97 protein-coding genes, 2 tRNA genes and 1 pseudogene are annotated in these 106,592 nt (G+C 65.9%); 50 read left to right on the forward strand and 50 right to left on the reverse strand.

Translation table 11 applies throughout. The features are described 5' to 3' along the window. From YWC_RS0118950 to YWC_RS0118980, 7 genes are all read right to left on the reverse strand, one after another. The coding region (locus tag YWC_RS0118950; protein ID WP_027866798.1) for an electron transfer flavoprotein subunit alpha/FixB family protein at nt 1-914 on the reverse strand (914 nt) is incomplete at its 3' end. A gap of 19 nt (nt 915-933) precedes the next feature. Further along, a complete protein-coding gene (locus tag YWC_RS0118955; RefSeq protein WP_027866799.1) occupies nt 934-1,683 on the reverse strand; it encodes an electron transfer flavoprotein subunit beta/FixA family protein in 750 nt (249 codons plus the stop codon). Nucleotides 1,684-1,887: 204 nt separating this feature from the next. Next, nucleotides 1,888-2,145 (reverse strand): sulfurtransferase TusA family protein, encoded by a 258-nt coding sequence (locus tag YWC_RS0118960; RefSeq protein WP_027866800.1) that lies wholly within the window; start codon nt 2,143-2,145, stop codon nt 1,888-1,890. 290 nt (nt 2,146-2,435) lie between these two features. Next, nucleotides 2,436-5,045 carry an alanine--tRNA ligase gene (alaS, locus tag YWC_RS0118965; RefSeq protein WP_027866801.1) on the reverse strand — a complete coding sequence of 870 codons (2,610 nt, stop codon included), beginning with the start codon at nt 5,043-5,045 and terminating at the stop codon, nt 2,436-2,438. Nucleotides 5,046-5,232: 187 nt separating this feature from the next. After that, a complete protein-coding gene (locus tag YWC_RS0118970; protein ID WP_027866802.1) occupies nt 5,233-6,903 on the reverse strand; it encodes a flagellinolysin in 1,671 nt (556 codons plus the stop codon). A gap of 97 nt (nt 6,904-7,000) precedes the next feature. Beyond that, nucleotides 7,001-7,753: a glycerophosphodiester phosphodiesterase gene (gene ugpQ, locus YWC_RS0118975; protein ID WP_027866803.1), complete on the reverse strand. Its 753-nt coding sequence runs from the start codon at nt 7,751-7,753 to the stop codon at nt 7,001-7,003. A 21-nt stretch (nt 7,754-7,774) separates the two neighbouring features. Further along, the gene (locus tag YWC_RS0118980; protein ID WP_027866804.1) at nt 7,775-8,125 is read right to left on the reverse strand and encodes a DUF1294 domain-containing protein; all 351 of its coding nucleotides are present in this window, start codon (nt 8,123-8,125) and stop codon (nt 7,775-7,777) included. Nucleotides 8,126-8,272: 147 nt separating this feature from the next. Here YWC_RS0118980 and YWC_RS0118985 point away from each other — a divergent pair, with 147 nt between their 5' ends. Then, nucleotides 8,273-8,821 (forward strand): hypothetical protein, encoded by a 549-nt coding sequence (locus YWC_RS0118985; protein ID WP_051306572.1) that lies wholly within the window; start codon nt 8,273-8,275, stop codon nt 8,819-8,821. Between the two features lie 615 nt (nt 8,822-9,436). Further along, a complete protein-coding gene (locus YWC_RS0118995) occupies nt 9,437-9,865 on the forward strand; it encodes a DUF3597 domain-containing protein (RefSeq protein WP_027866887.1) in 429 nt (142 codons plus the stop codon). Between the two features lie 148 nt (nt 9,866-10,013). On the opposite strand, the gene YWC_RS0119000 is transcribed toward YWC_RS0118995, so the two are convergent. Next, entirely contained in the window at nt 10,014-11,063 is a 1,050-nt protein-coding gene (locus YWC_RS0119000) for a zinc ribbon domain-containing protein (protein ID WP_027866806.1), read from the reverse strand. 123 nt (nt 11,064-11,186) lie between these two features. After that, a complete protein-coding gene (trpS, locus tag YWC_RS0119005; protein WP_027866807.1) occupies nt 11,187-12,215 on the reverse strand; it encodes a tryptophan--tRNA ligase in 1,029 nt (342 codons plus the stop codon). Between the two features lie 305 nt (nt 12,216-12,520). Between trpS and YWC_RS0119010 the strand changes: the two genes are divergently transcribed. Further along, nucleotides 12,521-14,839, forward strand: a complete 2,319-nt coding sequence (locus YWC_RS0119010) for a family 1 glycosylhydrolase (protein ID WP_027866808.1) — start codon at nt 12,521-12,523, stop codon at nt 14,837-14,839. Between the two features lie 208 nt (nt 14,840-15,047). Then, nucleotides 15,048-16,820: a cation:proton antiporter domain-containing protein gene (locus tag YWC_RS0119015; RefSeq protein ID WP_027866809.1), complete on the forward strand. Its 1,773-nt coding sequence runs from the start codon at nt 15,048-15,050 to the stop codon at nt 16,818-16,820. A gap of 14 nt (nt 16,821-16,834) precedes the next feature. On the opposite strand, the gene YWC_RS30030 is transcribed toward YWC_RS0119015, so the two are convergent. After that, nucleotides 16,835-17,428: a hypothetical protein gene (locus YWC_RS30030; RefSeq protein WP_027866810.1), complete on the reverse strand. Its 594-nt coding sequence runs from the start codon at nt 17,426-17,428 to the stop codon at nt 16,835-16,837. Nucleotides 17,429-17,610: 182 nt separating this feature from the next. Between YWC_RS30030 and YWC_RS0119025 the strand changes: the two genes are divergently transcribed. Next, a complete protein-coding gene (locus tag YWC_RS0119025; protein ID WP_027866811.1) occupies nt 17,611-18,261 on the forward strand; it encodes a hypothetical protein in 651 nt (216 codons plus the stop codon). On the opposite strand, the gene YWC_RS0119030 is transcribed toward YWC_RS0119025, so the two are convergent. Together YWC_RS0119030 and YWC_RS0119035 are read right to left on the reverse strand one after the other, a co-directional pair. Next, nucleotides 18,258-19,868: an NAD(P)-binding protein gene (locus YWC_RS0119030; protein ID WP_027866812.1), complete on the reverse strand. Its 1,611-nt coding sequence runs from the start codon at nt 19,866-19,868 to the stop codon at nt 18,258-18,260. The genes YWC_RS0119025 and YWC_RS0119030 overlap by 4 nt on opposite strands. Next, nucleotides 19,868-21,379: a polyamine aminopropyltransferase gene (locus YWC_RS0119035; protein WP_027866813.1), complete on the reverse strand. Its 1,512-nt coding sequence runs from the start codon at nt 21,377-21,379 to the stop codon at nt 19,868-19,870. The genes YWC_RS0119030 and YWC_RS0119035 overlap by 1 nt, the downstream gene beginning before the upstream one ends. A gap of 59 nt (nt 21,380-21,438) precedes the next feature. Between YWC_RS0119035 and YWC_RS0119040 the strand changes: the two genes are divergently transcribed. From YWC_RS0119040 to YWC_RS0119065, 6 genes are read left to right on the forward strand one after another with little or no spacing between them, the layout of a single operon-like run. Beyond that, nucleotides 21,439-21,825: a DUF350 domain-containing protein gene (locus YWC_RS0119040; RefSeq protein WP_051306574.1), complete on the forward strand. Its 387-nt coding sequence runs from the start codon at nt 21,439-21,441 to the stop codon at nt 21,823-21,825. A 41-nt stretch (nt 21,826-21,866) separates the two neighbouring features. Then, complete coding sequence (locus tag YWC_RS0119045; RefSeq protein ID WP_027866815.1) at nt 21,867-22,892, forward strand: SPFH domain-containing protein; 1,026 nt, start codon at nt 21,867-21,869, stop codon at nt 22,890-22,892. Further along, complete coding sequence (locus YWC_RS0119050) at nt 22,892-24,346, forward strand: DUF4178 domain-containing protein (RefSeq protein ID WP_027866816.1); 1,455 nt, start codon at nt 22,892-22,894, stop codon at nt 24,344-24,346. The genes YWC_RS0119045 and YWC_RS0119050 overlap by 1 nt, the downstream gene beginning before the upstream one ends. A 10-nt stretch (nt 24,347-24,356) precedes the next feature. Then, complete coding sequence (locus YWC_RS32935) at nt 24,357-24,521, forward strand: hypothetical protein (RefSeq protein WP_156923803.1); 165 nt, start codon at nt 24,357-24,359, stop codon at nt 24,519-24,521. Then, nucleotides 24,518-24,877 carry an adenosylmethionine decarboxylase gene (gene speD / locus YWC_RS0119060; RefSeq protein ID WP_027866817.1) on the forward strand — a complete coding sequence of 120 codons (360 nt, stop codon included), beginning with the start codon at nt 24,518-24,520 and terminating at the stop codon, nt 24,875-24,877. The genes YWC_RS32935 and speD overlap by 4 nt, the downstream gene beginning before the upstream one ends. A gap of 35 nt (nt 24,878-24,912) precedes the next feature. Beyond that, nucleotides 24,913-26,166, forward strand: a complete 1,254-nt coding sequence (locus YWC_RS0119065; RefSeq protein WP_051306575.1) for a CaiB/BaiF CoA transferase family protein — start codon at nt 24,913-24,915, stop codon at nt 26,164-26,166. Here the strand turns inward: YWC_RS0119065 and YWC_RS0119070 are convergent, their stop codons facing one another. Beyond that, entirely contained in the window at nt 26,167-26,490 is a 324-nt protein-coding gene (locus tag YWC_RS0119070) for a hypothetical protein (RefSeq protein WP_027866819.1), read from the reverse strand. A gap of 167 nt (nt 26,491-26,657) precedes the next feature. Here YWC_RS0119070 and YWC_RS0119075 point away from each other — a divergent pair, with 167 nt between their 5' ends. Beyond that, nucleotides 26,658-27,149: a hypothetical protein gene (locus tag YWC_RS0119075; RefSeq protein ID WP_027866820.1), complete on the forward strand. Its 492-nt coding sequence runs from the start codon at nt 26,658-26,660 to the stop codon at nt 27,147-27,149. 12 nt (nt 27,150-27,161) lie between these two features. On the opposite strand, the gene YWC_RS0119080 is transcribed toward YWC_RS0119075, so the two are convergent. The 6 genes from YWC_RS0119080 to YWC_RS32940 form a co-directional block, all read right to left on the reverse strand. Then, nucleotides 27,162-28,376: an MFS transporter gene (locus YWC_RS0119080; RefSeq protein WP_027866821.1), complete on the reverse strand. Its 1,215-nt coding sequence runs from the start codon at nt 28,374-28,376 to the stop codon at nt 27,162-27,164. A 10-nt stretch (nt 28,377-28,386) separates the two neighbouring features. Then, nucleotides 28,387-29,259 (reverse strand): hypothetical protein, encoded by an 873-nt coding sequence (locus YWC_RS0119085; protein WP_027866822.1) that lies wholly within the window; start codon nt 29,257-29,259, stop codon nt 28,387-28,389. Nucleotides 29,260-29,276: 17 nt separating this feature from the next. After that, nucleotides 29,277-30,059 carry a hypothetical protein gene (locus YWC_RS0119090; RefSeq protein ID WP_027866823.1) on the reverse strand — a complete coding sequence of 261 codons (783 nt, stop codon included), beginning with the start codon at nt 30,057-30,059 and terminating at the stop codon, nt 29,277-29,279. Next, a complete protein-coding gene (locus YWC_RS0119095; RefSeq protein ID WP_027866824.1) occupies nt 30,056-30,565 on the reverse strand; it encodes a hypothetical protein in 510 nt (169 codons plus the stop codon). Before YWC_RS0119095 ends, YWC_RS0119090 begins: the two co-directional genes overlap by 4 nt. A gap of 16 nt (nt 30,566-30,581) precedes the next feature. Then, nucleotides 30,582-30,872 carry a DnaJ domain-containing protein gene (locus YWC_RS0119100; RefSeq protein ID WP_027866825.1) on the reverse strand — a complete coding sequence of 97 codons (291 nt, stop codon included), beginning with the start codon at nt 30,870-30,872 and terminating at the stop codon, nt 30,582-30,584. A gap of 108 nt (nt 30,873-30,980) precedes the next feature. Continuing rightward, complete coding sequence (locus tag YWC_RS32940; RefSeq protein WP_156923805.1) at nt 30,981-31,127, reverse strand: hypothetical protein; 147 nt, start codon at nt 31,125-31,127, stop codon at nt 30,981-30,983. 141 nt (nt 31,128-31,268) lie between these two features. Between YWC_RS32940 and YWC_RS0119110 the strand changes: the two genes are divergently transcribed. The 3 genes from YWC_RS0119110 (at nt 31,269) to YWC_RS30035 (ending at nt 36,163) form a co-directional block, all read left to right on the forward strand. Continuing rightward, entirely contained in the window at nt 31,269-33,026 is a 1,758-nt protein-coding gene (locus tag YWC_RS0119110) for a glutamine--tRNA ligase/YqeY domain fusion protein (protein ID WP_027866826.1), read from the forward strand. A 287-nt stretch (nt 33,027-33,313) separates the two neighbouring features. Continuing rightward, nucleotides 33,314-35,137 (forward strand): sensor histidine kinase, encoded by a 1,824-nt coding sequence (locus YWC_RS0119115; protein WP_027866827.1) that lies wholly within the window; start codon nt 33,314-33,316, stop codon nt 35,135-35,137. A gap of 246 nt (nt 35,138-35,383) precedes the next feature. Further along, on the forward strand, nt 35,384-36,163 hold the full coding sequence (locus YWC_RS30035) for a glycine-rich domain-containing protein (protein WP_084416491.1): 780 nt from the start codon (nt 35,384-35,386) through the stop codon (nt 36,161-36,163). Between the two features lie 59 nt (nt 36,164-36,222). On the opposite strand, the gene YWC_RS30040 is transcribed toward YWC_RS30035, so the two are convergent. The 3 genes from YWC_RS30040 to YWC_RS30045 all read right to left on the reverse strand — a co-directional run bounded on the left by YWC_RS30040 (nt 36,223) and on the right by YWC_RS30045 (nt 37,901). Next, entirely contained in the window at nt 36,223-36,492 is a 270-nt protein-coding gene (locus YWC_RS30040) for a hypothetical protein (RefSeq protein WP_051306577.1), read from the reverse strand. Nucleotides 36,493-36,753: 261 nt separating this feature from the next. Next, a complete protein-coding gene (locus YWC_RS0119130) occupies nt 36,754-36,984 on the reverse strand; it encodes a hypothetical protein (protein WP_027866828.1) in 231 nt (76 codons plus the stop codon). Continuing rightward, the gene (locus YWC_RS30045) at nt 36,981-37,901 is read right to left on the reverse strand and encodes an SDR family oxidoreductase (protein WP_051306579.1); all 921 of its coding nucleotides are present in this window, start codon (nt 37,899-37,901) and stop codon (nt 36,981-36,983) included. The genes YWC_RS0119130 and YWC_RS30045 overlap by 4 nt, the downstream gene beginning before the upstream one ends. Nucleotides 37,902-38,018: 117 nt before the next feature. Here YWC_RS30045 and YWC_RS0119145 point away from each other — a divergent pair, with 117 nt between their 5' ends. The 6 genes from YWC_RS0119145 to YWC_RS0119170 all read left to right on the forward strand — a co-directional run bounded on the left by YWC_RS0119145 (nt 38,019) and on the right by YWC_RS0119170 (nt 43,739). Further along, nucleotides 38,019-39,047, forward strand: coding sequence for a CDP-6-deoxy-delta-3,4-glucoseen reductase (locus tag YWC_RS0119145; protein ID WP_027866829.1), 1,029 nt, complete (start codon nt 38,019-38,021; stop codon nt 39,045-39,047). A 70-nt stretch (nt 39,048-39,117) separates the two neighbouring features. After that, the gene (locus YWC_RS0119150; protein WP_027866830.1) at nt 39,118-40,377 is read left to right on the forward strand and encodes an MFS transporter; all 1,260 of its coding nucleotides are present in this window, start codon (nt 39,118-39,120) and stop codon (nt 40,375-40,377) included. Then, nucleotides 40,374-41,063, forward strand: a complete 690-nt coding sequence (locus tag YWC_RS0119155) for a response regulator transcription factor (RefSeq protein WP_027866831.1) — start codon at nt 40,374-40,376, stop codon at nt 41,061-41,063. The genes YWC_RS0119150 and YWC_RS0119155 overlap by 4 nt, the downstream gene beginning before the upstream one ends. Nucleotides 41,064-41,067: 4 nt before the next feature. Further along, nucleotides 41,068-42,294, forward strand: a complete 1,227-nt coding sequence (locus tag YWC_RS0119160; RefSeq protein ID WP_027866832.1) for a sensor histidine kinase — start codon at nt 41,068-41,070, stop codon at nt 42,292-42,294. Nucleotides 42,295-42,370: 76 nt separating this feature from the next. Beyond that, the gene (locus tag YWC_RS0119165; protein ID WP_036215038.1) at nt 42,371-43,249 is read left to right on the forward strand and encodes an extracellular catalytic domain type 1 short-chain-length polyhydroxyalkanoate depolymerase; all 879 of its coding nucleotides are present in this window, start codon (nt 42,371-42,373) and stop codon (nt 43,247-43,249) included. A gap of 67 nt (nt 43,250-43,316) precedes the next feature. Next, nucleotides 43,317-43,739 (forward strand): HPF/RaiA family ribosome-associated protein, encoded by a 423-nt coding sequence (locus YWC_RS0119170; RefSeq protein WP_307176671.1) that lies wholly within the window; start codon nt 43,317-43,319, stop codon nt 43,737-43,739. Nucleotides 43,740-43,781: 42 nt separating this feature from the next. On the opposite strand, the gene YWC_RS0119175 is transcribed toward YWC_RS0119170, so the two are convergent. Then, nucleotides 43,782-44,588 (reverse strand): helical backbone metal receptor, encoded by an 807-nt coding sequence (locus YWC_RS0119175; protein ID WP_036215072.1) that lies wholly within the window; start codon nt 44,586-44,588, stop codon nt 43,782-43,784. A gap of 123 nt (nt 44,589-44,711) precedes the next feature. Between YWC_RS0119175 and YWC_RS0119180 the strand changes: the two genes are divergently transcribed. Together YWC_RS0119180 and sbcB are read left to right on the forward strand one after the other, a co-directional pair. Continuing rightward, a complete protein-coding gene (locus tag YWC_RS0119180) occupies nt 44,712-45,677 on the forward strand; it encodes a GGDEF domain-containing protein (RefSeq protein WP_027866836.1) in 966 nt (321 codons plus the stop codon). A 99-nt stretch (nt 45,678-45,776) separates the two neighbouring features. Further along, nucleotides 45,777-47,225: an exodeoxyribonuclease I gene (sbcB, locus tag YWC_RS0119185; RefSeq protein WP_027866837.1), complete on the forward strand. Its 1,449-nt coding sequence runs from the start codon at nt 45,777-45,779 to the stop codon at nt 47,223-47,225. A gap of 15 nt (nt 47,226-47,240) precedes the next feature. On the opposite strand, the gene pyrF is transcribed toward sbcB, so the two are convergent. Continuing rightward, the gene (gene pyrF / locus YWC_RS0119190; protein WP_027866838.1) at nt 47,241-48,062 is read right to left on the reverse strand and encodes an orotidine-5'-phosphate decarboxylase; all 822 of its coding nucleotides are present in this window, start codon (nt 48,060-48,062) and stop codon (nt 47,241-47,243) included. A gap of 154 nt (nt 48,063-48,216) precedes the next feature. Here pyrF and YWC_RS0119195 point away from each other — a divergent pair, with 154 nt between their 5' ends. The 8 genes from YWC_RS0119195 to YWC_RS0119230 all read left to right on the forward strand — a co-directional run bounded on the left by YWC_RS0119195 (nt 48,217) and on the right by YWC_RS0119230 (nt 53,832). Then, a complete protein-coding gene (locus tag YWC_RS0119195; RefSeq protein WP_027866839.1) occupies nt 48,217-48,828 on the forward strand; it encodes a LemA family protein in 612 nt (203 codons plus the stop codon). 3 nt (nt 48,829-48,831) lie between these two features. Next, entirely contained in the window at nt 48,832-49,686 is an 855-nt protein-coding gene (locus YWC_RS0119200; RefSeq protein WP_036215041.1) for a TPM domain-containing protein, read from the forward strand. Continuing rightward, the gene (locus YWC_RS0119205; RefSeq protein WP_027866841.1) at nt 49,686-50,195 is read left to right on the forward strand and encodes a TPM domain-containing protein; all 510 of its coding nucleotides are present in this window, start codon (nt 49,686-49,688) and stop codon (nt 50,193-50,195) included. Before YWC_RS0119200 ends, YWC_RS0119205 begins: the two co-directional genes overlap by 1 nt. Before the next feature lie 78 nt (nt 50,196-50,273). Next, a complete protein-coding gene (locus tag YWC_RS32945) occupies nt 50,274-50,819 on the forward strand; it encodes a CPBP family glutamic-type intramembrane protease (RefSeq protein WP_169728136.1) in 546 nt (181 codons plus the stop codon). A 69-nt stretch (nt 50,820-50,888) separates the two neighbouring features. Then, nucleotides 50,889-51,653 (forward strand): SDR family NAD(P)-dependent oxidoreductase, encoded by a 765-nt coding sequence (locus YWC_RS0119215; RefSeq protein ID WP_027866843.1) that lies wholly within the window; start codon nt 50,889-50,891, stop codon nt 51,651-51,653. Between the two features lie 554 nt (nt 51,654-52,207). Continuing rightward, nucleotides 52,208-52,522 carry a hypothetical protein gene (locus YWC_RS0119220; RefSeq protein WP_027866844.1) on the forward strand — a complete coding sequence of 105 codons (315 nt, stop codon included), beginning with the start codon at nt 52,208-52,210 and terminating at the stop codon, nt 52,520-52,522. A 105-nt stretch (nt 52,523-52,627) separates the two neighbouring features. Beyond that, on the forward strand, nt 52,628-53,029 hold the full coding sequence (locus YWC_RS0119225) for a VanZ family protein (RefSeq protein WP_027866845.1): 402 nt from the start codon (nt 52,628-52,630) through the stop codon (nt 53,027-53,029). Nucleotides 53,030-53,190: 161 nt separating this feature from the next. Next, complete coding sequence (locus YWC_RS0119230; RefSeq protein WP_027866846.1) at nt 53,191-53,832, forward strand: hypothetical protein; 642 nt, start codon at nt 53,191-53,193, stop codon at nt 53,830-53,832. A gap of 115 nt (nt 53,833-53,947) precedes the next feature. On the opposite strand, the gene YWC_RS0119235 is transcribed toward YWC_RS0119230, so the two are convergent. The 5 genes from YWC_RS0119235 to YWC_RS0119255 all read right to left on the reverse strand — a co-directional run bounded on the left by YWC_RS0119235 (nt 53,948) and on the right by YWC_RS0119255 (nt 61,011). Continuing rightward, nucleotides 53,948-55,774, reverse strand: coding sequence for a glycoside hydrolase family 2 protein (locus YWC_RS0119235; RefSeq protein ID WP_027866847.1), 1,827 nt, complete (start codon nt 55,772-55,774; stop codon nt 53,948-53,950). Beyond that, nucleotides 55,771-56,859, reverse strand: coding sequence for a galactokinase (galK, locus tag YWC_RS0119240; RefSeq protein WP_027866848.1), 1,089 nt, complete (start codon nt 56,857-56,859; stop codon nt 55,771-55,773). The genes YWC_RS0119235 and galK overlap by 4 nt, the downstream gene beginning before the upstream one ends. Beyond that, nucleotides 56,856-57,968: a M24 family metallopeptidase gene (locus tag YWC_RS0119245; RefSeq protein WP_027866849.1), complete on the reverse strand. Its 1,113-nt coding sequence runs from the start codon at nt 57,966-57,968 to the stop codon at nt 56,856-56,858. Before YWC_RS0119245 ends, galK begins: the two co-directional genes overlap by 4 nt. Continuing rightward, a complete protein-coding gene (gene galT, locus YWC_RS0119250) occupies nt 57,965-59,080 on the reverse strand; it encodes a galactose-1-phosphate uridylyltransferase (RefSeq protein WP_027866850.1) in 1,116 nt (371 codons plus the stop codon). The genes YWC_RS0119245 and galT overlap by 4 nt, the downstream gene beginning before the upstream one ends. A 407-nt stretch (nt 59,081-59,487) precedes the next feature. Next, nucleotides 59,488-61,011 (reverse strand): dipeptidase, encoded by a 1,524-nt coding sequence (locus tag YWC_RS0119255; RefSeq protein WP_027866851.1) that lies wholly within the window; start codon nt 61,009-61,011, stop codon nt 59,488-59,490. Between the two features lie 123 nt (nt 61,012-61,134). Here YWC_RS0119255 and YWC_RS0119260 point away from each other — a divergent pair, with 123 nt between their 5' ends. Continuing rightward, nucleotides 61,135-62,001: a pirin family protein gene (locus YWC_RS0119260; protein ID WP_027866852.1), complete on the forward strand. Its 867-nt coding sequence runs from the start codon at nt 61,135-61,137 to the stop codon at nt 61,999-62,001. Here the strand turns inward: YWC_RS0119260 and YWC_RS0119265 are convergent. Next, the gene (locus YWC_RS0119265; protein ID WP_027866853.1) at nt 61,987-62,385 is read right to left on the reverse strand and encodes a hypothetical protein; all 399 of its coding nucleotides are present in this window, start codon (nt 62,383-62,385) and stop codon (nt 61,987-61,989) included. The two genes, YWC_RS0119260 and YWC_RS0119265, sit on opposite strands and share 15 nt — an antisense overlap. A 398-nt stretch (nt 62,386-62,783) precedes the next feature. On the opposite strand from YWC_RS0119265, the gene YWC_RS30050 reads away from it, so the two are divergent. Beyond that, nucleotides 62,784-63,950, forward strand: a complete 1,167-nt coding sequence (locus YWC_RS30050) for an asparaginase (RefSeq protein WP_229413142.1) — start codon at nt 62,784-62,786, stop codon at nt 63,948-63,950. Between the two features lie 880 nt (nt 63,951-64,830). After that, nucleotides 64,831-65,622, forward strand: coding sequence for a hypothetical protein (locus tag YWC_RS0119280; protein ID WP_027866855.1), 792 nt, complete (start codon nt 64,831-64,833; stop codon nt 65,620-65,622). 98 nt (nt 65,623-65,720) lie between these two features. Here YWC_RS0119280 and YWC_RS0119285 read toward each other — a convergent pair whose 3' ends face one another. From YWC_RS0119285 to YWC_RS0119295, 3 genes are all read right to left on the reverse strand, one after another. Then, the gene (locus tag YWC_RS0119285; protein ID WP_027866856.1) at nt 65,721-66,410 is read right to left on the reverse strand and encodes a fumarylacetoacetate hydrolase family protein; all 690 of its coding nucleotides are present in this window, start codon (nt 66,408-66,410) and stop codon (nt 65,721-65,723) included. 52 nt (nt 66,411-66,462) lie between these two features. Further along, nucleotides 66,463-69,210, reverse strand: coding sequence for a GAF domain-containing protein (locus tag YWC_RS0119290; protein WP_027866857.1), 2,748 nt, complete (start codon nt 69,208-69,210; stop codon nt 66,463-66,465). Nucleotides 69,211-69,355: 145 nt separating this feature from the next. Further along, nucleotides 69,356-70,363, reverse strand: coding sequence for a GlxA family transcriptional regulator (locus tag YWC_RS0119295; protein ID WP_027866858.1), 1,008 nt, complete (start codon nt 70,361-70,363; stop codon nt 69,356-69,358). A 90-nt stretch (nt 70,364-70,453) separates the two neighbouring features. Here YWC_RS0119295 and YWC_RS0119300 point away from each other — a divergent pair, with 90 nt between their 5' ends. Then, a complete protein-coding gene (locus YWC_RS0119300) occupies nt 70,454-71,827 on the forward strand; it encodes a serine hydrolase domain-containing protein (RefSeq protein WP_027866859.1) in 1,374 nt (457 codons plus the stop codon). Here YWC_RS0119300 and YWC_RS0119305 read toward each other — a convergent pair whose 3' ends face one another. Next, nucleotides 71,828-72,883: an aldose epimerase family protein gene (locus tag YWC_RS0119305; RefSeq protein WP_036215052.1), complete on the reverse strand. Its 1,056-nt coding sequence runs from the start codon at nt 72,881-72,883 to the stop codon at nt 71,828-71,830. Nucleotides 72,884-73,219: 336 nt separating this feature from the next. On the opposite strand from YWC_RS0119305, the gene YWC_RS0119310 reads away from it, so the two are divergent. Beyond that, a complete protein-coding gene (locus YWC_RS0119310; RefSeq protein ID WP_027866861.1) occupies nt 73,220-74,242 on the forward strand; it encodes a porin in 1,023 nt (340 codons plus the stop codon). Nucleotides 74,243-74,307: 65 nt separating this feature from the next. On the opposite strand, the gene YWC_RS30055 is transcribed toward YWC_RS0119310, so the two are convergent. Both YWC_RS30055 and YWC_RS0119320 read right to left on the reverse strand, forming a co-directional pair. Further along, nucleotides 74,308-75,918, reverse strand: coding sequence for a methyl-accepting chemotaxis protein (locus tag YWC_RS30055; protein WP_036215055.1), 1,611 nt, complete (start codon nt 75,916-75,918; stop codon nt 74,308-74,310). A gap of 48 nt (nt 75,919-75,966) precedes the next feature. Next, entirely contained in the window at nt 75,967-76,446 is a 480-nt protein-coding gene (locus tag YWC_RS0119320; protein WP_027866862.1) for a chemotaxis protein CheW, read from the reverse strand. Nucleotides 76,447-76,718: 272 nt separating this feature from the next. On the opposite strand from YWC_RS0119320, the gene YWC_RS0119325 reads away from it, so the two are divergent. The 3 genes from YWC_RS0119325 to YWC_RS0119335 all read left to right on the forward strand — a co-directional run bounded on the left by YWC_RS0119325 (nt 76,719) and on the right by YWC_RS0119335 (nt 80,410). Beyond that, on the forward strand, nt 76,719-77,252 hold the full coding sequence (locus tag YWC_RS0119325; RefSeq protein WP_027866863.1) for a GNAT family N-acetyltransferase: 534 nt from the start codon (nt 76,719-76,721) through the stop codon (nt 77,250-77,252). Continuing rightward, a complete protein-coding gene (locus tag YWC_RS0119330; RefSeq protein WP_027866864.1) occupies nt 77,246-77,743 on the forward strand; it encodes an urease accessory protein UreE in 498 nt (165 codons plus the stop codon). The genes YWC_RS0119325 and YWC_RS0119330 overlap by 7 nt, the downstream gene beginning before the upstream one ends. Nucleotides 77,744-77,824: 81 nt before the next feature. Beyond that, nucleotides 77,825-80,410, forward strand: coding sequence for a hybrid sensor histidine kinase/response regulator (locus tag YWC_RS0119335; RefSeq protein ID WP_229413143.1), 2,586 nt, complete (start codon nt 77,825-77,827; stop codon nt 80,408-80,410). Here YWC_RS0119335 and YWC_RS0119340 read toward each other — a convergent pair. Continuing rightward, nucleotides 80,400-82,028: a M28 family peptidase gene (locus YWC_RS0119340; protein WP_027866866.1), complete on the reverse strand. Its 1,629-nt coding sequence runs from the start codon at nt 82,026-82,028 to the stop codon at nt 80,400-80,402. The two genes, YWC_RS0119335 and YWC_RS0119340, sit on opposite strands and share 11 nt — an antisense overlap. 131 nt (nt 82,029-82,159) lie before the next feature. On the opposite strand from YWC_RS0119340, the gene YWC_RS0119345 reads away from it, so the two are divergent. Further along, the gene (locus tag YWC_RS0119345) at nt 82,160-82,573 is read left to right on the forward strand and encodes a putative quinol monooxygenase (RefSeq protein WP_084416493.1); all 414 of its coding nucleotides are present in this window, start codon (nt 82,160-82,162) and stop codon (nt 82,571-82,573) included. Between the two features lie 3 nt (nt 82,574-82,576). Here YWC_RS0119345 and YWC_RS0119350 read toward each other — a convergent pair whose 3' ends face one another. The 4 genes and pseudogenes from YWC_RS0119350 to YWC_RS30060 form a co-directional block, all read right to left on the reverse strand. Next, on the reverse strand, nt 82,577-83,734 hold the full coding sequence (locus YWC_RS0119350) for a sensor histidine kinase (protein ID WP_027866868.1): 1,158 nt from the start codon (nt 83,732-83,734) through the stop codon (nt 82,577-82,579). 143 nt (nt 83,735-83,877) lie between these two features. Further along, nucleotides 83,878-84,879: an ADP-glyceromanno-heptose 6-epimerase gene (gene rfaD / locus YWC_RS0119355; RefSeq protein WP_027866869.1), complete on the reverse strand. Its 1,002-nt coding sequence runs from the start codon at nt 84,877-84,879 to the stop codon at nt 83,878-83,880. 24 nt (nt 84,880-84,903) lie between these two features. Next, nucleotides 84,904-85,923: a lipopolysaccharide heptosyltransferase II gene (waaF, locus tag YWC_RS0119360; RefSeq protein WP_027866870.1), complete on the reverse strand. Its 1,020-nt coding sequence runs from the start codon at nt 85,921-85,923 to the stop codon at nt 84,904-84,906. 34 nt (nt 85,924-85,957) lie between these two features. Continuing rightward, nucleotides 85,958-87,569: pseudogene (locus YWC_RS30060) on the reverse strand (ABC-F family ATP-binding cassette domain-containing protein). Between the two features lie 181 nt (nt 87,570-87,750). Between YWC_RS30060 and YWC_RS0119375 the strand changes: the two are divergent. Continuing rightward, on the forward strand, nt 87,751-88,134 hold the full coding sequence (locus YWC_RS0119375) for a DUF2946 domain-containing protein (protein ID WP_027866873.1): 384 nt from the start codon (nt 87,751-87,753) through the stop codon (nt 88,132-88,134). 93 nt (nt 88,135-88,227) lie between these two features. Then, entirely contained in the window at nt 88,228-90,498 is a 2,271-nt protein-coding gene (locus YWC_RS0119380) for a TonB-dependent receptor (protein WP_027866874.1), read from the forward strand. A gap of 82 nt (nt 90,499-90,580) precedes the next feature. Here the strand turns inward: YWC_RS0119380 and YWC_RS32950 are convergent, their stop codons facing one another. From YWC_RS32950 to YWC_RS0119395, 3 genes are all read right to left on the reverse strand, one after another. After that, entirely contained in the window at nt 90,581-91,357 is a 777-nt protein-coding gene (locus YWC_RS32950) for a hypothetical protein (protein WP_156923808.1), read from the reverse strand. A gap of 400 nt (nt 91,358-91,757) precedes the next feature. Then, nucleotides 91,758-91,848: transfer RNA gene (locus tag YWC_RS0119390), tRNA-Ser, on the reverse strand. Between the two features lie 77 nt (nt 91,849-91,925). Further along, the gene (locus tag YWC_RS0119395) at nt 91,926-92,252 is read right to left on the reverse strand and encodes a helix-turn-helix domain-containing protein (RefSeq protein WP_027866875.1); all 327 of its coding nucleotides are present in this window, start codon (nt 92,250-92,252) and stop codon (nt 91,926-91,928) included. An 80-nt stretch (nt 92,253-92,332) separates the two neighbouring features. On the opposite strand from YWC_RS0119395, the gene YWC_RS0119400 reads away from it, so the two are divergent. Together YWC_RS0119400 and YWC_RS0119405 are read left to right on the forward strand one after the other, a co-directional pair. Continuing rightward, nucleotides 92,333-92,698, forward strand: a complete 366-nt coding sequence (locus tag YWC_RS0119400) for a VOC family protein (protein ID WP_027866876.1) — start codon at nt 92,333-92,335, stop codon at nt 92,696-92,698. 24 nt (nt 92,699-92,722) lie between these two features. Then, nucleotides 92,723-93,013 (forward strand): KTSC domain-containing protein, encoded by a 291-nt coding sequence (locus YWC_RS0119405; protein WP_027866877.1) that lies wholly within the window; start codon nt 92,723-92,725, stop codon nt 93,011-93,013. An 83-nt stretch (nt 93,014-93,096) separates the two neighbouring features. Here the strand turns inward: YWC_RS0119405 and acs are convergent, their stop codons facing one another. Then, complete coding sequence (gene acs / locus YWC_RS0119410; RefSeq protein WP_027866878.1) at nt 93,097-95,094, reverse strand: acetate--CoA ligase; 1,998 nt, start codon at nt 95,092-95,094, stop codon at nt 93,097-93,099. Between the two features lie 207 nt (nt 95,095-95,301). On the opposite strand from acs, the gene YWC_RS0119415 reads away from it, so the two are divergent. The 5 genes from YWC_RS0119415 (at nt 95,302) to YWC_RS30070 (ending at nt 100,285) form a co-directional block, all read left to right on the forward strand. Further along, a complete protein-coding gene (locus tag YWC_RS0119415; RefSeq protein ID WP_027866879.1) occupies nt 95,302-95,904 on the forward strand; it encodes a TIGR00645 family protein in 603 nt (200 codons plus the stop codon). A 21-nt stretch (nt 95,905-95,925) separates the two neighbouring features. Continuing rightward, entirely contained in the window at nt 95,926-97,461 is a 1,536-nt protein-coding gene (locus tag YWC_RS0119420) for a fumarate hydratase (protein WP_027866880.1), read from the forward strand. Nucleotides 97,462-97,506: 45 nt separating this feature from the next. Then, a complete protein-coding gene (gene murI, locus YWC_RS0119425) occupies nt 97,507-98,376 on the forward strand; it encodes a glutamate racemase (protein ID WP_027866881.1) in 870 nt (289 codons plus the stop codon). 74 nt (nt 98,377-98,450) lie between these two features. Beyond that, nucleotides 98,451-98,526, forward strand: a tRNA-His gene (locus YWC_RS0119430). A 166-nt stretch (nt 98,527-98,692) separates the two neighbouring features. Further along, complete coding sequence (locus YWC_RS30070; RefSeq protein ID WP_051306585.1) at nt 98,693-100,285, forward strand: sensor domain-containing diguanylate cyclase; 1,593 nt, start codon at nt 98,693-98,695, stop codon at nt 100,283-100,285. 48 nt (nt 100,286-100,333) lie between these two features. Here YWC_RS30070 and YWC_RS0119440 read toward each other — a convergent pair whose 3' ends face one another. The 4 genes from YWC_RS0119440 to dusA all read right to left on the reverse strand — a co-directional run bounded on the left by YWC_RS0119440 (nt 100,334) and on the right by dusA (nt 105,123). Then, nucleotides 100,334-100,735, reverse strand: a complete 402-nt coding sequence (locus tag YWC_RS0119440) for a YXWGXW repeat-containing protein (RefSeq protein ID WP_027866882.1) — start codon at nt 100,733-100,735, stop codon at nt 100,334-100,336. 834 nt (nt 100,736-101,569) lie between these two features. Further along, nucleotides 101,570-101,914 carry an energy transducer TonB gene (locus YWC_RS0119445; protein WP_027866883.1) on the reverse strand — a complete coding sequence of 115 codons (345 nt, stop codon included), beginning with the start codon at nt 101,912-101,914 and terminating at the stop codon, nt 101,570-101,572. Nucleotides 101,915-101,974: 60 nt separating this feature from the next. Next, nucleotides 101,975-103,747, reverse strand: coding sequence for a methyl-accepting chemotaxis protein (locus tag YWC_RS0119450; protein WP_027866884.1), 1,773 nt, complete (start codon nt 103,745-103,747; stop codon nt 101,975-101,977). Between the two features lie 365 nt (nt 103,748-104,112). After that, nucleotides 104,113-105,123: a tRNA dihydrouridine(20/20a) synthase DusA gene (gene dusA / locus YWC_RS0119455; protein WP_027866885.1), complete on the reverse strand. Its 1,011-nt coding sequence runs from the start codon at nt 105,121-105,123 to the stop codon at nt 104,113-104,115. A 189-nt stretch (nt 105,124-105,312) separates the two neighbouring features. Between dusA and YWC_RS0119460 the strand changes: the two genes are divergently transcribed. Beyond that, the gene (locus YWC_RS0119460) at nt 105,313-106,230 is read left to right on the forward strand and encodes a flagellin N-terminal helical domain-containing protein (RefSeq protein ID WP_027866886.1); all 918 of its coding nucleotides are present in this window, start codon (nt 105,313-105,315) and stop codon (nt 106,228-106,230) included. Between the two features lie 130 nt (nt 106,231-106,360). Here the strand turns inward: YWC_RS0119460 and YWC_RS33820 are convergent, their stop codons facing one another. After that, nucleotides 106,361-106,543, reverse strand: a complete 183-nt coding sequence (locus YWC_RS33820) for a hypothetical protein (protein ID WP_443093622.1) — start codon at nt 106,541-106,543, stop codon at nt 106,361-106,363. Between the last annotated feature and the right edge of the window lie 49 nt (nt 106,544-106,592).

Genomic DNA, 106,592 nt, shown 5'->3' on the forward strand with positions numbered 1-106,592 from the left:
ACCAGCTGCGGCACGACCTCGAACAGGTCGCCCACCAGGCCGTAGTCGGCCACCGAGAAGATCGGCGCTTCCGGATCCTTGTTGATGGCGACGATGGTCTTCGAGTCCTTCATGCCGGCCAGGTGCTGGATCGCGCCCGAGATGCCGACCGCGATGTACAGGGTCGGGGCGACGATCTTGCCGGTCTGGCCGACCTGCCAGTCGTTCGGCACGAAGCCGGCGTCGACCGCGGCGCGCGATGCGCCCATGGCGGCGCCCAGCTTGTCGGCCAGGGGTTCCAGCAGCTTGAAGTTCTCGGCCGAGCCGATGCCGCGGCCGCCCGACACGATGATCTTGGCGGCGGTCAGTTCCGGACGGTCCGACTTGGCCAGCTCACGGCCCACGAAGGCCGACTTGCCGAAGTCGCCGACGGCGGCGATCTGCTCGACGGCGGCCGAACCACCGGTAGCAGCCGAATCGAAGGCGGTGCCGCGCACGGTGATGACCTTCACGCTGTCGCCCGACTGGACGGTGGCGATGGCGTTACCGGCGTAGATCGGACGCTCGAAAGTGTCCGGGGACTCGACCTTGGTGATTTCCGAGATCTGGGCCACGTCCAGCCTGGCGGCCACGCGCGGCAGGATGTTCTTGCCGTAGGCGGTGGCCGGGGCCAGGATGTGCGAGTAGCCCACGGCGATCGCCAGGATCTGCTCGGCGACGTTCTCGGCCAGGCCGTCGGCGAAGTGCGGCGCGTCGGCGACCAGCACCTTCGAGACGCCCGCGATCTGCGCGGCGGCTTCGGCGGCGGCGCCGCAACCGGAGCCGGCGACCAGGATGTGGACCTCGCCGCCGCACTGGGCGGCCGCGGTCACGGTGTGGTGGGTAGCGCCCTTGAGGGAGCCGTTGTCGTGTTCTGCAATGACGAGTGCGACCATGTTCTTTTCCTAAGTATGTTTAGATAACCTTGGCTTCGGTGCGCAGCTTCTGCACCAGGGTCGCCACGTCCGGCACCTTGACGCCGGCCGAGCGCTTGGCCGGCTCGACCACTTTCAGGGTCTTCAGGCGCGGGCTCACGTCGACGCCCAGGTCTTCCGGCTTGACGGTTTCCAGCGGCTTCTTCTTGGCCTTCATGATGTTCGGCAGCGTCACGTAGCGCGGCTCGTTCAGGCGCAGGTCGGTGGTGACGATGGCCGGCAGGGTCAAGGCAACGGTTTCCAGGCCGCCGTCGACTTCGCGGGTCACGGTCACTTTACCGTCTTCCAGCACCACTTTCGAAGCGAAGGTGGCTTGCGGCCAGCCCAGCAGGGCTGCCAGCATCTGGCCGGTCTGGTTCGAATCGTCGTCGATCGCCTGCTTGCCCAGGATGATCAGCTGCGGCTGTTCCTTGTCGGCCAGCGCCTTCATGATCTTGGCCACGGCCAGCGGCTCGGTCTCGCCGCCGGTCTCGACCAGGATGCCGCGGTCGGCGCCGATCGCCATGCCGGTACGCAGGGTTTCCTGGCACTGGGCCACACCTACCGACACCGCCACCACTTCGGTGACCTTGCCGGCTTCCTTCAGGCGCGTGGCTTCTTCCAGCGCGATCTCGTCGAACGGGTTCATCGACATTTTGACGTTGGCGATATCCACGCCGCTGCCGTCGGATTTGACGCGGACCTTGACGTTGTAGTCGACCACGCGTTTGACGGGTACCAGGACTTTCATAGGGTGCCTTTAGAAAATGGAATGGGTGACAGACGAAAATGGCCTAGATTATAAGAGAAATTCGGCTTCAGGTCGAAATTAAAGCACGATCGTGCGATTTTTAGTTAGAGGATTTCGACTAAAGTACGATCTTACAGGTGTCGGGTATGGGAAATGCGGGGCTGGCGCAGGCCTGCCCCGTCATTGTAGCGCCGCCGGGAAGGATTACTTACGGCGCATCAGGAAGATGAATTCGCCGTTTTCGACGGTATGGGCCAGCAAGGCGTTGCCGGTCTGCTTGGCGAACGCCTGGAAGTCACGCACGGAACCGGTATCGGTTGCGACGATGCGCAGCACCTGGCCGCTTTCCATCTCGGCGAGTGCCTTCTTGGCTTTAAGGATCGGCAGCGGACAGTTCAGTCCGCGCGCATCCAGGTCTCTCTGGAATTCCATGGTATCAATGTCGATAGTAGTGTCGCTCATCGCATGCCTGCAAAGTAGATGGTGCTCGGAAGTCGAATACTACTCCCTTTTCGGCAGTATGACGCAGCGCACCAAAATAGTCACACATTGTTGCAGGACTGCAACCGATTGTGAAATTATCTATGCTTGCGCACCATGGCAAATCACGAATGAAACCAACCGGCACCGCCATGGTGCGACACATGGTAAATGCGGGCCTCCCGCCCCGATTGCAAGCGAGCAGGTGCGTGCCGCTGCGTAAACGCACACGCCGCCCGAAGGCGGCGTTTTTTTACCAGATGGTCAAACGCTTAGGCGCGCTCGCCCACCCAGCCGGCCACGCCGGCCAGCGCCTGCGGCAGGCCGGCCGGATCGGTGCCGCCGGCCTGTGCCATGTCCGGACGGCCGCCGCCCTTGCCGCCCACCTGCTGGGCGACGAAGTTCACCAGCTCGCCGGCCTTCACCTTGCCGGTGGCATCCTTGGTCACGCCCGCGATCAGGCTGACCTTGCCGTCCGCCACGCTGGCCAGCACGATGGCGGCGGTTTTCAGCTTGTCCTTCAGCTTGTCCATGGTCTCGCGCAGCGCGGTGACGTCGGCGCCTTCCATGGTCGCGGCCAGCACCTTGATGCCGTTCACGTCGATGGCCTTGGTCACCAGCTCGTCGCCCTGCCCCGCGGCCAGCTTCGACTTGAGCGCGGCGACTTCCTTCTCCAGCGACTTGACCTGGTCCTGCACCTGCGCGATACGGCTCGGCAGCTCGTCCGGGCTGGTCTTCAGGGCGCCGGCGGCTTCCTGCAGCTTGCGGTTGATCGACTGCACCAGCGCCAGCGCGCCCTCGCCGGTCACGGCCTCGACGCGGCGGATGCCGGCGGCCACGCCGCCCTCCGACACGATCTTGAACAGGCCGATGTCGCCGGTGCGGGTGACGTGCACGCCGCCGCACAGCTCTTTCGACGAGCCGATGTCCAGCACGCGCACGGTGTCGCCATACTTCTCGCCGAACAGCGCCATCGCGCCGTGCTTGACGGCGTCGTCGAAGGTCATGTGCTGGGCCTGGGTTGCGTGGTTCTCGAGGATTTCTTGGTTGACGATCATCTCGACCTTGGCGATTTCGTCCGCGGTCAGCGGTGCGCCGTGGCTGAAGTCGAAACGGGTCTTGTCCGGATCGACCAGCGAGCCTTTCTGCTGCACGTGGCTGCCCAGCACTTCGCGCAGGGCCTTGTGCATCAGGTGGGTCGCCGAGTGGTTGCGGATGGTGCGCGCGCGCTTGACGGTGTCGACCTGCGCGTCGACGGTGTCGCCCACCTTGAGCGAACCTTCGCGCAGCACGCCGTGGTGGCCGAAGACTTCGGCCTGGATCTTCAGGGTGTCCTCGACTTCGAACAGCTTGCCGTCCGAACGGATCACGCCCTGGTCGCCCACCTGGCCGCCCGACTCCGCGTAGAACGGGGTGGTGTCGAGCACCACGATGCCTTCCTGGCCGGCCTGCAGTTCCTCTACCTTCACGCCTTCGGCGTACAGGGCCAGCACATGGGTGTTGTGGGCCAGCGATTCGTAGCCGACGAACTTGGTCTTCTCGCCCGCATACTCGACCTTGGCGGCCATCTTGAACTTGCCGGCGGCGCGCGCGGTCTTCTTCTGCTGCTCCATGGCGGCGGCAAATCCTGCTTCGTCGAGCGTAACATTGCGCTCGCGGCAGATATCGGCGGTGAGGTCGAGCGGGAAGCCGTAGGTGTCGTACAGGGTGAAGGCGGTGGCGCCGTCCAAGTTCCTGGCATCCTTGGCAAGCTGGGCTTCCAGGATCTTCATGCCGTTTTCCAGGGTTTCGCCGAAACGCTCTTCCTCGGTCTTGAGCACCTGGGCAACACGCTCCTTGGCCTCGCGCAGTTCCGGATAGGCTTCGCCCATCTCGATGTCGAGGTCCGCGACCAGCTTGTGGAAGAAGGGTTTCGTCTGGCCCAGCTTGTGGCCGTGGCGCAGCGCGCGGCGGATGATGCGGCGCAGGACGTAGCCGTGGCCTTCGCTGCTCGGGATGATGCCGTCGACGATCAGGAAGGACGCGGCGCGGATGTGGTCGGCGATGACCTTGAGCGAATTGTTCTCCAGGTCGGTGGCGCGGGTTTCACGGGCAGCCGCCTTGATCAGCGCCTGGAACAGGTCGATCTCGTAGTTGCTGTGCACGTGCTGCAGCACGGCGGCCAGGCGCTCCATGCCCATGCCGGTGTCGATCGACGGCTTCGGCAGCGGGGTCAGGGTGCCCGATTCGTCGCGGTTGAACTGCATGAACACCAGGTTCCAGATCTCGATGAAGCGATCGCCGTCTTCTTCCGGCGAGCCCGGAGGACCGCCCCAGATGTCGGCGCCGTGGTCGTAGAACACCTCGGTGCACGGACCGCAGGGGCCGGTGTCGGCCATCTGCCAGAAGTTGTCGGATGCGTAGCGCGCGCCCTTGTTGTCGCCGATGCGGATGATGCGCTCTTTCGGCACGCCGATCTCGTTGGCCCAGATGTCGTAGGCCTCGTCGTCCTCGAAGTAGACGGTGACGGTCAGCTTCTCGGCCGGCAGCATGTAGACCTTGGTCAGCAGCTCCCAGCAGTAGTTGATCGCGTCGCGCTTGAAATAGTCGCCGAAGCTGAAGTTACCCAGCATTTCGAAGAAGGTGTGGTGGCGCGCGGTGTAGCCGACGTTTTCCAGGTCGTTGTGCTTGCCGCCGGCGCGCACGCAGCGCTGCACGGTGGTGGCGCGCGAGTACGGGCGCGTATCCAGGCCCAGGAACACATCCTTGAACTGCACCATTCCGCTGTTCGTCAGCAGCATGGTCGGGTCGTTGCCCGGCACCAGCGGGCTGGAACGGACGATGGTGTGGCCTTTGGACTCGAAGAACTTGAGGAACTTTTCGCGGATTTCGGAGGATTTCATGTCGTGAGGGCGGAATGAGGGAGCATGCGCTATAAAAAATCGATTATAGCGTAGCTGAGGGGCCGGATTATTAGTCCGGCTGATATTTACGGGGAAAGGTCGTGCTGCGAAGACGCGACGGAATTGGAGGGAATGATGCCACTGGCATTGTTCCGCCCAATTTGACGTTCGCAGCGTACCGAGAACGTCAGCGCAACAGCGAAAGAACCGCGCGCGGCTGGCTGTTCGCCTGCGCCAGCATCGCCGATGCCGCCTGCTGCAGGATCTGCGCGCGCGTCAGCCCCGCCGCCGCGCCGGCATAGTCGACGCCCGCGATGCGCTCCCTGGCGGCCGCCATGTTGGCGGAACCCGCCTGCAGCGCGCCGGCCGCCAGGTCGAGGCGGTTGCTGGAGGCGCCCGCCACCACGCGCTGCTGGTTCACATAGGCCAGCGCCTGGTCCACGTGCAGCAGGGCCACCGCGCCGCGCTGCATGTCCAGCTTGGCCAGCCCGAGCGCCGCCGCGTTGATGGCGCCGAACTGCAGCTCGATCAGGTCCCCCGCCTTGTCGCCGGCCTGCACCTGCACCCGGCGCACGCCGGTATGCCCGCCCAGTTCCGGGTACTCGACCACGAAGCCGCCCAGGCCATCGTCGGCATTGTTGTCGCCGGCGTCCGCGACCACGCTGCGCGCGTTGAATACGGGGCCGCCATCGGCATCGAGGCCGCCGATGGCGCCGGTGTCGGTGTTGGTCAGGTTCATCCTGTTCAAGAGGAATTCGTCGCCGTCGGCGCTGAACTCCGTCAGGAAGTCAGTCTCGTTCGCGATCCTCCCTCCCGTCACCGCGTCGAGCGCGGTACTCAGGGTCGCGCCCTGGTTCCTGCTCAGGTGTTGCATCAGCCCCTTCATCCCGCCTTCCACCCCCAGGTCCTTCAGGCGCTGGTGCAGGAAGCGGGCGGCGACGTAGGCGCTCTCGTATTCGTAGGTGCCGCCAGAGACGCCGATGCCGCCGACGATCGTCGCGGCGTCCGCGCCGGCGAGCGCGCCGCGCACGCGCTCGTCGGCGCCGTGGATCAGCTCTGCCGCGCCTTCCCTGAACCAGGATGGCAGGTTTGAGAAGTTCATCGTGCGCGCCATGATCGCATGCGCCATCTCGTGCGCGATGATGCGGTCGCTGTACATCGGCGCGCTGCCGCCGTCCGCGGTGGCGGCGCTGCCGAAGTCGGCCATGTCGATGTTCAGCGACAGCTCGTCGAGCTTGCCGGAACCACTGCCGCTCACCCAAGCCAGCACGCCGCTCGGCGTACCCGGGGAGACCAGGTTGACCTTGAGCTTGACGCCATCCGCCTCGAGCCCGAACAGGTCCTTGACCATCTTTTCGGAGGCGCTCAGCCAGCCCGTCTTGAGCCCGTCGAGCACCGCCCGCTTCTTCTCGTCCTCGCCGCCGATGCTGACCCGGTCCTGCGAGAACAGCGCCTCGCCGTTGAACTGGGTCTCGGCGCCGACCTGGTTGATGTGATTCAGGATTTCCATCGCCTCCTGCTGCAGCTTGGCGCGGTCGCCGCTGCCGTAACTGCCGTTGCCGGAGGCGACCGCCAGCTCGCGCAGGCGCTGCAGGCTGTCGGACACGTTCGCCAGGGCGCCGTCCGCCACCTGCAGCATCGAACCGCCATCGCTGATGGCGCGCATGGCCTGGCTGAGGCCGCGCATGCCGGAATCGATGCGCGCGGCGATGGCCTGGCCCGCCGGGTCGTCGGCCGCCTTGTTGATGCGCGTGCCCGCCGTGAGGCGCGTGAGCAGCGTCTCCTGCGCGGCGACGTGCAGGCGCAGGCTGCGCTGGGCATTCAGCGACAGGGAATTATTATTGATTGACAATGACATAAGCGTCATCCGTGATGGCAGTTGTCAGCCTTTATCGACAACTGGTCAATTTCCTGAAGGGTGTTCTTGAAATATTTATATGAATCCGGCTTGTAAGCTATGAAAGATTGGGGCCGATCAAATCGATGCGGTCGGTACAGAAGGCCTCGACGCCCCAGTCCAGCAGTTCGCGCGCCCGCGCCGGCTCGTTGACGGTGTAGCAGAACAGGCCGAAGCCGGCGTCGCGCACGGCCTTGGCCAGCGCCGGGCTCAGGTGCTTGTGGTTGGCGTGGATCGCGACCGCCTCGACCGAGCGCGCCAGCGGTTCCCAGCCGGGCGGCAGCTCGCTCATCAGGAAGGCGCGCGGCAGGTCCGGGGCGGCGTCGCGCGCGCTTTCCAGTGCCGCCAGGCTGAACGAGGACAGCAGCGGCACGCGCTCCAGCCTGCCTTCCGCGATCTCGTCCGCAAACATGGCGCGGGTGATGCGCGCCACGGTCTCGCCGGTTTCGCGGTCGAAGCCGCGCGCCGGCTTGACTTCGATGTTCATCCAGATGCCGTGCGCCTTGCAGTACTGCGCAAACTCGACGAACAGGGGTACCGGCTCGCCGCGGTAGTCGGCGCCGAACCAGTCGCCGGCGTCCATCCGGGCCAGCTCATGCGCATCGTAGTCGAACACGTGGCCGGCGCCGCTCACGGTGCGGCCGAGGTAGGGATCGTGCATCACCACCGGCACGCCGTCGCGCGCCAGCATCACGTCGAACTCGATGGCGCGGAAGCCGAAGTCGATGCCGCGCCGCAGGCCGGCAAAGGTATTTTCGGGCGCCAGGGTGCCGCCGCCGCGATGCGCCAGGATCCGGGGATATCGCCACATGCCCACCTCCCTTCGCAGGAATCAGGAAACTGCCGGTGTGCCGAGCTGCCGTGACAGGTACAGGAAGAGTACGAGGTTCAGCACGACGGTCAGGTAAAACTTCCACTGGAACGAGGTCTTCGACGTCTTGTGCCGCAGCCATTGCTGCGCCAATACGGCGCCCGGCCAGCCGCCGACCAGGCCGAGCAGCAGCAGGGTCGACTCCGGCGTGCGCCAGTTGCCCTTGCGTGCCGCCGACTTGTCGATCGCGTAGGCCACGAAACAGCTCAGGCTCATCGCCAGGTAGGCGGCGCCGACCTGCAGCGGCAGGTCCCACTTCCAGGTGGCAGCGGCGTACAGGACAGCAAACAGCAGGAGCGGCAGGTAGGGCATACGGTGAGCTTACCCCGGCGAATACGTTGGTGTCTACATGGAAACGAAATACTGCTTTTGGCCTATGACCGTTGGATAACGAACAGAGGGAGCGATGCCGGAACGCCTACCCTCGGCCTTCTACCGTGTCAATGCAAGGAGTACGAAATGGCTTTCGATCTTGGCAATCTTCTGAACCAGTACCTGGGCGGCGGCGCCGGCGGCGGCAACCCCCACCAGGCCAACGACGACTTCGACCGGGTCGCCTCGAACGCGCCGCCCGACGTGCTGGCGCGCGGCGTGACCGGGGCCCTGCGCTCCGACCAGACCCCGCCCTTCCCCCAGATGGTCAGCCAGATGTTCGGGCAGAGCAATCCGAACCAGCGCGCCGGCATGCTGAATCAACTGCTGGCCACACTGGGCCCGGCCGTGCTGTCCCAGCTCGCCAGCCGGGCCGGCAGCCAAGGCGGACTTGGAGGCCTGGGCAGCATCTTCGGCGGGGGCCGTGCACCCACCCAGGTCACCCCGGAACAGGCCTCGCAAGTCTCGCCCGAAGAGGTGCGCGAACTGGCCGAAAAGGCCGAACAGGAAAACCCGAGCATCGTCGACCGCATGGGTGACTTCTATGCCCAGAACCCGACCCTGGTCAAGGCGATCGGCGGCGCGGCGCTGGCCATCGCACTGGGCCATATGGCGCAAAACATGCGCCGCCAGTGATCCATGGCGCTTCACCGTTGAATAGCGAACAGAGCAAGCATCGCCAGAACGCCTACGCTCGCTATTCAACCGTATGCAGTCAGGAGAACGAATATGGCATTTGATTTGGGCAATCTGTTATCGCAGTATCTGGGCGGCGGCAACCAGGACCGGGCGGCGGACGACTTCGACCGCGTGGCCCAGAGCGCACCGCGCGCAACGGTCGCCGAAGGCGTCGCCAATGCCCTGCGTTCGGACCAGACTCCACCCTTCCCGCAGGTCGTCAGCCAGCTGTTCGGGCAAAGCGATGCGAACGGCCGCGCCGGCATGCTGAACCAGCTGCTGGGTTCCCTGAACCCGGCACAGCTGTCCTCGGTTGCAGGCGGCGTGTTCGGCAAGCTGTTCGGCGGCGGCAAAGTGACGCCGGAACAGGCCTCGCAGGTCTCCCCCGAGCAGGTGCGCGAACTGGCCGAACAAGCCGAGCAGCAAAATCCCGGCATCGTCGACCGCATGAGCGCCTTCTATGCCGAACACCCGACCCTGGTCAAGGCGATCGGCGCCGGCGCGCTGGCGCTCGCGCTCGGCCACGTGGCACAACGCATGCGTTCCCAATCCACCATTCACCAAGGAGATGACATGGGCATCCTGAGCAATATTTTTGGCAAGATCTTCCCGAAGGCGCACGCCGCCAACAAGGGCCCGCAGGCACAACCGCAAGCCCAGGCCCCGGCGCCACAGGCCCAGCCGCAGGCTGCTCCCCAGGCGCAGCCGCAAGCACAGCCTCAGGCCGCGCCGGCCATGATGGACCAGGTCGACGTCGAGGAAATCCTGACCACCATGCAGAAGTCGTCGGGCCAGCAGCTGAACTGGCGCAGCTCGATCGTCGACCTGCTCAAGCTGCTCGGCCTGGACAGCAGCCTGCAGGCCCGCAAGGAACTGGCCGCCGAACTGCACTACACCGGCGATACCAGCGACTCGGCCTCGATGAACATCTGGCTGCACCGCCAGGTCATGAACAAGCTGGCGGCCAACGGCGGCAAGGTGCCGGCCGACCTGCGCGACTAATCCTTTCGTAGGGTGGGCGGGTCTTCCCGCCCACGCGGTGATAGTAATGGGCTCCGATGACGAGCTCGATGATCTTGCTGCGAACAATCACCGCGTGGGCGGACAAGCCGCCCACCCTACGAAAATCGCCATCTGCAATCAAATAGCCCTAGTCGGCCAACGACGTGTTGGCCGCCGTCCCGCACGAGAAGCAGAAGCGGGCGAAGGCATTCTTGCGGCTGCTGCAGCAGCCGCAGCGGTCGAACAGGCCGATGCCGCAGTGCGGGCAGAAGTCGACGCTCGCATCCTTCAGGTCGACCGGCCGCTCGCATCCCGGACAGACGCCCTTGCCCAGCCGGGCAAGGGCGGCGTCGTAGCGCAGGGTCTGGCGGCGCTGCACGTCCGGCAGCGCTTCGGCCTGCCGCTGGCGCGCCAGGTAGTGCTGCAGCGAGACGATCGCGTAGCGCCCCACCAGCACGGTGACGGCGATGCCGACCAGGTAGCGCACGTAGCCGCCATAGCTCGGCAGGTAAGGCACGAGTTCGAAGAAGAAGGCGAACAGTGCGAAGAAGATGAATCCCCACACGAAGGGCCAGTATTGGCTCTGGCGCTTGCGCGCGAACAGCCAGCCGGCCAGCACCAGCAGCGGCAGGGTCAGGGCCAGGCGATACAGGAAGACCCGCAGTTCCTTGGACGTGGCCGCCTTCTCGTAGGCGGCGCGCGCCGGCCTTTCCATGCGTTCCCAGCGCATCTGCGCGCGCTGCAGGGCCTGGTCGGCATCCAGCAGGGCCTGCTGCTGGGCCTGGACGGCCGCAAGCGCGCGGCGCTCGTCGGCCTCCAGCTTGTCGAGTCCGCGCGTACGTTCGAGCAGCTCGGGATCCTGGTCGGGACGCGCAGTCGCGCGGCGCGTGGCCAGCCAGTTATCGAAGGTCTCGCGCGCCGAGCGGGTATTCGCGCGCGCCACCTCGTGCTGCTGGGTGGCCTGTTCCAGGTCGAGCTGGGCAGTATCGCGCCGGGCCCGCGCCGCTTCCTGGCCAGCGCGCAGGGCCTCGACCCCGTTGCGGTCCATGAACTGCTCGATGCTCAGGGGCCGCTCGACGTCCCACAGGTTGTTGACGACTTTGCCGCCCAGGCCGATCAGGAAGGCGGCGAATGCGAACGCGACCAGCCACAGGGCGCGTTGCATCCATTGTTCGGTCAGGCGCAGGCCTTTGCTCATGAAACGGTCCTCCAGTGACGGTGATGGCGCAAGAGTGCCACCGGAGGGAGTCGAGGGCCAGTGCCGGCCGCAAGGGAGAGGTGTGCCGATACCCGAGGTACCGGCACACGATACCGCGGTGGATCAGAAGTAGGACAGGCCCAGCGCCTTCTTCACTTCGTCGGTAGTCTGCGCCGCCACTTCACGCGCCCGCATGGTGCCTTCCTTGAGGATCTGCAGCACCTGGCCGCGGTCCTTGGCAAACTCTTCGCGGCGTGCGCGGATCGGCGCCAGCAGCTCCTGCAGGATGCCCTCCAGGCGCTTCTTGACCACGCTGTCGCCCAGCCCGCCGCGGGTGTAGTGCGCCTTCATCTCGGCCAGGCCTTCCTTGTCGGTATCGAAGGCATCGAGGTAGATGAAGGCGACGTTGCCCTCCAGGTGGCCCGGGTCCGACACCTTCAGGTGCAGCGGGTCGGTATACACCTGCTTGACCGCGGCGCGGATCTCGTCGGCGCTGGCGCCCAGGTTGATGGTGTTGCCGAGCGACTTGCTCATCTTGGCGCGGCCGTCGATGCCCGGCAGGCGGCCGACTTCCGGCACGATCGCCTTGCACTCGACCAGGATGTCCTTTTCCGGGCTGTAGGTACGGTTGAACCTGCGCACGATCTCGTTGCACTGCTCGATCATCGGGATCTGGTCCTCGCCCACCGGCACCACGCTGGCCTTGAAGGCGGTGATGTCGGCGGCCTGGCTGGCCGGGTAGGTCAGGAAGCCGGCCGGGATGTCGCGCTCGAAGCCACGCAGGATGATTTCCTGCTTCACGGTCGGGTTGCGCTCGAGGCGCGCCACGGTCACCAGGTTCAGGTAGTAGAAGGTGAGCTCGGTCAGTTCCGGGATCTGCGACTGGATCAGGATGGTCGTACGGGCCGGATCGATGCCGCAGGCGAGGTAATCGAGCGCCACTTCCACCACGTTCCGGTGTACCTTACCGATGTCATCCATGTTGTCGGTCAGCGCCTGGGCGTCTGCGAGCATGACGAACTGGCGGTAGGTATTCTGGTACTCAACGCGGTTGCGCAGGCTGCCGACGAAATGGCCCAGGTGCAGCGGACCGGTAGGACGGTCGCCGGTAAGGATGATTGGCGTGGAAGTGTTCGGGGTTGGGGAGCTCATCGGGTTTCCTTGTTATTGCCCCGATCCTCCTGCGCTGGATGTGAAAACGCCACCCGGATCGAGGCGGCGTTAGTCGAAATGCACATCATTCCTGTGGCCGCACGCTAGGAGCGGCGCCACCAGGTCAACAAAAAGTGATGTGCTTTCGGAAAATTCATGGACCGCATGGTTGCAGGTTGGCGCAAGGATGTCAACCGCTACCTAGTCCCTGGCCTGCGGCCGGCTCTCCCCTTTCGACGATTTCTTGCCTGGGACGCCGAGCTGTAGGGAATTTGTTGTTAGAAAACTAATATCTGGTGAAATTGATGAATCCACAAAAGAGCACGAACAGCCAAATCCGTCCCCTGGAACTCTGGGGCGGCCTCGAATGCACGGTCAACCGTGTCCGCGACGAGTATTTCAGCCAGCTCGAGCGCAACGGTCATCACGGCCGCGCCTGCGACATCGAGCGCTTCGCGTCCACCGGCATCCGCGCAATCCGCTATCCCGTGCTATGGGAACGCACCGCGCCCGATGGACTCGCCAGCGCCGACTGGAGCTGGGCCGACGAGCGCCTGAACGCCCTGCGCGAGGCCGGCGTGACGCCGATCGCCGGCCTGGTCCACCACGGCAGCGGCCCGCGCGACACCAGCCTGGTGGACCCGGCCTTTGCCGAACGCCTGGCCGAGTATGCCGGCGCGGTGGCGGCGCGCTATCCGTGGCTCGAGTACTACACCCCGGTCAACGAGCCCTGCACCACCGCCCGCTTCGCCGGCCTGTACGGCGTCTGGTACCCGCACGGCCGCGACGACCGCACCTTCATCGAAGCCCTGCTGGTCCAGTGCCGCGCCGTGGTGCTGTCGATGCGCGCGATCCGCGCCGTCAACCCGAACGCCAAGCTGGTCCAGACCGACGACCTCGGCAAGACCTACGGCACGCCCGAGCTCGCCCACGTGGCCGAGTTCTACAACGAGCGCCGCTGGCTGGCCTGGGACCTGCTGTGCGGCATGGTCGACGAGCAGCACAAGCTGTGGAAATACCTGACCAAAACCGGCATCGCGGCCGAAGAATTCCTGTGGTTCCGCGAGAACCCCTGCCCGCCCGACATCATGGGCGTCAACTACTACGTCACCTCCGAGCGCTGGCTGGATCACCGTCCCGAGCGCTTCCCCGAGCACCACCGCGGCGTGGCCGACGGCATCCCGTGCGCCGACATCGAGGCGTCGCGCGTGCTGGCCACGCCGACCCCGGGCATCGCCCCGCTGCTGCTTGAGACCTGGGACCGCTACGGCATCCCGCTGGCCATCACCGAAGCCCACATCGACGCCAACCGCGAAGACCAGCTGCGCTGGCTGCTCGAAATCTGGGAAGCGGCCCAGCAGTCGCAACAGAACGGCGTCGACGTGCGCGCCGTCACCGTCTGGTCGCTGCTCGGCTCCTTCGACTGGAACAGCCTGGTCACCCAGAACAAGGGCTACTACGAACCCGGTCCCTTCGACGTGCGCTCGCCCATGCCGCGCCCGACCGCGCTGGCAAGGATGATGAAGGAACTCTCCTCCGGCGCACCGCTGTCGCACCCGGTGCTGCGAGGCCAGGGCTGGTGGCGCCGCCAGGGCCGCTTCCTGTGCCACCCGCCGGTGGCCACGCCTGCGGCACTCACCTCGATCTCGGCCGACGGCCACCGCCTGGTGGGCACCGCTGCCGCCCCGATCCTGATCCTGGGCGCCACCGGCACCCTGGGCCGCGCCTTTGCGCGTGTCTGCCGCAAGCGCAACCTGTCCTACCGCCTGCTGTCGCGCAAGGAGATGGACATCGCCGACGCCGGCTCGGTCGAGCGTGCCCTCGCCGAGCACCAGCCCTGGGCGGTCATCAATACCTGCGGCTACGTGCGCGTGGACGATGCCGAGAACGAAGCCGAGCGCTGCCTGCGCGAGAACACCGCCGGCGCGGCGATCCTGGCCGCGGCCTGCGCGCGCCACGGCATCCACCTGACCACCTTCTCGAGCGACCTGGTATTCGACGGCAAGCAAAGCCGCCCCTACGTGGAGTCGGACCCGGTGGCCCCGCTGAACGTCTACGGCCGCAGCAAGGCCGAGGCCGAGGCGGCGGTGCTGGACGAACACCCGGGCGCGCTGGTGGTGCGCACCAGCGCCTTCTTCGGCCCCTGGGACCAGTACAACTTCGTCACCCTGGCGCTGAACGCGCTTGAACGCGGCGATCCCTTCGTGGCCTCGAACGACCTGACGATCACGCCGACCTACGTGCCGGACCTGGTGCACGCCTGCCTGGACCTGGCGATCGACCGCGAGGCCGGCATCTGGCACCTGGCCAACGGCGGCGAGCTGACCTGGGCGGAACTGGCCCTGAAGGCAGCCGAGCGGGCCGGCGTGGATGCCAGCCGCCTGGAGGCACGATCGATTGCCTATCCGGCCGCGCGCCCGGCCTACTGCGCCCTGACCAGCGAGCGCGGCATCCTGCTGCCGCGCCTCGACCAGGCCCTCGACCGCTACCTGGAGCTGCGTAACGTGCACGATCCGGAGATCGAGGAACTCCAACACACCGCCGAAAGCCGCCAGCCGGTGGCCAGCGGGCACCGGCAGCAGGAGGAGACGCCGCCGGAGGCGGTGCAGGCGGGGAATTGCTGATCGGTTGAAAAGTCAAATTAGGTCCCCGCCTTCGCGGGGACGACGGTCTTGAGGTCACGTATCGATAGCTCGATTATCAATACGCGTCCTTAAAACCGTCGTTCCCGCGCAGGCGGGAACCCAAGTTCTCTATGCTCAGCCACTGTACTGACATCCCCATTCCCACGCTACAATCCCGGGCAAACAACAACGCCACCGCCCACCCATCGTGCAAGAGCAACACGCCTTTCCGTTCCTGCGGGAAATCCTCCTCTTCCTGATCCTCTCCGGCATCCTGATTCCCATCCTGCAGCGCCTGCGCATCAACCAGGTGATCGGCTTCCTTGCCGTCGGCACCCTGGTCGGCCCCTTCGGCCTGGGCCTGCTGGCCGGCGAGGTCCCCTGGCTGGCCTTCCTCACCTTCCCGCGCGACCAGGGCATTGCGGCGCTCGCCGAGATCGGCGTGCTGTTCCTGATGTTCATGATCGGGCTCGAACTCTCGGCGGCGCGCCTGTGGGCGATGCGGCGCTGGGTGTTTGGCGCCGGCACCGCGCAGGTGCTGGCCAGCGCGGCGCTGGTCGGAGCCGTCCTGCTGCTGGCCTATGGACTCGACTCACAGGCGGCCCTGGTCGTCGGCCTGGTGCTGTCGCTGTCCTCCACCGCGGTCGTGATGCAGCTGATGGCCCAGCAGGGGGCGACCGGTTCTCCGCTCGGGCAGGCCGCCTTCGCCATCCTGATGCTGCAGGACCTCGCCGTGGTGCCGATCCTGCTCCTGATCGGTGCCCTCGGCGGCGGCGGCGGTAGCGACAGCGTCGCCCTCCTGGCGCTCACCACGCTGCTGAAGGCCGGCATCGCCATCGCCCTGATCTACCTGGTCGGCGGGCGGGTGGTCCACAAGCTGTTCCGCGCGTTTGCCGAGCATCGCCAGCCGGACGTGTTCATGGCGCTGATCTTGCTGAGCACCTTCGGCATCGCGGGCCTGTCGGCCGCCGCCGGGCTGTCGATGGCGCTGGGCGCGATGCTCGCCGGCCTGCTGCTGGCCGAGACCGAGTTCAAGCACGAGGTCGAGCTGATGATCGAGCCCTTCAAGGGCCTGCTCATGGGCCTGTTCTTCATGACCGTCGGGATGAGCATCGACACCCGCCAGATCCTGGCGGCGCCCCTGCTGCTGGCGGCTTCGCTGGCCGGGCTGGTGCTGCTGAAAGCCCTGGTGACGGCAAGCCTGCTGCGCATCGGCGGCCAGCCCTGGAGCCGCGCGCTCGAAGGCGGCCTGCTGCTGGGCCAGGGCGGCGAATTCGCCTTCGTTGCGATCGGCTACGCCATGAGCGCGCGGGTGCTCGACCCGGCGCTGGGCGGACAGGTCATGCTGGTGGTCGGCCTGTCGCTGTTCATCACGCCCCTGCTGGTGCGCCTGGGACGCGCCATCGGCGAACGCGGCGAACACGCGCGCGACGAACATGCGGCGGCAAGCGACAACGGGGCCCTGGGCTCGGCGCGCGGCCGCGTCATCATCGCCGGCTTCGGCCGCGTGGGCCAGCAGCTGGGCAAGCTGCTGGGCGAGCAGAACATTCCTTTCGTGGCCTTCGAGTGCAATGCCAAGCTGGTGTCGAAGCTGCATGCGGAAGGCCAGCCGGTCTACTTCGGCGATGCTTCGCGTCCCGAACTGCTGCGCCGCGTGCATGCCGACGAAGCGCCGGCGATCGTGCTGACCATGGACCATGCGGCATCAAGCATGCACGCGGTGCGCGGCATCCGCCGCGAATTCCCGCACGCGCAGCTGTTCGTGCGCTCGCGCGACGAGAAGCACGCGCGCGCCCTGCGCCTGGCCGGCGCCAGCGTGGTGGTGCCGGAAACGCTGGAAGCGAGCCTGCAGCTGTCGGCCTTCGTGCTGGAGGCGATGGGGCTGGACGGGCGCCTGGTCGCCGGCATCGTCGACCACGAGCGCGACCTGGTCACGGCCAAGCTGCTGGAGCCGGAAGGCACGCGTGCGAGTCCAGCCTGAATGATCCGGCAGGCCTAGATCAACTCGACGAGGCGCGCATCCCAGGCACAGACCCTGAAGCCGAGCCGCTGGATCAGGCCCGGCGCATCCTTTTGCAGCCTGTCGACGGTTTTGTAGATCCGTTCGAGCGCCGTCCCTTCGGTACGGACATACCGGTTCCAGAAGAGCCAGTCGAACGACGAGGAATCGATGAAGTCGATACTCTTCTCGTAGCCGGCAATCCATTTGATCCTCGTGCCCGCTTCGAGAAGCTCGCTCAACACGTCGACGTTCCCGAACAGGCAGCTGCCGAAATAGAGGGAATCCAGCCTTCCCGCGTTGCCGGCCGCCTCGCTGATCGTGTTCTTGATGATGGTCTTGGAGATCGAATCGCCATTCGAACCGTAGATGGCGTTCTCGGCCCCGTGTCCGGCGACATAGATATTATGGATACCATCGGCGGCGCTCAGGCGGACGAGAATCTCCCTGAACGCCCGGCCGTCGTTGAACATCTCATAGTGATAGTGATGTGGCGAGTCACAATAAATATCACTCAGCAGATCGAACATGCCCCTGACGGACGTGTTCTGCTTTCTAAACCATTTCCCTTCGATGACTGCCAGCTTCATGCCTCGCTCATTCCTTTTCGTGTCGCATCAGCGCCATCCCCGTGCGGCAGCTGTTCCATACGCATCTTATTGAAGAAATTGCAATTTTGCAATATTCTGCTGAGTTGCGCACGCCAGACAAGCGCAGCGCGCGTGAACACGGCCTCGCTATACTGGACCGGTCCACCGTCTGGAGGTGCATCATGTTCGCCCGCTTCCTGTGCACATTGCTCGTCGCCTTTCCCCTGCTGGCCGGCGCGGCCGACACCCTGGTCGTCAACAGCCGCGCGACCGGGACGCTGTATCTTCCCGGCTCCCCGGGAGTCGCCTACTCGCTGGACTTCGCTTCCGAGCTGCGGCCGGCGTCGGTTGGGCGCCAGTCCGGGGACATCGTGTTCAGCGAATACGGTCCTGCGACCTTTACCCTGATCTATAACGGGCAGACCGAAGTCTGGTCGGACGCCTGGGATCCCGGCATGGGCCAGACCTCGGGAAGAATGTCTCCCGGCAGTTCCATTCTCAATACCGGCGATACGTTCTCGCACGATTTCCGCTTCATGCTCACCCGCGACAACTACGGGGCGGAAGGAGGCATTTCACTGAGCACGCCGAGAGGCATGTTTCCTGGATCGCTGGATTTCGTTCCGCAGGCATTCTCGGTGACCGATCCCGACCGGGCCAGCCTGGTCATCAATATGCTCATGGGCGGCGAACGCATCGCCCAGTGGTACGGCACGGTGGACAGCTTTTCATTGTCGATCAGCCCGGTGCCGGAGCCGGGCGCCATGCAGGTGCTGCCGTTGGGATTGGCCGTCCTCCTGGCGGCCGGGTGGCGCCGGCGCATGCCGGCCTAGGCGGGCACGCGCGCCGCCCTGCCGGCCGCCAGGCAACCCCACCACGCGGCCTCTTCGAACACCGACAGCCCGGACAGGTCGGCATGGGCGAACAGCAGCGGGCCATCCGCCTCGCGCAGTGCCGCCAGGCCGGCGTTGCCGCGAAAGCCCGGCTGCGGCACCGCCATCGCATGCGCGCGCAGCGTGATGTCCACGCGCTCGACACACGGGGCAAAGGCCCAGCCGTAGGCTTGCTTCAGGTCGCTTGCGGCCAGCGCCAAGAGCGCGTCCGGGCTGGCCGACTGCATCCAGCGCCGCGCCGCAGCAGGCGTGTGCTGCGACAGCGCCGTGTAGGCCGTGAACACGGTCTTCTCGGGCGGGCGCGAACGGATGTCCTGGTGGGTTGAGACGACGTAGCCGAGTCCCCTGCCCCCGTAGACCACATTGTCCCAGGCCAGCTGGGCCTCGGGCAGCTCGCGCGGGAAGTCGCGCATCAGGAAGTTCGACACCATCCAGGGCGCGTAGTCCCCTAGGTGCCGGCGCGGGTCGAAGCCATGGCGCTCGATGCCCTCGACCACCCGGCTGACGACGAACAGCGGCATGGCGCAGATCGCGCGCCGTGCCCGCACCAGAAAAGAACGCGGTTTGCCCTGCTCGAGCGTGAAGCACAGCGCTTCGACCTTGCCGTCCACTTCGGCTACGTGTGCCGCCGTCCCCGCGCGCCGGCGCGGTCCCGCCTTGGCTGCAAGCGCTTCGGCCAGCGGGGCCAGCCCGCCGGGCCAGGTCAACAGCGCGTTCTCCTCCGCATTCGCCGCCTGCCCCCAGCGCCCGGCAAAGTAATGAATACCGGCCCAGGCGGACACACGCGCGATGCCCGCGCCGTAGTCGTCGCGGCAGCAGTAGTCGAGATACCAGCGCAGGGTCGCGGAACGGTAGCCCTGGTCGCCCAGCCACTGTGCGAAGCTGACGCGGTCCAGTGCGGCGAAGGCCGGATCGGCGGACGACAGCGCCAGCGGGAACACGAAGGCGCGCCGGCCGTCGCTGCCGCGCAGGTGACGCAATCTCGCCATCTCGTCGAAGAAGGCCTTGTGCTCGGCCGCGTCCGAGGCGTCTGTCGGCACCAATCCTTCGTGCCAGACGCCTTCGCGCAGCAGGCGCTCCTCCGGCCCGTGCAGGATGAAACGCTCGTCGTAGTACGGCTTGTCCTTGTCCGCATCGCGCAGGAGGATGCCGAGGTCTGCCAGCATCTCGCGCACATGGGTCGATTCTGGGCCGGGCAGCGGCAGGTAGTGCGCACCCGTCGGGCAGGCCAGGTCGCCGTAGCGGCTGCCTGCGGCGTTGCCGAAGGCTTCCGGTCCGTCGAGCAGGAGAAAATCATCGTGACCGAGCCGACCGAGCTTCCACGCCGCGCTCAGCCCGGCGACACCGGAGCCGAGGATCACCACGTCGGTCTCTATCGTTTTCGAGGGCGGCGGCAACTGCGCGCGATCGCGCAGGAAGTGCCCTTCCGCCCTGCCCGGCGTGTGTACGCTTGGCGTGAGTTCCTGCCAGCGCATGAAACCGGTAGCGGTCGCCAGCCCGGCCGTGCCGGCCCCGAGCGCCGTCAGCAGGAAGGAACGGCGGTCCATCAGCGGATCACCTGGTTCCAGTCTTCCTCGAACTCGCGCACCAGCGACTGGGTGTCCAGGCGGTTCGGCACCATCTGGCGGCGCGGCATGTCGGGCGGCCAGTCGAACATGGCGCGGGTGGTCTCGCCAGTCAGGTAGCGCATCGGCAGGCGGTAGCTGGTGGGCGGCACGAAGCGGCCCTGGGGCGAGGCCATGATGAAGCCCCACTCGCCGAAGGATGGCACATACAGGTGGTAGGGCCAGGTCTTCAGCCCGACTTCGCGCAGCGTCGCCTCGATGGTCCAGTAGGCGTTCGGCGCGAAGAAGGGCGAGGTCGACTGCACCGCGATCAGGCCATTGGCCGCGACATGCTTGCGCAGCATGCCGTAGAAGGGCACCGAGTACAGCTTGCCGAGCGCAAAGCTGGACGGATCGGGGAAGTCGACGATGGCCACGTCGTACATGCCGGCTTGGCTTTGCAGCCAGATACCGGCATCGGCATTGATGATCTTCACGCGCTTGTCCTGCAGCGCGCCGGCATTGAGTTTCACCAGCTCGGGCCGGGTCGCGAAGGCCTGGGTCATGGCCGGATCCAGGTCGACCAGCGTCACCTCTTCCACCTGCGGGTAGCGCAGCACTTCGCGCAGCGCCAGGCCGTCGCCGCCGCCCAGCACCAGAACACGCTTGGCCCAGGGCAGCGACTGCATCGCCGGATGCACCAGCGCTTCGTGGTAGCGGTATTCGTCGCGCGAGGAAAACTGCAGGTTGCCGTTGATGTACAGGCGCAGGTCGTCCTTCCAGCGCGTGATCACCAGGCGCTGGTAGGGCGTGGTGGTCGAGTACACGACGTCGTCGCCGAACAGCCCGTGCTCTCCCCACTCGACCATCCGGTCCGAGAAACCGAAGCCCAGCACCAGGGTGAACAGCACCGCGCTGGCGCGGATCGCCTTGCCGCGCAGGTGCTCCAGCTCATGGCGGAACACGTACAGGGTCCACATCGCGACGCCCACGTTGAGCATCCCGAACAGGAAGCCGGTGCGCACCAGCCCGAGATGCGGCGCCAGCACCAGCGGGAACAGCAGCGACACGGCCAGCGCGCCCAGGTAATCGAAGGTGAGCACGCGGCTGACGATCTCGGCGAACTCGGTGCGGCGCTCGTTCAGCGCGCGCATCACCAGCGGCACTTCCATGCCGACCATGGCGCCGATCAGGAACACGGTCACGTAGAGCACCGTGCGGAAGGGCGCGCCCATCCAGGTGAAGGTCATGAACAGCACCGCCGCCGAGATCCCGCCGATCAGGCCGACGGCCAGTTCGATGTCGATGAAGCGGGACAGCACGTCTTCGTCGCGCACATACTTCGAGAAGTGGGCGCCGACACCCATGGCGAACAGGTAGCAGCCGATGATGGTGGAAAACTGCAGGACCGAGTCGCCCAACAGGTAGCTGGACAATGCACCAGCAATAAGTTCGTAAGCAAGTCCGCAGGAAGCGACAACAAATACCGACAGGATCAGAATTTTTTTGGTCATGAAACAAATTTGTTCTAAGATCGCTGCTGCAATCTTGACTACTTTCTTTGGAGAAGCTTGTGCCCGCCATCCTAAACTATGTGCTGCATCTTGCGACGGCAATCGCGCTGGTTCTGGCATTTTTTGTGGTGTACACGCGGGTCACGCCTTACGACGAAGTACTGCTCATCCGCCAGGGGAACTGCGCCGCCGCGGTTTCGCTGGGCGGCACCCTGCTCGGCTTTTCGGTGACGATCGCCTCGGCGCTGATGCACACCGATAACTACTACGAATTCTGCGGCTGGGCCGCGCTGGCCATGCTCATCCAGGTGCTGGTCTTCGTCATCGCCACGCGCCTGCTGCGCATGTCGAAGGACCAGATCGAGCACAACAACATCGGTTTCGGCATCCTGCTGGGATCGATCTCGCTGTCGATCGGCCTGGTCAACGCCGGCAGCATCTCGTGATTTCACCAGGCTTTATTCAACGCGCATAAAGAGGAACCACCATGTCTCTCGGCTCATTCATCAAGAAGCAGTTTCTCGACGTCCTGCAATGGAACGAGGAAGGCGAAGGCGTGCTGGCCTGGCGCCATCCGATGGAGGATTACGAAATCCAGAACGGCGCCACCCTGGTCGTGCGCGAGTCGCAGGTCGCCGTGTTCGTGGACGAGGGCCGCGTGGCCGACGTGTTCGGCCCGGGCACGCACCGCCTCACCACCTCGACCCTGCCGGTGCTGACCAACCTGAAGAACTGGGACAAGCTGTTCGCCTCCCCTTTCAAGTCGGATGTGTACTTCTTCTCTACGCGGGTGCAGACCGGCCGCAAGTGGGGCACGCCGCAGCCGGTGACGATCCGCGACAAGGATTTCGACATGATCCGCGTGCGCGCCTTCGGCATGTACTCTTACCGCATCGCCGACCCGCGCCTGTTCTTCACCGAGATCAGCGGCACCCGAGCCGTCTACACCCGCGAGGAAGTCGAAGACCAGCTGCGCGGCCTGATGCTGGCCACCATGGCCAACTCGCTGGGCGCCTCGAAAATCGCCTTCCTCGACATGGCCGCCAACCAGACCCTGATGGCGCAGCAGATCCGCGGCGACCTGGCCAGTGCCTTTGGCCGCTACGGCATCGGGCTGGACGAATTCAATGTCGCCAGCGTCAGCCTGCCGGAAGAACTGCAGGCGGCGCTGGACGAGCGCATCTCGGCCGGCATGAAGGCCAGCCTGGGCGCCGACAAGATGGGCGGCTTCACCCAGTTCCAGGTGGCCAGCAGCATCCCGCTGGCGGCCCAGAACGAAGGCGGCATCGCCGGCATCGGCGCCGGCGCCGGCGCGGGCATCGCCATCGGCCAGGCCATGGCCCAGGGCATGCAGGGGGCATTCGCCCCGCCCCAGCCGGCTGCCGTCCCGGCGGCCGCCGAATCGATCGAAGACCGCCTCGCCAAGCTCAAGGGCCTGCTGGACAAGGGCCTGATTTCGCAGGGCGACTACGACAGCACCAAGGCCGAGCTGCTCAAGAAACTGATCGGCTGATGCAGACCGTTTCCTGTCCTTCCTGCGGCGCACCGGTCAGCTATCGCTCGCACGCCTCGGTCCTGGCGGTGTGCGAGTACTGCCGCGCGACCGTCGTGAAGGAGCTCGATGCGGTGCGCGACCTCGGCAAGATGTCCGAGGTGCTGGAAGACTATTCGCGCATCCAGGTCGGCACGGCCGGCGTGCACGGCGGGCGCGGTTTCACGGTCGTGGGCCGCATCCAGCTGCGCTATGACGCCGGCATGTGGAACGAGTGGTATGTGCTGTTCGACGACGGCCTTGACGGGTGGTTGGGGGACGCCTCCGGCCAGTACGTGATGACCACGAAGCGCGAGCTCGGAACCGGCTGGCCCGCGTTCGAGGCTGTCCGGGTCACGCACCAGTATGACGTTGGCTTCGGCCCTTACGTGGCTTCCGACAAGCGCGTGGCCAGGTGCACCGGCGGCCAGGGCGAGCTGCCCTTCCGCGTCGGGCAAGGCTGGGAAGCGCGCGTGGCCGACTTCCGGCGCGGCCCGAGCTTCGCCACGCTCGACTATTCCGACGGCACGCCTCCGCTGCTCTATGCCGGCACCGCGGTGACGCTGGAAGAGATGAAGTGCCAGCTGCTGCGCGACGACGAGCAGATCAAGGCAAGCGCCGGCAAGGTCCGCGGCAAGGTCGACGTGCTGCAGTGCCGCTCCTGCGGCACCTCGATCCGCTACCTGCCGGGCCTGGCGGCCAACTGCGTCTGCCCGGCCTGCTCGACCCGCATGGATGCGTCCTCGCCCCAGGTCGAGGTGCTGCTCAAGGGCGAGGAGCACGAGCGCGTCCAGTTCACCCTCGCGCTCGGCTCTGTCGCGAAGATCGGCGCCCAGACCTACCACGTGCTGGGCGCGATGCGGCGCCAGGACGACGAAGGCGAAACCTGGGAAGAATACCTGCTGTACTCGACCCAGGGCCCCTTCTTCTGGCTGGTGGAGAGCAGCGAAGGCTGGTTCCGCTCGCAGGTACTGGACGACTGGCCGGCGCCGGCGCTGCCCGCCATGCCCGCCGTGCAGCTCGACGGCGTGGAGTACAAGCGCACCTGGGTCTACCAGGCGCGGGTGCTGTACGCCGCGGGCGCCTTCAACTGGCGCGTCAAGGCGGGCGACACCGTGCAGGTCGCCGAGTACGAACACGGCCAGAACGGGCTGGCGGCCGAGCACACGCCCGATGAGCTGACCTGGTCGCGTTCTTCGCCGGTGGCGGAAGACCAGGTGCGCGCCTGGTTCGGCCTGGCGAAGCCGGCGGCGAAAGCGGCAGCCGGCAAGAGCCTGACGAATTCGGACATCGCCTGGCGCGCCCTGCTCTGGATCCTGGGCCTGAATTTCATCCCGCTCCTCTTCAATTTCACCGCGACGATTTTCCTGCTTGCGGCCGGCCTCGTGGCGCTGTTCCTGCCGATGCTGCTGGCGCCCGAGAAGAAGAAATCCTGACCTCCATCGCATGAACCGCAACTTCCTCCTTTACGCCATCGTCGTCACCCTGGTCACCACCATCGTCTGCTGGGTCAGCATGGCGTCGAGCAGCCGTACGGGCGGCGGCAACAGCTGGCGCAGCCACAGCTATGGCAGCGGCAGCGGCAGCTATTCCGGCGGTGGCCACAAGTGAGCACGCCGCACCGCCCTGCCGGCATCCATCTGCTGGCCGACCTGGCCGGCATCGATGGGCATCTGTTGACGGATGCGCAGGCGATCGACGCCCTGCTGCGCGAAGCCGCGCTGGCCGCCGGCGCGCGCATCCTGCACAGCCACTTCCACACCTTCGGACCGGGCATGGGCGTGACCGGCGTGCTGCTGCTGGCCGAATCGCACATTTCGATCCACACCTGGCCCGAGCATGGCTTTGCCGCGGCCGACATCTTCATGTGCGGAGAATCGCAACCGCAGCGCGCGCTCGCGGTCATCGACGCGGCCTTCAGGCCGAACACGCGCTCGGTCCAGACCATCGCGCGCGGACAGCTATAATCCGGGACTTGTCCAGACAACCCAGCAGGAACAGAATGACGCAAGCTGCTTCCCCTTCTAGCGCGCTGCCGAAGGCGCTCGGCCACATCCGCGTGCTCGACCTGTCGCGCGTGCTCGCCGGCCCGTGGTGCTCGCAAAACCTGGCCGACCTCGGCGCTGACGTGATCAAGATCGAACGTCCCGGCAACGGCGACGATACCCGCGCCTGGGGCCCGCCCTACGCCAAGGATGCCGAAGGTCGCGACACCAGCGAGGCTGCGTACTACCTGGCGGCCAACCGCGGCAAGCGCTCGGTGACGGTGGACATCGCCAGCAGCGAAGGCCAGGCCTTGCTGCAGGCGCTGGTGAAGCATTGCGACGTGGTGCTGGAGAACTTCAAGGTCGGCCACCTCAAGCGCTACGGCCTCGACTACGACACCCTGAAGGCCATCAAGCCCGACCTGGTCTACTGCTCGATCACCGGTTTCGGCCAGGACGGCCCCTACGCCCACCGGGCCGGCTACGATTTCCTGATCCAGGGCATGGGCGGCCTGATGTCGGTCACCGGCGAACGCGACGACCTGCCGGGAGGCGGCCCGCAGAAGGCCGGCGTGGCCCTGACCGACCTGATGACCGGCATGTACGCGACGGTGGCCGTGCTGGCCGCCCTGACCCACCGCGACCGCAGCGGCGAAGGCCAGCATATCGACATGGCCCTGCTCGACACCCAGGTGGCGATGCTGGCCAACATGGGCAGCAACTATCTCAACAGCGGCAAGCCGCCCAAGCGCTGGGGCAATGCGCACGCCAACATCGTGCCCTACCAGACCTTCGCCTGCCTGGATGGCCACATCATCGTCGCCACCGGCAACGACGGGCAGTACCAGAAGTTCGTCGAAGCGGGCGGCCGTCCCGAGCTGGGGAGCGACCCGCGCTTCGCCACCAATCCGCTGCGCGTGCAGAACCGCGACCTTCTGGTGCCCATCCTGGCCGAGATGGTAGAGGAAAAGCGCCGCGACGAATGGATCGCCCTGCTGGAAGCGGTCGGCGTGCCTTGCGGGCCGATCAACGACATTGGCGAGGTGTTTGCCAACGAGCAGGTGCAGGCGCGCGAAGTCGCGATCGAACTGCCGCACCCGACCGCGGGCACGGTGAAACTGGTGAGGAATCCGATCCGGATGTCGGCCACGCCCGCGACCAGCGACAAGGCCCCGCCCCTGCTGGGCCAGCACACCATTGAAGTGCTCCACGACGTGCTGGGCCTCGGCGAGGCGGAGATTGCCGCATTGCGCGGCAAAGGGGTGGTCTGATTAATGCAGCTGGTGCTTGAGGTCCGACAGGACGTCATGCACCCGCGTCACCACCGAGGCGACCTGGGGCGAAGGCTGGGCGCTACGGCACATCCGCTTGGCTTCGTCGCCCATCTCTTCCAGCCGGTCGATGCATTGCACCATCTGCATCTGGTCGTTCGATTGCATCACACGCTGGGCTTCCGGCATTTCGTGGGCGATCTTCTGGATGCAGTCGCGGATTTCGCTAGGCGCCCCCTGGTCGTTCCGGGTGACTTCTTCGGCCTGGTTGATCGTCTGCTGGATCTGGCTGAAGCGTTGTTGGATTTCGGCAGCTTGCAACATGATGACCTCCTGAAAGTAAGGCGGTGAACCGCTCGGATCAATCACTTTAGTCCTCCCAGCAGGGATATCAAGCACGCATTTCTGCCGTGCGCGTGTCAATGCCAGTGCGACCGGCGCCGGGCGAAATACGGTAGAGTCATGCCATCCGCCCACCCCGTTGACTTCTCATGCCCAGCCCATTGCATCAGCTGCTATTCGCAGTCCTCCTGCTTGCCGGTCCGGCACACGCCGCGCCTGACGCCCAGGACATCCGCATCGCCCCGCCAAGCTGGGCCGTCAGCAAGCCTGCGGGCGCGGCGGCCTACGCTCCTCCCATCAGCCCGCTACCCAACTGGTACGAGGTGCGCGGGGGCGCCTGGCAGGTGCCGCTGGAGGCCGTGCAAGAGGTACGGGCCCTGGTCGAAGCCCGGATCGGCGCCAATAAGCTGTTTGGCGACAAGGCTCGCGCGGCCACATACGCCATCCAGTTCCGCGGCGAGTCCAGGGACGGCAGGCGTATTGTCCGGCTGGCCGGCGCCTGCAAAGTCCACGACACGCCCCGGTGGCAGTTGTCGGAGACCTTCTTCAACGTGAGCGATGGCGGCGAATGCTATTTCGATGCCGAATACGATCCTCTGGAAAAGCGTCTCAGCCGTTTTGACTATCACGGCTACGCGTAGGCTCGACCCGTATCATGGCGAACGGACGGCAGCCACCGGCGCCAGCCGCCGCAGCCGCAGCGCAATCAGCATCCCGACGCCGAGCAGCCCACTGAGCACGGCCACCACGCCCGCCCAGCCCCTGTGTTCCCACACGTAGCCGGTGAACCAGCCGACCACGCTCGAGCCGAGGTAGTAGCAGAACAGGTAGATGCCCGAAGCCAGCGCCTGCGGCGGCCGGGCGCGCCGCCCGACCCAGCTGCTGGCCACCGAATGCGAGGCGAAGAAGCCGAAGGTCGCAAGGCCAGTGCCGAGCACGATGGCGACGACCGAATCGTGCAGCGTCACCAGGAGGCCCGCGATCATCACCCCCATGAACAGCCACAGCACGTTGCGCCGTCCCAGCCGGTCGGCCAGCTTGCCGGCCCACATCGAGCTGAACATACCGAGCAGGTAGAGCAGCGACACCGCGCCCACCGCGCTCTGGCTCAGGCCGAACGGTGGCCCAAGCAATCGGTAGCTGATGTAGTTGTACAGGCTGACAAAACAGCCCATCAGCAGGAAGGGCAGCACGAACAGCCAGGGCAGGCCTTCGTCCGCCAGGTGGGTGCGCAGGCCGTCGAGAAAGCCCGGCCCCCTCGCCCGCTTCGCTTCGCCATGGCGCGAAGGCGGCAGGCTGCGCGAGAACTCCCACGCAGCGTACAGCCCGGCCGCGCCCAGCAGCCCGATCGCGAAGCGCCATGAGACGAAGTCGCTGATGACCGAGGACAGCACCCGTCCGCTCATGCCCCCGAAGGCGCTGCCGCTGATGTACATGCCCATCGACAGGCCGAGCGAGCTCCCTTCGATCTCGTCGCTGAGGTAGGCCATCGCCACCGCCGGCAGGCCGCCCAGCACCAGGCCGAGCAGCATGCGCACGCCGACCAGCTGGGTGTAGTCGAGCGCGAAGGCAGAAAGGATGGTGAGCAGCGCGCCGCCGACCATCGAGGCGACCATCAGTTGCTTGCGGCCGATGCGCTCGGCCACGCTGCCCGACAGCAGCAGCGCCACCGCCAGCGTGGCGGTGGACACCGACAAGGCCAGGCTCGATTGGGCGGGCGTGAGGGAAAAGTCCTGCGCCAGCAGCGGCATCAGCGGCTGGACGCAGTAGAGCAACGCGAAGACGGAGAAACCGCCGAAGGCCATGGCGCGGTTGATGCGGCGGAAAGCGGGACTTCCCGCCGCGATCGGACTGCGCGCCGCTGCCACAACGAGTCCGTTACGGCAAGTCCGGATCGAGTTCGGACCCGGCGTAGTTTTCCAGCTCCGTGAAGAGCTGCTTCATGGTGGCCTTGGTCTTGATGTGCTGCAGCACCGTGCAGTGCTCGCGGTAGGTGCCGATGCGCTCGGCGATGATGGGCTGATGTTGCGCCGGGACCTGCGCCATCAGCGCGGCCCAGCCGGCTTCGAAGTCCGGATCGTTCTTGCGCACCGACTTCACCAGGCGCTCGAACTCCTTCTGCCCGGTGCGCGCCGTGATGCGCCCGCCGCCCTCGACCGCGAAGATGATGGCGAGCGCGATCACGCCTTCGGCGTTCAGGTCCGGGTCGTTGATCGGGCCTTCGTAATGGTGGCGGCGGATCCACTGGGCCGCGCGCACGATCGCCTGCACGCCCTGGCGCTGCTTCAGCTGGCCGATGTAGCGCTCGTAGCCGGTCCAGCTCTCGCCCGGGTCGGCCGTGCACAGGTCGACGAACAGCTCCTTCAGGCGGCGCTGGGAATAGATCGGGTCGACGTCGTACTCGCCGACCAGGCTGTCCTCGGGCAGCGCAGACAAGTCCTTGACGAGGCGGAAGCCCTGCTGGAACACCAGTTCCGCGCCCTCCTCGATCAGGATGTCGAGCGCGTCGAGGTCGTCGTCGCTGTCACACAGGTGCTCGAGGCCGAGCGAGACCCCGCCCACGGTGAGCAGCAGCGCGCGCTGGATGCCCTCGGCGGTGCGGTCGTTGGTGAACTTCTCGGCCACCATGGCGGTGATACCGGCCAGCTCCTCCGCCAGCAGGGAGGCCTCGTCCGGCGTGGCTTCAAGGGGCAGCAGCTTGATCGCACGCACCAGGCGCGGCGGCTTCTCGATGACGATTGCAGGCAGCATCGTTCCTGGCGCTCCGCTCACGAGAAGATGTCCGTGCCCATGCTGCGGCGGGTACCGCGCCGCGGCATGCTGCGCACCGACGGCACCTGCTTGCGCAGGCGGTACAGCAGTTCACGCGTCGTGCGCTGCATGAAGGGCGATTCCTCGTCCGGGTCGTCCGGCAGCTCGACGTCGGCCATCTCGGCGCTGTGGCGGAATTCCGGGAACAGTTCGAGCAGCGAACGCTCCCAGCCGTCCTCGCTGGCCTTGGCCAGGTCGACCGCCAGCGGCGCGATGTCGCTGTCGCCGCTGGTCTGGGCGGTGACGTAGCGGCCCTTCGACAGGATTTCGCCGGCGAGCTCGAGGATTTCCTTCGGGGCCAGCGACCACAGGATCGCAAACACGGTGGCGCCGTGGTCGGTGGCGGAGGCTTCCTGCAGCAGTTCAATGCGGCGGTCTTCGTCGTCGTTCGCGTAGACGATGCCGTGCACGTGGTTGAACAGGTTCTCGGCGATGCGCTCCGGATCGTCCTCGATCAGGTTGTCCGGCCAGGTGGCGGCGATGTAGGCCAGGCTCTCGGCCCAGGCCCTGGGCGGCACCAGCATGGTGGCCAACGAGGTCTTGGCGCCGTCGAAGCCCGACAGGTGCAGCGCGGTGACCTGGGGCGGCAGCGTCGACAGCACTTCGACCACGGCATAGTCGCCGTGCTCGTCGGCCGCCTGCGAGAACGCCTCTTCGGCGTGCTCGAGCGAGCCAGCCAGCACCAGTTCGCTGACCTGCCTGGTCAGCGCCGGCAAATTGGCTTTGTTTTCGTCGCTCATTCGCGCTCTCCGTCCGCATCGAACAGCTGGGTGAAATCGTCGGTGGCAGCCGTGTCGTCCATGTCGTTGTCGTCGCCTTCGTCGCCTTCCCCGAGGCGGGAGAAGTCGCGGTCCTCGTCTTCCCAGCGGCCCTGGTTCTTGTAGAGGAAGGCCGTGATGATGGCCTGGCGCGCCAGCTCCGGATAATTGGCCGTCATCGCCTCATACATGGCGCGGCCCTGTTCACCTTCGCACTCGGCCATCGCGAACACGCGCGCCGGGTCGTCGCCTTCGTAGTCGGCGGCTTCGCGCAGCAATCCTTTCGGATCCTTGAACCTGATGCAATCAACGAGCGCGAAGGCCATCAGGTTGACGTCGTCCAGGCCCGATCCGCTCGCGTATTCCGAGACCAGGGCGCCGACCATCATGTCGTAATTCTTCTTGTTGGGCGGGTCGCCCAGCGTGCCCTCGATCTGTCCGTCCAGTTCGCGCGACTGGAACGAGAATTCGGGATGTACGTTTTTCATTGTGTGTCCTGTTGATTCATTGCTGTAGATTCACGCCGTTCAGCGCGAACAGCGAGCGCCACAGCTCGAAGGCTTCAGCCTCGGCATCGAGCACGATGCGGTGGTTGACGCTCTGGTTGTATTCGGCACGCTTGACCGGATCCGACAGTATTTCATAAGCCTTGGTGACGGCCTTGAAGCGCGCTTCGGCGCCCGGCGCCTGGTTGCGGTCCGGGTGGTAACGCATCGCGAGCGAGCGATAGACCTTCTTGATCTCGTCGTCGCCGGCGTTCGGGGCGACGCCGAGGATCGCGTATAAATTTTCCAACTGGAATTCTCCCGGGAATGGGCCACGGTCTGGGCCATAAAGCTGAGGCCGCAAAACGGCAAGGACGAGATTATCCTATAGAAAACGACAAGTTGGCGAGAGCGGGTCTCAGCGGCGGTGGGGCTGGACCGGCGGCGCCAGGTGTGCCGCTTGCGAACGACGCTGCGGCAGCGGTGGCAGCGGTGGCAGCGGCATGCCGGCCAGGGCCAGCAACCAGGCGCGGACCAGTTCCGGATGGGTGGCGAGGGTTTTCATGGTGGAACCTTGCGAATGGACGGAATTACCCCAAGTATGTATCTGCCAAACGGGACGTACCGTGCGCTTCACCACATACTGGAGTGAGAGGCTGCTGCGTTACGGTAAAATGTCCGGAATAACCTATCCCATCTCTTTTTCATGAGCATTGATAAGAACACCCCGACGGCGGCGGGCAATCCCCCCTCGTCCAATTTCCTGCGCGCCATTATCGAAAACGACTTGGCAGCAGGCACGCACAAGCGTGAGGGCATGCCGCCCGTGATCACCCGTTTCCCGCCGGAGCCGAACGGCTACCTGCACGTGGGCCATGCCAAGTCGATCTGCCTGAACTTCGGTCTGGCGCGCGACTACAACGGACGCTGCCACCTGCGCTTCGACGACACCAATCCGGAGAAGGAAGACCAGGAATACGTCGACACCATCATGGATTCCGTGAAGTGGCTCGGCTTTACCTGGGAACAGGGCGACGGCGAATACCTGCATTACGCGAGCGACTATTTCGACAAGCTGTACGAGATGGCGGAATACCTGATCCGCGAAGGCAAGGCCTACGTCGACAGCCAGAGCCCCGAAGAGATGGCGAAGAACCGCGGCAACTTCAGCACGCCGGGCACCAACTCGCCCTATCGCAACCGTCCGGTGGAAGAATCGCTGCAACTCTTCCGCGACATGAAGGCCGGCAAGTACAAGGACGGCGAGCACATCCTGCGCGCCAAGATGTCGGAAGACGCCATGTCCTCGCCGAACATGACCAACCGCGATCCGGCGCTGTACCGCATCCGCCATGCGCACCACCACCGCACGGGCGACGCCTGGTGCATCTACCCGATGTACGACTACACGCACCCGATCTCGGACGCGCTGGAAAACATCACCCATTCGATCTGCACGCTCGAGTTCCAGGACCACCGCCCGATGTACGACTGGCTGGTGGACACCCTGGCCGACGGCGGCTTCTTCCCGCGCCCGGTGCCGCGCCAGTACGAGATGGCGCGCCTGAACCTGACCTACGTCGTCACCTCCAAACGCAAGCTGCGTCAGCTGGTGGATGAAGGTGTGGTGACCGGCTGGGACGACCCGCGCATGCCGACCATCGTCGGCCTGCGCCGCCGCGGCTATACGCCGGAATCGATCCAGCTGTTCTGCGAGCGCATCGGCGTCTCCAAGGCCGACGGCTGGATCGACATGAGCACGCTGGAAGGCGCGCTGCGCGACGACCTCGACCCGAAGGCGCCGCGCGCCATCGCCGTGCTGCGTCCGTTGAAACTCATCGTCGACAACTTCCCGGAAGGCGAATCGGTCGAGTGCTCTTCGCCGGTCCACCCGCACCATCCGGAGATGGGCGTGCGCAGCTTCCCGTTCACCCGCGAGCTGTGGATCGAGCAGGAAGACTTCATGGAAACCCCGACCAAGGGCTACCACCGCTTCACCCCGCCCGTGGGCGAGCAGCCGGGTTCGCGCGTGCGCCTGAAGTACGGCTTCGTGGTCGAGTGCACCGGTTTCGACAAGGACGCGGACGGCAAGGTCACGGCCGTGCACGTGAAGTACTTCGAGGATTCGAAGTCGGGCACGCCGGGCGCGGACAACTACAAGGTCAAGGGCAACATCACCTGGGTCAGCGCGGCTACTGCGCTGGAGGCCGAGGTGCGCCTATACGACCGCCTGTTCACCGAGCCGCAGCCGGATGCCGGCGGCAAGGACTTCAAGGCCGCGCTCAATCCGAACGCGCTCGAGACCGTGACCGCCTACCTGGAGCCGGGCATGAAGGACGCGGTGGCCGACCAGCGCTTCCAGTTCGAGCGCCACGGCTATTTTGTGGCGGACCGCGTGGATTCGCAGCCAGGCAAGCCGGTGTTCAACCGCGTGACGACGCTGAAGGACAGCTGGGGGAAGTAATTCCTCTTACGCCGTACTACTCAGGCTATCGTTTCTGCGTTTTGCAGGTATTCGAGGGGGAGCAATGCTAGGCGGCATTGCTCCCCCGAATTTCTTGTTCTTGACCGAGAACGTTTCCATCTCGTCTACATCGTTGCATATTTGCTATACCTATTCAAGCTGATAGGTTCTTCGTTCCGTAAAGAGGCTTAGCGTAGGCATGTATGTCGCATTATCGCGACGCATTCACCTAGTAAGCGAGATTACGGATCATGCTCCCCCGCAGCTCCTCCAACCATCATGTCGTCATGCCGACGGCGATGCTGACAGGGGCATTGCTGTCCGTGGCGGTCGGCGCTGCCCTCTACCTGGCGACCGCCAAGGCGATCGAAACCGATGCCCAGACGCGTTTTCGCGGCATGGCGCGCACCGCCCAGTTCGCGATCGAGGCGCGCATCAAGAGTTATACCGACGTCCTGCGCGGCACGGCCGGACTGTTTCGCGCCAGTTCCACGGTCGGGGCCGACGAATTCCGCCACTACGTCGAGCAGCTCGACACGCCACGCAACTTCCCGGGCATCGAGGTCATCAATTTTGCACGCAGCGTCGGCCCGGCTGAGTTGCCGGCAGTGGACGCGGACGTACGCCGCCGCCTGCGCCAGCACGGCATGCCCGAGCCTGCCACGAAGCTGGAAGCTCAGCCCGGCCGCGACAGCTACACCATCCTCCTCTACATGGAACCGGCCACCCCGCAAACGCTCGACAAGCTCGGCCTGGACCTGGAAGCACGCAGTTACATCCGCCATACGGCGGCAGAGTCGCGCGACAACAACACCATCGCGGCCTCCGGTTTCCGCGTCAGGATAGGCCCCGGTCCGATCCAGAACGCGCTCGCGATGCGCTTGCCGGTGTACCGCAGCGACATGCCGATCGATACCGTCATCCAGCGCCGCGCCGCCTACATCGGCTCCGTCGGCATCGGTTTCGGCGTCAACAGGATGGTCGACGGCGTGCTCGAGGGATTCCCGCTCGACGGGGTGCGACTGGTACTCACAGACCTCGACGATATTCCGCAGGAGCCGGGCGAGAACCGGCGCAACGGTATCCTGTATGACAGCAATCAGGCGACGAAAGTCCCGCAGCAGCCGGTCTCCGACGAAGCCGGCCTGCTGCGTGCCAGCCTGCCGATCGCATTCAACCAGCGCCATTGGCTCGCCGATTTCAGTATCGAGAAATCAGCGCTGTACACGCGCTTCGACCTGTTCTATCCCTGGCTGGCCGCCCTGGCCGGCACGCTCAGCACCGCCCTGCTCTACGCGCTGTTCCAGACCATGGCCTCGTCGCGCCGCAGCGCCCTGCGCATGGCCGAAGACATGACGCGCGAGCTGCGCGCCAGCCAGGCCAAGCTGCAGGCCACCAACGAGAAGCTGCGCCAGCTGGCCGCGCATGCGGAGCAGATCAAGGAAGGCGAGCGCAAGCGCATCGCGCGCGAGATCCACGACGAGCTCGCGCAGAACCTGCTGGCCCTGAAAATCGAAGCCGAGATCCTTGCCAACCGCACGCGCGACCGCCATGGTCGCCTGTACGAACGCGCCAGCGCGACCGTACGCCAGATCGACCTGACCATCCGCAGCGTACGCCAGATCATCAACGACCTGCGGCCGAACGTGCTCGACCTCGGCCTGAACGCGGCGGTGGACTGGCAGGTGGCCGACTTCTCGCGCCGCACCGGCATCGAATGCGAACTGGTCGAGGACGAAACCGAGCACCACCTCGACGACGGTTGCGCCACTGCCTTCTTCCGCATCCTGCAGGAGTCGCTCAACAACGTGGCGCGGCACGCGCGCGCGACCAAGGTGCGGATCGACCTGCACCAGCACGCCGACATGCTGACCATGACGATCCGCGACAATGGCATCGGCATGCAGCCGGGCAGCCGCAACCGCAACGGATCCTTCGGGCTGGTGGGCATCGAAGAGCGCGTCAATATCCTGGGCGGCAGCTTCTCGATCAGCAGCGGCCCGGATACCGGCACCACCATCGTCGTCACCATTCCCGTAGGCGGGCATCCATCCGAACCACCCGCTGCTCCAACCTACGACAGCGATGCCGCGCTGCCGGCCATCGCCTGAGCATGGAGCGGATGCGTGCCCATGTTGTCTCGTTTCAGCACAGCAGTTACTCGGTTGACAGAACTCAACACTAAGCCTGACCGGTCGCAGGACAATTGTTATCACTGCCATCGGTCAAGACGTAGTTCCTGACTTCCGATTAACCGCGTCACATTCTTTGAGGAGGATTCGCTGACGTACCGCTCCAACACTAGGGATAGAAAAAGAATGCCTTAACAAACGGATCTACAATAAAAGGTGATAACTATGTCGACCAACGAATTCGCAGCATTTGAAGCACTTGATCTTGCCCCGATCAAAATGAAACTGATGCATGTGGAATCCGGCGAAGGCTGGTCCGCCCTGCGGGCAGATGCAGTGGAAACGGAATACCGCCGCTTCCTGTTCCTGATGAAGAAATACCCTGACGCGGAGGCTTCGCCGACCGTCGACGTCGACATTTTCTGGCACTACCACATCCTTGACACAATGAAGTACGCCCGCGACTGCGAAGCCTTGTTCGGCTACTTCCTGCACCACTATCCGTACGTCGGCATCGGTGCGGATGCGAACGACGGCGACCAGGCCGCCGCAGGCGACCGCATGCGTGCGATCTACGAAACCGAATTCGGCGCCCGACCAGCCGCCAACGCTGCGTTCGCATTCTGCTCCGCGCCTGGCAAGCAATTCGACGCCGCGAATACCGCATCCGCATTCTGTTCGGCCCCAGGCAAGCCGCGCGAAACCGCCAACGGCGCGTACGCATTTTGCTCTGCGCCGGGCAAGCCACTCGACGCCGCGAATGCCGCATACGCATTCTGTTCGGCCCCGGGCAAGCCGCGCGAAACCGCCAACGCCGCGCATGCATTCTGCTCCGCGCCGGGCAAGCAGCTCGACGCCGTGAATGCCGCATATGCATTCTGTTCGGCCCCGCGCAAGCCACGCGAAGCCGCAGGCGCCGCATACGCCTTTTGCTCCGCGCCGGGAAAGCCGTCGCAGGCGCAGCCTGATGCCGCACCGGGCAAGGAGCTGGCGCACGCCGCCTGATTCTCCTTCCCTCGAACGGCCGGCCGGACGACGCTTGCGTCCCGCCGGCCGTTTTTCATTCAGGCCGCCAGCGCCTGCCCCACTCCCTGCGGCCTGGTCATCAACTCGCGCAGTTCCCGGATGCTGAACTCGCTCTCTTCATGCATGCGCAGCAGCAGCGTGGCGCCGATCGGCAGCGTGTTGTGGCGAATCTTGCTGATCACCGGCGGCGCCACTTCGAGCACACGCGACAAGGCTGCGTCGTTCTTCAGGCGGAGCCTGGCGATGATGGCGTCAAGGAGCCGGTTGGGGTCGTATTCCGCGCCGGGCGGAAGGCGTCTGATGGGCATGGTTTCTTTCAGGATTGTTAAATATTTGTCACTTTGCGTGATCTATCGCGAATTCTTTGCACACACGTCCGATATGGCATCGTTTGTATGGCATTTTTCGCCTGGGGAGAAATGATACACATTAGGAAAGCCATTTGCACAAGGGTGCTGCCCTTGTTGAAGGCATCCTCGGGTGGCAAGCGCGTGCGCGTGCCTCCGGCCAGGCCGGAAGCGTCGGTGGACAGGGAGATTGCCGCCCCAGACGCAGGGCGGCGGAAGGATTTACTTCTTCTTGCCGGGGGCGGCCTTCCCGGCCAGGCCGCTGGCCTGGTACAGGGTTCTGGCGTCGGCGTGCGCACGCTCGACGGTGCGCATCTCGGGCTTGTCGTCGTGGGCGACGAAAAATTCCTTGTCCTGCGCGTTGACGACGATCTTGATCGCGGCGGCGTCCGCGATCCCGTATTTTTCGACGATCAGGGTGGTTACTTCGTCGAGGTATTCTTCATAGGTCATGCTGGTTCTCCTTGGGTGCCCGATTGTACGGGAGCCGCGGCAAGTTGCGCCAGCGCCGCCGGCACGTCCGGATGGCGCAGCCGCACGCGCAGCTCGCGCTTCAGGCGCGTATTGTCCAGGCGGCGCGATTCGGACATGAAGGAGAGCAGCGTTGGCGTGACCGCCGCCTGCAGCTCGGCGCGCGGCAGGCGCGGCGGACGCGCCAGGCCAAAGGCATCGGCCACGGCGTCGAAATACTCGCCCATCTTCATGCGCGTGTCGTCCACCGCGTGCACCACCCGGCCCGCGCCGCGCGCGCGAAACAGCGCAAGCAGGACGATGCGCGCCAGGTCGTCGGCATGGATGTGGTTGGTGTACACGTCGTCTTCCGGCCGCAGGGCCGGGGTGCCCTGCTCCAGCCGCTTGAGCGGGAGCCGACCGGCGGCATAGATGCCGGGCACGCGCAGGATGGACAGCTGCGTGCCGCCCGCCAGCGCCCAGGCGCGCAGCACCCGCTCGGCATCGACGCGCCGCTGCGCACGGGCATTGCGCGGCGCCACCGGACGCGTCTCGTGCACCAGCTCGCCGCCGCAGTCGCCATATACGCCGCTGGTGCTCACATACACCAGGCGCGCCGCCTTGCCCAGCGCCGCCACCAGGTGGCGGGTGCGGCGGTCCAAGGCGCCCTCGGGCTGGGGTGGCGCCAGATGCACGACCCGGTCGGCCAGTCCGCGCAGGCGGCCCAGGGTATGGGGCTGGTCCAGGTCGGCGACGATGGGCACCGCGCCCGCGGCCCGCAGTTCGACGCAGCGCTCGCGCTGGCTGGTCAGGGCGAACACCCGGAAGCGCCCGCCGAGCAGGGGCAGCAGGCGCATGCCGACGTCGCCGCAGCCAACGATGAGCAGGCGCGGACGGAGGAAAGCGGAAGGCTGGGTCATGGCGATGGTGCGGATTCGGAAGCCCGTCACTCTAGCACAGCGCCGTCCTGGCGTTTCACGGCCCCGCTGGCCCCGGTGTAGAATACCGGCCATTCACTATCGGCACCCAGACCCTGCATGACTTTCCAGATCACCGTCCAGCCCAGCGGCCACCAGTTCACCTGCGAAGCCGACGAAACCGTCCTCTCCGCCGCCATCCGTGCCGGCATCGGCCTGCCCTATGGCTGCAAGAACGGCGCCTGCGGTTCCTGCAAGGGCAAGGTCCTCGATGGTGAGCTGACCCACAAGCCGCACCAGCAGCGCGCCCTGAGCGACATCGAAAAGACCCAGGGCATGTCGCTGTTCTGCTGCGCGGTGCCGCAGCAGGACCTGGTCATCGAAGCGCGCGAAGTCGGCGGCAGCTCGGAGTACCCGGTGCGCAAGATGCCGACCCGTATCGCGGGTATCAAGCGGGCCGCGCCGGACGTCGCCATCGTCACGCTGCAGCTGCCGGCCAACGAAGCGCTGGCCTACCGCGCCGGCCAATACATCGAATTCCTGCTCAAGGACGGCAAGCGCCGCGCCTACAGCATCGCCTGCGCGCCTTCGTTCAGCGGCCCGCTCGAGCTGCACATCCGGCACCTGGCAGGCGGCCTGTTCACCGACCACGTGTTCGGCGCCATGAAGGAGCGCGACATCCTGCGCTTCGAAGGCCCGCTCGGCACCTTCTTCCTGCGCGAAGAATCCGACAAGCCGATCGTGCTGCTGGCTTCCGGCACCGGCTTCGCGCCCGTCAAGGCGCTGGTCGAGCACCTGATGCACCTGAAGTCGACGCGTCCCGTGCGCCTGTACTGGGGCGGCCGCCGTCCCCAGGACCTGTACATGGACGAGCTGTGCCGCGCATGGGAAACCACGCTGCCGGACTTCCAGTACGTCCCGGTGATCTCGGACGCGCTGCCGGAAGACGCCTGGCAGGGCCGCACCGGCTACGTGCACGCGGCCGTGATGCAGGACCTCCCGGACCTCTCCGGCCACCAGGTCTATGCCTGCGGCGCGCCGATCATGGTGGAATCGGCGCGGCGCGACTACGTGGCGCAGTGCGGACTGCCGGAAGACGAGTTCTTCGCCGACGCCTTCACCAGCGAGGCGGACCTGGCGCAAGCCTAAGGCACGGCAGGGCCGCAATTCGGGCACAATGCGAGGCTAACGAGCCCAAGCATTGTCCCGAAAGCCCTTCATGTCCCTGCTGTCCCCTTCCAGCGGCCTGGCCGTCCTGCGCAACCGTAATCTCGCCTTCTACCTTTCCAGCCGCTTCCTCGGCACCCTCGCGGTGCAGATGCAGAGCGTCGCCATCGGCTGGCAGGTCTACCAGATCACCGGCAGCCTGTTCGACCTGGGCCTGATCGGCCTGGCGCAGTTCGCGCCCTTCCTGGTGCTGATCCTGTGGGCCGGCCACGTGGCCGACCGCCACAACCGCCGCAACATCGTCCTGCTGTGCATGGCCACGCAGCTGCTGTGCAGCCTGCTCCTGGTGAGCTTCACGGCGAGCGGCAGCACCATCGTCTGGCCGGTGTTCGCGATCCTGGTGCTGTTCGGCTCCGCGCGCGCCTTCATGATGCCTGCCTCGCAGGCGGTGCTGAAGAACCTGGTGCCCGACCAGGACTTCAGCCAGGCCGTGGCCCTGAGCTCCTCGACCTTCCACGTGGCCGTGATCGCCGGGCCGGTCATCGGCGGCCTGCTGTACGCCTTCGGTCCGATGACAGTGCACGTGATCTCGGCCAGCCTCTTGAGCATCGCGGTGCTGTGCATGTCGCGCACCCGTGCGACCCGACAGGCGCGCAGCCAGGGCCCGGTGAGCTGGCATTCGCTGATGGAAGGCCTGCGCTTCGTGTGGTCGCGCCCGATCGTGCTGGGCGCGATCTCGCTCGACCTGTTCGCGGTGCTGTTCGGCGGCGCCACCGCCCTGCTGCCCGCCTATGCCCACGACGTGCTGCATGCCGGCCCCACCGCCCTCGGCTGGCTGCGCAGCGCCCCGGGACTGGGGGCGGCCCTGTGCTCGATCGCGCTGGCGTTCTTCCCGATTACGCGCCGCGTCGGCCTGTGGATGTTCGGCGGTGTCGCCGTGTTCGGCCTGTCCACGCTGGTGATGGGCTTCACCAGCAGCTTCCCGGTGGCCCTGGGCGCCCTGTTCCTCCTCGGCGCGGGCGACATGGTGAGCGTCTACATCCGCCACCTCCTGGTGCAGTACGAAACGCCGGACGACATCCGCGGGCGCGTCAGCGCGGTCAACTCGGTGTTCATCGGCGCCTCCAACGAGCTGGGCGAATTCGAGTCGGGCGTCACCGCCGGCTGGCTCGGCCTGGTGCGCGCGATCCTGCTGGGCGGCGCCGCCACGCTCGCCGTCACTGGCCTGTGGGCGCTGCTGTTCCCGGTGCTGTCGCGGATGGACCGCTTCCCGCACCATCAGGAAGAAAAAAGCGAAAGGCAGCGCGCATGAAGCGCGAGGTGCTGAGCGTGCTGGTGGTCGAAGACCACCCGACCATCGCCCGCCAGCTGGTCGATTTCCTCGAGGGCCTGGGGTGGCAGCTTGACCATGCCGGCAGCGGTGCCCTGGCCGTGCGGCTGGCCACGCAGCACCGCTACGACGTGGTGCTGCTCGACCTCAACCTGCCCGACATGGACGGCCTGCAGGTGTGCCGCGAGATCAAGGCGCATGCCCCCAGCAACGTGCCGGTCCTGATGCTGACCGCACGCGACGCCTTCGAGGACAAGGCGCAGGGCTTCCGCGAGGGCGCCGACGACTACCTGGCCAAGCCGTTCGACCTGCGCGAGGTGGCCCTGCGCTGCGAAGCGCTGGCGCGCCGCGGGACGCTGCACCAGCAGCACGAGATGCGGGTCGGCCCATTGACCCTGCTGGTGCGGGAAAAGCGCGCGCTCTACGACGGCCGGCCCCTGGTCCTGACCCAGGCCGGCTTCAGCATCCTGCAGCTGCTGTGCAGGGAGCATCCGCATCCGGTCTCGCGCTCGGCCCTGGTCCAGCACCTGTGGGGCGCGAATCCGCCCGACAGCGATGCGCTCAAGTCGCACATCTACACCTTGCGCAAGACGCTGGAAGGGGCCTCCGGGCGCAGGCTGCTCGCCACCATCCTGCAGCTCGGCTACCGGCTCGACCTGGAGGCCTAGAACGATGCCCAGGTCGATCCGCCGCAGCCTGTTCGCCGCCCTGGCGGGCTTCACCGTCCTGATCTGCCTGTGCTACACGGGGCTGGCGGTGGTGATCGCCTACGTCACCGAGGACATGCTGGTGGAGCGGCTGCTGGAGCGCGAAGCGGCCGCCATCGAAGCGCAGGCCGCCCGCCACGGCGGAACGCTCCGCCCCGCCAGCGACCTGGTCACTGTCCACACCAGCCGCGCTACGCTGCCGTCCGTGGTGCGCGCAGCAAGCGCGCCCGGCGACCTGCGCGCCGAGGTGTTCACGCGCACCGGCCAGCATTACCACCTGATGGTACGCGAGCTGCCCGACGGGTCCGGCGGCGCCAGGCGCATCTACCTGCTGGCCGACGTCGCTCCCGTGCTGGTGGTGTCGAAGGTGGTGCAGGACGTGGGCGGGGTGCTGATCTTCGTTGCCGCGGCGCTGATCGCGCTGGCCCTGCTGCTGGCCTGGCTGCTGGCGCGGCGACTGGTACAGCCGCTGCAGATACTGGCGCACGAGGCGCAGGCCCTGCGTCCCGGCGGCACGGCGGGCTTCAGCGCGCGCGGACGGGCGGACGAGATCGGCATCCTCGCGGAGCGCCTGGAGACCAGTTTCAGCGCGCTGCAGGCGGCCCTGCGCCGCGAGCACGATTTCACGCGCGACGTCGGGCATGAGCTGCGCACGCCCCTCACCGTCATGAACAACACCCTGGCCTTGGCGGCCACGAGGCCGCTGGGCCGCGAGGAGCTCGGGCAGCTGCAGGCCGGCGTGGACGAACTGCGCGCTACCATCGACGTGCTGTTCGCGCTGGCGCGGGCCGAACACGTGGGGCTGGAGGCCTTCGACCTGCGCGCCTGCATCGAGGCGGCGCTGCTGCGCATTCCCGGAACCACCGCCTGGGACGACCAGCGCCTGGCGCTCACGCTGCCGGAACGGCTGCAGGTCGTGGGCAACCCGCACCTCGCCCAGCTGCTCGTCACGAATTGCGTAGGCAATGCCCTGTTCCATGGCGGGCCGCATACCCGGCTTGCCATCGGCTACGACGACGGGCGGCTGCTCATCGCCAATACCGTGGATGCGGCGCACGCCGGCCGGGTACAGGGTTTCGCGCACGGGCAGAACCTGCTGGCGCGGGTGGCCCAGAGCATGGGCTGGGAGATCGCGTTCCAGCCGGGCGCAGCGAGCTACCGGGTCGAGATCGTCCTGCCGCCGGTGCGCTGAAAAAGGCAGCGGATTTCACCGCGATTTCACCGCCTCCCCCTTAGGCTGGGTGCTCCATTCACTCGGGGAGCATCCAATGAAAAAAATCCTGATCGCCCTGCTGGTCCTGTCCAGCATCTGCAGCAGCGCCTTCGCCCAGAGGAGCACGCTAGTGTACAAGGACGAAAAACGCCGCTACATCGTCTATACGCCCCCCTCCTACCACGCCGACCCACAGCAGTCCTACCCGGTCGTGTTCAACTTCCACGGCAGCGGCATGACGATGGCCGAGCAGATGCTCTACACCGGCATGAACCGGGCCGCCGACCGCCACCGCTTCATCGTGGTCTACCCGCTTGGCATCAAGCACGACTGGAACGTCGGCTTCGACATGCCCTACCTGGGCGGCAGCGACGATGTCGGCTTCACCGAGGCCCTGCTCGAGAAACTCAAGAAGGACTACCGTGTCGACACGTCGCGGGTGTATGCGACCGGACTGTCGCGCGGCGGCTTCTTTGCCCTGCGCCTGGCGGCCGAGCTGCCGCATGTATTCGCCGCGGTGGCCTCGGTGGGCGGACCGATGCCGGAACCGGTGGTCCAGCACCACACCAGGACGGGCAAGCTCGGCGTGATGCTGATCCACGGCACGGCCGACGGGGTCGTGGCCTACGACGGCAAGGCGAGCGGCTACCTGTCGGCCATGGACAGCCATCGTTACTGGATCAGGCGCAACGGACTCGAGGGCGCCCCCGAACAGCTGCGCAGCTTCAATGGCGACGCCAGCGACGGGACCGAGGTCGGCTACCGCGAACAGGGCAGCGCGGACGTCCGCGTGGCCCTGGTGACGGTGAAGGACGGCGGCCATACCTGGCCCGGCGCCGATGCCTTCAATGTTGGTTTGCCGATCGGCAAGACCACGCGCGATGTCGATGCGAACGAGCTCATCTGGCAATTCTTCACGAAGCACCGCCGCTGAGTCCTGGATATGGTCGGCCTTGCAACTTGCCGTACCGGCCCCACCTGTCGTACAGGACGCGGCCAACATGGACGCCAATGTAAGATGTAATCGTTATGACAATAGGAGCGAACGTATGCAAATCAACGTCAATACCGACCGTACCATCAGCAAAAGCCCGGGTCTGGAAGAACACGTGCAAACCATCGTGAACGGCGCCATCGGCCGTTTCAGCGATCACCTCACCAGTGTCGAGGTTCACCTGAGCAATGAAAATCGCGAAAAACATGCCGACGGCGGAAATTCCTGCATGATGGAAGCGCGCGTACGCGGATACCAGCCGGTCGTCGTCCATGAGCACGCCGAAGAATTGCATCTGTCGATCAAGAATGCCGGCAGCAAGCTGGCGCGCGCCCTCGACAGCGCCCTGGGCCGCCTGCAGGACAAGAACAAGCATACGTCCCCGGTGATCGACGATCCGCTGGCGGACAAGCACCTGACCGACTCCTGAGCGCACTGCACGTACGCCCTGCTCCTGGGCGTGCGTTTTTATTCAGGTAACACCTTCCAGCATTGCCCGTACTTCACGCAAGTAGCGCAGGCCGGCCAGCGCGCGGCTGCCGTACCACGACATCATTTCCCCATCGACCAGGAACACCGGGATGCCGAGCTGTTTCTCGAGCGCGTCCGCATGCGCCTCGGTAAAGCGGTAGGGCTCGGTGGACAGCAGCACGGCGTCGAGCCCGTCCACCAGCTGCGCCGACCACTCGAAGCGCGGGTAGCGCGCCTCCCCCAGTTCCGGTACCTTCCAGCCCAGCTCGGCCAGCATGGCGGCGATATACGTGTCGTTCGACACGCTCATCCACGGATCCTGCCAGATGCAGTACAGCACGGTACGCGCCGGCGCCGGCGGCAGTGCACGCAAGGCCGCGTATTCCTGCTCGAAGGCGGCGCACCAGCGCTCCGCTGCCACTTGCGCGCCGAAGATGCCGCCCATCAGGCGCGCCAGCGCCAGGTTGTCGCCCGGGACCACCGGATGGGTGACGACGATGTGCGGCACGAACTTCGCCAGTTCCTCCACCGTCGGCTTTTCGTTTTCGTCGATGTTGACCACCAGGTGGGTCGGCGCCAGCTTGCGGATCTTCTCGACGTTCACGTCCTTGGTGCCGCCGACCTTCGGAATCGCCTCCACCGCCTCGCGCGGATGGATGCAGAAGCCGGTACGGCCGACCAGTTGCCCTGCCAGGCCGAGCTCGCACAGGAGTTCGGTAATCGAAGGCACCAGCGACACGATGCGGGCCCCGGGTGCGGGACGGTGTTGGTGGCCAAGCGCGTCGACCAGGTGGGCAGGATGTGTCATGGCCGCCATTTGACCACTGTTGTTTCTGGAACGCCAGCCCGCGCGCAGGAGTTGCAATGAGTTATCATGCCGTAAGGTAATGACATCAACATCCAGTTTCTTTTTTCCCGCTCGAGCAAGCTTTTGGATCCGATCGGCACCTTCGGTGCTTCCCCCTATACCACGCGCGACCTGCAGCTGTTCCGCGACGCCGACGATCCGGTCGTCTCGGCAGCGCTCGCCCCCTGCGCGGTGATCCGGGTGGCGGCCGGCCGCCGGGTCGAGGACGGACTGCGCGCCCGCCTGTACATCGTGTTGTCGGGCATGCTGGAGGTGGCGCCGGACGCCCATAGCGGCAGCGAGGACAGCGGCACCACGCGCGTGCTGCCGGGCGAAAGCGTGGGCGAGCAGGCCGTGCTGGACGACGCCGTCAACCTGGCCGCGATGACCGCACTGGAAGACTGCGAGCTGCTGGTCATCGAGCCGGAACTGGTGTGGCAGCTGATCGACCGTTCGAACGTGCTCGCGCGCAACCTGCTGCGCCTGCTGTCCTTCCGCGTGCGGGCGGCCAACGCCCAGCTCAAGCGGCGCCAGAAACTGGGCGAGTTCTACCGCCAGCTCTCGCTCAACGACGGCCTGACCGGCCTGTACAACCGCGCCTGGCTGGGCGAGATGCTGCCCAAGCTGGCGATGCGCGCGCGCCAGGACGGCAGCCCGCTGTCGGTCATCATGATCGACCTCGACCACTTCAAGCGCTTCAACGACACCCACGGCCACCTGGCGGGCGACGCCGCCTTGTCGAGCGCCGCCGGCGTGATCCGCGAATCGCTGCGACCTTCGGACTTCGCGGTGCGCTATGGCGGCGAGGAACTGATGGCGGTATTGCCAGACACCCCGACCGCCCTGGCCGAGATGGTGGCCGAACGCCTGGCCGAGCGCCTGCGCACGACCCTGGTCTTCCCCGACATGCGCCTGCCGCTGCCCCACGTCACCGGCTCGTTCGGCGTGGCCAGCCTGGCGCCGGGCGGCGACGAGCAGGACCTGATGGCGGCGGCCGACGCTGCCTTGTATCGTGCCAAACAGGCAGGCCGCGACCGCGTCAGCATCTAGTCACGCTTCCAGTCCTTTGGCTGACGCCGCGCCGATTCTGTGCCACCATGGCGCCTGCCCGCCCCCGACGGCGACACAAGAACAATACCTGAGCAATACATGAGCACGCATACCTTCCTCTGGCACGACTATGAAACCTTCGGCGCGACCCCGCGCCGCGACCGCCCGGCCCAGTTCGCCGCCATCCGCACCGATGCCGAGCTGAACGAGATCGGCGAGCCGATCATGCTGTACTGCCAGCCGGCGCCGGACTTCCTGCCCGACCCGCAATCCTGCCTGATCACCGGCATCACCCCGCAGCACTGCCTGGAACATGGCGTGCCGGAACACGAATTCGCTCGCCAGATCGAAGCCGCCTTCAGCGAGCCCGGCACCATCGGCGTCGGCTACAACACGATCCGTTTCGACGACGAGGTCACGCGCCACCTGTTCTGGCGCAACCTGATCGACCCGTATGCGCGCGAGTGGCAGAACGGCTGCGGCCGCTGGGACCTGCTGGACGTGGTGCGCATGACCTACGCATTGCGCCCGGACGGCATCGAATGGCCGCGCAAGGAAGACGGCAAGCCGAGCTTCCGCCTGGAAGACCTGACCAAAGCCAACGGCCTGGTCCACGATGCCGCCCACGACGCGCTGTCGGACGTGCGCGCCACCATTGCCCTTGCCCGCCTCATCCGCTCGAAGCAGCCCAAGCTGTTCGACTTCTGCCTGGAACTGCGCCGCAAGGAGCGGGTGGCCGCCGAGATGGGCCTGCACCTCGACCCGGGCCAGCGCCAGCCCTTCCTGCACGTGTCCGGCATGTTTCCGGTCGAGCACGGCTGCCTGGGCCTGGTCTGGCCGCTGGCCCAGCACCCGACCAACAAGAACGAGATCCTGGTCTGGGACTGCCGTCACGACCCGTCCGAGCTGTTCGAGCTCGACGTCGAGACAATCCGCACCCGCCTGTTCACCCGCAGCGCCGAGATGCCGGAAGGGATGACGCGCCTGCCGATCAAGAGCGTGCACCTGAACAAGTCACCGATGCTGGTCGGGAACCTCAAGACCCTGCAGCCCGCCATGGCGGCGCGCTGGAACATCGACGTCGAGCAGGCACGCGCGCACGCGGCGCTGGCCGCGGGCGGGCGCAACATGAGCGCGATCTGGGCCGAGGTGTTCAAGAAGCCGGCCGCGGGCGGCGTGGTGGACGTCGACGAGGACCTGTACGGCGGCTTCGTCGGCAACGGCGACCGCCGCAAGCTGGAATCGCTGCGTCAGGAAAAGCCGCAAGCGCTGGCCGCCATGCGGCCCTCGTTCGAGGACGAACGCCTGGGCGAGCTGTTCTTCCGCTACCGCGCACGCAACTTCCCCGACACCCTGTCGGAAGACGAACGCGAACTGTGGGAGGCGCACCGGGCGGCGCGGCTGTTCGAGGGCGCTTCCAGGGCGCGCACCGTCGACCAGCTGTTCATGGAGATCGACGCGCTGTCCGAGAATGCAGACGAGCGCGCGGAGGAAATCCTCGGCGCGCTGTATGACTATGCGGAGACGATTGCGCCGAGCAGGTATTGAGGCTGGGGGACGCCCTTAGCCCCGCGCCGCATTGATCGCGTCGCGCGTCTCCATCGCCACCCTGCGCGCCGCTGCGGCGAAATCCTCGCCCGCCTGCGGCGCCGCATACAGGATCGCGCGCGAGGAATTGATCATCATCCCGGCGCCGTTCGCGGTACGCCCGGCCTGCACGGTCGCTTCCACGTCCCCGCCCTGCGCGCCCACGCCCGGAATCAGGAGCGGCATGTCGCCCACCAGCTTGCGCACCTGCGCGATCTCTTCCGGGAAGGTCGCCCCCACCACCAGCGCCAGCTGGCCGTTGCGGTTCCACTTCTCGGCCACCAGCTGGGCCACGTGCTGGTACAGCGGGCGTCCGCCCACGTCCAGGAACTGCAGGTCCGAGCCGCCCGCGTTCGAGGTGCGGCACAGCACGATCACGCCGCGGTCGGCCCACTCCAGGTAGGGCTCGACCGAGTCGAAGCCCATGTAGGGGCTGACCGTGACCGCGTCGGCGCCGTAGCGCTCGAAGGCTTCGCGCGCGTACTGGTGGGCGGTGGCGCCGATGTCGCCGCGCTTGGCATCCAGCACCAGCGGAATGTGCGGGTATTGCTCGCGCAGGTAGCGGCAGATTTCCTCCAGCTGCGCTTCGGCGCCCAGCGCCGCGAAGTAGGCGATCTGCGGCTTGAAGGCGCAGGCCAGGTCGGCGGTCGCGTCGATGATCGCCTTGCAGAATTGGACGATGCCGTCCGGCTGGCCTTGCAGCTGCGCGGGGAAGCGCGCCAGGTCCGGGTCGAGCCCGACGCACAGCAGGGAATTGTTGCGGGTCCATGCTGCGGAAAGTTTATCGATGAAAGTCATCCGGGCCTCTTGTATGTCAGTTATTGCGAACCCAATATTGTACCGCCAGCCGTGGCGCTGGACGGGTGCAGCCTGGGTTTGGCCCCGGACGATGCGCCAAAATATCTTTACATCATGTATATTTTGACCATTCGACAATAGCCATGGAACGAACATGACATCTACCCTCTTCTCGCGCTGGACCCGAACCCTGGCCGTGGCCGTCCTGACCGGTACACTGCTGTCCGGCTGCGGCTACAACGAGTTCCAGACCAAGGACGAGGCAACCATCGCCGCCTGGGGCGAAGTGGTCAACCAGTACCAGCGCCGCGCCGACCTGATCCCGAACCTGGTCAACACCGTCAAGGGCTATGCCTCGCACGAGCGCGAGACGCTCGAGGCCGTCACCCGGGCCCGCGCCGCCGCGACCAGCTTCCAGATCACGCCCGAAGTCCTGAACGACCCGGCCGCGTTCAACAAATTCCAGCAGGTGCAGGGCGAGCTGTCCGGCGCGCTGTCGCGCCTGATGGTCGTGGCCGAGAAATACCCGGACCTGAAGGCCGACACCAGTTTCCGCGACCTGCAGTCGCAGCTGGAAGGCACCGAGAACCGCATCACGGTCGCACGCCAGCGCTACATCGCCTCGGTGCAGGACTATAACGTCACCGTGCGCAAGTTCCCGACCAACCTGACGGCGATGGTGTTCGGCTACGAGACCAAGCCCTCGTTCACGGTCGAGAACGAAAAGGCGATCTCGACGGCGCCGACGGTCGACTTCGGCAAATAAGCGATGCACGCGCCGACCGGAGCCGGTTTCCTTCGTTGCCTGTGGGCCCTGCTGCTGGCTTTTGTGCTTGCAGCACCCGCCTTCGCCCAGCTCAAGCCGGTACCCGCGCTGACCGGGCGCGTGGTCGACGAAGCCGGCATGCTCGACGCCAGCCAGCGCGAGCGGCTCACGGCGGTGCTGGCCGACTACGAGGCGCGCACCGGAAGCCAGATCGCGGTGCTGCTGGTCAAATCGACCGAACCCGAAGCGATCGAGCAGTTCAGCATCCGCGTCACCGACGCCTGGAAGCTGGGCCGCAAGGGCATCGACGACGGCGTGCTGCTGATGGTGGCGCGCGACAACCCGAGTTCGCTGCGCCGGCTGCGCATCGAGGCCGGGCGCGGCGTGCAGGGCGTGCTGACGGACGCCCAGTCGAAACGCATCCTGCAAGACGTGATCGCGCCGCACTTCCGGCAGAACCATTATTACGAAGGCCTGGTGGCCGGCGTCGGCGCCATCGCGACGCTGCTGAACAAGGAAAGCTTCCCTGCCCCGGCGCAGCAGCCGGCGCCACAGCGTCAAGTGCAGGTCGACAGCGGCGCCGGGTTTTCGCTGTTCGGTATCATTCCCCTCCTGATCGGCTTTTTCCTGCTGCGTTCGATCTTCCGTCCGCGCCGCAGCCGGCTCTCGCCGCACCATTGGGGCCACCGCCGCAGCAGCGGCCTGGGCGATGTCGCGACCGGCATCATCCTCGGCAACATCATGAGCGGCATGGGACGCGGCGGCGGCTTCGGTGGCGGCGGAGGCGGATTCGGTGGCGGCGGATTTTCCGGCGGCGGGGGCAGCTTCGACGGCGGCGGCGCCTCGGGAGACTGGTAATGGGATTCAAGCAACGCATCAAACGCGCCTGGCGCCACCTGCGCAGCAGCGAAGGCGAGGCCAAGCGCGCCTTCCCGGAAGCCACGCTCAGCGCGATCAGCGAGGCGATCACCGCCGGCGAGCAGACCCACCGCGGCGAAGTGCGGCTGATCGTCGAAAAGGGTCTGCCCTTCGACGACGCCTGGGACGGCGTCAGCAACCGTCAGCGCGCGCTGGCCCTGTTCGCCGACTACGGCGTGTGGGACACCGAGGACAATTGTGGTGTGCTCATCTACATCAACCTGGCCGAGCACAAGGTGGATATCGTGGCCGACCGCGGCATCGACCGCAAGATCGACAGCGCTACCTGGCAGGGGGTGTGCCGCACCATGACGGACGGCTTCAGGCAAGGCAGCTTCCACGACGCGACCCTGGCCGCCATCGGGCAGGTCAACGAGCTGCTGCGCCAGCACTTCCCGGCCAACGGCAGCCGCGCCAACGAGTTGCCGGACAAACCGCTGATGCTCTGAGCATTCCTTTGATGCCGCGCTGTCGCCGACGACGGCGCGGACTTATCATGGGCAGCCACGCACTTCATGCAGCGCCCCATGGCCCACCGGATCACGACCATCCCGCCACGACTGGCTTGCTGGCGCGACAGCCTCGAACGTCGGCGCTACCGCAGTGCGCTTGCGCTGGGTGCATGCCTGGGCCTCGCGGGAACGCTCTGCGCACTCTGTGTGTCCGCGCTCGTGCTGCAGTTTCTCCCTCCGGAGCTATGGGGACATTCCGCTGCTGCCGGTCTCGCCCGGCTTACTCCGGTCGGCGTCTTCCTGGCGGGCGTCATCTATGCCCCCATCATTGAAACCGTGCTCGGCCAGGTCCTGCCGATTGAAGCCGCGCACCGCCTCGGCGCGCCGCCCGTCGCCTGTGTCCTGCTGAGCGCGCTGGTGTTCGCCTACGGCCACTACCTGAACGGCGGGCTAGCCCACGGGATGACGACCTTCTTCGGCGGGATGATCTTTGCCTGCGCCTACGTGAACATGCGCTGGGCCGGCATCGCGCCGGCCGCCCTGACTGCGGCGACGGCGCACGCCGTGCAGAACGGAACGGTCCTGTTCGTCATCGCGCCCCTGTTTCCGGAATGGGCATAGGCAGCGACAAAACGCTGGCGCCGTTCGCGGGCTGGATACAATGACGGCTTTACAAGCAAGGATGCCGCCATGAGACTAGCCGACAAGACAGCCATCGTAACGGGCGCCAGCCAGGGCATCGGCCTGGCCTGCGCCACGCGCCTGGTGCAGGAAGGCGCGCGCGTCATGCTCGTCGACATCCGCCTCGAAGGCCGGGATGCCGCAGCCAGGCTCGGGGAAGCCGCCCGCTTCCACCAGGCCGACGTCAGCCTGAAGGCCGATGTCGATGCGATGATCGCCGCCACCCTGGAGGCATTCGGGCAGGTCGACATCCTCGTCAACAATGCCGGCGTCACGCATGCGGCAGACTTCCTCGAGCTGGCGGAGGAAGACTTCGACCGCGTGCTGCGCATCAACCTGAAATCGATGTTCCTGTGCAGCCAGGCGGCGGCGCGCGAGATGGTGAAGCGCCAGACGGGCTGCATCATCAATATGTCCAGCGTCAATGCCGAGCTGACCATCCCGAACCAGGTGCCGTATGTGGTCTCGAAAGGCGGCGTCAACCAGCTGACGCGCGTGGCCGCGATCAGCCTGGCGGAGCACGGCATTCGCGTCAACGCCATCGGCCCGGGCACGATTCTGACCGAACTGGCAAAGAAAGCGGTACTCGGCAGTCCGGAAGCGCGTCACACGATCCTGTCGCGCACGCCGCTCGGACGCTGCGGCGAGCCCGAGGAAGTTGCGGCCGTCTGCGCCTTCCTGGCCAGCGACGACGCTTCTTACATCACGGGCCAGACCCTGTACGCGGACGGCGGCCGCATGGCGCTGAACTACACGGTACCCGTGCGCGAGTAAGTGCGCCGCGCCAGCATCTTGATGAAACAGATATTCGAAATATCAATGTCTGGTATCCGTATTCTAAATTGGACGTATATTTGGCGACGCAGCATAATCTCACCTGTCTCCACTATTCTCCTCCAAGAAAATAGTTTTAAGCCCGCCTAGAGCGGGCTTTTTTTTGTTCAGCGCGTCCTGCGCGATATTGTTGAGATCACGGACATCCGGAACAGTTCGGTCGTCTCGGTTCACATTTGATCGCTGTCATAGTGTGGTCACATTCACCCCGTATACTTTGAATCACCTGCGATACACGCAACCGATATGCGTGATGGCAGCAGGTGTGCTGCACCCGGCGTGCAACACACCAACCGATTTACGTCTCTTGGCCCGATCTTGGGTTGTGCCCGTCAGTTCCTGACGGGCATTTTTTTCTTCACATCGGCAACACCATCATAAAAATCACCCCGCTGGGCTTGAAGCCCTGCAGGATTTCGCTATGATGAAGCTCCCGCCCTGCGTTTCCTGCTTCGCAGGGTTGCGGAGACAACACGATAATGGGAGCTTGTCCTATGAATCAACGTGTATCCGAGAACTACGCGCATCCGCCTGAAGCAAGCGCCAGCCGCCGCCACCATACCGACGGCAACCTGGTGCTGAGCGAACTGAATCCCCTTGCCGTCATCGACCAGCTCGACGGTGACAGCGCCCCGCTGAACCTGCTGACTTTCGGCAGCGTGCGCGAAATCTGTCCCAAGTGCCAGCACACCCACCTCAAGCTCGTGCTGCGGCAGAACAGCGTCCGCATGGCACACCTTTTCTGCGCCGACTGCGAAAGCTGTTTCGACGCCCACTATACGAACGGCGTCCCCGCGCTGACGATCTGAAGGGGCAGCCCGCCGGGATGCCGGCGACCGGTGCGTCGAGCCGGTCGGTGCGACAGGAAAGCCAAGCGCTGTGATATCGTTCGCTTTTGCCAGCGTTTCGTCGTCATGCCCGCTTTCCTGTCCTTCCTGTTGCTCGATCCCCGCCTGCGCTCCGCCCGCATCAAGACCGCCCTCGTCCTGTTCGCGGGCATCGTCGTTGCCGGATCGATCCCGGGGGCGCGCGCCGAAGTGGGCGAATTCGCGCCCGGCGTGGTGCTGCACGGCCTGACCTATGCCTTCCTGACCATGCTGTGGTTCTTCGGCAGCACCGGAAGCGGTCCCGTGCGCGCCGCCAAGGCACTACTGGCGATCGCCCTGATGGGCGCCGGCGACGAGCTGGTGCAGAGCTTCCTGCCCTACCGCAGCGGCGACGTGCGCGACTGGATGGTCGACGTGAGCGCAGCGCTGCTGACCAGCACCCTGCTGGCGTTGATCGTGCCGCAGCACGGCAGCGTGCGCCAGCGCTGACCTTCGGCACCGCAAAAAAATCCACCAGCCTCGTGGGCACCTTGATACAGCTCAGGCTCAACCCGAGTCAGCTGGAACGCTGACGCGCTTCCCCCCTCTCACTCCAGTGGCACGTGGCATCGTCACGCATCCGATTGAACATCCACCATAAGGAGTTGACCATGAAGCAAAAACACCAGAGCATGCTCCTGGCGGGCTTGCTGGCTGTATCGCTGGGCCTGGCCGGGTGCGCCGGCATGCGCGGCGGCGGCGAGTCATCGAGCGGCACCAGCAGCAGCGGCACTACCACGGGCGGTTCGAGCGGCACCTCCGGTGCGACCGGCACCGGCGGCTCCAGCAGCTACGGCTCCGGCAGCGCCACCGACGCCTCCGGCAATCCCACCGGCAGCAGCGGCAGCTCGAGCAGCCAGGGCACCATGGGCACCGGCACCTCGGGCAGCTCTGGCACCTCGGGCACCAGCGGCTCTTCGGGCTGGGACCAGTCCGGCAGCAGCGGCGCATCGGGCAGCACCGGATCGTCCGGCTCGTCGGCAGCGACCGGCGCCTCGGCCGCCGGCAGCGCCGCACCCAACAGCACGGTGCTCGCCATCGAAGTCGTCCCGAGCGAAAGCATGAGCTCGGGCAGCTCGGGCACGGCCGGCAGCACCGGATCGAGCGGCGCAGCCGGGGCCAGCGGCGCCAACAGCTACCGCGTCACGGTGCGCATGGACGACGGCAGCACCCAGGTCGTCAACCATGCCAGCACGCCCGACTTCCGCAGCGGCGACCGCGTGAACGTCACCAGCGGCGTCATCCAGCGCTAAGTCGCTCCGTTCGATCGCGCTGCGGCACGGACCTGCTGCAGCGTGCCCACCGCCCCACGCCACACAAAAAACGCGCACCGTCACCGGTGCGCGTCTCTATCGCTTGCGCGTGCGCTTACGGCATGCCGGTTCCGCCGGGGATGCCATCGCCTTCCGCCTCGACCTCCTTGCGCTGCAGCGCCACGTTGCGGGTGGCGGCGCTGATCACCTCCAGCGGCAGCTTCGGCGTGCGGTCCGCGTTGAGCAGGCCGTTGGCTTCCTGGAAGGTGTCGGTGAACTGCGTGTAGCAGAAGCCGCTGAACATGAAGGTCTCGTTCACCACCCTCAGGAGATCGCGGTACAGCGACAGGTAGCTCTCGGCCGTGTGCGCCCGCGAATAGCCCCAGGTGGTCTTGTCCGCGTCCGGATCCTGGGTCGGATCGTAGGCGATGCCGCCGAACTCGGTCAGTACGATCGGCTGGCCGCGGTGCGGGAAGCCGTCCAGGGTCAGGATACGGCCGCCCGGACGCCGCTGGTCGAACAGGGTGCGCACCGGATCGGTGACCGCATAGCGCGCCTGCAGCTTCTCCGGGTCGCAGTCGTAGTCGTGGATGCCGAGGATGTCGGTGGCCGAGGCTTCCCAGCCGTCGTTACCGATCACCGGCCGGGTCGAGTCGAGCGTGCGGGTCAGGTGGTACAAGGCCTCGACCGCGTTGCGGTGCGCCTGGGTGAGCGTGAGGTTCGGCACGCCCCAGGACTCGTTGAACGCGACCCACACGATGATGCAGGGGTGGCTGTAGTCGCGCTGGATCGCTTCGGTCCATTCGCTCACCATGCGGCTGATGGCGCGCGAGCTGAAGCGGTAGGCCGAGGGCATCTCTTCCCACACCAGCAGGCCCAGCTTGTCGGCCCAGTACAGGAAGCGCGGGTCCTCGATCTTCTGGTGCTTGCGCACGCCGTTGAAGCCCATCAGCTTGACCAGTTCGACGTCGCGCTTCAGGTGCTGGTCCGACGGCGCCGTCATGAAGGACTCGGGCCAGTAGCCCTGGTCGAGCACCAGGCGCAGCTGGTAGGGTCGGCCGTTGAGCATGAAGCGGTCGCGGTTGATCGAGACCGAACGCAGCGCCGTGTACGAGCGGATGCGGTCGAGCACGCGGTCGCCGCAACGCAGGGTCACTTCGGCATCCAGCAGGGTCGGTCGCTCCGGGCTCCAGAGGATCTCGTTGCGCGAGTCGTCGATGCCGGGGTCGGACAGCGCGATCTTGCGGTTCGCTTCGCCTTGCAGCAGCTTGTAGTAATCGTCCGCCAGCAGTTGCTCGCCATGCCAGATCTTGACCTCAACAAACAGTTCCTGGTGGGTGTGGCCGGTGGCGAACACCTCGCAGCCGATCTCGTAGGTCTCGAAGATCGGGGTCCAGCGCAGCGAGGCGATGTAGGTGTCCTCGACCTGCTCGACCCAGACCGTCTGCCAGATGCCGGTGGTGCGCGGATACCAGATCGAGTGCGGTTCCAGCAGCCAGTCCTGCTTGCCGCGCGGCTTGGCCAGGTCGGCCGGATCGTCTTCGACGAACACGGTCACCACCTGCTTGCCGTCCGCATTCATGACGTCGGTGATGTCAGCCTGGAAAGGCGTATGGCCGCCCTCGTGCTCGGCCACCAGGCGGCCGTTCACCCACACCCGCGCCGCGTAGTCGACCGCGCCGAAGTGCAGGATGGTGCGCTTGTCGTTGGGCGCCAGCTCGAACTCGCGCTGGTACCAGACGGCGATATGGAAACCGGTGTCCTGAATACCGCTCAGTTCGGTCTCGACCGCGAAGGGCACGTTGATTTCATGGGTCCACTCGGCGACGTCTTCCGGTTTTGCATAGCGCAGCTCGTCGTCGAAGGTGAAGCGCCATTTTCCGTTGAGATTGATCCAGTTGTCGCGCACCAATTGGGGACGGGGATATTCAAACTGATTCATTGTTGTCCTTTCTGTTCAGTCGGAACCGGAATCAGGATCCGGCCCTGTCGTCCGTTCTTGTTGTAGGCCGCCAGCGCGGCGGCGGCCGCTTGCTGTGCCTGACCTGCCCGGCACAGCGCCACACAGGCGCCGCCGAAGCCGGCGCCTGTGAGGCGTGCCCCGAGCACGCCGGGCGCCGCACGCAGGTGCGCGCACAGCTCGTCCAGCTCGGGGATTGAAACTTCGTAGTCGTCGCGCAGGCTGACATGCGACGCGTTCATCAATTCGCCGAAACGCTCGGCGCTCACGCCGCCCGCCGCTTCCAGCACGCGCAGGTTTTCCTGCACCACGTGGCGGGCCCGCTCGCGCATCGGCGAGGGCAGGCTTTCGACGGACGATGGGTCGGTGACGTCGCGCAGGGCCTGCACGCCCAGCTTGCGCGAGGCTTCTTCGCACTCTGCGCGCCGTTCGTTGTACTTGCTGGCTGCGAGCTTGCGCGCCACCCCCGAGTCGACCACGATCAGCTCGGTATCGGGCGGCATCTTCACCAGGCGGTGCTCCAGCGTGCGCGCGTCGATGAACAGCATGTTCGTTTCGTCGGCCAGGCTGGACGCCATCTGGTCCATGATCCCGCAGTTCACGTGCGCGAACTCGATCTCGGCGCGCTGGGCGATGCGGGCCAGCTTGACGTCGTCGAGCTCGAAGCCGAGCAGCGCCCGCATGGCCCGCAGGGTGGCCACCTCGAGCGCGGCGGACGAGGACAGGCCCGAGCCGACCGGCAGGTCGGTGGTGATGTAGACGCGCAGCGGCGGTACCTCTACGCCTTGCGCCTGCACCAGCCGGATGCAGCCCTCGATGTAGCTGCCGTAGCCCTGCGGCGCGCTGCCGCCCTGCGCGAAGGTGACGGTGTTGTCGAAAGTCGGCGAATAGAAGTGAAAGTGGTCGTCGCCGCTGCGGCTCATCGCCACCACGGTACGCTGCGGGGTCGCCACCGGCAGCATGAAGCCGTCGTTGTAGTCGGTATGCTCGCCGAGCAGGTTGACGCGTCCGGGCGCCGACGCGTTCACCTCCGGCGCGCCGCCGAAGAAGGTGTCGGTGTTCGTCATGATGATGCTTGCGCCTCCAGCCAAAGGGGCCGCTTGCGGCCATGTACGTCCGCCGCCGGCCAGCCGGGGTCGAACGTTAGGTTCTCGAGCCCGTCGGGGCCGAGCAGGAAAGTGTCTTCGATTTTCACGCCCGCGAAGCTCGGGTTGAATGCGAATGCCATGCCCTCTTCCAGCAGGGTCGCGGTGGTGGGACCGGTGACGACTTCGCGCGCGCGGTAGCCGGTGATGCCGCCCTGGTGGTGCTCGCGGATCGCCGCCTCGCGGTCGGCGTGCTTGTAGGCCGCCTCGAGCGCGTGGTAGACGGCCGAGAGCGACTTGCCCGGCTCGATCGCCGCCAGGCCGGTGGCCTCGATTTCCATCAGGGCGCGCTGCTCGTCCAGCGGCGCGGAATTCACGCCTGCGAAACTGACGAAGCGGGTCAGGTTGGCGTACAGGCCGTGGCGCCGTGCGCAGAACACCAGCATGGCGCGCGCGCCCAGCGGTTCGCCGGTCGGGGTCGGATGGCGCCAGGCCGGCAGGCGCCGCTCGCCGGCCGCCAGCACCAGGGCCGGGTGGATGCCGCGCCGCCACAGCGCCTCGGCGCCCGCGCCGGCGAGCTGGAATTCGGTCCAGTCGGGCCGCGCCCGGCGCAGGATTTCGCTCATCGCCTCGGCGGCCTCGCGGCCGAGCAGCCGGTAGCGTTCGCGCTCGCTCGGCTCCAGCACCATGCGGCGCTGGCGCAGTGCGTACGGCAGCGGCTGTTCGCCGTTCGCGGGGCGGTCGGACAGGATCGTGCGGCCGGCCGCGGCATTCTGCACGTAGCGTTCGCGCAGCTCCGGCTCGGTCCAGGGTTCGATGTGGAAGGTGAAGCCGTCGGGCAGTTCCTCGGCGCGCAGGCGCTCGGCCTCGATCGCATCGGTCAGGATGCAGGCTTCCTCTGGCGTCACCAGCACCTCGGCCACGCCGCCGTCGGTGGTCTGCAGCACGGCGCTCGAGCCGCCCGCCGTCACCCAGGCGAACCAGTCGACGCCGCGCAGGCGAATCGCCCCGGCCTGGGCCGCGGCCAGGTGGGCGCGCAACAGCGCCAGCTTGTCCGCGACCTCGGTGGCGCGCTGCCGGACCGGGGTCATGCGCGGGCCTCCGCAAGTTCACCGCTCTCATCCAGGCTGACTTCGACCTGCTGCAGCTCGTAGGCGGTGGTCTCGGGCAGCACGTCCATCGCGAACATCCCGGCCGCCAGCTCGGTGCCGGCCAGGTACTTCAGGCGCTCGCGGGTCCGGTACGGCGGGTAGAACTGCGCGTGCAGCTGGGTCTCGGGATGCGCGGCGCCGTCGGTGGGCGCCTGGTACCACGCCATCAGGTAAGGGAAAGGACGGTTCCACAGCGTGTCGAACTTCAGCAGCACGGTCTTGAGCGCGCGCGCCAGGCTTTCGCGCTGCGGCGGCGTGAGCGCGGCGAAATCCTGGCATGGCGCGGTCGGCATCACCCACACCTCGTAGGGATAGCGGGCGCAGGCCGGCACGAAGGCGATCGCGTAGTCGTCGTGGTACAGCACGCGCTTGCCGTCCGCCGCTTCGTCGCGCGCCATGTCGCACAGCAGGCTGGCGCCGTGCTGCAGGAAGTACTCGCGCTCCTGCGCCAGCATGCGCGCCGGCACCGAAGGCACGAAGGGATAGGCATAGATCTGGCCGTGCGGATGGTGCAGGGTCACGCCGACTTCGGCGCCGCGGTTCTCGAAGGGCAGCACGTAGTGGATGTGCGGGTGGCGGCCGATGCGCGTCGTGCGGTCGCCCCATACCGACAGCAGCAGCTCGATGCGCGACAGCGGCAGCGAGGAAAGGGAAGCCTGCGGGTCCTGCGTGAACACCACCACCTCGCAGTGACCGTTGGCGGGGGCGGTCGGCACCGTCACGCTGGGCGGCTCGTGCGACTCCAGCGCCAGCGAGGGGAAGCGGTTGTCGAACACCGCGACCTCGTAGTCGCCGGCCGGCATCTCGGTCGGGTGCTGCGGGTTGCTCATCGGCGCCAGCGGGTTGTACTGCGGCGGCGGCTGGTAGGTACGGTTCTGGCGGAAAGCGGCGTAGGTCACCCATTCGCCGCGCAGCGGGTGCCAGCGCAGGTGGGGATTGGCATGCTGGGGATCAGGGAAAGGGCTGGGCGCAGCGATACCTTCCGGGATCGGATGGTTGCTGTACAGGGTCAGGTTGCGTCCGTCCGGCTTCTTGAGATCTTTGCTGTGCATGGCATCCAAAAAATGTCGGGCATTCGTAAAGCAAGGAGCGCGAGCCGACACCGGGTTCTCCGGTGTCCTCGCGGTCTGTAACAGTGATCCTATCATGCTGCTTTCGCCACATTTTCCCTCTAGCACGGTGGCATTTTTCCGGCCATCAACGGCAGGGACCGCGGAGCGAAAAGCCGGCCTCGCAGCCCGCCCTGTCGCTCCGAGGGAAAGGCGCATTTACCCCGCCAGCACCACCCTCTCTTGTAAGTACAATCCTACAGAACGATTGGAATTATTTACACATTTTGGCGAGCCAGCCACCTACCAGCTCTACATGAACACGACGGTGGACCTCATGCCGGAATCGAGCGGAAGCGGGCGAAAAAAAGCCCCGGACGGTGCCGGGGCTGGGATGTCAGCGTGCGCGCTTACTTCGCCAGTTCGACCAGCACCGCCGTGTACATCTGCAGATTCAGCAGCAGCTGCTTCTCGGTGATGAACTCGTGCTCGGAGTGGCCGGTGTAGACCTTGCCCGGCATGGCCGGACCGAAGCTCACCGCGCCCGGGAACAGGCGCGAATTGGTGCCGCCGCCGATCGCGATCGGCTGCGGATTCTTCATGCCGGTGAAATACGAGAACACGTTCATCAGGGTCGGCAGGTGCGGCGCGTTCTTCTGCAGCCAGGGTTCGCCGATGCGGACCTTGACGTTGGCCAGCGGCAGCCGGCGCGCCTGCCACTGCGCCAGCGCGGCATTGACTTCGTTGGTCAGCTGCTCGCTGCTCTTGCCCTGCGGGCGGCGCAGGTTGATCTGCACTTCGATGCCGTCGTCGTTCTGCTTGATCACGGTCGGCGCGAAGCTCATCGGACCCATGAAGCTGTCGCGGTAGGCGATACCACCGAACTTCTCGCCGTAGATGCCGGTCCCCACCATCTCGTTCAGGTAGTTCACCGCGCCGCCGGCCGTGGTGTTGGCCCAGGGACGCACGGCCAGCGCATCGGCCAGCATGCTGACCGCGTTGACGCCGTCTTCCGGCTTGGACGAGTGGGCCGATACGCCCTTGGCCTTGATGCTCAAGCTGCTGCCCTGCCAGCTGAAGCTGTACTGCATGCCCTCCTGTCTGGCGCCGCGCGCGCGGATGGCCTGCTCGATTTCCGGCGTCGCGTTGGCGATCACGGCACTGGCGTCCTCGGGAATCTGGGTAATGAAGAAGCCGCCGCCGAATTCGGCCACGTAGGCTTCGCCTTGCGGCGGCACCGCCGCGCCCGCCTTCGGGATCGTCACGGCGACCAGGCCCGAGCCCTTCTCCGCCGTCACCGCCGGGTACTCGGCGTCGAGCGTGATGTTGACCTGCGGCGGCTGGTGGGTCTTGAGGAACTCCACCAGCGGCTGCCAGTCGGACTCCTCGCCCATGTACACATAGAGTTCGATGCGCTTGGACAGCGGCAGGCCCTTGTCCTTGATCGACTTCATCGCGTACATGGCGGTGGCGATCGGGCCCTTGTCGTCCTCGGCGCCGCGCGCCAGCAGCTTGCCCGGCTCACTGGTGCGGTCCAGCACGAAGGGCGACTTCTTCCACTTGCTCGGGTCGACCGGCTGCACGTCGCCGTGCGTGATCACGCCGACGCGTTCGCTGCCCTGTCCCAGGCCGATGATCACGGTCCAGCCGTGGTCGGCGTAGTCCAGTCCCAGGCGCTGGGCTTCCGCCTTCAGCGCTTCCTTGAAGGCGATATGGACCGGGTTCTTGTCGGACGGGACGTTCTTGTCGGCCACCGTGTTGTAGCTCACCAGCTTGGCCAGCGTGTCGACGATGTCCTTGCGGTAGGTGCTGGCCGCGTACTTGGCAGTCTTGACGGCGACCTCGCTCGGGACCTTGACGGGCGCCGGGGCCGCTGCGGCAGGCAACGTGAAGGAAGCCAGCAGCAGGCTGGCCAGCAGTGTTTTTCGAATCATGAAGTCCCGTCTCCAGTGCAAAGCGATGGTTGCAAAAGTGCAAGAAGTCTAGCACAGGCGTGTGGGCCCGGGAGGGGGTCTTGGAGTATCGTTAGGACGAATGAACCACAGGAGCGACCCACCATGACAGCCCGCAGTGTCCACCGCCTGCATCCCGCGATGCGCGACGATATCGGCGACCTCATCACGCAGCGCCCGCTGCCCGGCCGCCTGGTCGACCAGATCGATCCCTTCCTGTTCCTCAACCACCACGGCCCGCAGACCTACCCGCCGCACAACCGCGGCCTGCCTTTCGGCCCGCACCCGCACCGCGGCTTCGAGACCGTCACCTTCATCCTGGAAGGCATGCTGGCCCACCGCGACAATGCCGGCCACGAGAGCGTGATCCACGCCGGCGGCGTGCAGTGGATGACGGCCGGGCGCGGCATCGTGCATGCCGAGGTCTCGCCACGCGAATTCCTCGAGCAGGGCGGCCCGATCGAGATCCTCCAGCTGTGGGTCAATCTGCCCTCGCGCCTGAAGATGAGCGAGCCGGCCTACACCGGCCTGCAGCGCGCGGACATCCCTGCCCTGGCGGTCGACGAGGGCAAGGTGTTGCTGAACCTGATTGCGGGGGGATGGGAAGGCAGCACGGGCCCGGTGCATTCGCTGACCAGCGTGTTCATGAGCACGCTGGAGATGCGCGCGGGCGGCAGCATCCGCTTTGGTGGACTGGAGGGGCGCAACGTGTTCCTCTACGTCGCGCGCGGGGTGGTCCAGGTGGGCAACCATGCCGACCTGGTCAGCCCGATGCACCTGGTGGAGCTGGACGAGACCGGCGACACGGTCGAGATCCGCGCCAGCCAGGACGCCCTGGTGGTGTTCGGCCATGCGGAACCGATCCGGGAACCGGTGGTCTCGCATGGCCCCTTCGTGATGAGCACGCGCGAGGAGATCGCGCAGGCCATCGACGATTACCAGGCCGGGCGTTTCGGCTCAGCGCTGGGCTAGGGCGACCTGGCGGCCGGCCAGGTTGCTGACGGTGACAGCGTCCACCATGCGCTGGTTGACCGGACGCGCGAAGGACAGGCGCACGTCCTTGTTCATCGCAACGAAGCGGTTCTTGCCGACGTGGACGATCTCGGTGGCGCCGTCGCCGAAGTCGGCGTACAGCTTGCGGGCCTGGCCATCGCGCTTGCCGGTCACGGTGAGGACGCGGCCGTCGTCGAGCTGGTATTCGCCCTGCACCCGGTCGAACATGAATGGAGCCATCTGCGCCTGCTTCGGCTGGGCGCCGACCACGTCGACGCGCTCGGAGACGGTGCCTTGCGGTGCCGCGCTGGCGGTCAGGGTGAAGAAGGTGGCGGCGGCGGCCAGCAGCAGTTTGGTACGCATGATGTACTTCCTTTCGGGTCGAAAATGAATGGGTTCGGACCTGGCGGTTCTTGAAGTAGTTCGATTCGCGCCGCGCGGTCCACGTGGTTCAGTTTCGCCAGCGTTTCTCTCGGTTTGTCTGGCGATGAGGGAAGTGTAGCGACCTGCCGTGCAGGCTCAAGCCGGAAGCGCTGGAACGCGGAAAACGCGCGACGAAATGCAGAAAACCGCTACCAAGCGGGGCATGCATATCGGCGCCGGCTTTGGACGTCTGCACGCCGTGCAGATATCTCAGACAGCCTGAATTGACGGGCGAAACGCGACGCGTCCGTGCATATGCGGGAACGTGCGTCTGCATGTTGCGCAATGCCTTAAAGTAGGGTTCCGATCGCTTTCCACACACCTTTTGCCACGACACCATGCAAGCCATTCCCCTCGTCGCCACCACGCGCGGCTACCCCGATTCCGGCTATGTCGTCGAGAACATCCATGCCGGCTCGATCGCGGTCGTCGACGTGCGGGGCCGCCTGCTCTACGCGAGCGGCGATCCGCTCTACCCCACCTTCACGCGCTCGGCCCTCAAGCCCTTCCAGGCCCTGCCCTTCATCCTGTCCGACGGTCCCGCGCGCTTCTGCCTGAGCCGCGACGAACTGGCGCTGCTGTGCGCCAGCCACTCCGGCGAAGATAAGCACCTGCAGGGCGTGGAATCCATCCTCAACAAGATCGGCCTCGATCCCGGCCACCTGGAATGCGGCTGCGCCACGCCGCTGTTCTACGAGTTCACCGGCCAGCCGGTGCCCCAGGATCGCAGCTGGACGCCGCTGCACCACAACTGCTCGGGCAAGCACAGCGGCTTCCTGGCCTGGTGCCGCCTGCACGGCGCGCCCACCCGCGGCTATGTCGAGCGCAGCCACCCGCTGCAGCAGGCGATCCGCGACACGCTGGCCGAGGTGGTAGGCATGCCGGCCGACTGGATGCAGGTCGGGCTCGACGGCTGCTCGGCGCCGAACTATGCGATGCCCCTGTCGACCCTGGCGCACCTGTATGCGCGCCTCGCGCAAGGCGCCGCCGACCCGCAGCTGGGCGGCGCCATGGGCATGCTGTTCGACGCCATGACGGCGCGGCCCGACCTGGTCTCGGGCACGGCGCGCACCGACCTGGCATGGATGACGGCCGGCGGCGGCGACTGGGTGGCGAAGATCGGCGCCGACGCGGTGCAGGCGATCGGGATCCGCTCGGCGGGGCTGGGCATCGCGATCAAGATTGCGGACGGCAACAGCCGCGCCCTGCATCCGGCGGTGTACGGCGTGCTCGACCAGCTCGGCCTGCTCGACGAGGAAGGGCGCGCACAGCTGGAACAGTTCCGCCAACCCTCCATCCGCAACGCGCGCGGCACGGTGGCGGGCGACATCCGCACCCTGTTCACGCTGACGCCGAAGCGGAGGCGGAGGCCTGATCCTAGGCCGCCAGGCGGCGCAGCATGGCGGCGATGGCAGCGACGACGGTGGCGTCGTCCCAGTAGCTGTTGTGCGAGAACGGGTTCCAGCTGCGCAGCAGCAGGCTGGCGACGCCGCCGCTGGCGTTGACGATGCGGTCTTCCACCAGTTCGTTGTAGCCGCCCGGCAGGGGCTGCAGCGGCCAGCCCAGCACGTCGTCCGGATCGTAGAAGTTGATCCACTTGAAGAGCGAGGTCGGCCGCTCGATCGGGATGATGTGCATGATCTTGTGCGCGGCGATGAACACCGGGATGTTGCAGCCGGTCGTGACCAGCGCAGCGCAGGTGCCCGCGCCCAGGAAGGTCTTCTCGCTCGCGGTGAGCGCCCGCCCGATGGCAGCCAGCGCCCAGGCATCGATGTTGCGCCAGATACCGGCGCCGACGGGCTGGCCCCTGGCCGCCTTCTGGGCGTCGTAGATGTAGCTCGACAGGACCTGGCAGCCGAGCGACTGCGCCACGAACACCACCGGCATACCGGGCCGCAGCGCGTGCGCCGACAGCAGCGTGCGCGCGATCTCGCCCTGTGCCAGCTCGTAGACCGAACCGGGGATCTCCTTGCGGTTCTCGAGCCCGGCCGCGTCGCCGAAGCCGAACAGCACGAACTTGCGCAGGTCCGGGTAGCGCACCGCACTGTACTCGCGGGTACGCTCCCACACATAGTTCTGGTTGTCCTGCAGGATCTTCTGGTAGTACACGGAGCGCATCACCACCTGCCCTGCCAGGCTACCCAACTGCCCGCGCAGCCGGTCCATCAGCCCGTCGGCATAGGTGGGCGGGGTTTCCCCCATCCCGTGCACCGTGATCAGCGCCACGTCGGCCATGGCATCCTCCCCTTCCCGGGCCGCGTGTTTTTGTGATTCCTGCGGCCGTCCATTGATGGAGACAGCGTACCAGTTTTCGCGGCAATGCATGCGTTCGCGCTGCCGCGCCGGCGTGCGCTACCATGAGGCTTTCAGCGACCTCCGATCCCGATGCCAGAACCGCTCTTTTCCCGCTACCGCGAAGCGATCCGCAAGCTCGACCTGGCGCAGGTGGCGGCGCCGGCAGAGATCCCCGACACGTTCCTGCTGGGCCGCGAAGGACGCTACAGCGCCCACTACATTCCCTTCGAATCGATCCACCCGCAGGCGCGCATCGTGGTCGCCGGCATCACGCCCGGTTTCGTGCAGTGGAAGAACGCGATGCGCGAGGCGCAGCGCCAGTTGGCGGCAGGCAGCGACGACACCACGGTGCTGCGCGCGGCGCGGCTGGCGGGCGCCTTCAGCGGCGCGATCCGGCCCAACTTCGTGGCCCTGCTCGATGCGATCGGCGTACAGCGCTGGCTCGGCATCACCGGCTGCGCCACCCTGTTCGGCGAAGATGCCGGGCTGGTGCAGGTGAGCGCGATCCTGCGCCACCCGATTTTTGTGGACGGCAAAAACTACAGCGGCTCGCCCTCGCCGCTGCGCAATGCCTTCCTGCGCGAGCAGGTACTGCGCTGGTTCGCGCAGGAGGCGCGCCAGCTGCCGGACGCGCTGTACATCCCGATGGGCGCCAGCGTCAGCGAGACGCTCGACTGGCTGGTCGCCGAAGGCGTGATCCCCGCCGGACGCGTGCTGCACGGGCTGCCGCATCCGTCGGGCGCGAATGCGGAGCGGGTGGCGTACTTCCTGGGGCGCAAGGAGCGTGCTGCGCTGTCCAGCAAGACCAATGGGGCGCAGATCGATGCGGCGAGAGAAGGACTGCTGGCGCAGATGGAGGCTTTAATCAAAACTCGCTCGTAGGGTGGACGGCTTCGCCGTCCGCGCGTTCAACTCGTGGATGAACACTCGCGCGGCTATTCTTCAGCTGGTTGAACGCGCGGGCGGGAGACCCGCCCACCCTACGCGATAGACAACGCGAACTCCGTGACCCCATCCACACCGCCGCGCAGCTGGTCGCCCGGCTTCAAGGCCGCGACACCCGCCGGCGTACCGGTATAGATCAGGTCCCCGGGCGCCAGCGTGACCAGGCGCGACAGGTGGCCGATCACGTCCGCGATCGGCCAGATCATCTCGTTCAGGTTCCCCTCCTGGCGCAGCGCGCCGTTTACCTCCAGCCAGATGCGCGCATCCTGCGGATGGCCGAGCTTCGCCGCTGGAATGAGCGCGCTGCACGGCGCCGAGGCGTCGAAGCCCTTCGCCATGTCCCAGGGGCGGCCGGCATCCTTGGCCACTGCCTGCAGGTCGCGCCGGGTCAGGTCCAGGCCCACGCCGTAGCCCCACACGAGGGACATGGCATCAGACGGGTCGATATTGCTCCCTCCAGCGCCCAGCGCCACCACCAGCTCGACCTCGTGGTGCAGGTCCTGGGTGGCGGGCGGGTACGGCACGGCGCCGCTGGCGGGCACCACGGCGTCGGCCGGCTTGGTGAAGAAGAAGGGTGGCTCGCGGTTCGGGTCGCTCCCCATCTCGCGCGCATGGGCGCCGTAGTTGCGGCCGACGCAGAACACGCGGCGGATCGGGAAGCGTTGCGCGCTGTCCGCCACGGCCAGCGAGGGCTGGGCCGGGGCGGTGATGACGTAACTGGACATGCGAATCCTTTCATGGACGAGCGTCCATGATAACCGCCCGGCCGACGCTTCGTCAGGGCGCGCTCGCCAGGGACTCCGCCCGCGCCGCACTGGCGCCGACCGATTCCAGGACGCGTCCCAGCGCCGTCATGTCCACCGGCTTGACCAGGTGGTGGGCGAAGCCGGCCTCGATGGCGCGCTCGCGGTCCCCGGCCTGGCCGTAGCCGGTGATCGCTACCAGCACGGTATCGCGCGTTTCCGGCATCGCGCGCAGCTGCTGCGCCAGCTGGTAGCCGTCGATGTCGGGCAGGCCGATGTCGACCAGCATGGCGTCCGGGCGCTCGGCCCGCGCGCGGCGCATGGCCGAGCGCGCGTCGTACTCGACCGCCGTGTGGTAGCCCTGCACGCCCAGCAGCTGCGACAGGCTGTCGGCCGCATCGGCGTTGTCGTCCACCAGGACCAAGCGCAGCGGCCGGTCCAGCCCTGCCCCTTCTTCCTGCAGCCGCCCCGTCGCCGCGCCGGCGTCGGGCGCCGCCTCCACGCAGGGCAGCGCCAGCGTGAAGCGGCTGCCCAGGCCGACGCCGTCGCTGTGCGCCCCGACCTCGCCGCCGTGCAGCTCGACCAGGCGCTTGACCAGGGTCAGGCCCAGCCCGAGCCCGCCCTGCGAACGCGCCAGCGTGCGTGCGCCCTGCGTGAACAGGTCGAACACGCTCGGCAGCAGCTCCGGCGGCATGCCGGAACCGTTGTCGCTGATGTCCAGGCGCATGCGCCCGTCCCTGCTGTCGAGCGCCAGCGCGATGCGTCCGTCCTTCTGGGTGTACTTGGCCGCGTTGTTGAGGATGTTGGTCACGCTCTGCACCAGGCGGGTCTGGTCGCCGCGCACGTACACGGGACCAGGCGGCAAGGCCAGCTGCACTGCATGGCTCTTTTCTTCGAGCAGCGGGCGCGCCTGGTCGAGCGCACCCGAAACGATGTCGCGGAAGTCGACCACGTCCAGCTTTAGCTTGACGAGCCCACGCGTGACGCGCGACACGTCCAGCAGGTCGTCGATCAGGCGGCTCATGTGGCGTACCTGGCGGCTGATGATGGTGCTGGTCTGGCGGATGCGCGGCTCGTCCTTGAACTGCATCGACAGCAGGCTGGCCGAACTGCTGATCGGCGCCAGCGGATTGCGCAGCTCGTGCGCCAGCATCGCCAGGAACTCGTCCTTGGCATGGCTCAGGCGCTCGGCCTGCACGCGCGCCGCGCGCTCGCTCTGCAGCAGCGCGTCGCGTTCCTGCGCCGACTTCTGGGCCACCTCGTACAGGCGCGCATTGTCCATCGCGATGGCGGCCTGGCCGGCCACCCCGGCGACGATGCGTTCGGTGCGCTCGGTGAACACACCCGGTTCCGGATGGCCGAAGAACAGCCCACCCAGCACCTGCCCCGCGCGCGACACCACCGGCACCGCCAGGTAGCTGCGCACCGCCAGGTGGCCGGGGGGCATGCCGCTGCCCGGGCCCAGCTGCGCATAGCGCGGATCGGAGGTGATGTCGTCGCTGCGGATCGCGCCTTCGCCGTCGAAGGTGGGACGGAAGATCTCGGTGGCGCGCGGCTTGCTGAGGCGCTCCATGTCCTCGCGCAGGGCACCGGACAGGGTATACAGCTGCAGCCGCTCTCCGTGCTCGTCTTCGGCGTTATAGAAGAAGGCGCCGAAGCGCGCCCCCGCCAGCTCGGTGCCGGCGTCGGTGATCGCCTGCAGCAGCGTGCCCAGGTCGAGGGTCGAGGCCAGCGCCTGGCCGGTGCGGTTGACCATCTCGAGCACGCGCTTCTCGTCGCGCAGCGATTCCTCGACGCGGGCGCGCCGCACTACCTCGCGGGTATGGCGCGCCACGTCCTCGGCCAGCGCGGCTTCCTGGTCGCTCCAGTGGCGCACGCGCTGCTCGTGCAAATAGAAGATGGCCGCCAGGCGTCCCTCCTCGATCAGCGGCACGATGATCATCGAGCGCGCGTCGATGCTGGCATAGCCGGCCGCATACGGGGCCGCGTGTTCGTCCAGGGCGATATCGTCCAGGCGCAGGGTGCGCCCGCGGCGCAGCTGGTCGATGATGGCCGGCCCGAAGCTGTCGAGTTCGCGCGATTCTCCCGCCAGGCTGGCGATGCCGCCGTCTGTCCAGTCGCGGTCCACGCTCACCAGGCGGCCGGACACGTCGACCTCGCCGTAGCCGACCCGCGCCACGCCGAGGTATTCGCCGGTCAGCCGGCTCGCGGCCTGCATCACGTGCACCGCGTCGACCAGGCCGCGCAGCGTGTCGCTCAGCTTCAGGTGGAAGGCATGGCGCTGCTCGGCGAGCACGCGCGAGGTGCAGTCGGACAGCACGAAATACACGCCGATGATCTCGCCTTCGTGGCGTACCGGCGTGATCGAGGACGAGAAGTAGCGCCGCTCCAGCTTGCCGTTGCGGTAGAACTCCAGCAGCGCATTCTCGAACTGCGCCGGCTGGCCCGACAGGGCTTCCATGACGTAGGGCTGCAGGCGCGGCCAGAGCTCCGGACGCACCAGCGTGAGCGGCTGGCCCATGGCGCCGGGATGCTTGTCGCCCAACAGGGAGGCATAGGCATCGTTGTAGAACAGCCTGAGTTCCGGCCCCCAGGCGATCGCCATCGGAAACTGCGAGGCGACGATCAGGTCGGCGATGGCCTGCATGCCTTCGGGCCAGTTGTCGGGTTTTACAGAAGGGAAAATGGGCCGCGGACATTCGATGGCCTGGCCGGGCAGCATCGCGCCGCCTTCCGGCCGGGCCGCGTCAGGCAGGAGGGAGAGACTGCTTTCGTTACTCATCAGGATAGCCCCGGTTCGATTCCACGCGGCGCCCGGTCGCAGGAGTGGGAAACCTGTCGCCGTGGTGTGTTGTATCGCCGCCAACTTTTTGTAATCGGACGATTATAACGAGCTATCCGGATGAGCCGCGCGCGATAGCGCCGGGCTAGCTGAAACGCGACTGGTACTCGCTGGGCAGGACACCCAGCTGGGTGGAAAAGGCGCGGCGCAGGTTGTATTCCGTGCCATAGCCGCTGTCGCGCGCCGCCCGCTTGACCGTCATGCCTGGCCGTTCCAGCAGCCGGCAGGCCGCCTCCAGGCGCAGGCGCGCCAGCAGCTGGGCGGGCGTGATGCCGGCTTCCTGGCGCAGCCGCCGGTGCAGGGTACGCACCGACAACGCGCAGGCCGCGGCCATGCCCCCGACCTCGATGTCCTGCTGGAGGCGCGGACGCAGCCAGGCAGTGAGCTCGGCGCAGGTACCCTCCTCCTGCGCCGGGGGCGGCATGCCGGAACCGAACTGGCGCTGGCCGCCGGGGCGTTTCAGGAACATCACCACCAGCCGCGCCACCGCCAGCGCCGCGGCGCGGCCCAGGTCTTGCTCGACCAGGTCGAGCGCCAGGTCCATGCCCGCGCTGATGCCGGCGGAGGTGTGGAACTTGCCGTCCCTGACGGTGAAGGCGTCGTCCTGGACCTGCACATCCGGATGCTGGATCCGCAGGTCGGGCACCTCCTGCCAATGGGTGGCGGCGTGGCGGCCGGCCAGCAGGCCCGCGCGGGCCAGCACGAAGGCGCCGGTGCAGACGCCGCAGGTACGCGCCGTCGCGCGGTCGGCCTGCCCGACCCAGTCGAGCAGGGCGCTGCCCTCGGCCGGCAGGTCGGCGAGCTTGCCGCCTGAGACGATCAGGGTGCCGCCGGCCGGCAGCGCGGACGGCAGCGGTTCGGCCAGGACCGCGACGCCGGACGACGACGTCACCTGCCCGCCGCCGTCGGCGACCAGGTGCAGCCGGTAAGGCGGCGCGCGTCCGGCATCCCGGGCTTCGTCGTTGGCGGTGGAAAGAATTTGGATCGGACCGGTCGCGTCCAGCAGCATGAAGTTCGGGAACACCAGCAGCCAGATGTCGATGCCGGAAGCGCCGGCGCCAGAGGCGGTATGCAGGTCGGGTGGAATGCTCATCGTGGCAGATATTCCACGATGATTGGCATGAATGTCAACGTCGCGGCCCTTACAATGCGGGCCGTTTCCACTCATGCAGGAGAAAGCACGATGCGCATATCGATTCCCTTCGTTCTCATGGCAGGCCTGTGCGCCGGCACGGTCCGGGCCGATGCGATCGACGATGCGATTGGGCGCATGATGCGGAGCCGCCAGGTGCCGGGCCTGGCGCTCGTGGTGGTCAAGGACGGGAAGATCGTCCGTGCACAGGGCTATGGCGTGGCCAACGTGGAGCACGGCGTGCCGGTCACGCCCGACACCGTGTTCCAGTCCGCCTCGACGGGCAAGACCTTCACGGCCGCCCTGATCCTGCTGCTGGAGAAGGACGGCAAGCTGACACTCGACGACCCGATCTCGCGCCACCTCGACAACACGCCGCCGGCATGGGCGGGCATCACGATCCGCCACCTGCTCACGCATACCTCGGGCCTGGACGACCCGTACACGCAGATCGACCTGCGCAAGGACTACACGGACGAGGAACTGATCGCGCTCGAGGCCTCGATGCCGCTGCTATCCGTCCCCGGCGAGCGCTTCGCCTACAGCAATGCCGGCTACCACCTGCTCGGCTTCATCGCCAAGCGGGCCGGCGGCAGGTTCTTCGGCGACCAGCTGGAGGAGCGCATCTTCGCCCCGCTCGGCATGACAAGCGCAGGGGTGATCAGCGAATCCGACATCGTGCCGGGGCGCGCCGCGGGCTACGAGCGCATCGACGGCAGGCTGCAGAACCAGCGCTGGGTGGCGCCCAGCCTGAACCGGACCGCGGACGGCACCATCGCGCTGAGCGCGCGCGACCTGGCGCGCTGGAGCATGGCACTCGACGGCGACGCCATCCTGGACGCCCGCGCCAAGCAGGCCAGCTGGACGCCGGCGCGCCTGAACGACGGCAGCAGCGGTCCGTACGGCCTGGGCTGGTACGTGGGCAGTCAGAACGGCCATCGCGTGGTCCAGCATGGCGGCGCCTGGCAAGGCTTCAAGGCCGCCCTCCAACGCTATCCCGACGAGCGCCTGACCGTAGTCGTGCTGGCCAATTCGGCGGCGGCGCGCCAGGGCAGGATCGCCGACCTGGTCGCCGCCCACTACGTGCCGGCACTGGCGACGCCCCGTCCGCCGGCCATCGCCGACCTCGACCCGGCCGGCACCGCCCTCGCCCGCAAGGCGATGGAGGAGCTGCTTGCCGGCCGCATCCCCGACGGCCTGTCGGCCAGCGAACGCGGCCGCTTCAACCAGCGCTGGGTCACGCAGATCGCCGCCGAGTTCCGCGATTTCGGCCCGCTGCGCTCGGTCGAGGTGCTGGCCCGCGACCGCGAAGCGAACGGCAAGCAGGCGCGCTACCGCTTCCTGTTCGAGAACGAGACCGCCTTGGTGGCGGTGCACCAGGACCGTGAGGGCCTGATCGAGCGCCTGGGGATTTCGCTGGAGTGATCAGCCCTGACGGTCAGTCGAAAAACGGAAGCGCGACTCGGTCTGGTACACCTCGCCCGGACGCAGGATCACGTTCGGGAAATGCGGCTGGTTGGGCGAATCCGGGAAGTGCTGCGGCTCCAGGCACAAGCCGCTGCGGTGGGCATAGGCCTGCCCCTTGCCGGTAAGCGAGCCGTCCAGGAAGTTCCCGCTGTAGAACTGCACGCCCGGCTCTTCGGTGAACAGCTCCAGCACCCGGCCGGAGTTCGGCTCGAGCACGCGGGCCGCGCGCGTCATGCCCCTGCCGTTCGGCTTGTCGAGCGCGAAGCAGTGGTCGTAGCCCTGGCCGTTGCGCAGCTGGACGTCATCCTCGTCGATGCGCGAACCGATCGGACGCGGCGTGCGGAAATCGAAGGGTGTGCCCTCCACCGGCGCCAGCGCCCCGGTCGGGATCGATTCCTCGTCGATGGCGACAAACGCATCGGCATCGATGGAGAGGACGTGGTCGAGGATGTCGCCGCCACTGGCCAGGTTGAAGTAGCTGTGCTGGGTCAGGTTGACCGGCGTGGGCGCGTCGGTCACGGCATGGAAGCGCACCACCAATTCGTTGGTATCGAGGAGTTCATACACCACGGTGACGTCCAGCGTGCCCGGGTAGCCCTGCTCGCCGTCGCGGCTGGTGTAGGCCAGGCGCAGGCTGTCGCCTTCCACCGTGGCGGTCCACTTCACCCTGTCGAAGCCGGGGACGCCGCCATGCAGGTGGTTGTTGCCGTTGTTGGTCGGCAGCGCATATTCGCGGCCGTCGAGCGTGAACCGGCCCTTGGCGATGCGGTTGCCGTAGCGCCCGATCAGGGCCCCGAAATACGGGCTGTCGGATCCGTAGGGTGCGAGCGTGTCGAAGCCCAGCACGACATCGGCCAGCCTGCCGTCCCGGTCCGGGGCGTGCAGCTCGGTGATGATGCCGCCGAAGTCGATGATCCTGGCCACCATGCCGCCGGCATTGGTGAGCGTGAACTGGGTGATGGCCTCGCCGTCCGGCAGTGTGCCGAAGGGGATTTGTGTGATACCGGTGCGCACGTTGTTCTTGTCCTTGGATGTGGGTCGATGAACCGATCCTAACATGGTGTGCAGACAGTCCTGCGCAACGTAGCCCGCCCCTCCGGCATGGCAGTTTCGTTACCTAAATACAACAGCACCCTAAGTAGAACCACTTAGTTTGCGTTGGATCGTGCAGCTTTTTGGCGACGCGCACATGCTTTCCAAAAACCGAATAAGCAAAGAGCTAACGAATCGTGGCATCATTTCGAGTGCACTGGTAATGTAAGCTTTTTGCAACTGTACGTTTCTGTCAATATTTAAATCGACAACAAGAACGGCGTTCGGAAACACCATTCATCCACACTGGAGATATCAATGAAAAAGAAGAGTCTGGCCATCGCCATGCTGTCCCTCCTGCCGTTGGCAGCCGCCCAAGCGCAAACCAGCGTCCAGATCTACGGCATCGCCGATGCCTCGGTCGGCATCGAAGACACCGACGCACCGGGTGAAGACAGCCGCACCGTGATCGGCTCGGGCACCCAGTCCACCAGCCGCATCGGCTTCCGTGGCACCGAGGACCTGGGCAATGGCCTGAAGGCGCTCTTCAACATCGAAGCCGGCGTCGCCCTCGACAGCGGCGCCCAGGATGCCGCCGGCACCTTCCAGCGCCGCGCCGTCGTCGGCCTGCAGGGCTCCTTCGGTACCGTGACCATCGGCCGCGAATACGGCCCGATCGCCGCGGTGGCCCAGTCGGCCGACCCGCTCGGCCACGGCTTCTACGGCTCGACCCTGACCAGCTTCGGCAACGGCCGCCTGACCCGCCGCCTGTCGAACTCGGTGAACTACAAGAGCAACGACCTGAGCGGCCTGACCTTCCTGGCTGCCTACAGCGCCGGCGAACGCCAGACCGACGACCCGTCGGGCAACCTGGTCGGCGCCGCCGTCGAATACAAGAACGGCCCGCTGTACCTGGGCGCGGGCTACCAGCAGACCGAGCGCCTGGCCACCGGCGACGACAAGGAATACGCGCTGGGCGCCGGCTACAACTTCGGCGCCTTCGACCTGCGCGCGGCCTACCTGGAAGCCGATCCGACCGGCGCGAACAACGAGTACAAGTTCATCACCCTGGGCGGCGTGTTCACCTCGGGCCCGAACAAGTTCTACCTGTCGGGCCACCAGCAGAAGCTGGAAACCGGCGCCAAGGGCAATGGCTTCTCGGTCGCCTACAGCTACACCCTGTCCAAGCGCACCAACCTGTACAGCTCGTACGGCCGCGTGCGTAACAACGGCCGCGCAGCCTTCGGCCTGGCTTCGGCAGGCGGAACCTTCGCGCCACCGGCCACCGCGCTCGGCGCCGATCCGTCGGTGTTCAACGTGGGTGTGCGTCACTCGTTCTAACGAGCGTCCCCAAGCAAAAACGGCAAGCCCATGCGGCTTGCCGTTTTTTTTTGCCCCAGCCGTTTTTACGCCGCGAGCGCCTTCAACGCACGCTGCGGTGCGCGCACGGGTTCCGGCGCCGCCTGTTCGCCGGCCCCGATGCGGAAGGCCGCCATCGCCGCGTTCAGCTTGGCCGCCTGCTCCTTCATCGCCTCGGCCGCGGCGGCCGCTTCTTCCACCAGCGCGGCATTCTGCTGCGTCACGTGGTCCATCTCCACCACGGCCCCGTTGATCTGCTCGATGCCGGCGGTCTGCTCCTGGCTGGCCGAGCTGATCTCGCCCATGATGTCGGTCACGCGGCGCACGCTGTCGACGATCTCCTGCATCGTGGCGCCGGCTTCGGCCACCAGCTTGCTGCCGTCCGCGACCTTGTCGGTCGAGTCGTTGATCAGGGCCTTGATTTCCTTGGCCGCTGCCGCCGAGCGCTGGGCCAGGTTGCGCACTTCGGTCGCCACCACCGCGAAGCCGCGGCCCTGCTCGCCCGCACGCGCCGCCTCGACGGCGGCGTTCAGGGCCAGGATGTTGGTCTGGAAGGCGATGCCGTCGATGACGCCGATGATGTCGCTGATCTTGCCGGCCGAGGCATCGATGTCGGACATGGTGCCCACCACCTGGCCGATCACGGCGCCGCCGCGCAGCGCCACTTGCGAGGCCGCTTCCGCCAGCACATTGGCCTGGCGCGCATTGTCGGCGTTCTGCTTGACGGTCGAGGTCAGTTCTTCCATCGAGGACGCGGTTTCTTCCAGCGAGGACGCCTGCTGTTCGGTACGGCTCGAGAGGTCCTGGCTGCCGGCCGCGACTTCCGAGGCGGCCACGGTGATGGCATCGGTGCCGCTGCGCACGGTGCTGACGGTGCGGGCCAGGTTCTCGTTCATGGCCTTCAGCGCCTGCAGCAGCTGACCGGCTTCGTCACGGGTCGTCACCTCGATGCGGCTGGTCAGGTCGCCGGCGGCGACCGTGTTCGCCACTTCCAGCGCGCGCTGCACCGGGCGGGTGATCGAACGGGTGATCCACCATGCCACGCCTGCCGCCAGGGCCAGGGCAAGCGCGCCCAGCGCCCACATGGTGCGGACGGTGTTGTCGTAGGTACGCTGGGCTTCGCCGGCCTTGTCCAGGGCGATCGATTTCTGCACGGCCGCCTGCTCGTTGATGTCCTTCTTCAGCTCCGCCATCCTGGGACGCAGTTCCTCGGTCAGGTATTGACGCGCTTCCTCGGCCAGTCCGTCGTTGACGAGCTTGATCAGCTGCTCCTGGCCCTGCACGTAGCGGCCGGCCTGCTGCTTCATCCGCTCCAGCAGCGCGCGCGCCTGCGGATTCTCCAGGATCTTGTCCAGCTCTGCCAGGTCGTGGTCGATCGCCTTGCGCGCCGCGGCGATCGCCTCGAGCTGCTTGGTACGGTCGCTGCGCTCTTCGTTGAGCATCATGTTGCGCAGTGCGATGGCGATCGCGTCGACCTGGCCGAGCAGGTGGCCGGCCGCCTCGACCTTCGGCATGCGGTTGTTGACGATGTCATCGGTGCCGGCATTGATGCGGCCCAGCATGGTCGTGCTCATCACGATCATGCACACGAGCAGGACGCAGAGCAGGCCGAAGCCGAAGCCGAGGCGCGTGCCGATTTTCAGGTTGGCGAGGTTCATGGTGATTTTCCTTATGGCCGGGCGTCCTGCCCGGTGGGTGATATCCGCTCAGGCGGCTTTCTGTACGTTGGTGATCAGGCCGAGCTGCTCGGAGCTCATCAGCTTGTCGATGTCGAGCACGATCAGCATGCGCTCGCCGACCGTGCCCAGGCCGAGGATGGTGTCGCCGTCGGTGGTAGCGCCCATGTCGGGCGCCGGACGCATCTGTTCGTCCGTCAGGGTGACCACGTCCGAGACGCTGTCGACCACCATGCCGATCACGTGGTTCTTGATGTTCAGGACGATGACGACGGTGAACTGGTCGTAGCTCGGCTCGCCCAGGTTGAACAGGATGCGCATGTCGACGATCGGCACGATCGAGCCGCGCAGGTTCATGATCCCCTTGATGCAGGCCGGTGCGTTCGGCAGCATCGTGGGCTCTTCGTAGCCGCGGATTTCCTGCACTTTCAGGATGCTGATCGCGTACTCTTCCTTCGCCAGGCGGAAGGACAGCACTTCGTTGTCTTGGTTGGTCTTGTAGGTATCCATCGTTGTCGCTTTCTGGTTTCTTGCGCGGGATCATATTGCCTGAGCGCAAGATACATTACGTCCAATCCGGTGCGGATTCGATGGCGAAACGGCAAAACAGGGCGATTTATTTGCCAAAACGGTGCACGGTATGGCGCCATTGCAACGCCTTTGTCCCGCTTACCGCTGAGTTCTTATTGTTCAGAAAACATATCGCACGACCGTTCGTCCCCTTCCATGGTCTGGCACGCATCCTGCATTGACCAAGGGTGTCAACACCATGAGAGGCAGGCATGATCATCCGCAGACTCGATGCGCGCGCCATTGGAAAGGTGCGCACCCAGCTCGCCACCTTGTTGCTGGACGCTGTGGCCGACGGCCATACGCTCGGCTATCTGGCGGGTCTCGACGACGTGCAGCTCGACGCGTACTGGTGCGGCGTGGAGCGCGAAGTGGCGCGCGGCACGCGCGTGCTGCTGGCCGCCGAGCGCACCGGGGTGCTGGTCGGCAGCGTGCAGCTCGACCTGTGCCAGAAGCCGAACGGCAGCAACCGCGCCGAACTGCAGAAGATGCTGGTGCATTGCACGATGCGGCGGCGTGGCATCGGCACCGCCCTGCTGGAAGCGGCCGAGATCGAGGCGCTGTCGCTGCGCCGCGGCCTGCTGTTCCTCGAGACCGAAGCCGGCACCACGGCGGAGCAGTTGGTCGGCAAGGCCGGCTACGTCCGCGTGGGCGAACTGCCCGAGTACTGCTCGACCCCGAACGGGCACTGGCGCGCCGCGGCGATCTGGTACAAGACCCTGTTCTCGCGCGTGCGCACATGCTGATCCTGAATACCCGCATCGACGCGGCCGCGCGAGTGCACGGCACCCTGGCGCTGCCCTGGGACCGGCGCGAGCGCTGCCGCATGCGCGCCACCCTGGCTTGCGGCGAAGAGGTCGCGCTGTTCCTGCAGCGCGGCGCCCCGCTGCGCCATGGCGACCTGCTGCGCGGCGACGACGGCCGCGTGGTGCGCGTGGCGGCTGCGCCGGAACCGACCTATGCGCTGCGCTGCCGCGATCCGCTGGTGCTGGCGCGCTGCGCCTACCAGCTCGGCAAGCGCCACGCCCGGCTGCAGGTATGCGCCTGGGGCCTGCGCATGCGCGCCGACCCGGTGCTGCGCGACCTGGTGCTGGGGCTGGGCGCCGCGGTGGAGGAAGAACTGGCCTCGTTCGAACCGGAAGCGGACGCCGGCACGGGCACGCTCGCAGGCACCGGCAATCGGCCGGCAGCGCTGCCGCGGAAACACCATCGCCCGGTCGAGGTGGACGGCGCCTGAACGCCCTTGGGCACACACTAAGTCGGTGCTCATGCGAAATGTCACGTAGAATCAGGCATTATCAAGTGTCCAGAATACAACGTGACCGGCACCAGCTCCTCGATCGTCCGCAGGCCCCTGCGCGCCTACCTGCTCTGGCTGGTGCTGGCTACCCTGCTGCCCAGCGTCATCGGAGCGTCGATCCTGTTCGTCCACCAGTACCAGAAGGCACGCGCCCAGATCGAGAAGAACACGCTGCAGACGGTGCGCGCGCTGGTGCACAGCACCGACAACAAGCTGCGCGAGGCGCGCTCGATCGCCCAGACCCTGTCCACCATCGACGCCCTCGCGGCCGAGGACTTCGCCCGCACCCATTACCAGGCGCGCGAAGCGCTGGCGCTGGCCGGTGGACGCATGAACGCGGTGCTGCGCGACCGCAGCGGCCAGCAGCTGATCAACACCGCGGTCGACTACGGCACCCCGCTGCCGCGCCATCCCACTCCGTCCATCGAGCAGGTCTTCGTCACCGGCCGGCCGGCGGTGTCGGACGTGTTTCAGGGCCAGCTGCGCAAGGGCGCGCTGGCCAGCGTCGACGTGCCGGTGCGCGTGCGCGGGCAGGTGCGCTACGTGCTGAGCATCGGCATGGGCCCGGAAGAGTTCGACGGCCTGCTGGGCCCGACCTCGGTGCCGGAAGGCGCCGTCGCCTCGCTGTTCGACCGCAAGGGGATCATCTTCAACCGCAACATCAACCGCGACAAGTCGATCGGCCAGCCGGTCAACCCGCTGTTGCGCGACGCGGCCAGCCGCCAGCAGGAAGGCACCATCGCCTCGCGTTCGCGCGAAGGCAAGCCGCTCCTGACCAGCTACGCGCGCTCGCCCCTGAGCGGCTGGGGCGTGGCGATCGGCATCCCGCGTGAATCCCTGCGCACGGAGTTGATGGACCAGCTTGCCCTGATGGCGGGCGTCGCCGCGGCGCTGTTCGCGATCGGCCTGTGCCTGGCCTGGCTGATCGGCGGCCGCCTGGCGCGCTCGGTGCAGGCGCTTACGGGCCGGGCGCAGGCGCTCGGCGTGGGCGACACGCTGCCGCCGCTCGAAGACGTGCACGTGCGCGAGGCCGCGGAAGTGGCGGCGGCCATGGCCGATGCCGCCGCGCTGCTGTCGGAGCGCTCGCGCCAGCTGGCCGGCAAGGAATCGGCGCTGCGCGAGACCCACATGCTGGCGCGTTTCGGCACCTGGCAGTGGAAGCAGGGCAGCGAAGAAATCGAGGTCTCCGATTCGGTCCCCTACATCTTCGGGCGCCCGATGCCGCCCTTCCCGCAGCAGCGCGGCACCGTGCTGAGCGAAGAGTCGTGGCTGCAGGTGCAGCGCCTCACGGGCGAACTGGTGCGCCAGGGCGGCAGCGGCAAACTGCAGCTGCACGCCTTCCATGCCGACGGGCACCGCATCTGGCTCGACTACCGCTGCGAGAGCGTGCATGGCCCCGACGGGCGGGTGGTGGCGCTGCGCGGCAGCATGCAGGACATCACCGAGCGCGTGCGCGCCGAGGAAGCCCTGCGCCAGGCCGACCAGCGCAAGAACGAATTCCTGGCGATGCTGGCGCACGAGTTGCGCAACCCGCTGGCGCCGATCTCCTCGGGCGCCCAGCTGCTCGGCCAGGATAGCCTCGAGCCGGCGCGCGTCAAGCAGATCAGCGCCATCATCGCGCGCCAGGCGCGCCACATGGCCGGCCTGGTGGACGACCTGCTGGACGTCTCGCGCGTCACCCGCGGCCTGGTGGTCCTGACCAAGGAGCGCATCGACATCAATGCGGTCGTGCAGGACGCCGCCGAACAGGTGCAGGCCCTGGTGCATGGCAAGGAGCACCGGCTGGAAGTGCAGCTGCTGCCCCAGCCCTGCTTCGTGCTGGGCGACCGCAAGCGCCTGGTGCAGGTGGTGGGCAACCTGCTGCACAACGCGGCCAAGTTCACCGATCGCGGCGGCCGCATTGCGGTGGCGGTGAGCAGCGCCGGCGCTCAGGGCGCCGAGAATGTGCTGGTGGAGGTGCGCGACAACGGCATCGGCATGCTGCCCACGGAACAGGAACGCGCCTTCGACATGTTCGTGCAGGGCGAGCGCACGCCCGACCGTTCGCTCGGCGGCCTGGGGATAGGCCTGGCGCTGGTGCGCAGCCTGGTCGAGCTGCACGGCGGCAGCGTCCATGTGAGTAGCGCCGGCCATGGCATGGGAAGCAGCTTCACGGTGCACCTGCCGCGCTGCCAGGAACGCGCCGGCGAAGCGGACGGCGACGCCGGCGCGGCGGCGCCAGGGGCGTCCTTGCGGGTGCTGGTGGTGGACGACAACGTCGACGCGGCCCAGATACTGTCGATGTACGTGGGCGCGCAGGGCCACGAGGTGCGGGTGGAACACGACTCGCTCGAGGCGCTGGCGCAGGCCGCCGGCTTCGCGCCCGAGCTCTGCCTGCTCGACATCGGGCTGCCGGAGATGGACGGCTACGAACTGGCGCGCCGCCTGCGCCGGCACCCGGCCACCGCCGGTGCCACCCTGGTGGCGGTGACCGGCTACGGCCAGGACCAGGACCGGCGCAACAGCGCCGCGGCCGGCTTCGACCACCACCTGGTGAAACCGGTGGACATGGCGGCGCTCGAGAAGATCCTCGCCGGCGCCGCGGCCGAGTCTTCTAGCGTTTGACGCTGCCGAAGGGATCGCCCTTTTTCCAGGACGGCATGGTGGGCGCGTTGGCCACCGCATAGCCCAGGTTGAGGGTGAACTGGGCCTGCTGCACCATGCCCGACAGGTCCCAGTCGGGGCGGTACTCGTCGCTCACCTGGTGGTAGTCCTTCTTGAAGCCCACCATCTTCTCGCTCGAGGCGGCGTGGTCGTGGGCGAACTCGAAGTGGCCGTCGCCCGAGAACACGGCCGAGCCAACGTTAAAGGCCGGCACGCCAGCCTTGGCGAAATTGAAGTGGTCCGCGCGGAAGTAGGAACCCGACAGGTCGGGGATGGTCGGGGCCAGCTTCAGTCCCATTCCCTTCGCCACCTGGGCGGCAGTGTCGTACAGGGTGCTGCGCTCGGCGCCCGGCACGCCGATGTCTTTCGTCCTGCCGACAAAATTCAGGCTGTCGAGATTCAGGTCGGCGGCGGTCCGGGCCAGCGGCACCGCCGGGTTCTTCACGTAGGCGGCGCTGCCCAGCAGCCCCTGCTCCTCGGCCGCCGGCCACAGGAACACCTGGGTGCGGCGCGCCGGCTTCTTCACCGCCTCGGCGGCCATCGCCAGCAGCGCGGCGGTGCCGGAGGCGTTGTCGATGGCGCCGTTGTAGATGCGATCCGTTTTTCCGGGCTGGGGCTTCTCGTCCATGCCCATGTGGTCCCAGTGCGAGGAGTACACCACCGCCTGTTCCTTCAGCTTGGGGTCGGTGCCGGGCACGATGCCGGCGACGTTGTACTGCTCGACCATGCGGATGGCGGACTTGATCTCGACGTGGGCGGCGATCTTCAGGTCCACCGGACGGAAGTCGCGCCGCTCGGCCTGGGCGCGCAGCGCGTCGAGGTCGAAGCCGCCGGCTGCGAACAGCTCGCGCGCGGTGTCTTCGTGCAGCCAGCCTTCGACCGGGTTGCCGGGCCCCGCCAGGTGGAAGCGCTCGTGCGAGAAGCCGTTGGCCGGCACGCTCCACGGGTAGGACGAGGACGGCAGCGTGTGGATCAGCAGCACCCCGGCCGCGCCCTTGCGCACCGCTTCCTCGAACTTGTACAGCCAGCGCCCGTACCACGTGTAGGCCTTGCCGGCGAAGCGCTTCGGTTCTTCCACGGTGGGCTGCGGGTCGTTGACCATCATGACCAGGATCTTGCCCTTGACGTCGAGGTCCTTGTAGTCGTCCCACTTCTCCTCGGGGGCCGATACGCCGTAGCCGACGAACAGCAGCGGCGCGTCAAAAGACAGCTGGGTGCGCCCGCTGGCGGTGCCGAACACGATGCCCTTGCCGATCTCCGGCGCGATGCGCTTGCCGCCCGCCTGGAAGCTGACCGCGCTGCCCGGCAGCAGCCTGGTGCCTTCGATCTCGACCTTCTGGCGGTAGCCCTCGCCCTTGGGAAAAGCCGGCTTCAGGCCGATGATCGCGGCCTGGGTCTCGAGGTAGCGCACCGCCAGGTCGCCGCCGCGCTGGCCGGTGCCGCGGCCTTCGAACAGGTCGTCCGCGAGGAAGGCCAGGTGGCCGCGCAGGACCGGTTCGGAGACGGTCGGGGCCTGCTGGGCGAAGGCATGGGTGGACAGGCCCAGTGCGGTGGCGAGGGCAAGGCGGGAAAGTCGCATCGAAGAATCCAGTCTGGAATGCCGGCTCGGCAAAAGCGCCATCTTAACCCGGCATACATATCCTGCGCAGCTTCCTTGCGGCGCCCTCCCCCGCGCGCCTATACTTGCCTTCTACCGAACAGGGACATGCCATGACCATCACCCGCCGCACCGCCGCTACCACACTGGTTGCCCTGGCCGCCCTGCCCCTCGCCACCCGGGCCCAGAGCAGGCCAGACAAAAAGGAAGCCGCCCCCATGTACGGATTGATCGGAAAAATGCGCGCCCATCCGGGCCAGCGCGATGCCCTCATCGCCATCCTGCTGGAGGGCACGGCCGCCATGCCGGGCTGCCTCAGCTATGGCATCGCCAAGGACAAGCTCGATGCCGACGCGCTGTGGATCACCGAGACCTGGGTCGACCAGGACAGCCACAAGGCCTCGCTGTCGCTGCCCGCGGTGCAGGCGGCAATCGCCAAGGGACGTCCGCTGATCGCCGGCTTCGGCGAGCGCTTCGAGACCGAGCCGGTGGGCGGCCACGCCACCATGTCCAAGAAATCCGCGTAGCGTTCAGGCCGCGGTGGGCGCCCCGGCAAAGGGCCGCGCGTCAAGCGGAATGTCGATGACGAAGGCGGTGCCGTCTTCGAGGGAACTGGACATCATCACGCTGCCTCCATGGGCTTCGGCCACGCGCCGCACATAAGGCAGTCCCACGCCCCAGCCTTCGCCATTGCGCTCGGCCAGGCCCTGGTTGCCGGCGCGGCGGTACAGCTGGAAGATGCTCTCGCTGTCTTCCGGCGCGATCGGCGGGCCCTGGTTATACACCATCAGCTGCACCCGCTCGACCGTGGTCGATACCGTCACCTGGATCTGTGCCTCGTGGTCGCCGTACTTGATCGCATTGTTGACCAGGTTTTCGACGGCGCGCCGGATCGCCTCGCCGCACCACCAGCCTTCGAGCGGCTCCGCATCGATCGCCAGCGCGATGGGGTGGAAAGCTTCGGCCGACTGGACAACGTCGCGCACCAGCGCCGCCAGGTCGACACGGTCGATCTGCAGCGTCACCTTGCCGGTCTTGCAGAAGGCAATGCGGTCGAGCAGCTCGCGCGTCATGCCGTCGATGCGCTGGGTGCTGGCCACGATCTTGTCGGCGAAGCGGCGCGCGTTCGGATCCTGCGAAGTATGGTTGATCATCTCGGCCGCCATCTGGGCCGTGGACAGGGGCGTGCGCAGGTCGTGCGCCATCGCGGCGACGAACTGCTCGCGCAGGGCGGCCTGCACCACGGTGAAGGCGTTTGCGCTCTCGCGGATGGTGGCGTCGATGTGGGCGAACAGCGTGGTGCGCTGCCCTTCGTCCAGCAGCACGCCGTGATGGGCCAGTTCGCGGAACAGGACGTTGCGGAAGATCTGCATCTCGTGGATGACGGCGGTGGCGTCGTAGCTCGTCATGCGCGCACGTTCGCCGCCATGCTCGCTGGCGAGCGCGCCGAGGTCGGTGAGCAGGCGCGCCGAATGGCCCGGGGTAAGCAGCGCGGCCAGGGTGTCGAAGTAGGCCGGCAGGGTGTTCTCGGCGATCGGCGGGGCCAGTTCCCGCGCCTGCGGCACCACGGCGCGTACCTCGCTTATCCAGGCGTCGATGATGAGGCGGCGCAAGGCCACCATCGCCCGCGTGACGGGCGACAAATCGGGATCGTCCGGGGACAGGTGTCCGGTCAGGTTGGCGCTCATCGGGAAAGCGGTCGCGTTGTCAAATTAGAACGTGACCCCAGTCTACACGACGGTCTTTACAGGCGGCGCGTGAATGCCGCCCGCCGCATTCATCAGCTCAACTTATAGATGATGATGCCCTATAAGCAAAGCTTCTGAATGGCTCAGTGGCCCGACTTCAGGTAGTCCATGTACTTGGCGACGCCCGTGGCCACGTCGGTGAAGGGTTCCTGGTAGCCGGCGGCGCGCAGCGCGCCGATATCGGCCTGGGTGAAGCTCTGGTACTTGCCCTTCAGCTTGTCCGGGAACGGGATGTATTCGAGCAGGCCCTTGTCCACGATCTGCGCCAGCGTGAGCGGCGCATTGCCCTCGTTGGCGAGCGCATTCACCGTGGCCACCGCCAGGTCGTTGAAGGGCTGGGCGCGGCCGGTGCCGAGGTTGAAAATGCCGCGCTTGTCCGGATGATCGAGGAAGAACAGGTTGACCTTGACCACGTCTTCCACGTAGATGAAGTCGCGCATCTGGGTGCCGGCCTCATAGCCTTCGTTGGCGCCGAACAGCTTGACCTTGCCCTCTTTCTGGAACTGGTGGTATTGGTGGAACGGGACCGAGGCCATCGTGCCCTTGTGTCCTTCCAGCGGACCGTACACGTTGAAGTAGCGCAGGCCCACCACCTGGCTGCCCTTGGCCATGCCGTGCTGCGCCCAGTAGCGGCGCATGTACTGGTCGAACAGGAACTTCGAATAGCCGTAGACGTTGAGCGGGCGCTCGTGCTGGCGCTCTTCCCTGAACACGCTGCCGCCGCCGTACACCGCGGCCGACGAGGCGTAGATGAAGGGAATACGCTCGCGCTGGCAGAACTCGAACAGCGCGATGGTGTACTCGTAGTTATTCTTCATCATGTAGCGGCCGTCGGTCTCCATGGTGTTGGAGCAGGCGCCCTGGTGCAGCACGGCGGAGAACTTGCCGTCGAATTCGCCGGCCTTCAGGCGCACGATGAAGTCTTCCTTATCGAGGTAGTCGGCCACTTCGGTGTCGACGATATTCAGGAATTTTTCCGGACGCGCCATGTTATCGACCGCAAACACGCTGAAGGGCTTGCGCTTCGACAGGGCGTGGACCAGGTTGGCTCCGATGAAGCCTGCTGCGCCAGTAACCAGTATCATTTTCTACCTCGTTTCAATAATCGTTCAGGCTGCGAGCATGGGCTGCAGCGGTTGCCACACATCCTTGGGCAGGATCTGCTTCATGCAGTTCTGGTGCCCCAGCGGACATTCGCGCTGCTGGCAGGGCGAGCACTCGATGTGCAGCCACAGGATCTTCGCCAGCTCGGACAGCGGCGGCGTATGGCGCGGGTCGGTCGGGCCGTAGATCGCCACCACCGGGCGGCGCAGCGCCGCGCCGATGTGCATCAGGCCGGAGTCGTTGGTGACCACCGCGGCGGCAATCGAGATCAACGCGATCGCCTCGCTCAGCGAGGTGGAACCGGCCAGGTTGTGCGCTTGCGGCACGATGGCGGTGATCTCGTCGCAGACGGCGCGGTCCTTCGGCGAGCCGAGCAGCAGGATCTGCGCGTCCGGCACATTCGCGCGGATAGTCTGCGCCAGCTCGGCGAAGTATGGCGCCGGCCAGCGCTTGGCCGGGCCGAATTCGGCGCCGGGCGCGAAGGCCACGTAGGTGCCGGCCGGCAGCTTCAAACGGGCGATGGCGGCGTCGGCCTCGCCCGGCGCGACCGACATTTCCGGCTCCGGCAATTTTTCCGGACGCGGCAGGTGGCGCACCGGCTCGTCGGCCAGCGCCTGGTAGAACTGCGCCATCGGGCGCGGCGCGGCCTTGTCGTCGTGGTGCATCACATTGACCAGGCCGTAGCGCATCTCGCCCTTGTAGCCGACGCGTTTCCTGATACCCGCCAGCCAGGGGATCAAGGCGAACTTGAGCGTGTTCGGCAGCACATAGGAGTCGGCATAGCCGCGCGCCTTGAGCATCCTGGCGAAGGCCTTGCGTTCCTTCCACTGCAGCGAACCATGCTTGAAGGGCGATTCGATGACCTCGTCCACTTCGCGCATGGCGCGCCAGACCGGCGCGACCCAGGTCGGCGCCAGCACGTCGATCGGCCGCTCGGGATGCTTTTCGCGCAGGCGGCGCAGCAGCGGCTGCGCCATGACGGCGTCGCCGATCCAGTTGGGGGAAATGACAAGCGTGCGCAACATGGGGCTTTCGTATTCCTGCAATGGTGATCCGCGATTATAACAATCGCTGCCGCCAGCCGGCGGGGGTGGCTTCCAGCCGGTGGGTCAGGCCGAGGCGCTCCAGGAAGACCTCGTCGTGCGAGACCACCACCAGGGCGCCTGCGTATTGCCGGAGCATGGCTTCCAGCGCCGCCAACGACGCCAGGTCGAGGTGGTTGCCCGGCTCGTCCAGCAGGAGCAGCCGGGCCGGCGGGTCGGCGTACAGGGCGCAGGCCAGCGCGGCCTTCAGGCGCTCGCCGCCGCTCAGCTGCCCGGTGGGCTGCGCCACCTGGCGGGCATCCAGGCCGATCTGCGCCAGGTAAGTGCGCAGCCGGTCCTGGCCCGTGCTCCGGTTCAGCCAGCAGCTGGTCGATCGTGCTGCGGCGTGGGTCGAGCGTGCCCAGGCGCTGGTCGAGCCAGGCGCAGGCATCGTCTCGCACGACGCGCCCCTTGCATGGCGCCAGCTCGCCCGCGATCACCTTCAGCAGGGTCGACTTGCCGCAGCCGTTCGGGCCGGTGATGCCGATGCGCTGCCGGCCGCTGACCACCAGGCTGATCGTGCGCAGGGCCGGAGCGGCGAACGGGAGTTCGACATCGGTCAGCTCGGCGACGCGGCGCTGGGCGGCGGCGGCGACCTGCGTCGCGTGCAGGCGCACGGCGCCGTCTTCGCGCAGGCCTTGCGCAGCCTCGCGCACGCGCTCGTGCAGCTGCCGGCGCACGTCCTCATGCTGCTGGCGCAGGCGGCCGTTGCTGTTTTCGCTGCGCTCCTTTTGCCGTCCCAGCAGGATCCTGGCCTGGTTGGCGGCCTTGCCCTCGCGGGCTCCTTGCGCCTGGCGGCGCTGCTGGCGTTCGTGTTGCTCGCGCATGGCGCGCTCCTCGCGCTGCAATGCCTGGCGCGCGTGGTCGACGTCGCGCAGGGCATTGGCCTGTTCGGCGGCGCGCGCCTCGGCATAGAAATCAACATTGCCGCCGTAGCTGCGCAGGCCCTGCGGCGAGAGCTCGACGATGCGCTGCATCTGGCCCAGCAGGGCGCGGTCGTGGCTGACCACGATCAGGCCGCGCCGCCAAGCGCGCAGCTGGGCCGCCAAGGCCTGGCGGCTCGGGCCGTCGAGGTGGTTGGTGGGCTCGTCGAGGATCAGGAAGTCCGCGTCGGAGAGCATGGCGCCCAGCAGCGCCACGCGCATCGCTTCGCCGCCGCTCAGCCGGCCGGCGGGCGTGGCGGCGCCAAGGTGGCCAAGGCCGGCCTGCTCGAGGGCGTGGCGCAGGCGCGCGGGCAGGTCCCAGCGTTCGCCGACCAGCGCGAAGTCGCTTTCTGCGATGCTGCCGGCGTCGATGCGCGCCAGGGCGTCGAACACGTCCTGCACACCGGCCAGCGTGGCCACCGTGCCTTCGCGCGCCTGGTCGACCTGCTGCGAGAGGTAGTGCACCCTGCCCTCGCGGATGCAGCGGCCGGAGGACGGCGCCAGTATGCCGGCCAGCAGCTGTGCCAGCACGCTCTTGCCGATGCCGTTGCGGCCGACCAGGCCGGTGTGGCGCGTATCAAATTGTTCAGTGAGCCCGGACAGCAGGGTGAGACCGTCGGGAAGAATGAAAGATGCGCTGTCGAGCGCCAGGTAAGGGTGCGTCATTGAACCTCCATGGATGCCGGAACTCCCCTGCTGTTGCGGGAAGGTGGGAAGAACTGGCCGTCAAGCAGACGGCGGCATCAATGGCGCATTGGACGACACCTCCAAAATGAATGTGTTGGAATGATAGCAAACTTCTGAGCCGGACAGCGATGCCTCCCGGGGCGCTGGTTATAATGTTGGCATGCCCCGCTCATCGACAAGCCAGGTCTTGCGTGCATGGATCGCCCTCGTGGCCTTCGTGTTCAGCCTGTTCGCGCCTGCGCTGTCGCATGCTTTCGCCCCGCCGCAATTTTTTGCGCACACAAGCGAAATCTGTACCGCGGCCGGCATGGTCATGATGCCCGTGCCCGATAGTCCGGAAAGGGCTCCGGGAGCGATGCCGGACATGACGCACTGCGACCTGTGCTGCTCGCACCATGCGCCGGTGCTGCTGCCCCCGACTCCCGACTTGCCGCCGCTTGCCGTCCTCCCGCGCGACAGCTATCCGCGACTCTTCTACCAGTCCCCATCCCTGCAGTTCGCGTGGACACCGGCGCAGTCACGGGCGCCGCCAAGCTTCTCCTGACCGCTCTCCCTTCGTACCGGTTCTGAATACCGGAAGACTCGCTATCGCGTGTGACCCGCCACGCCTGTGGCCTCACACGCCCAAGGAAACGCAATGAAGAAGCTCGCACTGACCCTGCTCGCGGCCGTCTCGCACGCCGCGCTCGCGCAGGACCTGGATGCCCCCATCAAACAGCTGGGTACCGTCACCATCACCGGCAACCGCCCCACCTCGCTGCCGACGCAGATCCCGACCACCATCGAAGGCATCACCCGCGCCGAGATCGAACGCACCGTCAACGCCACCGATTCGGAAGATGCCCTGAAATACCTTCCCAGCCTGCTGGTACGCAAGCGCTACATCGGCGACTACAACCACGCCGTGCTGTCGACCCGCGCTTCCGGGACCGGCAACAGCGCGCGCTCGATGGTGTACGCGGACGGCATCCTGCTGTCGAACTACCTCGGCAACGGCGCCAACTTCGCGCCGCGCTGGGGCATGGTCACGCCCGAGGAAATCGAGCGCGTGGACGTGCTATATGGGCCGTTCTCCGCTGCTTACGGCGGCAATTCGGTAGGCGCCGTGGTCGACTACGTGACGCGCATGCCGACCAAGTTCGAAGCGCATGCCAAGTTCGGTTTTACCCACCAGCCCTTCGACCTGTACGGCACGCACGAGCGCTACAACGGACGCCAGGCCAGCGCCTCGCTGGGTAACCGGGACGGGCGCTGGTCGTGGTTCATCGACGTGAACCGGAGCAGCAATGAAGGGCAGCCGCTGACCTTCCCTACCCGCTATCTGAGTGCCGGGGCGGCGCCGGGCGGCACGGCTGTTAGCGGGGCTGTCCTTGGGCAGGATCGCACTCGGCGTGCATGGTATCTGCTCGGCGCCGGGACGCAGTACGACACGGTGCAGGACCACCTGAAGGTGAAACTCGCCTACGACATCACGCCAACGCTGCGGGCCAGCTATACGCTCGGCGTGTGGCAGAACGATTCCGAGGGCCGGCCGACGTCCTACCTGCGCGACGGTCTCGGGGCGCCGGTGTACAGCGGCCGCATCGATATCGACGGGCGCGGCTACACCCTCGGCGCCACCGATTTCAATGCCTCGAACGAGCAGCTGCGCCACCTGATGCACGGGCTGTCGGTGAAGAGCCACAGCAAGGGAGTGTTCGACTGGGAGCTGGCGGCGAGCCTGTATGACTATGACGAAGACCAGCTGCGTGCGCCGACCACCTCCCTGCCCGGCGCGCTGAACGGTGGCGCGGGGCGGATCGTGGACATGTCGGGGACTGGCTGGAATACCTTCGCGGCCAAGGGCATCTGGCGGCCGTATGGTGTGGCGGGGGCGCATATCGTGGAATTCGGCTACCAGCGCGAGGCCTACAAGCTGGCCAGCATCGAGAATGCGACGGGTGACTGGCTGGGTGGGGCACGCGGTGCCCGTAATCAGGCGTTTTCGGGCCGCACCACGACGCAAGCCCTGTGGGGGCAGGACACCTGGAAGTTCACGCCGGACTGGAAGGCCGTGCTGGGTGTGCGGGTAGAACGCTGGCAGGCGCGGCATGGGCGGACCTCGAATGCGACTACCACTGTCGCGCATGGCGAACGCTCGGGCACTTACGTGTCGCCGAAGGCGGCGCTGGCCTGGCAGGTTCTGCCTTCCTGGGTGCTGAAGGCATCTGCCGGGCGCGCGGTGCGCATGCCGACGGTGTCGGAGCTGTACCAAGGGGGCATCAGCGGCAGCGGGACCTTGATCAACAATGATCCGAACCTGCAGCCGGAGCGGTCATGGACGGGAGAGCTGGGTGCGGAGCGCCAGCTCGAGAAGGGGCTGCTGCGGCTGACCGCGTTTGCGGAGCGGACCTCGGATGCGCTGTATTCGCAGACCAATGTGCTGGTGACGCCGAATGTGACCAATGTGCAGAATGTGGGGCGGATCGAGACCAAGGGGCTGGAGCTGGCCTATGACACGGACGATGTGGGGATGGATGGGCTTGATCTGCAGTCAAGCGTGACCTGGACGGATTCGGAAATTACGCGCAATGACAAGTTTCCGGCCAGTGTGGGCAAGTGGCAGCCGCGGATTCCGCGTTGGCGGGCGACTGGGGTGGCGACTTACCGTGTTGGCGAGCGGCTGGCGTACTCGCTGGCGGCGCGCTATTCGGGAAGGCAGTTCTCGACGCTGGATAATTCGGATCCGAATGGGTTTGCTTACCAGGGGGCGAGCAGGTACTTCACGGTGGATGGGCGGGTGACGTGGAAGCCGGTCAAGCGCTGGACTGTGGCGGTGGGGGTGGATAACCTGAACAACTACCAGTACTGGAATTTCCATCCGTATTCGCAGCGGACGTGGGTGGTGGAGGCGCGGTACGATCTATGATGGATGCGGGTGGACAATCCATTTAGTCCACCTGTAGTGTTCAGAGGTGGCCAATGTTGAAAACGCTCGAGCTCAAGTTGTATCAAGCAGGACCAGCGGCCGTCAAGTCTGTTGTCGTCAGCTTGACGTACTGCACGTTCAATGTGATTGCTTCGCTATACCTAAGCACAAAACTATCCCCATCAATTGGATAGAAGCGTTGGTCATTTAGGCTGTTATTGGTTTCGACTTCGGATTTCTTGTCGTTTTCGATACGGCGTCGCATGACATTTTCCAGGATCAACCGGTCGAGTTGGCCATCTTTGTCGAAGAAGAAGTCGTTCAGGATTCCGACGTAGAGGAAGGCTTCTTTAGCCACCTCAACGATAGCCGACACATATATCAGGTCCGGCTCGTCTTCCTTCTCAAAATCCGCTCCAGTTAGGAGGTAGTACCAAGGCGCGTCATAGAACCGAAAAATGGAACTAAGCCGCGCGCCTTCCCGATCCAGCCTGAACTTTGAAATGGTATTCCTCACGACAAGAGGAAGCAAATGTGCAGCCAGAAGAATAGAAACGAAATAACTTGCAACCCAACCGAACTCATTCCCGACCTGAGTAGTTGCAGTAGCTTGAGTTGGAGCGTGCGATGAGAGCAGGTTCATCAGCACGACAGGTTCAAATTGGTGATGGAAGAGTAAAGATGACAAGGCCAGCCAGATCGCATGCACGATGACTGCCCATAGAACGGCCTCAGCTGCTACACGTCCGAAGGGCGAGAAATCTAGCGATTCACTTTCAGCCTTTTTAAGACCACTACGGAAAATGAATCCAGGCAGAAGGACGACAAATAGGATTAGCGCAGGTAGTGCTAAATTCATGCTCGAGCAAAGACTCAGGCAACCTTGGCTGCCTTCGGAACCACTGTGGCTTGTACTTGAAGCGTACGCCCTCTGTCACCACGAACTACGAATTTCCCCGTAGCTGCTGCGTTAGGATTGACAGTGCCAGCAGGCTTGCTCAGCAAGAACTCCCGCAACTGGTTGCTGGCCCTAGGATCAGCCAGGAGTTGAGACGCCAGTTTGCTCTTGAGTGCTTTCATGGTTCTACTATGCCATAAATAATAAGCGTGTGCATCCGCTGTCGGATGTCGCTAAAGTAGATCATACGCACATTCGACCTGCGCCAAACGCTGTGTTGCTCGATTGGCAGAATACTAGGTCCATAGTGATAATGACAGTTAGAAGCAACAAAGCCCCTGTTCACAGGGGCTTTGAATTCTGGCGGAGAGAGGGGGATTCGAACCCCCGGTAGGCTATGAACCTACACACGCTTTCCAGGCGTGCGACTTAAACCACTCATCCATCTCTCCTGATGGGGTCTCGTGTGTCCACGAAGCCGCCTATTATAACAAGGATTCTCTGCTATACAAGACTGTTCTGGCAACAGTCATGCCGCAGCCTCACTCGGCCAGCGCCGACGCCACGGCCGCAGCACCTGCCGCACCGGGTTCACCTGCGTCCCAAGCTCGATCTCCCCCACCAGCCCGCGCCGCTTCAGGTGCCGCAGCGCCACCTGCACCGCCGACTTCGACAAGCCGGTCTTGACCGCAATCGTCTGCAGGCTCGCCGGCACCTGGTCGCGGCCCAGCGCCTCCGCACTGTGGAGCAGATAGAGATAGGCGACGAAGGCGGCAGGCCGGCGGTCATGCCCAACTAGATCCGGCATCAAGACCTCGAACACATACGCATCGAGCGAAGATTGGCGGGTAGTCATGAATACTATAGTCATTAAAATCACACTCAGCCGCGAGTCTGCCACGATAATGCTCGCCACCACAACCACAAGAATCCACCATGATCACTCAACTGAAATTCGTCAGCATCCCCGTCTCGGACCAGGACCGCGCCCTCGCCTTCTATACCGACAAGCTCGGCTTCGAGATTTCGACCGACCAACCGATGGGACCGGGAAAGCGCTGGATCGAGCTGCGTATCGCCTCGTCCGGCACGCGCGTCGTGCTGTTCACGATGGATGGTCAGGAAGACCGCATCGGTACTTTCTTCAACGGCGCCTTTGCCTGCGACAACGTGGAAGCGACCTACCGCCAGCTGAGCCAGCGCGGCGTCGAGTTCGTAGAGCCGCCGACTGTGCAGCCATGGGGTTCGTTCGCCAAGTTCAAGGACCCGGACGGCAATACCTTCGTGCTATCGTCTTCCTGAAAGAGCCGCGGACAGGAGAGCACCATGGAAATGAAGAAGATCAACGCCGGCAAGCTGCGCGCCATCGGCTATGACACGCGCGACCGCACCCTGCGCGTCGAATTCGACGACGGCAGCGCCATCGACTACGACGCCGTCGGCCTTGAAGTGTGGCGCAAGCTGTCGAGTTCCGGTTCTCCCTGGAGCTATTACCGCGACAACATCGAGGAAGAGTTCACTGGCCGCCGCGGCCGCGCCGCCGCCAATCCAGACAAGAAGGCCCTCGACCGCGAAGCCCTGATGAAAGCTTTTGGCGGCAATCCGGACGACGCCTGAATAAAAAAGCGCCACCCTGTCAAAACGGGACGGCGCTTTCAGGATCTTTCCGCGCCCGCCGATTCAGGCGGACGCGCCCGCCATCAGGCGGATTCCTTCAGCTGCTCCAGGATTGCCGGATTTTCCAGCGTCGACACGTCCTGGGTGATGTTCTCGCCCTTGGCCAGCACGCGCAGCAGGCGGCGCATGATCTTGCCGGAGCGGGTCTTCGGCAGGTTGTCGCCGAAACGGATTTCCTTCGGCTTGGCGATCGGGCCGATTTCCTTGCCCACCCAGTTGCGCAGTTCGGCCGCCAGCTTCTTGGCATCCTCGCCGCTCGGGCGTGCCTGTTTCAGCACGACGAAGGCGCAGATCGATTCGCCGGTGGTTTCGTCCGGCTTGCCCACCACCGCCGCTTCCGCGACCATCGGGTGCCCCACCAGCGCCGATTCGATTTCCATCGTGCCCATGCGGTGGCCCGACACGTTCAGCACGTCGTCGATACGGCCAGTGATGGTGAAATAGCCCGTGTCCTTGTTGCGCACCGCGCCGTCGCCGGCCAGGTAGTACTTGCCGCCCAGTTCGTCCGGGAAGTAGCTGGTGCGGAAGCGGTCCGGGTTGTTCCAGATCGTGCGGATCATCGACGGCCACGGACGTTTCACCACCAGGATGCCGCCCTGCCCGTTCGGCACGTCGTTGCCGGCTTCGTCCACGATCGCGGTCATGATGCCCGGCAGCGGCAGCGTGCACGAACCCGGCACCAGCGGGGTCGCGCCCGGCAGCGGGGTGATCATGTGGCCGCCGGTCTCGGTCTGCCAGAAGGTGTCGACGATCGGGCAGCGTTCCTGGCCGACGTTCTTGTAGTACCACATCCAGGCTTCCGGATTGATCGGCTCGCCCACCGAACCCAGCAGGCGCAGGCTCGACAGGTCGAAGTTCTTCGGGTGCACCTTCTCGTCCACGTCCGACGCTTTGATGAGCGAACGGATCGCGGTCGGGGCGGTGTAGAAGATCGAGACCTTGTGTTTGGCGATGGTTTCCCAGAAGCGGCCGGCGTGCGGGAAGGTCGGCACGCCTTCGAACACGATCTGGGTCGCGCCCACCGCGGTCGGGCCGTAGGTGATGTAGGTGTGGCCGGTGACCCAGCCGATGTCGGCGGTGCACCAGTAGACGTCGTCCGGCTTGATGTCGAAGGTCCACTTCATCGTCAGCGCGGCCCACAGCAGGAAGCCGCCGGTGGAGTGCTGGACGCCCTTCGGGGTGCCAGTCGAGCCCGAGGTGTAGAGGATGAACAGCGGATGCTCGGCGTCCACCCATTCCGGCTCGCACTCGCTTGATTGGTTGTCGACCAGCTCGTGCAGCCAGAGGTCGCGGCCCTCTTGGTAATTGATATTGCCGCCGGTGCGCTTGTAGACGATGACGTCGCGGATGCTGTCGCAGCCGCCCATCGCCAGCGCCTCGTCGACGATGGCCTTCAGCGGCAGCGACTTGCCGCCGCGCTGTTGCTCGTCGGCGGTGATAACGGCCACGGCGCCAGCGTCGATAATGCGTTCCTGCAGCGATTTCGCCGAGAAGCCGCCGAACACCACCGAGTGGGTGGCGCCGATGCGGGCGCAGGCCTGCATCGCGGTGACGCCTTCGATCGACATCGACATGTAGATGATGACGCGGTCGCCCTTCTTGATGCCGCGCGACTTCAGGCCGTTGGCGAACTTGCAGACGCGCTCGTGCAGCTCGCGGTAGGTCACGCGGGTGACCGTGCCGTCGTCCGCCTCGAAGATGATGGCGGTCTTGTCCGCGTTCCCGTTAGTCAGGTTGCGGTCGAGGCAGTTGTAGGACGCGTTCAGCTGGCCGTCGGCGAACCACTTGTAGAACGGCGCATTGGATTCGTCGAGGGTGCTGGTGAAGGGCTTCTGCCAGTCGATGTTCTCGCGCGCCAGGCGGGCCCAGAAGCCTTCGTAGTCGCTGGCGGCATCAAGGCACAGCTTTTCGTAGGCTTCCATGCCGGAAATGGCGGCCTTGGCGGCGAACTCGCTCGGTGGCGGGAACACACGGTTTTCCTGGAGGGTGAATTCTTCTTGCTGGGTCTCGTTCTCGGCCATGCTAGTCTCCATAGTTTAGTAAGTGTTTTACCGAACACCTTAGGGGCGCTCGCTTACTGAGCCCTTACATGGCTCCGCAAGCATGCCTTCTGCTGGAATGCCATTCTACCAACCTCGCCGCAAAGCGGCGAAGAACCCGCAAAGCCGTGCAAGCGGGTGTAGAATGCTCGGCTGTAATTTGTCCAGCATCCAGGAACCCAGATCCCGATGGCGCAGTTAATTCCCCCAAACGAAGCAAAAAAGCTCAGTCCGCTTAACAACCTGATTTTCGCCAGCCGCTGGCTGCAGCTGCCGCTGTACCTGGGGCTGATCCTGGCGCAGTGCGTCTACGTGTTCCACTTCTGGGTCGAGCTCAAGGACCTGATCGGCGCCGCATTAGGCAATGCCGCGTCGCTGGAGCACATCCTGGACGTCGTCACCGTCCCGGGCGCCGCGCGTCCGACCAAGCTGACCGAAACGACCATCATGCTGGTGGTGCTGGGCCTGATCGACGTGGTCATGATCTCGAACCTGCTCATCATGGTCATCGTCGGCGGCTACGAAACCTTCGTGTCGCGCATGCACCTCGAAGGCCACCCGGACCAGCCCGAATGGCTGTCCCACGTGAACGCCTCGGTACTCAAGACGAAACTGGCGATGGCGATCATCGGCATCTCGTCGATCCACCTGCTGAAGACCTTCATCAACGCGGCGAACTACAGCAACAACACGATGATGTTCCAGACCATCATCCACATCGCCTTCCTGCTGTCGGCGATGGCCATCGCCTACACCGACCGCATCGTCATGACCACGCATTCGAAACATTAATTACTCCTGATCGAGAAATCCATGGCAACCGTTATCACCCAGAGCGACCTCATCGAATCGGTCGCGGCAGCCCTCCAGTACATCAGCTACTACCACCCGGCCGACTATATCCAGCACCTGGCGCGCGCGTATGAGACCGAGCAAAGCCCGGCCGCGAAGGACGCGATCGCCCAGATCCTGACCAACTCGCGCATGTGCGCCGAGGGCAAGCGCCCGATCTGCCAGGACACCGGCATCGTCAATGTGTTCCTGAAGATCGGCATGGGCGTGCGCTTCGAAGGCTTCACCGGCACCGTCACCGACGCCGTCAACGAAGGCGTGCGCCGTGCCTATGGTTTCGAGGACAACAAGCTGCGCGCCTCGATCGTGGCCGACCCGCACTTCGAGCGCAAGAACACCAAGGACAACACCCCGGCCGTGGTCCACATGGAGCTGGTCGAGGGCGACACCGTCGACGTGAAGGTGGCGGCCAAGGGCGGCGGCTCGGAGAACAAGACCAAGTTCGTCATGCTGAATCCGTCCGACTCGCTGGTCGACTGGGTCATGAAGACCGTGCCGCTGATGGGCGCCGGCTGGTGCCCGCCGGGCATGCTGGGCATCGGCATCGGCGGCACCGCCGAGAAGGCGATGCTGATGGCGAAAGAGTCGCTGATGGACGACATCGACATGTACGAACTGAAGCAGCGCGGCCCGCAGAACAAGCTGGAAGAACTGCGTATCGAACTGTGCGACAAGATCAACGCGCTGGGCATCGGCGCCCAGGGCCTGGGCGGCCTGACCACCGTGCTGGACGTGAAGATCAACATGTACCCGACCCACGCGGCCTCCAAGCCGGTGGCGATGATCCCGAACTGCGCCGCCACCCGCCACGCCCACTTCGTGCTGGACGGCTCGGGTCCGGCCTACATCGAACCGCCGGCGCTGTCCACCTGGCCGGAAGTGCACTGGACCCCGGACACCGAGAAGTCCAAGCGCGTCGACCTGAACACCCTGACGAAAGAAGAAGTCGCCTCGTGGAAGCCGGGCCAGACCCTCTTGCTCAACGGCAAGATGCTGACCGGCCGCGACGCCGCGCACAAGCGCATCCAGGACATGCTGTCCAAGGGCGAGCAGCTGCCGGTGGACTTCACCAACCGCGTGATCTACTACGTCGGCCCGGTCGACCCCGTGGGCAATGAAGTCGTCGGCCCGGCAGGCCCGACGACCGCGACCCGCATGGACAAGTTCACCGACATGATGCTGGAGAAGACCGGCCTGATCTCGATGATCGGCAAGGCCGAGCGCGGCCCGGCGGCGATCGAATCGATCCAGAAGCACAAGTCGGCCTACCTGATGGCGGTCGGCGGCTCGGCCTACCTGGTCTCCAAGGCGATCAAGTCGGCCAAGGTGGTCGGTTTCGAGGACCTGGGCATGGAAGCGATCTACGAGTTCGACGTGACCGACATGCCGGTCACGGTGGCCGTCGATTCGACCGGCACCTCGGTGCACACCACCGGTCCGAAGGAATGGTCGGCCAAGATCGAGTCGCTGAAGGGCATCCCGGTCACCACCGCCTGATTGAATCGCGCGGGCGGATCAATCGATACGCCCGCGTTTTCAACCATGACCACACCCACCCTCTTCCCTGGCGCCCCGGTCGGCATCTTCGACTCGGGCGTCGGCGGCTTTTCGGTACTGCGCCACATCCAGGCGCAGCTGCCGAACGAACACCTCCTGTATTTCGCCGATTCCGGCTTTGCTCCCTACGGCGACAAGCCGGAAGACGTCGTCATCGAGCGCGTGCTCGGCATCGCCGCCTTCCTGGTGTCGCGTGGCGTCAAGGCGCTGGTGGTGGCCTGCAATACCGCCACCGTCGCCGCCGTGCGCATCCTGCGCGAGCGCTATCCCGACATGCCGATCGTCGGCGTCGAGCCAGGCCTGAAACCCGGCGCAGCCAGCACCCGCAACGACACCGTCGGCGTTCTGGCCACCGAACGCACCCTCGCCGGCAAAAAATTCCTGCTGCTGCGCGACCAGATCGTCGAAGCGACCGGCGCGCGCTTTCTGCTACAAGCCTGCGTGGGCCTGGCCGACCAGATCGAATTCGGCGAACCGGGCGCACCGGCGCTGGATGCGATGCTGGAACGCTACATCGCCCCGCTGCTGGCCCAGGGCGCCGACACCCTGGTGCTCGGCTGCACCCACTATCCGCTGGTGCAGGCCTCGATCGAGCGTGTCATCCGCCGGCATACCGATGCCGAGGTGACGCTGATCGACACCGGCGACGCCGTGGCGCGCCAGCTGGCGCGCCTGCTCGAGGCCGCGGGGCTGCTGCGCCCAGCCGGGGGCGAGGCTGCGCACCTGGAAGGATTTACCAGCGCCAGCGGCACCGCCCTGGGCGCCGCTTTCGCCAGCCTGCTGGGGCAAAATCCGCCCGTGCACGAGGTCGCGATCGGCGCGACGCTCTCGAACCCGGCAGGCACGCACATTTAGACTTGCCAGTTCGGGAAGCGCTTTGTATAATCTTGTTCTGTCTCGGAAACAGCGAGACAAGCAGTAAGACAGTGGTGGCTGTAGCTCAGTTGGTAGAGTCCAGGATTGTGATTCCTGTCGTCGTGGGTTCGAGTCCCATCAGCCACCCCAAGAATTCGGCAAAAAGGCCTACATGTTCCGGATGTAGGCCTTTTTTGTTTTCCGCGCGTCCAAAGGACGTCCGGGCCTGGTTACACGCCGTTTGCCGCTCGACATTTCCAGGCACCATGGCTATCCTCAGGGCTCCGGCAATCCTGTCACGCAAGTGGCGCCCCTGATGACGCAAGTGCACCCGGCCCCGACTCCCATCACCAGCCTCACGGCCAAGAAGCGCCCAGCCGTCCTTTATACGATCCGCCTGCTGCTGCTGTTCTGCCTGCTCCTGGTCGCCGCCCAGGTCTGGAGCGCCTGGAGCGCGCGCCAGAGCCGCCTGGACGAGCATGCGGCCGCCACCTCGAACATGGCCAAGGCCCTCGCGGCCCAGGCCGAGAGCACGGTGCGGATCGTCGAAACGGTGCTGGCCGGCGTGGTCGAGCGGGTCGAGCATGACGGCGTGGCGCTGGCCGCGAGCGACCGCCTGCGCTCCCACATGCGCAACATGGTGCTGCAGGTGAAGGAACTGCACAGCCTGTCCATGTATGACGCGGACGGCAACTGGCTGGTCTCCTCGGTCGAACGTCCGCTCTCCGGCAGCTATGCCCACCGCGACTATTTCCAGTTCCACCTGAATAATCGCAGCCGCAACGCCTACATCGGCAAGCCGTTTCGCAGCAGCCTGAACGGCGTGTGGCTGCTGCCGGTGTCGCGCCGCCTCGACCACCCCGACGGCAGCTTTGCCGGGGTGGCGCTGGGCGCCATCCAGATCGCCTACTTCGCCGAACTGTACGAAAGCTTCGACGTCGGGCAGGAAGGCGTGGTCATGCTGGCACGCGACGACGGCACCCTGATCTATCGCCGGCCCTTCAACGAGAAGCTGATCGCCACCAGCATTGCCGATGGGCCGGTGTTCACGATGTACCGCTCCTCGGGCCCGGTCGGCACCGCCATGCTGCGCTCCAGGATCGACCGCGTCGTGCGCCTGTACAGCTACCGCCACCTGGACACACTGCCCCTGATCGTCGCGACCGCGCAATCCAAGAAGGAGATCCTGGCCGAGTGGGAGCAGTCGACCCTCTTCATGACCGGCGCCACCGTGCTGGTGGTGCTGCTGCTGGCCGGCGTCGGCGCGCGCCTGGTGCGCCAGATCATGATCCGCGACCAGCTCGAGGCCGAGCTGCGCATGGCGGAGGAGCACCTGCAGGAGCGCAACCAGGAACTGATGGTGCTGGCGACCCGCGACGGCCTGACCGGCCTGGCGAACCGCCGCCATTTCGAGGAGACGCTGCGCCTCGAACTCAAGCGCGCCGGGCGCACCGGGGCGCCGCTGTCGCTGGTGCTGCTGGACGTCGATTTCTTCAAGAAGTACAACGACCACTACGGCCACGTGGCCGGCGACGACTGCCTGCGCCAGGTGGCGGCGGCCCTGCGCGGCGGCCTGGCCCGTCCCACCGACCTGGCGGCCCGCTACGGCGGCGAAGAGTTCGCCGTCATCCTGCCCGCAACCGGGCAGGTCGGCGCGCGCTACGTGGCCGAGCGCCTGCGCCTGGCCGTCATGGATCTCGGGATCGCGCATGCCGCGAATCCCCCCGGCCTGGTGACCATCAGCGCCGGCGCCTGCACCTTCCAGGGCAAGCCGGGCGAGGACGACGATCCGGATGCCTTCGTGCGGCAGGCCGACGCCCTGCTCTACCGCGCCAAGGCCGAGGGCCGCAACCGGGTTGCGACCGATCCCGGCAATACCGGCGCGGCCCCGCCCGAGTTCACCATATAAAAAAAACCGCCTGCGGTGCAGGCGGTTTCGTGGCGGAGCCGGAAAGGCTTAGTAGCGGTTCGGGTTGTTCGGGCGGGCGTCGTAGCGGTTCGGGACGCCGTCGCGGTCACGGTCGCGGCGCGCCATGCGGTGGTCGTCGCGGACCCAGCCGCCGCGGTCCATGTACCAGCCCTTACGGTCCTGGCGCCACACCGGCTGCTGGTAGACATAGCCGGCACGCACCCGCTCGTAGTGGCCGCGTTCCCACACGTAGCGGCGGCCGTTCCAGTTCCAGTAGCCCGGCACCCATACTTCGCCGCGGCGGGCGGCGGGGATGCTCTCGTGGCGCAGCGGCGGCGGCGCCTTGTGCACCACGATCACTTCGGTGCGGCCCTGGGCCTGCGCCTGGACCGGCGCGAAGGCTGCGGCACTGATCAGGACAGCTGCGGTAGCGGCAAGAATCGTTTTCATGGTACTTCTCCTTTCGGTTGGTGTTGGAACCACTATAGCCAGCCTCGACCGCACACGGGAGAAATGAAAAACCTGCTTACACTCGAAACATGCTGCCACGAAAATGTAACCGAGGGTATAAATCGGGATAGGGGCGGCCAAATCTGGCCGGCCCCTCCCACACCACCCGGCATGCGGGTCCGCACCGGGCGGTTGGAACGGTTGAGGTCGCGATGCCAACCCGCGCGTCGCGCCTGCTTTCATCTGTGTCCAACCCGGTCGATTGAGTTCTTCACTGTCGGAGGAAGCGTCGGCTTCACCTTAGCCTCCAGTTGACGAGCCCCGTTACCGGGCATCTGAAGCATTCCCAATCGAATGGTCGAGCAGATTCCAGCTCCCATTCCTTCGGTCCTTCAGCACCAGTCTTTAGCCTCGCCGGCCATACCAGCACCTACTACGACCTCTGCTGACTTCTCGCTCCGGCTTGCGCGTTCCGGTTGCCATTGGCAACCGTCACCCCTTTCAGGCACAAGGCGAGATCTCCTCAGGTAAGAACGCACTCCTTCCCTGCACAACCGCCGGATTTACGCCACCTCGCTTTGACCACAAGAGCTTCGCGGAATGTTGCCCGCTCGCCCTGCTCGGCACCGCCTTCTATCCGGTTCTTGTCCATCGGCTCGCAGTTTCGATCCACACTTCCTCCCCACGCTCGGTCACCCTCACGCAGTTGTGCTTCACTTCGCTCACTGTGGTCAGCTCACGGCGGGACTTTCACCCACAAGAGTGCGCTCATGCTGAGCGCACAACAAAACAGCCGGCGCAAGGCCGGCTGCTTGTGAAGGGAAGAAAACCCGATCAGTCCAGCTTCCAGGCATAGTCGACCTTGGTCCAGGTCGCAGCCGGCGCGCCGTCCTTGGTGCCCGGCTTGAACTTGCACGAGGACAGGCCTTTCAGGGCCGCCTTGTCCAGGTTCTTGAAACCGCTCGACTTTTCCAGCTTCGACTCGGTCACGGTGCCGTCGGCGCTGACCAGGAACGATGCCGAGGTGGTGCCCTGCTCTTCGTTCATCAGCGAGGCCTTCGGGTATTCGACCGCGCATTTCTTCGGGTCGAACGATGCCGGCACTTCGGCAGCGAAGGTGGCGCCGGCGGCGGTGGCGAGGGTCATTGCAGCGATCAGTTTCACGGTCAGGTTTTTCATGGTTTCCCCAAAAGGTTTTTGTTTAAGTTGCGCCGGTCCGGGGACCGGCGCTCTTCTCTCTTAGAATTCTTCCCACTCGTCGCTGGCGACGGTGGCGGCTTTCTTGGCTTTAGGAGCCGGTGCGGCCGGTGCATCTTCCTTCGCCGCAGCCGGGGCTGCGGCAGGCTTTTTCACTGCCGGCTTTTTGAGGGCCGGAGCCGGACGCTTGGCGGCGGCCGGACGCACCACTACCGCGGTGCTGGTGGCCGCGACAGCTGGTGCCGCCTCGGCCTGGTACTGCTCGCCCTCGCTCAGCTTGAAGATGCTGACGACGCGGGCCAGTTCGCCTGCCTGGTCCTGCAGGCTCTGCGCGGCGGCAGCGGCCTCTTCCACCAGGGCGGCGTTCTGCTGGGTCATGCTGTCCATCTCGATGATCGACAGATTGACCTGTTCGATGCCGGCGCTCTGCTCGGCGCTGGCGTTGGCGATTTCGCTCATGATGTCGGTCACGCGCTTCACGCTCGTCACTACTTCATCCATCGTCACGCCGGCCTGGCCGACCAGCTTGCTGCCGCGCTCGACCTTCTCGACGGAGTCGCCGATCAGGGTCTTGATCTCTTTTGCCGCCGCAGCCGAACGCTGGGCCAGGTTGCGCACTTCCGATGCCACGACCGCGAAGCCGCGGCCCTGTTCGCCGGCACGGGCCGCTTCCACCGCGGCATTCAGCGCCAGGATGTTGGTCTGGAAAGCGATGCCGTCGATCACGCCGATGATGTCCGAGATCTTGCTCGCCGAGCTGTTGATCTCGCCCATGGTGCCCACCACCTGCGACACCACTTCGCCACCCTTGCGGGCCACGTCCGAGGCGGTCGCGGCCAGGGCGTTGGCCTGACGGGCGTTGTCCGCGTTCTGCTTGACGGTCGAGGTCAGTTGTTCCATGGCCGAGGCGGTCTTTTCCAGCGAGCTGGCCTGCAGTTCGGTACGCGAGGACAGGTCGATGTTGCCGGCCGCGATTTCACGCGAGGCGGTACCGATGGTTTCGGTGCCGCGGCGCACCTGCTGGACGATGCCGACCAGGCTGTTGCGCATTTCCTTCATTTCCACCAGCAGGCTGCCGCGGTCCGATTCTTCGGTTTCGATCGCCACGGCCAGGTCGCCGTGGGCGATACTGGCGGCGATCTGCGCGGTGTAGGCCGGCTCGCCGCCCAGCTGCTTGCGCAGGCTGCGCGAGATCACCCAGGCTGCGGCCACGCCCATGGCGACGGCGGCGACCAGCATGATGATCATGAAGTTACGGGCATTCTCGAATTCCGCCTGGGCATCGGTCTTGCTCTGGGCGTTCTGCTTCTCTTCCAGCGCGGCCAGCTGGTCCAGCGCGTCGGTCCACTTCTTCTGCACCGGACGCACTTCGCGGATCATGACGCGGGTGGCGTCCATCGCGTTGTTGGCCAGGTACAGTTCCGACGCCTTCAGGATGGCCGGCATGGCCAGGCCTTCGGATTCCTTGATCTGGGCCAGCAGGGCTTTTTCCTTGTCGCTGGCGTGGGCGGCGAACAGTGCCGACAGCTTCTTCTGGGCTTCCTCGTACTTGCGGGTCTGTTCCTTGAACTTGACCATTTCCGGTTCCATGTCGGCCGGATCGGTCATCAGGGTCAGCACGCGCAGCGACGCGATGCGGTCGCTCACGTTGTTGCGCATCTCGATGACCAGGCCGGTCGAGACGTTGCTCACGCTGACGACCTTGTCGAGGCGATCCTGGATCTGCGCCATGCGCAGGATGCCGACCACCGTCACGGCGATCAGCAGCACCAGCACCAGTGCGAAACCGAGCGCGAGGCGGGTACCGACCTTCAAGTTATTCAAAAAAGCCATTTTTCCTGTTCATCCCTGTATCTATTGATCGAAATTCGCCCGGATTCTTGCGCCGTGCGACGCGTGTCACAAGCCGTTCATGCGCCTATGATATTTCCAAGAGGATAAATCAAAAGTTCCACCCGGAAAGTTGGAAATCGACTGTAACATCCGAACTGTTTCAGCTCAACAACAGAGTTGATGTTCATCAACGCGTAGGGAGCGGAAGAAATTATGCTTCCAGACTTTCCATACGGCAAGTCCTTACTAGTTATCTATACAATTTGAACAACAAACTGTAGTTATTTTCCGACAGGAAATTAAAAAGGCGTACCGAAGTACGCCTTTTTCAAGAGAGAAACGCTGTGTCAGGCTGCAGCCGGCATGCGCGCGGCAGCCTCCAGCAGCAGGGCCGGATCGGCGCCGGCCAGTTTCTTGGGATCGGACAGCAGCTGGCGGAAGGCGCGCGCGCCCGGCAGGCCGGTCATGATGCCCAGCATGTGGCGCGTGATGCTGTTCAGCTTCAGTCCATGCTGGCCGTACAGGCGCAGCTGCTCGGCGATGTAGGGAATCATGGCTTCCAGCACCTGCACCCGGGTTTTCGGCGGCGCCGCCTCGTCACCGTAGAACAGCCGGTCCCAGGACGCCATGACCCAGGGGTTGTGGTAGGCCTCGCGGCCCAGCATGACCCCGTCCACGTGCTCCAGGTGCAGGGCGATTTCCGCGTCGGTCTTGATGCCGCCGTTGATGATGATTTCCAGTTCCGGGAACTCGCGCTTGAGCTGGTAGGCCACTTCGTAGCGCAGCGGCGGGATCTCGCGGTTTTCCTTCGGCGACAGGCCCTTCAGCACGGCATTTCGGGCATGTACGATGAAGGTCCGGCAACCGGCATCGGCGATGGTGCCGATGAAATCGCGGACAAAGCCGTATTCCTCGTTGTAGTCGATGCCGATCCGGTGCTTGACGGTGACGTCGATCGAGACCGCGTCGCGCATCGCCTTGACGCAGTCGGCCACCAGCTTCGGCTCCCCCATCAGGCAGGCCCCGAAGGCGCCCTTCTGCACCCGCTCGGACGGGCAGCCGCAGTTCAGGTTGATCTCCTCGTAGCCCCACTGCTCGCCCAGCTTCGCGCTTTTCGCCAGATCAAGCGGGTCGCTGCCGCCCAGCTGCAGGGCGACCGGGTGCTCCACCCCGTCGTAGCGCAGGTGGCGCTCGACGTCGCCGTAGACCAGGGCGCCGGTGGTGACCATTTCTGTATACAGCCAGGTGTGGCGGGTGATCTGGCGGTGGAAGACGCGGCAGTGGCGGTCGGTCCAGTCCATCATGGGGGCGACCGACAGGCGGCGGGCGGGGAGATCAAAAGTCGGAGCGGTTGTCACTTGTGTAAGCCAGGGAAAGTCTCAAGTCCGCAATGATAACGATTTCTGCGCCTGGCAGTGCAGACGCGACTATCTCATGACACGGTGACCACATGAAAAAATATTTCCTTATGGAACTTAATCGCAGCGAATTGATGGTCGCCTTGAGCTTGTGAGGGCAAATCGCCCGATCACCCCTAGGAGTTAACGATGCTGAGCCTTCACACCAACAACGCCGCCCTGTCGGCACAGAATTCGCTGTCGCGTACCCAGAGCACGCTGTCGACCTCGATGACCCGCCTGTCGACGGGCTTCCGCATCAACTCGGCCATGGACGACGCGGCCGGACTGCAGATCGCTACCCGCCTGAAAGCCCAGACCAGCGGCATGAGCGTGGCCATGCGCAATACCCAGAATTCGATCTCGATGATGCAGACCGCCGAAGGCGCGCTCGACGAAGTCACCAACATCCTGACCCGCATGAAGGACCTGGCGACCCAGTCCGCCGACGGATCGTCGTCGACCGCCGACCGCACTGCGATGCAGTCCGAGTTCACTTCGCTGACCGATGAGCTGAGCAATATCGTCAAGAACACCAGCTTCGGCGGCACCGGCCTGCTGAACAACACCACTGGTGCGCTGGGCAAGTTCGCTGCCTCGATCGACTTCCAGATCGGCGCGTCCAAGGACGAAAAGATGACGCTGAACATCGGCGCTAATGTCACCACCATGCACACCGACATCCAGCTTGCCGCTCTCGGCTTCAACGGCGGCATGGCGATCGGCACTGCCACCGACAAAGGCAAGGAAATCACCGAGCTGGCCGCAAATGACGGTCTGGGCGCCTCCAGGGCCAACGCCACCATCGACCGGCTCAAGACCGCGATCGAAAGCGTCAGCACCGTGCGTTCGGCCATCGGCGCCGCCGCCAACCGCCTCGATCACGTGCACAACAACCTGGCCAACATCAGCACCAACACCAAGAACGCCACCGGCCGCATCATGGACGTCGATTTCGCCACCGAGAGCGCGACAATGACCTCGAACCAGATGCTGATGCAGGCTGGTACTGCGATGCTGAAGCAGTCGAACAGCATGTCCTCGATGGTTATGTCGCTGCTGCAATAATTACAGAGACATAAATCGGGATAGGGGTAGTCAGCATGCTGACCGCCCCCTCCCACACCACCCGGCATGCGGGTCCGCACCGGGCGGTTCGAGTAGTTGAGGTTAAGTGAGGCGAGGCATGCCAAGACGCTCAAAGTAGCCAATCGTCAGGACGTTGTTCAGGGCAAGCCTGCTGTTGCGCCACCAGCTGCGGTTGTTCCCCGCAACCAGAGCAGCGACTTTCGGCGTTGCCCCCCAACTTTCGCAGCTCTCGATAGATGGTAGGCCCACATCGCCACTGTTTCAGGTGAATTGCACGTAGGCGGTGGCGCATCCATTTGTCCAGCTCTCGCAGGGCAGTCGGGGTTTGCGCCAGTCCGAAA

The organism is Massilia alkalitolerans DSM 17462, from assembly GCF_000427785.1.
GTDB classification, from domain to species: domain Bacteria; phylum Pseudomonadota; class Gammaproteobacteria; order Burkholderiales; family Burkholderiaceae_D; genus Telluria; species Telluria alkalitolerans.

Coding starts and splice junctions, on each gene's coding strand:
- YWC_RS0118955 (WP_027866799.1), bottom strand. CDS start 1,683: ATGAAAGTCCTGGTACCCGTCAAACGCGTGGTCGACTACAACGTCAAG.
- YWC_RS0118960 (WP_027866800.1), bottom strand. CDS start 2,145: ATGAGCGACACTACTATCGACATTGATACCATGGAATTCCAGAGAGAC.
- alaS (WP_027866801.1), bottom strand. CDS start 5,045: ATGAAATCCTCCGAAATCCGCGAAAAGTTCCTCAAGTTCTTCGAGTCC.
- YWC_RS0118970 (WP_027866802.1), bottom strand. CDS start 6,903: ATGTCATTGTCAATCAATAATAATTCCCTGTCGCTGAATGCCCAGCGC.
- ugpQ (WP_027866803.1), bottom strand. CDS start 7,753: ATGTGGCGATATCCCCGGATCCTGGCGCATCGCGGCGGCGGCACCCTG.
- YWC_RS0118980 (WP_027866804.1), bottom strand. CDS start 8,125: ATGCCCTACCTGCCGCTCCTGCTGTTTGCTGTCCTGTACGCCGCTGCC.
- YWC_RS0118985 (WP_051306572.1), top strand. CDS start 8,273: ATGGCTTTCGATCTTGGCAATCTTCTGAACCAGTACCTGGGCGGCGGC.
- YWC_RS0118995 (WP_027866887.1), top strand. CDS start 9,437: ATGGGCATCCTGAGCAATATTTTTGGCAAGATCTTCCCGAAGGCGCAC.
- YWC_RS0119000 (WP_027866806.1), bottom strand. CDS start 11,063: ATGAGCAAAGGCCTGCGCCTGACCGAACAATGGATGCAACGCGCCCTG.
- trpS (WP_027866807.1), bottom strand. CDS start 12,215: ATGAGCTCCCCAACCCCGAACACTTCCACGCCAATCATCCTTACCGGC.
- YWC_RS0119010 (WP_027866808.1), top strand. CDS start 12,521: ATGAATCCACAAAAGAGCACGAACAGCCAAATCCGTCCCCTGGAACTC.
- YWC_RS30030 (WP_027866810.1), bottom strand. CDS start 17,428: ATGAAGCTGGCAGTCATCGAAGGGAAATGGTTTAGAAAGCAGAACACG.
- YWC_RS0119025 (WP_027866811.1), top strand. CDS start 17,611: ATGTTCGCCCGCTTCCTGTGCACATTGCTCGTCGCCTTTCCCCTGCTG.
- YWC_RS0119030 (WP_027866812.1), bottom strand. CDS start 19,868: ATGGACCGCCGTTCCTTCCTGCTGACGGCGCTCGGGGCCGGCACGGCC.
- YWC_RS0119035 (WP_027866813.1), bottom strand. CDS start 21,379: ATGACCAAAAAAATTCTGATCCTGTCGGTATTTGTTGTCGCTTCCTGC.
- YWC_RS0119045 (WP_027866815.1), top strand. CDS start 21,867: ATGTCTCTCGGCTCATTCATCAAGAAGCAGTTTCTCGACGTCCTGCAA.
- YWC_RS0119050 (WP_027866816.1), top strand. CDS start 22,892: ATGCAGACCGTTTCCTGTCCTTCCTGCGGCGCACCGGTCAGCTATCGC.
- YWC_RS32935 (WP_156923803.1), top strand. CDS start 24,357: ATGAACCGCAACTTCCTCCTTTACGCCATCGTCGTCACCCTGGTCACC.
- YWC_RS0119065 (WP_051306575.1), top strand. CDS start 24,913: ATGACGCAAGCTGCTTCCCCTTCTAGCGCGCTGCCGAAGGCGCTCGGC.
- YWC_RS0119070 (WP_027866819.1), bottom strand. CDS start 26,490: ATGTTGCAAGCTGCCGAAATCCAACAACGCTTCAGCCAGATCCAGCAG.
- YWC_RS0119075 (WP_027866820.1), top strand. CDS start 26,658: ATGCCCAGCCCATTGCATCAGCTGCTATTCGCAGTCCTCCTGCTTGCC.
- YWC_RS0119085 (WP_027866822.1), bottom strand. CDS start 29,259: ATGCTGCCTGCAATCGTCATCGAGAAGCCGCCGCGCCTGGTGCGTGCG.
- YWC_RS0119090 (WP_027866823.1), bottom strand. CDS start 30,059: ATGAGCGACGAAAACAAAGCCAATTTGCCGGCGCTGACCAGGCAGGTC.
- YWC_RS0119095 (WP_027866824.1), bottom strand. CDS start 30,565: ATGAAAAACGTACATCCCGAATTCTCGTTCCAGTCGCGCGAACTGGAC.
- YWC_RS32940 (WP_156923805.1), bottom strand. CDS start 31,127: ATGAAAACCCTCGCCACCCATCCGGAACTGGTCCGCGCCTGGTTGCTG.
- YWC_RS0119110 (WP_027866826.1), top strand. CDS start 31,269: ATGAGCATTGATAAGAACACCCCGACGGCGGCGGGCAATCCCCCCTCG.
- YWC_RS0119115 (WP_027866827.1), top strand. CDS start 33,314: ATGCCGACGGCGATGCTGACAGGGGCATTGCTGTCCGTGGCGGTCGGC.
- YWC_RS30035 (WP_084416491.1), top strand. CDS start 35,384: ATGTCGACCAACGAATTCGCAGCATTTGAAGCACTTGATCTTGCCCCG.
- YWC_RS30040 (WP_051306577.1), bottom strand. CDS start 36,492: ATGCCCATCAGACGCCTTCCGCCCGGCGCGGAATACGACCCCAACCGG.
- YWC_RS0119130 (WP_027866828.1), bottom strand. CDS start 36,984: ATGACCTATGAAGAATACCTCGACGAAGTAACCACCCTGATCGTCGAA.
- YWC_RS30045 (WP_051306579.1), bottom strand. CDS start 37,901: ATGACCCAGCCTTCCGCTTTCCTCCGTCCGCGCCTGCTCATCGTTGGC.
- YWC_RS0119145 (WP_027866829.1), top strand. CDS start 38,019: ATGACTTTCCAGATCACCGTCCAGCCCAGCGGCCACCAGTTCACCTGC.
- YWC_RS0119150 (WP_027866830.1), top strand. CDS start 39,118: ATGTCCCTGCTGTCCCCTTCCAGCGGCCTGGCCGTCCTGCGCAACCGT.
- YWC_RS0119155 (WP_027866831.1), top strand. CDS start 40,374: ATGAAGCGCGAGGTGCTGAGCGTGCTGGTGGTCGAAGACCACCCGACC.
- YWC_RS0119160 (WP_027866832.1), top strand. CDS start 41,068: ATGCCCAGGTCGATCCGCCGCAGCCTGTTCGCCGCCCTGGCGGGCTTC.
- YWC_RS0119165 (WP_036215038.1), top strand. CDS start 42,371: ATGAAAAAAATCCTGATCGCCCTGCTGGTCCTGTCCAGCATCTGCAGC.
- YWC_RS0119170 (WP_307176671.1), top strand. CDS start 43,317: ATGGACGCCAATGTAAGATGTAATCGTTATGACAATAGGAGCGAACGT.
- YWC_RS0119175 (WP_036215072.1), bottom strand. CDS start 44,588: ATGACACATCCTGCCCACCTGGTCGACGCGCTTGGCCACCAACACCGT.
- sbcB (WP_027866837.1), top strand. CDS start 45,777: ATGAGCACGCATACCTTCCTCTGGCACGACTATGAAACCTTCGGCGCG.
- pyrF (WP_027866838.1), bottom strand. CDS start 48,062: ATGACTTTCATCGATAAACTTTCCGCAGCATGGACCCGCAACAATTCC.
- YWC_RS0119195 (WP_027866839.1), top strand. CDS start 48,217: ATGACATCTACCCTCTTCTCGCGCTGGACCCGAACCCTGGCCGTGGCC.
- YWC_RS0119200 (WP_036215041.1), top strand. CDS start 48,832: ATGCACGCGCCGACCGGAGCCGGTTTCCTTCGTTGCCTGTGGGCCCTG.
- YWC_RS0119205 (WP_027866841.1), top strand. CDS start 49,686: ATGGGATTCAAGCAACGCATCAAACGCGCCTGGCGCCACCTGCGCAGC.
- YWC_RS32945 (WP_169728136.1), top strand. CDS start 50,274: ATGGCCCACCGGATCACGACCATCCCGCCACGACTGGCTTGCTGGCGC.
- YWC_RS0119215 (WP_027866843.1), top strand. CDS start 50,889: ATGAGACTAGCCGACAAGACAGCCATCGTAACGGGCGCCAGCCAGGGC.
- YWC_RS0119220 (WP_027866844.1), top strand. CDS start 52,208: ATGAATCAACGTGTATCCGAGAACTACGCGCATCCGCCTGAAGCAAGC.
- YWC_RS0119225 (WP_027866845.1), top strand. CDS start 52,628: ATGCCCGCTTTCCTGTCCTTCCTGTTGCTCGATCCCCGCCTGCGCTCC.
- YWC_RS0119230 (WP_027866846.1), top strand. CDS start 53,191: ATGAAGCAAAAACACCAGAGCATGCTCCTGGCGGGCTTGCTGGCTGTA.
- YWC_RS0119235 (WP_027866847.1), bottom strand. CDS start 55,774: ATGAATCAGTTTGAATATCCCCGTCCCCAATTGGTGCGCGACAACTGG.
- galK (WP_027866848.1), bottom strand. CDS start 56,859: ATGACGAACACCGACACCTTCTTCGGCGGCGCGCCGGAGGTGAACGCG.
- YWC_RS0119245 (WP_027866849.1), bottom strand. CDS start 57,968: ATGACCCCGGTCCGGCAGCGCGCCACCGAGGTCGCGGACAAGCTGGCG.
- galT (WP_027866850.1), bottom strand. CDS start 59,080: ATGCACAGCAAAGATCTCAAGAAGCCGGACGGACGCAACCTGACCCTG.
- YWC_RS0119255 (WP_027866851.1), bottom strand. CDS start 61,011: ATGATTCGAAAAACACTGCTGGCCAGCCTGCTGCTGGCTTCCTTCACG.
- YWC_RS0119260 (WP_027866852.1), top strand. CDS start 61,135: ATGACAGCCCGCAGTGTCCACCGCCTGCATCCCGCGATGCGCGACGAT.
- YWC_RS0119265 (WP_027866853.1), bottom strand. CDS start 62,385: ATGCGTACCAAACTGCTGCTGGCCGCCGCCGCCACCTTCTTCACCCTG.
- YWC_RS30050 (WP_229413142.1), top strand. CDS start 62,784: ATGCAAGCCATTCCCCTCGTCGCCACCACGCGCGGCTACCCCGATTCC.
- YWC_RS0119280 (WP_027866855.1), top strand. CDS start 64,831: ATGCCAGAACCGCTCTTTTCCCGCTACCGCGAAGCGATCCGCAAGCTC.
- YWC_RS0119285 (WP_027866856.1), bottom strand. CDS start 66,410: ATGTCCAGTTACGTCATCACCGCCCCGGCCCAGCCCTCGCTGGCCGTG.
- YWC_RS0119290 (WP_027866857.1), bottom strand. CDS start 69,210: ATGAGTAACGAAAGCAGTCTCTCCCTCCTGCCTGACGCGGCCCGGCCG.
- YWC_RS0119295 (WP_027866858.1), bottom strand. CDS start 70,363: ATGAGCATTCCACCCGACCTGCATACCGCCTCTGGCGCCGGCGCTTCC.
- YWC_RS0119300 (WP_027866859.1), top strand. CDS start 70,454: ATGCGCATATCGATTCCCTTCGTTCTCATGGCAGGCCTGTGCGCCGGC.
- YWC_RS0119310 (WP_027866861.1), top strand. CDS start 73,220: ATGAAAAAGAAGAGTCTGGCCATCGCCATGCTGTCCCTCCTGCCGTTG.
- YWC_RS30055 (WP_036215055.1), bottom strand. CDS start 75,918: ATGAACCTCGCCAACCTGAAAATCGGCACGCGCCTCGGCTTCGGCTTC.
- YWC_RS0119320 (WP_027866862.1), bottom strand. CDS start 76,446: ATGGATACCTACAAGACCAACCAAGACAACGAAGTGCTGTCCTTCCGC.
- YWC_RS0119325 (WP_027866863.1), top strand. CDS start 76,719: ATGATCATCCGCAGACTCGATGCGCGCGCCATTGGAAAGGTGCGCACC.
- YWC_RS0119330 (WP_027866864.1), top strand. CDS start 77,246: ATGCTGATCCTGAATACCCGCATCGACGCGGCCGCGCGAGTGCACGGC.
- YWC_RS0119340 (WP_027866866.1), bottom strand. CDS start 82,028: ATGCGACTTTCCCGCCTTGCCCTCGCCACCGCACTGGGCCTGTCCACC.
- YWC_RS0119345 (WP_084416493.1), top strand. CDS start 82,160: ATGACCATCACCCGCCGCACCGCCGCTACCACACTGGTTGCCCTGGCC.
- YWC_RS0119350 (WP_027866868.1), bottom strand. CDS start 83,734: ATGAGCGCCAACCTGACCGGACACCTGTCCCCGGACGATCCCGATTTG.
- rfaD (WP_027866869.1), bottom strand. CDS start 84,879: ATGATACTGGTTACTGGCGCAGCAGGCTTCATCGGAGCCAACCTGGTC.
- waaF (WP_027866870.1), bottom strand. CDS start 85,923: ATGTTGCGCACGCTTGTCATTTCCCCCAACTGGATCGGCGACGCCGTC.
- YWC_RS0119375 (WP_027866873.1), top strand. CDS start 87,751: ATGCCCCGCTCATCGACAAGCCAGGTCTTGCGTGCATGGATCGCCCTC.
- YWC_RS0119380 (WP_027866874.1), top strand. CDS start 88,228: ATGAAGAAGCTCGCACTGACCCTGCTCGCGGCCGTCTCGCACGCCGCG.
- YWC_RS32950 (WP_156923808.1), bottom strand. CDS start 91,357: ATGAATTTAGCACTACCTGCGCTAATCCTATTTGTCGTCCTTCTGCCT.
- YWC_RS0119395 (WP_027866875.1), bottom strand. CDS start 92,252: ATGACTACCCGCCAATCTTCGCTCGATGCGTATGTGTTCGAGGTCTTG.
- YWC_RS0119400 (WP_027866876.1), top strand. CDS start 92,333: ATGATCACTCAACTGAAATTCGTCAGCATCCCCGTCTCGGACCAGGAC.
- YWC_RS0119405 (WP_027866877.1), top strand. CDS start 92,723: ATGGAAATGAAGAAGATCAACGCCGGCAAGCTGCGCGCCATCGGCTAT.
- acs (WP_027866878.1), bottom strand. CDS start 95,094: ATGGCCGAGAACGAGACCCAGCAAGAAGAATTCACCCTCCAGGAAAAC.
- YWC_RS0119415 (WP_027866879.1), top strand. CDS start 95,302: ATGGCGCAGTTAATTCCCCCAAACGAAGCAAAAAAGCTCAGTCCGCTT.
- YWC_RS0119420 (WP_027866880.1), top strand. CDS start 95,926: ATGGCAACCGTTATCACCCAGAGCGACCTCATCGAATCGGTCGCGGCA.
- murI (WP_027866881.1), top strand. CDS start 97,507: ATGACCACACCCACCCTCTTCCCTGGCGCCCCGGTCGGCATCTTCGAC.
- YWC_RS30070 (WP_051306585.1), top strand. CDS start 98,693: ATGACGCAAGTGCACCCGGCCCCGACTCCCATCACCAGCCTCACGGCC.
- YWC_RS0119440 (WP_027866882.1), bottom strand. CDS start 100,735: ATGAAAACGATTCTTGCCGCTACCGCAGCTGTCCTGATCAGTGCCGCA.
- YWC_RS0119445 (WP_027866883.1), bottom strand. CDS start 101,914: ATGAAAAACCTGACCGTGAAACTGATCGCTGCAATGACCCTCGCCACC.
- YWC_RS0119460 (WP_027866886.1), top strand. CDS start 105,313: ATGCTGAGCCTTCACACCAACAACGCCGCCCTGTCGGCACAGAATTCG.
- YWC_RS33820 (WP_443093622.1), bottom strand. CDS start 106,543: ATGCGCCACCGCCTACGTGCAATTCACCTGAAACAGTGGCGATGTGGG.